Source organism: Bacillus sp. DHT2 (assembly GCF_026241455.1).
Classification (GTDB): Bacteria; Bacillota; Bacilli; order Bacillales; family Bacillaceae_G; genus Bacillus_A; species Bacillus_A pseudomycoides.
Map to the genome: position 1 here is coordinate 115343 of NZ_JAPHWH010000006.1, position 115343 is coordinate 230685.

Annotated in this window: 119 protein-coding genes, 4 pseudogenes and 2 other annotated features (1 of these 125 cut by a window edge); of the genes and pseudogenes, 88 read left to right on the forward strand and 35 right to left on the reverse strand. The window is 34.5% G+C overall.

The window, feature by feature from the left end; all coding sequences use genetic code 11:
- Window positions 1-118 carry the 3' portion of an AI-2E family transporter gene (locus ORL93_RS16350; RefSeq protein ID WP_003196941.1) on the forward strand. Its footprint begins 917 nt before the window's first position, so the window shows 118 of its 1035 coding nt (coding positions 918-1035); the start codon falls outside the window, past its left edge; it ends in the stop codon at window positions 116-118.
- A 74-nt stretch (window positions 119-192) separates the two neighbouring features.
- On the opposite strand, the gene ORL93_RS16355 is transcribed toward ORL93_RS16350, so the two are convergent.
- Window positions 193-1137, reverse strand: a complete 945-nt coding sequence (locus ORL93_RS16355) for an L-lactate dehydrogenase (RefSeq protein ID WP_097794626.1) — start codon at window positions 1135-1137, stop codon at window positions 193-195.
- Window positions 1138-1548: 411 nt separating this feature from the next.
- On the opposite strand from ORL93_RS16355, the gene ORL93_RS16360 reads away from it, so the two are divergent.
- Entirely contained in the window at window positions 1549-2475 is a 927-nt protein-coding gene (locus tag ORL93_RS16360) for a CobW family GTP-binding protein (RefSeq protein ID WP_033796068.1), read from the forward strand.
- An 88-nt stretch (window positions 2476-2563) separates the two neighbouring features.
- Here the strand turns inward: ORL93_RS16360 and ORL93_RS16365 are convergent, their stop codons facing one another.
- Window positions 2564-2704 (reverse strand): hypothetical protein, encoded by a 141-nt coding sequence (locus ORL93_RS16365; protein WP_176524584.1) that lies wholly within the window; start codon window positions 2702-2704, stop codon window positions 2564-2566.
- A gap of 312 nt (window positions 2705-3016) precedes the next feature.
- On the opposite strand from ORL93_RS16365, the gene ORL93_RS16370 reads away from it, so the two are divergent.
- From ORL93_RS16370 to ORL93_RS16410, 9 genes are all read left to right on the forward strand, one after another.
- Window positions 3017-4240, forward strand: coding sequence for a serine hydrolase domain-containing protein (locus ORL93_RS16370; RefSeq protein ID WP_265959248.1), 1224 nt, complete (start codon window positions 3017-3019; stop codon window positions 4238-4240).
- Window positions 4241-4552: 312 nt separating this feature from the next.
- Window positions 4553-5770 carry a substrate-binding domain-containing protein gene (locus tag ORL93_RS16375; RefSeq protein ID WP_265959250.1) on the forward strand — a complete coding sequence of 406 codons (1218 nt, stop codon included), beginning with the start codon at window positions 4553-4555 and terminating at the stop codon, window positions 5768-5770.
- A 106-nt stretch (window positions 5771-5876) separates the two neighbouring features.
- The gene (locus ORL93_RS16380) at window positions 5877-6650 is read left to right on the forward strand and encodes an ABC transporter ATP-binding protein (protein WP_097794629.1); all 774 of its coding nucleotides are present in this window, start codon (window positions 5877-5879) and stop codon (window positions 6648-6650) included.
- Entirely contained in the window at window positions 6628-7332 is a 705-nt protein-coding gene (locus ORL93_RS16385) for a branched-chain amino acid ABC transporter ATP-binding protein (RefSeq protein ID WP_018781373.1), read from the forward strand. Before ORL93_RS16380 ends, ORL93_RS16385 begins: the two co-directional genes overlap by 23 nt.
- 25 nt (window positions 7333-7357) lie before the next feature.
- Entirely contained in the window at window positions 7358-8218 is an 861-nt protein-coding gene (locus ORL93_RS16390) for a branched-chain amino acid ABC transporter permease (RefSeq protein ID WP_003196956.1), read from the forward strand.
- A gap of 4 nt (window positions 8219-8222) precedes the next feature.
- On the forward strand, window positions 8223-9224 hold the full coding sequence (locus ORL93_RS16395; RefSeq protein ID WP_097794630.1) for a branched-chain amino acid ABC transporter permease: 1002 nt from the start codon (window positions 8223-8225) through the stop codon (window positions 9222-9224).
- A gap of 327 nt (window positions 9225-9551) precedes the next feature.
- A complete protein-coding gene (locus ORL93_RS16400) occupies window positions 9552-9773 on the forward strand; it encodes a hypothetical protein (RefSeq protein WP_003196960.1) in 222 nt (73 codons plus the stop codon).
- A gap of 110 nt (window positions 9774-9883) precedes the next feature.
- Window positions 9884-10045 (forward strand): spore gernimation protein GerA, encoded by a 162-nt coding sequence (locus ORL93_RS16405; protein ID WP_309534084.1) that lies wholly within the window; start codon window positions 9884-9886, stop codon window positions 10043-10045.
- Window positions 10046-10277: 232 nt separating this feature from the next.
- Window positions 10278-10727 (forward strand): DUF6376 family protein, encoded by a 450-nt coding sequence (locus tag ORL93_RS16410; RefSeq protein ID WP_097794631.1) that lies wholly within the window; start codon window positions 10278-10280, stop codon window positions 10725-10727.
- Window positions 10728-10802: 75 nt separating this feature from the next.
- Here ORL93_RS16410 and ORL93_RS16415 read toward each other — a convergent pair whose 3' ends face one another.
- From ORL93_RS16415 to ORL93_RS16425, 3 genes are all read right to left on the reverse strand, one after another.
- Window positions 10803-11141, reverse strand: coding sequence for an EamA family transporter (locus ORL93_RS16415; protein ID WP_018765425.1), 339 nt, complete (start codon window positions 11139-11141; stop codon window positions 10803-10805).
- Entirely contained in the window at window positions 11134-11475 is a 342-nt protein-coding gene (locus tag ORL93_RS16420; RefSeq protein WP_018765426.1) for an EamA family transporter, read from the reverse strand. Before ORL93_RS16420 ends, ORL93_RS16415 begins: the two co-directional genes overlap by 8 nt.
- Window positions 11476-11758: 283 nt before the next feature.
- Window positions 11759-12766 carry a S66 family peptidase gene (locus ORL93_RS16425; RefSeq protein WP_097794632.1) on the reverse strand — a complete coding sequence of 336 codons (1008 nt, stop codon included), beginning with the start codon at window positions 12764-12766 and terminating at the stop codon, window positions 11759-11761.
- 224 nt (window positions 12767-12990) lie between these two features.
- Between ORL93_RS16425 and ORL93_RS16430 the strand changes: the two genes are divergently transcribed.
- Together ORL93_RS16430 and ORL93_RS16435 are read left to right on the forward strand one after the other, a co-directional pair.
- A complete protein-coding gene (locus ORL93_RS16430; protein WP_097794633.1) occupies window positions 12991-13974 on the forward strand; it encodes a D-alanyl-D-alanine carboxypeptidase family protein in 984 nt (327 codons plus the stop codon).
- Between the two features lie 250 nt (window positions 13975-14224).
- Window positions 14225-14824 carry a nitroreductase family protein gene (locus ORL93_RS16435; protein ID WP_018781368.1) on the forward strand — a complete coding sequence of 200 codons (600 nt, stop codon included), beginning with the start codon at window positions 14225-14227 and terminating at the stop codon, window positions 14822-14824.
- Window positions 14825-15067: 243 nt separating this feature from the next.
- Here ORL93_RS16435 and ORL93_RS16440 read toward each other — a convergent pair whose 3' ends face one another.
- Together ORL93_RS16440 and ORL93_RS16445 are read right to left on the reverse strand one after the other, a co-directional pair.
- Window positions 15068-15250: a hypothetical protein gene (locus tag ORL93_RS16440; RefSeq protein ID WP_018781367.1), complete on the reverse strand. Its 183-nt coding sequence runs from the start codon at window positions 15248-15250 to the stop codon at window positions 15068-15070.
- Window positions 15251-15333: 83 nt separating this feature from the next.
- Window positions 15334-16107, reverse strand: a complete 774-nt coding sequence (locus ORL93_RS16445; protein WP_265959262.1) for a TSUP family transporter — start codon at window positions 16105-16107, stop codon at window positions 15334-15336.
- Window positions 16108-16285: 178 nt separating this feature from the next.
- Here ORL93_RS16445 and ORL93_RS16450 point away from each other — a divergent pair, with 178 nt between their 5' ends.
- Together ORL93_RS16450 and entFM are read left to right on the forward strand one after the other, a co-directional pair.
- Window positions 16286-17068 (forward strand): TrmB family transcriptional regulator, encoded by a 783-nt coding sequence (locus ORL93_RS16450; RefSeq protein ID WP_018781365.1) that lies wholly within the window; start codon window positions 16286-16288, stop codon window positions 17066-17068.
- A gap of 409 nt (window positions 17069-17477) precedes the next feature.
- The gene (gene entFM / locus ORL93_RS16455; RefSeq protein WP_006094561.1) at window positions 17478-18794 is read left to right on the forward strand and encodes an enterotoxin EntFM; all 1317 of its coding nucleotides are present in this window, start codon (window positions 17478-17480) and stop codon (window positions 18792-18794) included.
- 75 nt (window positions 18795-18869) lie between these two features.
- On the opposite strand, the gene ORL93_RS16460 is transcribed toward entFM, so the two are convergent.
- Window positions 18870-19628: an alpha/beta fold hydrolase gene (locus ORL93_RS16460; RefSeq protein ID WP_097794636.1), complete on the reverse strand. Its 759-nt coding sequence runs from the start codon at window positions 19626-19628 to the stop codon at window positions 18870-18872.
- 272 nt (window positions 19629-19900) lie between these two features.
- Here ORL93_RS16460 and ORL93_RS16465 point away from each other — a divergent pair.
- From ORL93_RS16465 to ORL93_RS16490, 6 genes and pseudogenes are all read left to right on the forward strand, one after another.
- A pseudogene (locus ORL93_RS16465) lies at window positions 19901-20485 on the forward strand (ATP-binding protein); the annotation flags it as partial.
- A gap of 187 nt (window positions 20486-20672) precedes the next feature.
- A complete protein-coding gene (locus ORL93_RS16470; protein ID WP_141522217.1) occupies window positions 20673-21392 on the forward strand; it encodes a 3-ketoacyl-ACP reductase in 720 nt (239 codons plus the stop codon).
- A 145-nt stretch (window positions 21393-21537) separates the two neighbouring features.
- A complete protein-coding gene (locus ORL93_RS16475) occupies window positions 21538-22212 on the forward strand; it encodes an O-methyltransferase (RefSeq protein WP_097794663.1) in 675 nt (224 codons plus the stop codon).
- A gap of 155 nt (window positions 22213-22367) precedes the next feature.
- Window positions 22368-23240, forward strand: a complete 873-nt coding sequence (locus ORL93_RS16480; RefSeq protein WP_097794639.1) for an aminoglycoside 6-adenylyltransferase — start codon at window positions 22368-22370, stop codon at window positions 23238-23240.
- 125 nt (window positions 23241-23365) lie between these two features.
- Window positions 23366-24211 carry a peptidoglycan-N-acetylglucosamine deacetylase gene (locus ORL93_RS16485; protein ID WP_006094566.1) on the forward strand — a complete coding sequence of 282 codons (846 nt, stop codon included), beginning with the start codon at window positions 23366-23368 and terminating at the stop codon, window positions 24209-24211.
- Window positions 24212-24392: 181 nt separating this feature from the next.
- Window positions 24393-24737 (forward strand): SdpI family protein, encoded by a 345-nt coding sequence (locus ORL93_RS16490; RefSeq protein WP_006094567.1) that lies wholly within the window; start codon window positions 24393-24395, stop codon window positions 24735-24737.
- 89 nt (window positions 24738-24826) lie between these two features.
- Here the strand turns inward: ORL93_RS16490 and ORL93_RS16495 are convergent, their stop codons facing one another.
- Window positions 24827-25441: an NUDIX hydrolase gene (locus ORL93_RS16495; protein ID WP_003196996.1), complete on the reverse strand. Its 615-nt coding sequence runs from the start codon at window positions 25439-25441 to the stop codon at window positions 24827-24829.
- Between the two features lie 89 nt (window positions 25442-25530).
- Between ORL93_RS16495 and ORL93_RS16500 the strand changes: the two genes are divergently transcribed.
- The 10 genes from ORL93_RS16500 to ORL93_RS16545 all read left to right on the forward strand — a co-directional run bounded on the left by ORL93_RS16500 (window position 25531) and on the right by ORL93_RS16545 (window position 38311).
- Complete coding sequence (locus ORL93_RS16500; protein WP_097794640.1) at window positions 25531-26169, forward strand: pyridoxamine 5'-phosphate oxidase family protein; 639 nt, start codon at window positions 25531-25533, stop codon at window positions 26167-26169.
- A gap of 473 nt (window positions 26170-26642) precedes the next feature.
- Window positions 26643-26876 (forward strand) — a binding site (T-box leader).
- Between the two features lie 115 nt (window positions 26877-26991).
- Window positions 26992-27225, forward strand: a binding site (T-box leader).
- A 156-nt stretch (window positions 27226-27381) separates the two neighbouring features.
- A complete protein-coding gene (locus ORL93_RS16505) occupies window positions 27382-28677 on the forward strand; it encodes a homoserine dehydrogenase (RefSeq protein WP_098160654.1) in 1296 nt (431 codons plus the stop codon).
- A complete protein-coding gene (thrC, locus tag ORL93_RS16510) occupies window positions 28670-29728 on the forward strand; it encodes a threonine synthase (protein ID WP_016114538.1) in 1059 nt (352 codons plus the stop codon). Before ORL93_RS16505 ends, thrC begins: the two co-directional genes overlap by 8 nt.
- Window positions 29725-30639: a homoserine kinase gene (gene thrB, locus ORL93_RS16515; RefSeq protein ID WP_097794642.1), complete on the forward strand. Its 915-nt coding sequence runs from the start codon at window positions 29725-29727 to the stop codon at window positions 30637-30639. Before thrC ends, thrB begins: the two co-directional genes overlap by 4 nt.
- A gap of 183 nt (window positions 30640-30822) precedes the next feature.
- Complete coding sequence (locus ORL93_RS16520; RefSeq protein WP_097794643.1) at window positions 30823-33132, forward strand: glycoside hydrolase; 2310 nt, start codon at window positions 30823-30825, stop codon at window positions 33130-33132.
- Between the two features lie 273 nt (window positions 33133-33405).
- The gene (locus ORL93_RS16525) at window positions 33406-34404 is read left to right on the forward strand and encodes an LCP family protein (RefSeq protein ID WP_003197007.1); all 999 of its coding nucleotides are present in this window, start codon (window positions 33406-33408) and stop codon (window positions 34402-34404) included.
- A gap of 277 nt (window positions 34405-34681) precedes the next feature.
- Window positions 34682-35503: a peptidoglycan-N-acetylglucosamine deacetylase gene (locus ORL93_RS16530; RefSeq protein WP_018781344.1), complete on the forward strand. Its 822-nt coding sequence runs from the start codon at window positions 34682-34684 to the stop codon at window positions 35501-35503.
- Between the two features lie 17 nt (window positions 35504-35520).
- Complete coding sequence (locus ORL93_RS16535; RefSeq protein WP_265959265.1) at window positions 35521-36177, forward strand: YkyA family protein; 657 nt, start codon at window positions 35521-35523, stop codon at window positions 36175-36177.
- A gap of 450 nt (window positions 36178-36627) precedes the next feature.
- Complete coding sequence (locus ORL93_RS16540; RefSeq protein WP_003197014.1) at window positions 36628-37305, forward strand: MgtC/SapB family protein; 678 nt, start codon at window positions 36628-36630, stop codon at window positions 37303-37305.
- A 472-nt stretch (window positions 37306-37777) separates the two neighbouring features.
- Entirely contained in the window at window positions 37778-38311 is a 534-nt protein-coding gene (locus ORL93_RS16545; RefSeq protein WP_006094575.1) for a GNAT family N-acetyltransferase, read from the forward strand.
- Window positions 38312-38602: 291 nt separating this feature from the next.
- Here ORL93_RS16545 and ORL93_RS16550 read toward each other — a convergent pair whose 3' ends face one another.
- Window positions 38603-40273 carry an IS200/IS605 family accessory protein TnpB-related protein gene (locus ORL93_RS16550; protein ID WP_097794645.1) on the reverse strand — a complete coding sequence of 557 codons (1671 nt, stop codon included), beginning with the start codon at window positions 40271-40273 and terminating at the stop codon, window positions 38603-38605.
- Window positions 40274-40588: 315 nt separating this feature from the next.
- Between ORL93_RS16550 and ORL93_RS16555 the strand changes: the two genes are divergently transcribed.
- Window positions 40589-40795 (forward strand): alpha/beta-type small acid-soluble spore protein, encoded by a 207-nt coding sequence (locus ORL93_RS16555; protein ID WP_003197017.1) that lies wholly within the window; start codon window positions 40589-40591, stop codon window positions 40793-40795.
- Window positions 40796-41063: 268 nt separating this feature from the next.
- Window positions 41064-42293, forward strand: a complete 1230-nt coding sequence (gene bcbE / locus ORL93_RS16560; RefSeq protein WP_265959266.1) for a bacillibactin exporter BcbE — start codon at window positions 41064-41066, stop codon at window positions 42291-42293.
- 451 nt (window positions 42294-42744) lie between these two features.
- Here the strand turns inward: bcbE and ORL93_RS16565 are convergent, their stop codons facing one another.
- Window positions 42745-43356, reverse strand: coding sequence for a LysE/ArgO family amino acid transporter (locus ORL93_RS16565; protein WP_265959267.1), 612 nt, complete (start codon window positions 43354-43356; stop codon window positions 42745-42747).
- A gap of 121 nt (window positions 43357-43477) precedes the next feature.
- Between ORL93_RS16565 and ORL93_RS16570 the strand changes: the two genes are divergently transcribed.
- From ORL93_RS16570 to ORL93_RS16580, 3 genes are all read left to right on the forward strand, one after another.
- A complete protein-coding gene (locus tag ORL93_RS16570) occupies window positions 43478-44929 on the forward strand; it encodes an aminotransferase-like domain-containing protein (RefSeq protein ID WP_018765441.1) in 1452 nt (483 codons plus the stop codon).
- Window positions 44930-44995: 66 nt separating this feature from the next.
- Complete coding sequence (locus tag ORL93_RS16575) at window positions 44996-45163, forward strand: DUF3933 family protein (RefSeq protein WP_003197025.1); 168 nt, start codon at window positions 44996-44998, stop codon at window positions 45161-45163.
- Between the two features lie 226 nt (window positions 45164-45389).
- The gene (locus ORL93_RS16580; protein WP_018781341.1) at window positions 45390-46223 is read left to right on the forward strand and encodes a VanW family protein; all 834 of its coding nucleotides are present in this window, start codon (window positions 45390-45392) and stop codon (window positions 46221-46223) included.
- Window positions 46224-46488: 265 nt separating this feature from the next.
- Here the strand turns inward: ORL93_RS16580 and ORL93_RS16585 are convergent, their stop codons facing one another.
- Window positions 46489-47418 (reverse strand): patatin-like phospholipase family protein, encoded by a 930-nt coding sequence (locus ORL93_RS16585; protein ID WP_018781340.1) that lies wholly within the window; start codon window positions 47416-47418, stop codon window positions 46489-46491.
- A gap of 88 nt (window positions 47419-47506) precedes the next feature.
- On the reverse strand, window positions 47507-47650 hold the full coding sequence (locus ORL93_RS16590) for a YjcZ family sporulation protein (protein WP_265959268.1): 144 nt from the start codon (window positions 47648-47650) through the stop codon (window positions 47507-47509).
- 239 nt (window positions 47651-47889) lie between these two features.
- On the opposite strand from ORL93_RS16590, the gene ORL93_RS16595 reads away from it, so the two are divergent.
- From ORL93_RS16595 to ORL93_RS16615, 5 genes are all read left to right on the forward strand, one after another.
- Window positions 47890-48627, forward strand: coding sequence for a YwqG family protein (locus ORL93_RS16595; RefSeq protein WP_003197034.1), 738 nt, complete (start codon window positions 47890-47892; stop codon window positions 48625-48627).
- 206 nt (window positions 48628-48833) lie between these two features.
- On the forward strand, window positions 48834-49994 hold the full coding sequence (locus ORL93_RS16600) for a transglutaminase domain-containing protein (RefSeq protein ID WP_006094592.1): 1161 nt from the start codon (window positions 48834-48836) through the stop codon (window positions 49992-49994).
- Between the two features lie 312 nt (window positions 49995-50306).
- Complete coding sequence (locus tag ORL93_RS16605) at window positions 50307-50504, forward strand: DUF4083 domain-containing protein (RefSeq protein ID WP_018781339.1); 198 nt, start codon at window positions 50307-50309, stop codon at window positions 50502-50504.
- Between the two features lie 39 nt (window positions 50505-50543).
- Window positions 50544-51005, forward strand: a complete 462-nt coding sequence (locus ORL93_RS16610; protein ID WP_006094590.1) for an NUDIX hydrolase — start codon at window positions 50544-50546, stop codon at window positions 51003-51005.
- Window positions 51006-51105: 100 nt separating this feature from the next.
- Complete coding sequence (locus ORL93_RS16615) at window positions 51106-51612, forward strand: hypothetical protein (protein ID WP_006094589.1); 507 nt, start codon at window positions 51106-51108, stop codon at window positions 51610-51612.
- Window positions 51613-51671: 59 nt separating this feature from the next.
- Here the strand turns inward: ORL93_RS16615 and nadE are convergent, their stop codons facing one another.
- Complete coding sequence (gene nadE / locus ORL93_RS16620; protein ID WP_003197043.1) at window positions 51672-52490, reverse strand: ammonia-dependent NAD(+) synthetase; 819 nt, start codon at window positions 52488-52490, stop codon at window positions 51672-51674.
- Window positions 52491-52759: 269 nt separating this feature from the next.
- Here nadE and ORL93_RS16625 point away from each other — a divergent pair, with 269 nt between their 5' ends.
- The 3 genes from ORL93_RS16625 to ORL93_RS16635 all read left to right on the forward strand — a co-directional run bounded on the left by ORL93_RS16625 (window position 52760) and on the right by ORL93_RS16635 (window position 58164).
- A complete protein-coding gene (locus ORL93_RS16625) occupies window positions 52760-54640 on the forward strand; it encodes an FtsX-like permease family protein (RefSeq protein ID WP_006094588.1) in 1881 nt (626 codons plus the stop codon).
- Between the two features lie 265 nt (window positions 54641-54905).
- The gene (locus ORL93_RS16630) at window positions 54906-57047 is read left to right on the forward strand and encodes an MMPL family transporter (protein ID WP_265959269.1); all 2142 of its coding nucleotides are present in this window, start codon (window positions 54906-54908) and stop codon (window positions 57045-57047) included.
- Window positions 57048-57213: 166 nt separating this feature from the next.
- Window positions 57214-58164, forward strand: coding sequence for a S8 family peptidase (locus ORL93_RS16635; RefSeq protein ID WP_018765452.1), 951 nt, complete (start codon window positions 57214-57216; stop codon window positions 58162-58164).
- A gap of 40 nt (window positions 58165-58204) precedes the next feature.
- Here the strand turns inward: ORL93_RS16635 and ORL93_RS16640 are convergent, their stop codons facing one another.
- On the reverse strand, window positions 58205-58513 hold the full coding sequence (locus tag ORL93_RS16640) for an ArsR/SmtB family transcription factor (RefSeq protein ID WP_018781338.1): 309 nt from the start codon (window positions 58511-58513) through the stop codon (window positions 58205-58207).
- Window positions 58514-58579: 66 nt separating this feature from the next.
- Here ORL93_RS16640 and ORL93_RS16645 point away from each other — a divergent pair, with 66 nt between their 5' ends.
- Together ORL93_RS16645 and ORL93_RS16650 are read left to right on the forward strand one after the other, a co-directional pair.
- On the forward strand, window positions 58580-59515 hold the full coding sequence (locus ORL93_RS16645) for an aldo/keto reductase (RefSeq protein WP_018781337.1): 936 nt from the start codon (window positions 58580-58582) through the stop codon (window positions 59513-59515).
- A 38-nt stretch (window positions 59516-59553) separates the two neighbouring features.
- Window positions 59554-60158: pseudogene (locus ORL93_RS16650) on the forward strand (MFS transporter); the annotation flags it as partial.
- 58 nt (window positions 60159-60216) lie between these two features.
- Here the strand turns inward: ORL93_RS16650 and ORL93_RS16655 are convergent.
- Both ORL93_RS16655 and ORL93_RS16660 read right to left on the reverse strand, forming a co-directional pair.
- Window positions 60217-60441 carry a hypothetical protein gene (locus ORL93_RS16655; protein WP_006094581.1) on the reverse strand — a complete coding sequence of 75 codons (225 nt, stop codon included), beginning with the start codon at window positions 60439-60441 and terminating at the stop codon, window positions 60217-60219.
- 85 nt (window positions 60442-60526) lie between these two features.
- Window positions 60527-60874, reverse strand: coding sequence for a DUF4257 domain-containing protein (locus ORL93_RS16660; RefSeq protein ID WP_018781335.1), 348 nt, complete (start codon window positions 60872-60874; stop codon window positions 60527-60529).
- Window positions 60875-61073: 199 nt separating this feature from the next.
- Between ORL93_RS16660 and ORL93_RS16665 the strand changes: the two are divergent.
- The 4 genes and pseudogenes from ORL93_RS16665 (at window position 61074) to ORL93_RS16680 (ending at window position 63985) form a co-directional block, all read left to right on the forward strand.
- Window positions 61074-61591, forward strand: a pseudogene (locus ORL93_RS16665) (DinB family protein).
- Between the two features lie 179 nt (window positions 61592-61770).
- Window positions 61771-62820 carry a ribosome small subunit-dependent GTPase A gene (gene rsgA / locus ORL93_RS16670; RefSeq protein ID WP_003197062.1) on the forward strand — a complete coding sequence of 350 codons (1050 nt, stop codon included), beginning with the start codon at window positions 61771-61773 and terminating at the stop codon, window positions 62818-62820.
- 149 nt (window positions 62821-62969) lie between these two features.
- Window positions 62970-63284: a hypothetical protein gene (locus tag ORL93_RS16675; protein ID WP_265959270.1), complete on the forward strand. Its 315-nt coding sequence runs from the start codon at window positions 62970-62972 to the stop codon at window positions 63282-63284.
- A gap of 332 nt (window positions 63285-63616) precedes the next feature.
- Window positions 63617-63985, forward strand: a complete 369-nt coding sequence (locus tag ORL93_RS16680; RefSeq protein ID WP_018765458.1) for a DUF3979 family protein — start codon at window positions 63617-63619, stop codon at window positions 63983-63985.
- 32 nt (window positions 63986-64017) lie between these two features.
- Here the strand turns inward: ORL93_RS16680 and ORL93_RS16685 are convergent, their stop codons facing one another.
- Entirely contained in the window at window positions 64018-65058 is a 1041-nt protein-coding gene (locus ORL93_RS16685) for a YkvI family membrane protein (RefSeq protein ID WP_006094577.1), read from the reverse strand.
- Between the two features lie 240 nt (window positions 65059-65298).
- On the opposite strand from ORL93_RS16685, the gene ORL93_RS16690 reads away from it, so the two are divergent.
- From ORL93_RS16690 to ORL93_RS16700, 3 genes are all read left to right on the forward strand, one after another.
- Window positions 65299-65742, forward strand: a complete 444-nt coding sequence (locus ORL93_RS16690) for a Dps family protein (RefSeq protein ID WP_003197069.1) — start codon at window positions 65299-65301, stop codon at window positions 65740-65742.
- A gap of 95 nt (window positions 65743-65837) precedes the next feature.
- Window positions 65838-66293, forward strand: a complete 456-nt coding sequence (locus ORL93_RS16695) for a DUF3939 domain-containing protein (protein ID WP_003197072.1) — start codon at window positions 65838-65840, stop codon at window positions 66291-66293.
- A gap of 304 nt (window positions 66294-66597) precedes the next feature.
- Window positions 66598-67548, forward strand: coding sequence for an alpha/beta hydrolase (locus ORL93_RS16700; RefSeq protein WP_097794652.1), 951 nt, complete (start codon window positions 66598-66600; stop codon window positions 67546-67548).
- A gap of 56 nt (window positions 67549-67604) precedes the next feature.
- Here ORL93_RS16700 and ORL93_RS16705 read toward each other — a convergent pair whose 3' ends face one another.
- On the reverse strand, window positions 67605-68606 hold the full coding sequence (locus ORL93_RS16705; protein ID WP_265959273.1) for an LLM class flavin-dependent oxidoreductase: 1002 nt from the start codon (window positions 68604-68606) through the stop codon (window positions 67605-67607).
- A 92-nt stretch (window positions 68607-68698) separates the two neighbouring features.
- Entirely contained in the window at window positions 68699-68902 is a 204-nt protein-coding gene (locus ORL93_RS16710) for a DUF3896 family protein (protein WP_003197079.1), read from the reverse strand.
- A 181-nt stretch (window positions 68903-69083) separates the two neighbouring features.
- Between ORL93_RS16710 and ORL93_RS16715 the strand changes: the two genes are divergently transcribed.
- Both ORL93_RS16715 and ORL93_RS16720 read left to right on the forward strand, forming a co-directional pair.
- Window positions 69084-70556 carry a flavin monoamine oxidase family protein gene (locus ORL93_RS16715; protein ID WP_265959274.1) on the forward strand — a complete coding sequence of 491 codons (1473 nt, stop codon included), beginning with the start codon at window positions 69084-69086 and terminating at the stop codon, window positions 70554-70556.
- A 320-nt stretch (window positions 70557-70876) separates the two neighbouring features.
- Complete coding sequence (locus ORL93_RS16720; protein ID WP_265959275.1) at window positions 70877-71461, forward strand: GNAT family N-acetyltransferase; 585 nt, start codon at window positions 70877-70879, stop codon at window positions 71459-71461.
- A 48-nt stretch (window positions 71462-71509) separates the two neighbouring features.
- Here the strand turns inward: ORL93_RS16720 and ORL93_RS16725 are convergent, their stop codons facing one another.
- Both ORL93_RS16725 and ORL93_RS16730 read right to left on the reverse strand, forming a co-directional pair.
- Window positions 71510-71656: a hypothetical protein gene (locus ORL93_RS16725; RefSeq protein WP_018765463.1), complete on the reverse strand. Its 147-nt coding sequence runs from the start codon at window positions 71654-71656 to the stop codon at window positions 71510-71512.
- Window positions 71657-71734: 78 nt separating this feature from the next.
- Entirely contained in the window at window positions 71735-72637 is a 903-nt protein-coding gene (locus ORL93_RS16730; protein WP_003197089.1) for an aldo/keto reductase, read from the reverse strand.
- A 272-nt stretch (window positions 72638-72909) separates the two neighbouring features.
- Here ORL93_RS16730 and ORL93_RS16735 point away from each other — a divergent pair, with 272 nt between their 5' ends.
- Window positions 72910-73860, forward strand: a complete 951-nt coding sequence (locus ORL93_RS16735) for a CobW family GTP-binding protein (protein ID WP_018765464.1) — start codon at window positions 72910-72912, stop codon at window positions 73858-73860.
- A gap of 31 nt (window positions 73861-73891) precedes the next feature.
- Here ORL93_RS16735 and ORL93_RS16740 read toward each other — a convergent pair whose 3' ends face one another.
- The 3 genes from ORL93_RS16740 to ORL93_RS16750 form a co-directional block, all read right to left on the reverse strand.
- On the reverse strand, window positions 73892-74746 hold the full coding sequence (locus tag ORL93_RS16740; protein ID WP_018765465.1) for an alpha/beta hydrolase: 855 nt from the start codon (window positions 74744-74746) through the stop codon (window positions 73892-73894).
- A gap of 278 nt (window positions 74747-75024) precedes the next feature.
- The gene (locus ORL93_RS16745; protein ID WP_003197096.1) at window positions 75025-75495 is read right to left on the reverse strand and encodes a GNAT family N-acetyltransferase; all 471 of its coding nucleotides are present in this window, start codon (window positions 75493-75495) and stop codon (window positions 75025-75027) included.
- Between the two features lie 140 nt (window positions 75496-75635).
- Window positions 75636-76586, reverse strand: a complete 951-nt coding sequence (locus ORL93_RS16750; RefSeq protein WP_033796080.1) for a metal ABC transporter substrate-binding protein — start codon at window positions 76584-76586, stop codon at window positions 75636-75638.
- A 546-nt stretch (window positions 76587-77132) separates the two neighbouring features.
- On the opposite strand from ORL93_RS16750, the gene ORL93_RS16755 reads away from it, so the two are divergent.
- Window positions 77133-77792, forward strand: a complete 660-nt coding sequence (locus ORL93_RS16755; RefSeq protein WP_097794656.1) for an oxidoreductase — start codon at window positions 77133-77135, stop codon at window positions 77790-77792.
- 43 nt (window positions 77793-77835) lie between these two features.
- Here the strand turns inward: ORL93_RS16755 and namA are convergent, their stop codons facing one another.
- The gene (gene namA, locus ORL93_RS16760) at window positions 77836-78876 is read right to left on the reverse strand and encodes an NADPH dehydrogenase NamA (RefSeq protein WP_097794657.1); all 1041 of its coding nucleotides are present in this window, start codon (window positions 78874-78876) and stop codon (window positions 77836-77838) included.
- A 133-nt stretch (window positions 78877-79009) separates the two neighbouring features.
- Here namA and ORL93_RS16765 point away from each other — a divergent pair, with 133 nt between their 5' ends.
- The 6 genes from ORL93_RS16765 (at window position 79010) to ORL93_RS16790 (ending at window position 84100) form a co-directional block, all read left to right on the forward strand.
- Window positions 79010-79462, forward strand: a complete 453-nt coding sequence (locus ORL93_RS16765) for a methylated-DNA--[protein]-cysteine S-methyltransferase (RefSeq protein WP_003197104.1) — start codon at window positions 79010-79012, stop codon at window positions 79460-79462.
- A gap of 206 nt (window positions 79463-79668) precedes the next feature.
- Window positions 79669-80613 (forward strand): DUF2628 domain-containing protein, encoded by a 945-nt coding sequence (locus tag ORL93_RS16770; RefSeq protein ID WP_003206921.1) that lies wholly within the window; start codon window positions 79669-79671, stop codon window positions 80611-80613.
- A gap of 147 nt (window positions 80614-80760) precedes the next feature.
- Window positions 80761-82422 (forward strand): peptide ABC transporter substrate-binding protein, encoded by a 1662-nt coding sequence (locus tag ORL93_RS16775; protein ID WP_097794658.1) that lies wholly within the window; start codon window positions 80761-80763, stop codon window positions 82420-82422.
- A gap of 57 nt (window positions 82423-82479) precedes the next feature.
- Window positions 82480-82896: a FosB/FosD family fosfomycin resistance bacillithiol transferase gene (gene fosB, locus ORL93_RS16780; protein ID WP_097794659.1), complete on the forward strand. Its 417-nt coding sequence runs from the start codon at window positions 82480-82482 to the stop codon at window positions 82894-82896.
- Between the two features lie 25 nt (window positions 82897-82921).
- Window positions 82922-83464 (forward strand): short-chain dehydrogenase, encoded by a 543-nt coding sequence (locus ORL93_RS16785; RefSeq protein WP_265959279.1) that lies wholly within the window; start codon window positions 82922-82924, stop codon window positions 83462-83464.
- A gap of 18 nt (window positions 83465-83482) precedes the next feature.
- Complete coding sequence (locus tag ORL93_RS16790) at window positions 83483-84100, forward strand: phosphoserine phosphatase 1 (RefSeq protein ID WP_003197111.1); 618 nt, start codon at window positions 83483-83485, stop codon at window positions 84098-84100.
- Between the two features lie 57 nt (window positions 84101-84157).
- Here ORL93_RS16790 and ORL93_RS16795 read toward each other — a convergent pair whose 3' ends face one another.
- Complete coding sequence (locus ORL93_RS16795; RefSeq protein ID WP_265959280.1) at window positions 84158-84700, reverse strand: CotG/ExsB N-terminal domain-containing protein; 543 nt, start codon at window positions 84698-84700, stop codon at window positions 84158-84160.
- A gap of 192 nt (window positions 84701-84892) precedes the next feature.
- Between ORL93_RS16795 and cotH the strand changes: the two genes are divergently transcribed.
- The 8 genes from cotH (at window position 84893) to ORL93_RS16835 (ending at window position 92940) form a co-directional block, all read left to right on the forward strand.
- The gene (cotH, locus tag ORL93_RS16800; protein WP_097794662.1) at window positions 84893-85969 is read left to right on the forward strand and encodes a spore coat protein CotH; all 1077 of its coding nucleotides are present in this window, start codon (window positions 84893-84895) and stop codon (window positions 85967-85969) included.
- Between the two features lie 198 nt (window positions 85970-86167).
- On the forward strand, window positions 86168-86785 hold the full coding sequence (locus ORL93_RS16805) for an NUDIX hydrolase (RefSeq protein WP_097795588.1): 618 nt from the start codon (window positions 86168-86170) through the stop codon (window positions 86783-86785).
- 251 nt (window positions 86786-87036) lie between these two features.
- A complete protein-coding gene (uptA, locus tag ORL93_RS16810) occupies window positions 87037-87639 on the forward strand; it encodes an undecaprenyl phosphate transporter UptA (RefSeq protein WP_003197119.1) in 603 nt (200 codons plus the stop codon).
- Between the two features lie 95 nt (window positions 87640-87734).
- On the forward strand, window positions 87735-89114 hold the full coding sequence (locus ORL93_RS16815; protein ID WP_199666189.1) for a putative polysaccharide biosynthesis protein: 1380 nt from the start codon (window positions 87735-87737) through the stop codon (window positions 89112-89114).
- Window positions 89115-89298: 184 nt separating this feature from the next.
- Window positions 89299-90240, forward strand: coding sequence for a magnesium transporter CorA family protein (locus ORL93_RS16820; protein ID WP_003197123.1), 942 nt, complete (start codon window positions 89299-89301; stop codon window positions 90238-90240).
- 200 nt (window positions 90241-90440) lie between these two features.
- On the forward strand, window positions 90441-91337 hold the full coding sequence (locus ORL93_RS16825; protein ID WP_003197125.1) for a permease: 897 nt from the start codon (window positions 90441-90443) through the stop codon (window positions 91335-91337).
- Between the two features lie 3 nt (window positions 91338-91340).
- Window positions 91341-92210 (forward strand): TIGR03943 family putative permease subunit, encoded by an 870-nt coding sequence (locus ORL93_RS16830; RefSeq protein ID WP_003206931.1) that lies wholly within the window; start codon window positions 91341-91343, stop codon window positions 92208-92210.
- A 223-nt stretch (window positions 92211-92433) separates the two neighbouring features.
- Window positions 92434-92940, forward strand: a complete 507-nt coding sequence (locus ORL93_RS16835) for an acyl-CoA thioesterase (RefSeq protein WP_018781325.1) — start codon at window positions 92434-92436, stop codon at window positions 92938-92940.
- 87 nt (window positions 92941-93027) lie between these two features.
- Here ORL93_RS16835 and ORL93_RS16840 read toward each other — a convergent pair whose 3' ends face one another.
- The gene (locus tag ORL93_RS16840) at window positions 93028-93114 is read right to left on the reverse strand and encodes a YjcZ family sporulation protein (RefSeq protein WP_000505094.1); all 87 of its coding nucleotides are present in this window, start codon (window positions 93112-93114) and stop codon (window positions 93028-93030) included.
- 160 nt (window positions 93115-93274) lie between these two features.
- Between ORL93_RS16840 and cls the strand changes: the two genes are divergently transcribed.
- On the forward strand, window positions 93275-94459 hold the full coding sequence (gene cls / locus ORL93_RS16845) for a cardiolipin synthase (protein WP_097795590.1): 1185 nt from the start codon (window positions 93275-93277) through the stop codon (window positions 94457-94459).
- Window positions 94460-94491: 32 nt separating this feature from the next.
- A complete protein-coding gene (locus ORL93_RS16850; protein WP_018765476.1) occupies window positions 94492-94950 on the forward strand; it encodes a spore coat protein in 459 nt (152 codons plus the stop codon).
- A 49-nt stretch (window positions 94951-94999) separates the two neighbouring features.
- Here the strand turns inward: ORL93_RS16850 and ORL93_RS16855 are convergent, their stop codons facing one another.
- Complete coding sequence (locus ORL93_RS16855; protein WP_265959281.1) at window positions 95000-95785, reverse strand: SDR family oxidoreductase; 786 nt, start codon at window positions 95783-95785, stop codon at window positions 95000-95002.
- A gap of 187 nt (window positions 95786-95972) precedes the next feature.
- On the opposite strand from ORL93_RS16855, the gene ORL93_RS16860 reads away from it, so the two are divergent.
- Both ORL93_RS16860 and ORL93_RS16865 read left to right on the forward strand, forming a co-directional pair.
- Entirely contained in the window at window positions 95973-96152 is a 180-nt protein-coding gene (locus tag ORL93_RS16860; protein WP_016114600.1) for a hypothetical protein, read from the forward strand.
- Between the two features lie 106 nt (window positions 96153-96258).
- Window positions 96259-96879: an NAD(P)-dependent oxidoreductase gene (locus ORL93_RS16865; protein ID WP_003197138.1), complete on the forward strand. Its 621-nt coding sequence runs from the start codon at window positions 96259-96261 to the stop codon at window positions 96877-96879.
- A 25-nt stretch (window positions 96880-96904) separates the two neighbouring features.
- Here ORL93_RS16865 and ORL93_RS16870 read toward each other — a convergent pair whose 3' ends face one another.
- The 3 genes from ORL93_RS16870 to ORL93_RS16880 all read right to left on the reverse strand — a co-directional run bounded on the left by ORL93_RS16870 (window position 96905) and on the right by ORL93_RS16880 (window position 99796).
- Window positions 96905-97387 carry a DUF456 domain-containing protein gene (locus ORL93_RS16870; RefSeq protein ID WP_265959282.1) on the reverse strand — a complete coding sequence of 161 codons (483 nt, stop codon included), beginning with the start codon at window positions 97385-97387 and terminating at the stop codon, window positions 96905-96907.
- 1 nt (window position 97388) lies between these two features.
- Window positions 97389-98696, reverse strand: a complete 1308-nt coding sequence (locus ORL93_RS16875; RefSeq protein ID WP_003197142.1) for a hemolysin family protein — start codon at window positions 98694-98696, stop codon at window positions 97389-97391.
- A 212-nt stretch (window positions 98697-98908) separates the two neighbouring features.
- On the reverse strand, window positions 98909-99796 hold the full coding sequence (locus ORL93_RS16880) for a hypothetical protein (RefSeq protein WP_097795593.1): 888 nt from the start codon (window positions 99794-99796) through the stop codon (window positions 98909-98911).
- A 348-nt stretch (window positions 99797-100144) separates the two neighbouring features.
- Between ORL93_RS16880 and cbpA the strand changes: the two genes are divergently transcribed.
- The 4 genes from cbpA to ORL93_RS16900 all read left to right on the forward strand — a co-directional run bounded on the left by cbpA (window position 100145) and on the right by ORL93_RS16900 (window position 103524).
- Window positions 100145-100792, forward strand: coding sequence for a cyclic di-AMP binding protein CbpA (cbpA, locus tag ORL93_RS16885; protein ID WP_003197146.1), 648 nt, complete (start codon window positions 100145-100147; stop codon window positions 100790-100792).
- A 463-nt stretch (window positions 100793-101255) separates the two neighbouring features.
- A complete protein-coding gene (brnQ4, locus tag ORL93_RS16890; protein WP_029427084.1) occupies window positions 101256-102593 on the forward strand; it encodes a branched-chain amino acid transport system II carrier protein BrnQ4 in 1338 nt (445 codons plus the stop codon).
- Between the two features lie 67 nt (window positions 102594-102660).
- A complete protein-coding gene (gene csaA, locus ORL93_RS16895; RefSeq protein ID WP_003197150.1) occupies window positions 102661-102990 on the forward strand; it encodes a chaperone CsaA in 330 nt (109 codons plus the stop codon).
- 18 nt (window positions 102991-103008) lie between these two features.
- Complete coding sequence (locus ORL93_RS16900; protein WP_018781321.1) at window positions 103009-103524, forward strand: DUF1572 domain-containing protein; 516 nt, start codon at window positions 103009-103011, stop codon at window positions 103522-103524.
- On the opposite strand, the pseudogene ORL93_RS16905 reads toward ORL93_RS16900, so the two are convergent.
- Window positions 103515-103810: pseudogene (locus ORL93_RS16905) on the reverse strand (permease). The gene ORL93_RS16900 and the pseudogene ORL93_RS16905 sit on opposite strands and share 10 nt — an antisense overlap.
- A 271-nt stretch (window positions 103811-104081) precedes the next feature.
- Between ORL93_RS16905 and iscB the strand changes: the two are divergent.
- On the forward strand, window positions 104082-105329 hold the full coding sequence (gene iscB, locus ORL93_RS16910) for an RNA-guided endonuclease IscB (RefSeq protein WP_016114605.1): 1248 nt from the start codon (window positions 104082-104084) through the stop codon (window positions 105327-105329).
- A gap of 101 nt (window positions 105330-105430) precedes the next feature.
- Here iscB and ORL93_RS16915 read toward each other — a convergent pair whose 3' ends face one another.
- A complete protein-coding gene (locus ORL93_RS16915) occupies window positions 105431-105724 on the reverse strand; it encodes a hypothetical protein (RefSeq protein ID WP_016114606.1) in 294 nt (97 codons plus the stop codon).
- A gap of 89 nt (window positions 105725-105813) precedes the next feature.
- Here ORL93_RS16915 and spoIIP (ORL93_RS16920) point away from each other — a divergent pair, with 89 nt between their 5' ends.
- The 5 genes from spoIIP (ORL93_RS16920) (at window position 105814) to ORL93_RS16940 (ending at window position 110705) form a co-directional block, all read left to right on the forward strand.
- The gene (gene spoIIP, locus ORL93_RS16920; RefSeq protein ID WP_265959283.1) at window positions 105814-106968 is read left to right on the forward strand and encodes a stage II sporulation protein P; all 1155 of its coding nucleotides are present in this window, start codon (window positions 105814-105816) and stop codon (window positions 106966-106968) included.
- 312 nt (window positions 106969-107280) lie between these two features.
- Complete coding sequence (locus ORL93_RS16925) at window positions 107281-107778, forward strand: GNAT family N-acetyltransferase (protein ID WP_016114607.1); 498 nt, start codon at window positions 107281-107283, stop codon at window positions 107776-107778.
- An 11-nt stretch (window positions 107779-107789) separates the two neighbouring features.
- Window positions 107790-108530: a M15 family metallopeptidase gene (locus ORL93_RS16930; RefSeq protein WP_006094622.1), complete on the forward strand. Its 741-nt coding sequence runs from the start codon at window positions 107790-107792 to the stop codon at window positions 108528-108530.
- Between the two features lie 23 nt (window positions 108531-108553).
- Window positions 108554-109000: an NUDIX hydrolase gene (locus ORL93_RS16935; protein WP_003197163.1), complete on the forward strand. Its 447-nt coding sequence runs from the start codon at window positions 108554-108556 to the stop codon at window positions 108998-109000.
- A gap of 229 nt (window positions 109001-109229) precedes the next feature.
- Window positions 109230-110705 (forward strand): amidase family protein, encoded by a 1476-nt coding sequence (locus tag ORL93_RS16940; protein WP_097795594.1) that lies wholly within the window; start codon window positions 109230-109232, stop codon window positions 110703-110705.
- A 50-nt stretch (window positions 110706-110755) separates the two neighbouring features.
- Here ORL93_RS16940 and ORL93_RS16945 read toward each other — a convergent pair whose 3' ends face one another.
- On the reverse strand, window positions 110756-111934 hold the full coding sequence (locus ORL93_RS16945) for an MFS transporter (RefSeq protein ID WP_371389017.1): 1179 nt from the start codon (window positions 111932-111934) through the stop codon (window positions 110756-110758).
- 317 nt (window positions 111935-112251) lie between these two features.
- Between ORL93_RS16945 and ORL93_RS16950 the strand changes: the two genes are divergently transcribed.
- From ORL93_RS16950 to spoIIP (ORL93_RS16960), 3 genes are all read left to right on the forward strand, one after another.
- Window positions 112252-112680 carry an NfeD family protein gene (locus ORL93_RS16950; RefSeq protein WP_097795596.1) on the forward strand — a complete coding sequence of 143 codons (429 nt, stop codon included), beginning with the start codon at window positions 112252-112254 and terminating at the stop codon, window positions 112678-112680.
- A 2-nt stretch (window positions 112681-112682) separates the two neighbouring features.
- Window positions 112683-113651, forward strand: coding sequence for an SPFH domain-containing protein (locus tag ORL93_RS16955; RefSeq protein WP_006094625.1), 969 nt, complete (start codon window positions 112683-112685; stop codon window positions 113649-113651).
- A gap of 399 nt (window positions 113652-114050) precedes the next feature.
- Window positions 114051-115181, forward strand: coding sequence for a stage II sporulation protein P (gene spoIIP, locus ORL93_RS16960; protein WP_097795597.1), 1131 nt, complete (start codon window positions 114051-114053; stop codon window positions 115179-115181).
- Window positions 115182-115343: the final 162 nt, after the last annotated feature.

Here is a 115343-nt window from a genome sequence, read left to right on the forward strand (position 1 = left end):
CTTTTCAGAGCATTTTTTAGGAATATGGGGACTCATTATTGGAATTCCAATCTTTATCTTTTTACTTGATGTGCTTGAAGTGTACGATGGAGAGAAATCGGATCTAAATACGGAATGAATTTTTAAGCTATGCAAAAAGCAATCCAAGTATTTTGGATTGCTTTTTTTATAAGGTCATAATTAGCATGTATTTTACAGTATAGGAGCCATTGTTTCTTTTAGTACTTGAACAGAGTGATCGAACTTTAATTCTTCATCTTCACTTAATTCAACTTCTAAAATTTCACGAACACCTTGACGATTCAAGACTGCAGGAACACCGATATAAACATCTTTTTGTCCATATTGACCTTCAAGATATGCAGATACAGTTAATACGCTATTTTCATCATTTAATATTGCTTTTGTTACACGTAAAAGGGACATACCGATTCCGTAGTATGTTGCACCTTTTCGTTCAATGATGTGATAAGCAGCATCGCGAACATTTATAAAGATTTCATCTAAATCTTGTTGATTAAGGGCATTATCTTTTTCAAGAATCGTTTGTAGTTTTTGAATTCCGATTGATACGTGGCTCCAAACTGGAAGTTCTGTATCACCATGTTCACCGATGATGTAAGCATGAATATTGTGAGAGTCAATATTGAAATATTCTCCTAACATATAGCGGAAACGGGCAGAATCTAGAGTTGTACCAGAACCAATTACACGTTCTTTTGGTAATCCAGATTCTTTCCAAGTTACGTAAGTTAAAATATCTACAGGGTTTGTAGCAATTAAGAAGATACCATCAAATCCGCTATCCATAATACTACGAACAATTTGTTTAAAGATTTTAGCATTTTTTTCAACTAAATCTAAACGTGTTTCACCTGGTTTTTGTGGTAAACCAGCAGTAATTACAACAAGATCTGCATCTTTACAATCTTCATAGCTGCCTTTCCAAACTCTTGTTGGTGCTGGAGCAAAGGGAACTGCATGACTTAAATCCATTGCTTCTCCTTCTGCTTTTGCCTCGTTTACATCAACGAGAACAAATTCTTCTGCAACACCTTGGTTAATCATGCAGTAAGCATAACTACATCCTACTGCACCAGTTCCTACTAATACAACACGGTTAATACCTTTTTTCATATGATAATTCCTCGCTATTTCAGTAATTTTGATATGTAAGAAAGAACATGTCTTACTTCTATAGATTCTAACCTAGTTTATTACATTTCATAAAAGATATTCAAGTATTTCAAAATACATCCGTTTATATAGTTGTGAATCATAGGGAATGAAACATGAGTATCCTCTCTTGAATGTAATCTTTATTAAGAGAAGAAAATTAGGATGCTGAATCCATTAACAATGGAACAGATAATTTATATTATTCATACTATACTTATGAAGACAGAGCATCCGAAATATATATAGGAATACAAAACAACCGGAGTGTTTTGTTTACAAATTGCAGTTATTTTAATAAAATAATAAATATAAATCGTAATAATTACGCTTTAAAGTATATTAAAAGCATAGAAATGGATGGTCGGTCATATGAGTAAAGTAGAAATTCATATATTAGGTGGTTTTTTAGGAAGTGGGAAATCCACATTGCTACAAAATTTACTACTAGCAGAAAAGAAGAAAAATCGAAAAGTTGCTGTTTTAATGAATGAAATAGGAGAATACTCGGTAGATACAGATATTATAGGGAAAGAGAATATTTTAAGAGAACTTTTAAAAGGTTGTATTTGTTGCACCTTAAAAGATGAACTTGAGATTCAGTTACATTCTTTATATCAACAAGAGAGACCAGATGTAATTTATATAGAAACAACCGGAGTTGCTCACCCAATTGAAGTATTAGATGCATGCCTGTCACCTATTTTAGCTCCTTATCTTGACGTGAAATCCATCGTTGTTGTATTAGATGCAATGAGATGGTTAAATCGTGATACACTAAGTAAAAATATTCAACAACTTTTAAATGAACAAATCAAATACGGAAGTCATATCCTCATTAATAAATCAGATTTATTAAAAGATGAGGAGAAGAAAAAAGTTTTAGAAGAAGTAGCAGCAATTAATAAACATGCGAAATTGTATGAAACACAGTATTGTAATATATCTTTAGAGGATATAGAAGGTGTGGAACTTACAGAAAATGAAGAACATGAAACATTACATATGAAGCAGCATTTACATATACAAACGATGACATATCAATTTACAAAATCAATCGATCAAGATCAATTATATGAATGGCTTTCCAATTTATCGCAGGAAATTTATCGTGTAAAAGGATTTGTAAAATTTCATGGAGATAAATATCCGCACTTATTACAATACTCATTTGGTGTACCAATTTTATTGGAACAGGACTTTGGGTTTCCCACAAACTTGGTGATTATTGGTGAGAGTTTAGATAAGAAACAATTGGCAGAAGGATTAGGTGGTTTAGAGAGTAACTCGATTTCATAATTTTTGTTGATATAGAAAAGCAGCGTAGAATTATAGATTCTACGCTGCTTTTGCATGTATAAAAATGATAGTGATTGGAAAGTTAATATTATTTAAAGGAAGCGTAACCTTCATATGCTATAACAACTCTACTATTAATTAAATTTGCTTCTTCCAATGAAATAAGATAAACAGTATCTGCGATCTGCTCAGGTTGAGTTAATTTATTTCCTGTTACTTTTGTTTTCATTACATCAATTAACCCTGAATCGTTATAGCCTTGAATGATGGGTGTATCGACAATGACACCCGATTGCTACTGCAACCACGCCAATACCGTACCGAGCCAATTCTAAAGAAGCTAAGAGCTTTGTGAATAGATTCATACATGAAATGTAAATCGCACTGCATACTTTGGGTTTTTGAAGTGGATTATATTAGAATTAACTAGTGAGTAATCTTTCTGTGTTGTTCATAATTGACATTATTAGGGTGAATATGAGTTTTTTAAGTATAGGTTAAGAAGGTTGAAAGTAATATGCTTTGATCCAAGGAGAATAAGATGAATAAGAAATATAGTTTTAAAAGAACTATTATGATTCCAGCTTCAATAGCCGTTGGTTTAAATAATTTACTAAATTTAAGGAATAAGAATACTACAAATAAGAAGCGTTTTGTGGATTTTCATATACTATTTGATAAGAAAAAAACAATTGAAAACTTCCGTAATCTTTCTGAAGTATACCCAGCCCAAAAGGTGAAACGTAAAGGACATATTTCTCGATTTGATTATGATTTGAAGGATATGAATGTTACGTACAGCTATAATGGGAAACAATCAACTCTTGATGAGTTTCTTAAAAACACGACGGCGACAGGCTTTTTCATTATGAAAGATCATAAAGTTGTAAATGAGCGATACTTTCATGGAAATACGTGCAAATCTCTTAATACTTCATGGTCTGTAGCAAAATCTTTTTTATCTGCTTTAGTAGGTATAGCGATTGATGAAGGGGATATTAAATCAGTAAAGGATCCAATCATTGCTTATTTGCCAGAGTTAAAGGAATCCGGATATAAAAATGTTTCTATTAAGGAATGTCTACAGATGTGCTCTGGTATTTATTTCAATGAAGATTATCATAATTTGTCATCAGATTTTTATATGCTGATGCAAGCGTCATTGACTGCAAGTAAGAGTGTAAATGAGTATATAAATCAATTTAAGTATAAAGAATTTTCTGGGAAATTTTCTTATAAAAGTATAGATGCGCAAGTGTTAGGCATGCTGACTGCAAAAGCAACTGGACGGAACTTAGCACAATATTTGCAAGAGAAAATATGGGAACCGCTTGGAATGGAGTCCCATGCATTTTGGAATATAGGTAGTGATGGGAGCATGATATCTTATTCTTTCTTGAATGCTACGTTGAGAGATTTTGCTAGATTTGGATTACTCTACTTACATAATGGAAATTGGAAGGGGAAACAGATTATTTCTGAAGAGTGGATTCGAGAATCAACCATACCTGAAAGATATAATCTACTGAAAGATAATCAATCTCATTTCACTGATAATTATCAGTATCAATGGTGGACTCCTGGACCAGATTATATAGTTGGAGAATTTCTTGCTATAGGAATTTGGGGGCAGAATATTTATATAAACCAACCAGAAAACCTTGTTATTGTGAGAACAAGTGCTGATTCTAGTTTTGAAAAACATCACTACGAAATGTATGCTGTTTATCGTGCAATAGTAGACTTTTTACGTAAAGAGTCTTAAGAGTAGTGCGATTGGGGGAAAAGATTAACTCATTTTGGAAGTTAGTCTTTTTTGTAGGGCTAATATATTAGAGGAAGAGAACAGTTATTTTAATGTATTTGTTCAAGGGATGATATGTATAATGCGAATAATTGTATGAATATTTACAAATGTATTGGAAGGGATTTGGAAATGTCTGGCGAATGTAGAGGTACTTCGAGAAATTTCTATTGACAACATAGTTCACATTGTTAAAAACAAGAAGTCATGATTACGGATGGTTACTTTGGCGTATTTGATTCTATCAGAAAGTAAAGTATGGGGAGGATCACAATGTCAGCAAAAAAACGTAAGTGGCTAAAAATGGTGTTTACGGGATGTATTCTTGGTTCATTATTAGTAACAGCAGGATGTTCAGGGGAAAAAGCAAGTACAGATGATGAGAAGACGATTAAGGTAGGTGTTCTTGCTTCGTTAACAGGACCGCTTGAATCATATGGGAAACAAACGGTAAACGGGTTTGAACTAGGGCTAGATTACGCAACAGGCGGAACAGGGAAAGTAGATGGGAAGAAGATTAAGTTTGTTGTAGAAGATACGGAAACAAAAGCGGATGTAGCAGTTAAAAAAGCTACGAAACTATTAGAGGAAGACAAGGTTGATTTTCTTGTTGGATCTTCGAGTTCAAGTGATACATTAGCAGTGTTACCACTAGCGGAAGAATATGAAAAAATAATGGTTGTTGAACCTGCAGTTGCAGATAGTATTACGGGGAAGAACTGGAATAAATATATTTTTAGAACAGGCAGAAATTCATCTCAAGATGCAATTTCTGGTGCTGCATCCATCGCTAAGAAAGATGTAAAGATTGCAACACTTGCTCCAGATAACGCCTTTGGTCGTGAAGGAATTGCTGCATTTAAAGCGGGAGCGAAGAAGCTAGGGGCGAATATTGTAAATGAACAATATGCTGATACGAATTCTACTGATTTTACTGCAAATATTCAAAACATCGTTAGTTCAAAACCAGATTATTTATTTGTTGTTTGGGCTGGTGCGAATTCACCATGGAAGCAATTAAAAGATATGAATGTAGAAGCGCAAGGGATTAAGATTTCAACGGGGGCACCGGATATACCAGCATTAAAGACGATGGATGCATTAGTGGGCATGCAAGGATTTTCAGTATATTATCATACACTTCCGAAAAATAAAGTGAACGAGTGGCTAGTGGAAGAACATAAGAAACGTTTCAATGGAACAGTTCCAGATTTGTTTACAGCTGGAGGAATGTCAGCAGCAATTTCCATCGTTGAAGGATTAAAGAAAACAAAAGGCGATACAGATGTTGATACGCTTATTAAGAAAATGGAAGGAATGGAATTTGAAACACCAAAAGGAAAAATGAAATTTAGAGAGAAAGACCACCAAGCTTTGCAAGCGCTTTATTCTGTAACGCTACAAAAACAAGAGGGTGTTGATTATCCAGTACCTGTTCTAGAGCGAGAATTAACAATGAAAGAAACAGAGCCACCAATTCAAAATAAATAGATTGAATATTCGGTAATAAAAAGATGTAAAGAGAGGAGGTTATCTCTCTTTACATCAACTTCTCTTTTTCACCCTGAAAATATGAATTCTTTGAGGAGGGTATAGAGTGAAGAACTTGTTAGAGACTAGAAATCTTTGTGTCTCATTTGGAGAACATCATGTCATTAAAGACGTAAATTTGATGATACCAAAAGGAAAACTTATTTCTATTATTGGACCCAACGGAGCAGGGAAGACAACTCTATTTAACTTGTTAAGTGGACAGATTTCTCCAACAAAAGGTGAGATTTATTTTAAAGAACGTGACATTACAAAGTTATCGATTCCAGAGCGAACCCGCCTTGGTATGGGACGCTCTTTCCAGCTTACAAATATTTTTCCGGAATTAACAGTGATTGAAAATGTACGCTTAAGTGTACAGTCGTTTGTTCAAGATTATTATAGTTTTTTTCCAAACTTCTCACGATTCAAGCAGCAGATGGGAGAGGCGAGACGTATTTTGAAGACAGTATTGCTTCACGAAAAAGAAGAAGTGCTAGCGAAAGATTTAGCACATGGGGAAAAGAGAAAATTAGAACTGGCCATGCTGCTAGCGCTCAGAACAGATGTATTGCTACTTGATGAACCAACAGCGGGTATCTCTGTTGAGGAAGTCCCAGCTATTCTTCAAGTGATAGAGAATATAAAGAAAAATCGTGAGAATACAATTGTACTTATTGAACACAAAATGGATATGGTTCTACATGTATCAGATCATTTAATTGTACTATTTCATGGCGAGTTATTGGCCGAAGGGTTACCAGAAGAGATTATGAAGGATGAACGTGTACAAACGGCATACTTAGGGGGATTATACGGTGACACTATTAAAAGTGGATAATATAGAAACGTATTTGGATCAGTTTCATATTTTGCAAGGCGTTTCTTTTATGGTTGAGAAAGGAACAATCACCGTATTGTTCGGAAGAAATGGGGCTGGAAAAACAACGACTTTACGTTCAATTATGGGGTTTAATCGGATTTCTAATGGAGAAATTTATTATTGTGATGAGAAAGTAAATGGTTTATCTACTCATCTGATTTCGCGAAAAGGAATGGGCTATGTGCCAGAAAATCAAGGGATCTTTCATGATTTAACGGTAGAAGAAACATTTGCTCTCGCTGGAGTAAAGAAAGGGATAGAATATGCAGAAAAGGTAGAATGGATGCTCGATTTATTTCCGGATTTAAAACAATATTGGAATAAAAAAAGTGGGCTGTTGAGCGGAGGACAAAAGCAAATGCTGGCGATTTCAAGAGCGTTCATTAATAGTGATGGATTGCTATTAATTGATGAGCCAAGTAAAGGATTAGCGCCGATTATGATTGAAAAGTTAATGTCGGCTATTTTGAAAATGAAAGAGAAAACGACTGTTTTGCTTGTAGAACAAAACTTTATGATGGCAAGCCAGATAGGTGATTATTTTTACATTATGGACAATGGAAAAATCGTGCATAACGGTCCAATGAATGAACTGAAAGAAGATAAGGAAACATGTCATAAGTATCTGGGGATTTCTTAACATTGATACGGAGGAGGTATGGAACGTGGATGTGTTAGTTAACTTATTTGTAAATGGCGTTTCGACAGGTATGCTTATTTTCTTATTAGCATCGGGACTTTCACTTATTTTTGGTTTAATGAGTGTACTCAATTTTGCCCATGGTGGATTGTTTGCCTGGGGAGCTTTTACAGGGGTTTGGTTATTCAATATGACTGGTAGCTATGTACTTGCATTAATAGGTGCGATTTTGATGGGAATGTTTCTTGGTTTCGTTTTAGAAAGATTCCTTATTCGTCCTGTTTATGGAAATCATGTTCGACAACTTCTCGTTACACTTGGTGGAATGCTTGTACTTAGTGAATGTATAAAAGTATTTTGGGGACCGAATCCAATTAGTGCTAAATTACCAACATGGTTACAAGGAAGCTTGACATTTGATGGAATTATATTAATAAAGTATCGATTGTTTGTTATTATTGTTGGGGTACTTATTTATATTGGCCTGATGTTGTTACTACGTAAAACAAAAATTGGTCTTATGATTCGTGCGGGTGTAATAGATAAGGAGATGGTTCAAGCTCTTGGTATTAACATAAAGGCGATATTTTCATTTGTCTTTTTATTAGGGGCTGGAATGGCCGCGTTAGGGGGATTTCTCCTTGCTCCATATTCAGGAGTTATTTTCGCTGAAATGGGTATGCAGTATGCAATTTTAGCTTTTATTGTTGTCATTATCGGAGGATTGGGAAGCGTGCAAGGTTCAGCGATTGCGTCTTTAATTGTTGGATTGGCTGGAGCGTTTACGGCTTATTATTTACCTGATTTATCACTCGCAATAAATATGTTAATGTTGTTGTTTTTCTTGGTAGTCAAGCCAACGGGGCTCGTTGGTGAAAAGGGGTGAAAAGGTGAATAATACATTTAATCGGGCCGGGATATATTTTGGGCTAGTTGTATTGATTTGTTTAAGTGTATTCCCTTTCGTAAATGATTCACGGAGCTTACTCATTTTGTTTACACAAGTTTTCATCTTTGCTATATTTGCAATGAGTTTTGATATTCTTCTTGGATATACAGGAATTGTTTCATTCGGTCATTGCATGTTTTTTGGAATAGGTGCTTATTGTGTTGCACTCTTACTAGATCGACAAGAGGTTTCTATAGCAAGCTTTTTAATCGGTATTGGGATAGCTGTTGTACTATCAACGATAATCAGTTATATAATCGGTATGCTTTCTTTACGATTAAAAAGTCATTTTTATGCAATGTTAACACTTGCGATTTCCCAACTATTCTTTGTACTTGCTGAAAAATGGCGGTCTTTCACACATGGAGGAGATGGCTTTACATTCCGTGTACCTGATATGTTTCGTGACCGTTTCACATTTTACTATATTACACTCATATGTCTAGTCGTCATCTTTCTATTGCTTCGCTTATTTACACAATCTTCTATTGGAAAAGTGTTAAAGGCAATTTCGCAAAATGAGCAACGTGTAGAAGCACTTGGATATAAAATTCTCCACTATAAAATTATTGCGAGCATAGTTGCGGGAGTAGTAGCAGCGCTTAGCGGTGGTTTATTTGTCATCACATTACGCTTTGTAAATACAACTGTTTTTTCAATTGAAATGACTTTAAATGCTCTGTTAATGACAATGATTGGGGGAGTTGGCACATTAGTTGGAGCAATCGCTGGCGCAGGGATTATTGAGTTTTTAAAGTATTATTTATCAGAACTTGCAGCGCAGTATCCAATCTTTGAGAGATGGACGATCTTTCTTGGGTTACTATATATTATTGTGTTATTAGGTTTCCCAACAGGGTTAACTGGTACGGTTAAAAAAATAAGAAGTATAACAAAAAAGAAGGGGCCAGAGAAAAGTAAGGAAGTTGAGCATAGTACATGAAACTCCGTCCTTGAGATTTAGAGAGAAATGTGGAAGATAGGTGAAAGTTAGCCATCAGCGGTGGAACCTTCCGTTGATGAAGATATCACCTTATGAGATGGATAAAGGAATGTGAAATCGTATGTGATAAAAGTACAAATTCTTGATGTGTCAAGGTTTGTGCTTTTTATTTTGGAGATTTTTAGATGAGTGATTAGTATGACTATGGTATGGGAAATGGGCGTTTTATCGAATGAAGAGTATCGTACTATTTGTAAATGGGTTTAGAACTCAGCAGGTAAAGGCAATACTGAGCCATATTAGGAATGTATGTGAAAGGATGATTGTATGTTTGAGGAAGAAGGCATAGTTTTAATTATGGAACCTGTGGATGAAAGAGATCTTAGGAAATTCATTTTGACTATACCTCAGTCAGTTTATAAGAAAAAAGAAATTTCCTTACAATATGGAGCGGCTATAGGGGAAGGATACACAAATATTATTGAGGAAATTATCGGTGTACATATAGAATCAGAACTTGTAACAGTTATAGGATATGTAGGGAAGTAAACGTTAGTATAAAGGAATCGGCATACTTAATTGTATCTTAAGTATGTCTTTTTTCGGTTGTATACAAATTTGAAATAGGCACTGTGACAAGTAAAGAAATGAAGGAGTTTTTGAAAAACTATGTACTAACAGTAGGTAGCATGAAAGAGTGTGATGTAGAAGGTACGATTTCTGAATCGTTAACAGGTTATACCGTATTACTAATAGATGGAATGGGAGAAATACTACTATTAGAAACACAATTATGGAAATCAAGGAGTGTTAACAGCTAGAGAAAAATCAACAAACGAGCCTGTTGTATATGAAATTCGTTCCATGAAAACCCCGTATGTTTTTCAAAATTGATTATGAAAAGGAAATTGAAAAGTCCTGCTAGAATATATAAGTTGAGGTAATGAAAATGGAAATGAAGTAGCTAGTATTCTAGAATGACAGTATAGCGAAAGGGATAGGTGTTTATAAATATAGTAGAAGAAACGTTAGTATTCAGCTAGGAGGTAAAAAATGAAGTTGAAAAAGACGATGTTACTTGTGTTTTTAATTACAATCGGTTTAATGGGCTGCTCTATGATTGAAGAGGGTAAGAATTCAATTGATTATGCTCAAAAGGCGACAGACTATGTTAATAAAGTGAGTGCGTTTGCAAATGAAGCGCCGGGGTTAGTAGAAAAAGCAATCAATGATAGTGCTGCTCGAAAAGAATTAGAGACTAAGCTCGGAGATATTCAAAAGGATATCCCAGCTTTTAATGAATTGACACCCCCGGATGTAGCGAAGGACATCCATCAGCAAATTGTTGGATATAACGAAAAATTAAATGCATTAATTGATACAACTATGAAAAAGATAGAAGAAGGGAAAATAGATGTAGAACAATTTAAAAACTCAGAGCTTATGAAGACAGTGCAACAAGTTCAAGATTTAAAAGATAAAGTTCAAAATTTAGGGCAGTAGAGAGGATATGAAAAAAGTCCGTTATTTATAACGGACTTTTTTAACGCGAGAATATTATAATAAGGCGTGTACTTGTTATTGGATAGAAAAAACGACGATCCCAATTATAATAATAATGTTACCAATGACTTTTCTTTTTGTTATTTTCTCTCCTAAGAAATACCAACCGAATACTAAAATAATGACATAGCTAAGAGATTCTAATACAGGAGCCTGTTTTAATGGAACACCTTTTAGTGCAATAACGTTTAGCCCAGCATTAATTACAAATAAAGAATAGCCGATAATAACATAAGGGTTGACATATTCTCTTAATTTGGAATCATATTCTTGTAGAGTTGCTTTTTTGAGTAAAATTTGTGAGTAATTTGCTAAAATAATACCGAAAATATATAACAATATATAATTATTCATCTTTCGTCACCACCACAATTCCAATCATAATGATAGCTGCACCGAGTAAATTGTTCCATTTTATCGTCTCACCTAAAAAGATAACGGACCATAACATGGACCATAATATGATGATCCCTCGGTGGGAATATGCTTTAGAAATTTCAAAATGTTTAATTACCTGTTGCCAAAGAATAGCATAGCCAAATAAAATTACAACAAGTCCAAAATAGGCGATGAAAAACGAAATGGATGAAACAGGGAATTTAGCTGCCCATTTCATATAAAGCAGGATGATAGAATATAGCAAGAAAGCTACATGTAAAAATACATAATTTTTCATAGTCGGTTTCATATATTCACTCTCTTTTAGATGTAAATACATTAATTTGAAAAGAATGCATTTCATCTATGTTTTCTTATTACATGGAATGTGGTTTGAAATGGTTTTTTGTTTTATAATGTGTATACTTTGTCTATCTCCTCACATTCCAAGGTATATAATACCATGAGTGATGTTGTAAAACAATATAAGGAAACGAGTGGCTTTTTAATATAGAAGCCACTCGTTTCCTTATATTCATTATGTAATTTCTATTTCATTATTAAAGTAAAGATATTCATAGAATCATTAAACTTCATATTTGTTTTTTCCATTGCTCAATGATTCTTACTCTTTTATTGGTTGCATCCATCTCCACTTGTACACCAATTGGCATCGTCATCATCGGATGGGTATGGCAACAATCAAAGTCTGCTAGAAATGGAATGTTACGATTTTGGAGTACTTCTAATAATATTTCATAAGGTTTCCGATGTGTACCACAATCATCAAATTGTTCATGCTTTCCAAGAATGATTCCTGAAACTTTATCAAATACACCGTTAATTTTAAGTAATGAAAAACTTCTTTCAATGGTAGCTGCATCTTTGGAGCTATCTTCAATAAAGAGAATATCTCCTTCTTTAATACCAGGCATAAATGGGCTACCCCATATACCTTGTATTGTATTTAAGTTGCCACCAATTAGTCTTCCAGTTGTTTTTCCGCCATTTACACAAATCCACTCGTTTTTTCTTAGTTCTTTGTCCTTTGTTTTTTCTTCCCAGTTTATAAAGTCATCTGTCCAAAATAAAGGTTGCTTTACCTTGTAAGGAATTTCTTGTTCTTCCATTAAAGCTTCTGCAAAGTATGTATAAGTGGAATCCACAAAAGGCTCAAATTCACCAAAAGAAGGAACAAGTGCTGGTCCATAAAATGTAGTAATGCCTGTTTGTGCATAGATTCCAAGTAGTAAAGCTGTAGTGTCTGAATACCCAATCATAATTTTTGGATTTTCTTTCAATGCTTTGTAATCAATATAAGGTAAAAGAGAATTTGAATTCATCCCGCCAATTGTTGACATGATGCATGTAACATTCAGATTTCTAATTAATGCATTTAGTTCTTCAGCACGTTCTTGAATGCTTCCTGAACGATAAAAATCCTGCTTACCTGTAAGGTTACCTTCCAATATATGGAACCCTTTATCTTGTAAATATTTTTTAGCTCGATTAAATCTTTTGGGAGATGTATATGTTACAGGTGAAGAAGGAGAGTAAATGCCAATAGTATCTCCTTTTTTTAAGGGATTAAGTAGTATCATTGTATCAAACCTTTCTTGTTTCGATTAGGAATTTAAGTAGTTTCAGGATTTAATATTTGAAAATTTATATTATTGAATTTTTGGTAGTATAACATATTCTTAACAAATAATCTTGAAAAAATAGTTATCGTAGATTATTTACTGTTTGACCTTGACGGTTTAAAGACATTGTTGTTATGGTTAAATTTGAAATTATAATAGGTAGAGTAAAAGGAGTTTTATTGATGAAAAGGTTAGGATGGAGAAGCGTAACAATACTCTGTGCTATTATTTTAGGTTCATGTTGGTTCTTTTTCCAAGGGAGTATTCTAGAGAAGAATGGTATTAATGTTTCCGAAGCAAAAGAAAAAATGACAATAGATGGTCCGCCCCTACAAGTAGCAGAGTTACCAAAAACAGGATTAACTGAAAAGATGATCCCACAAAAATATGTACCAGTAGTTGAAGCGAAAGCAGCAATGATCATTGATGCAAGTAATGGGCAAGTCATGTATAAAAACAATGAAGAAGAGCTACTTGCCCCGGCGAGTATGTCAAAGATGATGACAGCATATATTCTTTTAGAAAACATACATAAAGGAAAGGTCCATTGGGAAGATCAAGTGAAAATAAGTGCGAAATCGGCACAAGCAGAAGGTGCGAGAATTCCGGTACAAACGGGGGATGTATTAACGGTTAAAGACCTATACCATGCGTTAATGATCCAATCGGCCAACAATTCTGCAGTTGCTTTAGCGGAACATATAGCAAAAACTGAGCAAGATTTTGCCCATCTTATGAATCAAACAGCGAAACAACTGGAGTTATCAGAAGCAACCAAGTTTGTAAATGCTTCTGGATTGCAAGAGCCTGATGGAAGTGAAACGAAGATGACTGTAGCTGATGTAGCGAAGTTAGCGTATCACCTTGTAACAGATTACCCGGAGATATTAGATGTTACACATTTACGTCAAAGTCAGTTAGCATTTAAAAGCACGATGGTTACGAGTACGAATGAAATGTTGAATCCGGCCAACCAAGGACTTTACTTAGAAGGAATGGATGGACTGAAAACAGGCTTCACTGATAGTGCGGGTTATTGCTTTACTGGGACTGCCAAACAAGGTGATAAGCGACTTGTAACAGTTGTTATGGGTACGAAGAGCCAAATGAAACGTTTTACAGAAACGCATAAACTAATGTCCTATGGTTTCGAGATTGTTAAGTAGGTGAAGGATCTATTATGAAAGAAGACGGCTTGTTTAAAACTCGGATTGAGTGGAAAATAAGCTGTTTTTTTATTTTAAGGGAATATAAAAGGTATCAAAAACAAAAACTAAAAAGTATGAGTGCTATTGTTTGAAAATGTTTTTCTACGTAGATATAATAAAGTTATAAACTTATTATTAATAAGTTTGGGGCGGGATATACCATAATACAGATTAGTGAGCCTCAAAATAAAAATTGGAGGGAATTAGTATGGCAAAAGATTTTTATTCAGCAATTGAAGACAGAAGATCAATTTATGCAATTAGTAAAGAGCAAGTTGTTTCTGATGAGAAAATTCAAGAAGTAGTGAATCATGCCGTAAAGTATACACCTTCATCTTTTAATTCTCAGAGTGCAAGGGTTGTTGTGTTATTAGGAGAACAACATGATAAACTATGGGATATTACGAAAGAAACATTACGAAAAATTGTACCAGAAAATAATTTTGCACCAACCGAAGAAAAAATGAACGCATTTAAAAGTGGATATGGAACAGTTTTATATTTTGAAGACAGCAAAGTAATAGAAGATCTTCAAGAAAAGTTTGCATTATATAAAGACAATTTCCCGACTTGGTCCCAGCAATCATCAGGAATGCTACAGTTTGTGATTTGGACAGCATTAGAAATTGAAGGGTTTGGTGCAACGCTGCAACATTATAACCCATTAATTGATGAAGAAGTAAGAAAAGAATGGGATATTCCAGAGACTTGGAAGCTGATCGCTCAAATGCCATTTGGTAAGCCAGTTGCGCCAGCAGGTGAAAAAGAATTTCAGCCGTTAGAAACTCGTGTGAAATTTCATAAATAAAATGGGAAAAGGATTGCCTATATAGGTAATCCTTTTTTGTTTTGTACGAGACCAATAAAAGATTTTTAAAATCTTGTGACTTCTAGTCATTAGAAGTTCAATTCAAGGTATCATTATGGGTATGGAATGACAGATAGCGAAATCCATCATGTGACGCAGTGGTTTCAAAATAAATGAAATAGACAAACAGGGAATGCGGTTATTAGTAATTCCCTGTTTGTGCGATAAATTATTAAAAAATAATTATAATTTATAAGGATTCTTATGATTTAAATTATTACTTTGATTTTCAATAGTAACTTTTAATTCGGATTTTTTTGTTTCAATGGTTGGGATTTTTCTGAACGTTACCAAGGATAGCGTACGAACTAATGCATAGTGAAAATCGATATAATGCTTCGAACCATTATCAATAATTTGTTCCATGGATAATACTCCTCTTCCTAATTATTTGAACTATATTGGTTATTTTAACAATATAAGCATAAAGATTCCAAATAATCAGGTCTTCAATCAAAAAAGCCTAAATAAGCTAAAATATTTTTACTGATAAGGAGTAACGTTACAATGATAAATAAAATTCGTACGTAAGATACTCCTTTTTTTATAGCGAAATTTGAGCCTACGAAAGCCCCGAAAATCATTGCAACTCCCATTGGAAGTCCATATGCAAAATTAACAACATCTAAATAAAGAAAAATGATAAGTGCAGCGATGTTACTACCAAAATTTAAAACTTTGGCATTTCCAGCTGATTGCACAAAATTAAATCCAATGATCAAAAATGTAAATAACAAAAATGCTCCTGTTCCTGCCCCGAAAAATCCATCATAAAATCCAATGATAAAAATAACAGAAGAGAAGATAACTCTTTTTTTTACACTCATTCCACTATAACTTGCATCTTTTCCCCACTCTTTTTTCATAATCGTATAAATCGCAACGGCAATTAATAGAACAAGTACTAATGGTTTTAATATTTCAGATGAAATGTGTTTGACTACAAAGGCGCCAAGTATAGCCCCGATAAAAGTTAAAGGGAATAGCTTAGAGACCAATTTGAAATTCACATTTCCAGATCGAATAAATGAAATGGTACTCATAAGTGATCCCATTGAGCTTGCCAGTTTATTAGTTGCAATAGCTGTTGAAGGTGGGAGGCCGGTGAATAATAAAGCTGGTATAGAAATTAATCCACCGCCACCTACAACAGAATCGATAAAGGCAGCTAAAAAACCTGAAGCAATTAAAAAAAACATTGTATAAAGATTGATGTCCTCCATATGTATTTCCCCCATCCTAGAATAGTCACTACTAAGATAGTATCTGTTTAATTGCTTTGTGTAAATGAAAATTTGATAATGCCTCTTTAATATTTACTCCAACCACTTTTGTGTTTACTATTAAAGTAATAATTACTGTCAATGTTGCGGCAAGTACAAAATATGCGGGAGGCTTACAATGGAAGATTTACTACAAAAAATTCAAATGCTTGGCTTAAATCAATATGAAACAAAAGCCTATGTTTCATTAGTTCAACAAGGAGCTTCTAGTGCTTATCAAGTTAGCAAAAATTCTGGAGTCCCTCGTGCACGTATATATGAAATATTGAATACCCTTGAACAAAAAGGCATTGTAATGAAGGAAGAAATAAATGAAGCAGTACAATATTCTCCTTTACCTGTAGATGTGTTTTTAGAGGCAGTAAGAGAGAAATGGGAAGAGACATACACGTATGTAGAAAAAGAATTAAAAGTATTTGAAAAAAAAGAACCTGAGGTGGATCCGAGAGTAACCACTTTGAAAGGTGAAGAAAATATACTAGCTTTCTGCAGAATATTAATTCGAAGAGCGAAAAAAAAGATTATTTTGTCAATTTGGGATACTATGTATGAAAAACTATTAGTAGACTTAAAAGAAAAAGAAAGAGAATGTAGTTTAAAGGGTATTGTCTTTGAAGTTGACGATCCGTTGCAAGGATTAGAAATTCATAGAAAAACAAGTTACGTTAATAATATTGGAAGTCATAAATGGTTTATCTTATCAATTGATGGAAAAGAAATGGTATATGGTCACTCGATAGAACAAAAAGGAAATGCTTTTTATACAGATGATCCTGTTCATATATATTTACTAGAAAATTATATATGGCATGATATATTAGTAAATCGTTTAGTAAGGGATAGCGATCAAAACATGGATTCTTGGATTGCTCCAGAACGAGAAAAGTTCTTTTTCATATAAATATAATTTTTTAGGATACTATATAGTTGATAAATGGCGGAATTTTTGTAATGATAAGAAGGTGACTCATGAAAAGAACTATTTTGTAAGACCAGTAGAAAAACCAATTGTTTACTTAGATATCATGATTTTATTAGTGAAGTAAGTAAAGAATGGATACTACTAGAAGCTTTGATTCGTTTTGTAATAGAAAAAATTAAATGTTTTATTGCGAAAACGCTGTATATGAAGCTGGAATTCACATGAAGTTCACGTGAAGTTCACATTGATAATTTAAAATAGTTGACGTGTGAAAAAGAAAGCCCTTGTATAAAAATGGAATTTAACATGAAATCATTTCCAATGTTTTGGTAGGATATTAAAATCATTTTTTTAAGAGGGTAGTAGGGAAAGGGAGTTAATACAACTTATGAAAAAAGTACTAGCAGGTTTAGCGGCAGCTTCTGTAGCCGGTGCAGTAGTTCCTGGAATGGATGCTGCTCACGCACAAGTTTCAACAGACGCGCTAAAAGAAATCGATGGACAAACACAAAAACAAACACAAACAGTTGATCCGAAAGTAACTGAAACACAAACAGTAGAGAAAAAATCTGACATTAAATACACAGTAACAGCTGATGTATTGAATGTACGTACAGGTCCTGGTACAGGAAATGATATTATTTCTAAAGTACAAGAAGGACAAGTTCTACAAGTAACTGGTGAAGAAAATGGTTGGTTTAAAGTAAATGTAAACGGTAAAACTGGCTATGTAAGCAGTGATTTTGTAACAACTGGTGAGAAAACAGGAACTGCTGTTCAACAAGGAACAGGTAACTATACGGTAAACGTTTCTTCACTTAATGTACGTACAGGTCCTAGTGCTTCTCATACAGTTGTAGGTACTGTAGGCAAAGGACAAACTGTACAAGTTGTCGGTGAAGTACAAGACTGGTTTAAAATTAACCACAACGGCGGAACTGGCTATGTAAGTAAAGACTTTGTAACAAAAGGCGGTACAACTACAAATGTAAGTACGGAAACAGAAAAGCCAAACAACAATGAAATGACAATCCGAAAAGACGGCTCATATGTTGTTGATACAGGAGCTTTACGTGTACGTACAGGCCCGGCTACATATAATGCTGTAATTGGTGGCGTAGTACAAGGCCAAACATTACAAGTTATTGGTGGAGAAAACGGTTGGTATAAAATTAACCACCAAGGAAGAACTGGCTATGTAAGTGCAGACCATGTTAAGTTTGTAAAAGGTGGTACAGCAAATGTAACTACGCCTTCTCGTCCAGCTACTGGCGGTGAGCAAGGAAATACACAAACAGAAAAACCACAAACAGAAAAACCGACAACACCATCTGCTAATGGCTCATCAATTGTGTCTATTGCACAATCGCTAAATGGTTCACCATATGTATATGGTGGTACAACACCATCAGGTTTTGACTGCAGTGGCTACGTTTACTACGTATTAAATAAAGCAGGTCATTCTGGTGGACGTCAAACTGTTGCTGGCTACTGGAGCAGCAAGACGCATACTAGTAATCCACAACCAGGTGATTTAGTATACTTTAAAGATACTACTGGTGCAGGTGCAGGTATGACTCATATGGGTATTTACTTAGGAAATGGTCAGTTCATCAGTGCAGAAACTGAAAAAACTGGTGTAAGAATTAGCTCAGTAAATAACTCTTACTGGAGTAAGCATCTAGCAGGTTACACAAAAGCATAATAAGAACCGTATTCTTACATATTATAAGAAAAAGCTTTCTAGGAAACTAGAAAGCTTTTTCTGTTTTAGATGTCTTTATGCGTCCAGTAAAAATTTGGAATATAAATCATGGAAGTAGCTAGGACGGAATAAGTTTGCGGCATGGCCGGCTAGTGGGATTTCTTTATATAAAACGTTTGGAAGAATGGATTTTAAATCAAATAAACAGGATTTATAGAGATGATCGTGTTCACCCATTACCCATAGAATAGGTTGTGATAGTTCTCGTAGTCGAGATTTTAAATCGAATTCTAGACGGTGTTTGAGCGATTCGACAATAATCGATGAATGCAATTGTAATCCAAACCGATAATAAATGTTTTTTGAAATAACCGCAAAAGGACTTGCTTTTAGTATACCACTTGGGAAAATTGTACTCGCATATTGATAAAGCCAAGTGGAATATTCATTTTCACGGTTGTCCCAAAACTTTAGAAAGACGTTATATAAAAGGGAGGGATTATTGTAATGACCTCCAATATGACAAAGACTTAATACTTTCTCTGGATATTTGTGAGCGAATATAGTGGCAATGTAACAGCCATAGCTTAGGGCACAAATATGAGCTTGCTGAATACCTTCTTTCTCATACAGGTCTGATAATTGCTGTACTAATCGATCTAAAGAAAAGTCTATTGCTTGCCCTTTGTCTTCACCATGACCTAGTAAATCATACGTTATAATATTGTAAGAAGGAGAAAATCGTTTATATTCTTTTTTGAAGGCACGACGATTTCCGACTAATCCATGAATGAATATAATGGTCTTCTTTTCAGAATTCTTTTTTGCTTGCACGGTATACCCCTTTCGGTGAATGAAGATTAGTGAGATGCGTATGCTATGAAAATATATATTTTTATAGTTATATATGGGTAATCATTCTAAATTCTTTTTGCGTAGACTATAGAATGGTAATTTTTTTATTTTTTATTAAGTACCAGGTAATAATATCAGATGATTATATCTGTTGTAAAGATAAGATTTGATGTGTTTTATTACCAAATCAGTAGATTAATCGTTTGACTGTTTACATTCATATCGTATTCTAATTTTAGAAATAACCGTTTGGTTTGAAAGAAGGCAAGGTTCAAGCTTTAATTACACCAGTTATGTCATTTGTTTTAATGGCGTTACTTGTCATTATTGTAGGATATGGTGGAATGCGAGTTTCTAGTGGAGCATTAACAATTGGAGAACTTGTGGCATTTATTTTATATTTAATGCAAATTGTTATGCCAATGAGTCAACTTTCTATGTTCTTTACACAATTCCAAAAGGCAATTGGCGCAACGGAACGCATTAATACAATTTTAGAATATGAAGTGGAACATCATATAGAAGGTAAAAATGTGGATTTTGAATATAACGAGGAAGAGAAAGTACTACAAAATATTCAATTTACGATTGAATCAAGAAAAGTGACTGCAATTGTAGGTCCAAGTGGTAGTGGGAAAACGACATTGTTTTCTTTATTAGAACGTTTTTATAAAGCTGATTCATCACGAAATCGTGCACATGGAGGTAGTGGTTTAGGATTGGCAATTGTGAAGAAAGTGATTGATCTTCATAAGGGAGAGACCCGGATAGAGAGTGTAGTTGGAAAGGGAACGGAATTTATCGTTTTGATTCCTGGGAGTAAACATAGCACTTGAAAATAGAGAAGTGGGGGCAGAGGAAACTGTCTTTTACTTCTCTATTTGTTTAGTAAGAAATAAAAAAAATTATAGGTTACCTAGAAGTAACCTACGCACATCAAAGTGCATAATTGCATTTAGGATGATATACATATAGAATTCATGGTATGAAAAAGCAACTTAGAATGATTGAGGAGTGTTATATTTGGCAGAATTATTACAAGGAAAAAATGCATTAATTACAGGAGCAGGAAGAGGAATTGGCCGTGCTGTGGCAATTGCTTTAGCAAAAGAAGGTGTGAACGTTGGTCTTTTAGCACGCTCAGAAGAAAACTTAAAAGCAGTTGCGAAGGAAGTAGAAGCAGAAGGTGTAAAAGCTGTTATTGCTACTGCTGATGTATCTTCATATGAAGAAGTTACTACTGCTATTGAAACATTAAAAAAAGGATTAGGTTCTATTGATATTTTAATTAATAATGCGGGTATTTCTAAGTTTGGCAAATTCTTAGAATTAGATGTTGCTGATTGGGAAAAAATCATCCAAGTAAACTTAATGGGTGTATATTACGCAACTCGCGCAGCGCTACCAGGCATGATTGAACAACAGTCTGGTGACATTATTAATATTTCATCAACAGCAGGACAAAAAGGTGCACCAGTAACAAGTGCATACAGCGCTTCTAAATTTGGTGTTCTTGGTTTAACAGAATCGTTAGCAATGGAAGTACGTAAACACAACATTCGTGTAACAGCTTTAACACCAAGTACTGTTGCAACTGATATGGCGGTAGAATTAGGATTAACAGATGGTAACCCTGAGAAAGTCATGCAAGCAGAAGATATCGCTGAGTTTATCGTAGCGCAGCTGAAATTAAATAAACGTACATTTATTAAATCTGCAGGACTTTGGTCTACTAATCCGTAAGAAGTTGTATATGAATAAAAAAGATTTGGTTTAAAGCCAAATCCTTTTTATTTATTTCTTTTTAATTCTGAATTTTACGAACTGTAATGAGGGATGAAAGTTATTGAAGGATTATCCTATACAATTCGAAGGGAATGGTATTTACGTGAATAATATTGATAAATGGAAAGCTGTTGATCATTTTATTACGGATTTACTTATACCAACTGATTCTATTCTTGAAGAGGTACTTCAAGTAAATGCTGAAGCTAATTTGCCAGCACATGATGTTTCGCCAACTCAAGGGAAGTTCTTACAATTGCTCGTGCAAATTCAAGGTGCACGAAATATTTTAGAAATTGGTACTTTAGGTGGATATAGTACAATATGGCTTGCAAGGGCGTTGCCAACAGATGGTCGTCTTATCACGCTTGAAGCAAGTGAAAAGTATGCTGAAATTGCCCGTGCTAATATCAAACGAGCTAATTTGAGTGAAGTGGTTCATGTGCGTACTGGAATGGCAATAGATTCGTTGCAGCAAATGGCTACTGAAAACTGTGAGCCGTTTGATCTTATTTTCATTGATGCTGATAAACAAAACAACCCTGCATATTTTGAATGGGCTCTTAAACTTTCGAGGTGTGGTAGTTTAATTATTGGTGATAATGTAGTGCGCGATGGTGAGGTGGTCAATGGTTTAAATGAAGACGCTCGTGTACAGGGGATACGACGTTTTTATGAACGAATTGCTGCTGAACCGCGTGTTACTGCTACAGTGATCCAAACTGTGGGGAGTAAGGGGTATGATGGATTTGTAATTGCGCTTGTAACAGAAGGATGAGGTCTAGATGCCAATTATAGATCTACTAGACTAGGAGGGGGAAATAAAAAATGTTTGATATGTTATAACATGGATGGAAAACAGGGAACTCTTCTCGTGCTCCTCCAAAATGAATGCAGTACAATGCACTAATAAAATTTGGAGGCTATAAAAATATGAGAAGTGAAAAAGAAATGATGGGTTTAATATTAAATGCAGCAAGAGAAGATGAGCGTATTCGCGCAGTGATTATGAATGGTTCTCGTGTGAATCCGAATGTGAAGAGAGATTGTTTTCAAGATTACGATATTGTATATGTTGTGAAAGATATACAGTCATTCACATCTGATCACAGTTGGATAAATAGATTTGGAAAAATAATGATTGTACAAATGCCAGAAGAAAGCACTTTAGTTCCACCCGAAGAGGATGGAAGCTTTCCTTATTTGATGCAGTTTATAGACGGGAATCGAATCGATTTGACTTTAGTTTCAGTAGAATTAATACATGAAATTCTTGGTGGAGATAGTTTGAGTGTACTTCTTTTTGATAAAGATGGTGCTATTGAGCCATTTCCACCAGCAAATGATTCGGATTACTGTATAAAAAGGCCAACAGCAAAAGAATTTGCAGATTGCTGTAATGAGTTTTGGTGGTGTAGTACAAATGTAGCAAAAGGGTTGTGGAGAGAAGAACTTCCTTATGTAAAAGGAATGCTTGAAGGTCCTATTCGAAATATGCTGATGCAAATGCTAGAATGGCATATTGGGATAAAAACAAATTTTACAGTAAACGCCGGAAAGTTTGGGAAGTATTTTGAACAATATCTTGAGGATGATTTGTGGAAACAATATATAGAGACATTTTCAAATGCAGATTATGAGAATATTTGGAAGTCGTTCTTTGTAATGGGGGATTTATTTAGGGAAACTGCAATCGGAATTGCTAGATATTTTAGTTTTGAATATCCACAAGGTGACGATGCTAGAGTAACAAGCTATCTAAAACATGTGAGATCTTTACCAAAAGATAGTCAAACAATTTATTAAGTATATGATAGATAGAAATAAGACCGTTTCAAAATGGGACGGTCTTATTTCTGTTCAGGAACATGAATCATCCTGACAAAATAAGAATGAACTGCATATAAAATTTTAGGGAGGTTTTATTAATTATGTATTATTTTTATCCATCAGAGATACTAACTCCTTTTCAATGGGTTTCAGAACGTAATACGCCTTTATATAATATGTATTCTTATTTGCCATACTCAAATGTATTTTATTATCAAAACTATTTGAGTGTAACGCCTGATTTGCTAAATGCTGGTTTGAAGAATGAGGTTCAAGGTGCAGAAGAAGATAGAGGCTCGTGGACACCTTTTTCTTGGGTTGAAAAATATGCTTATGCATTTTCTGGTCCATATAATAAAGCGGAAGTTGCCCTTACATTTGATGATGGACCAGACTTTGTATTTACTCCGCAAATACTAGATAAGTTAAAAAATTATGGTGTGAAAGCTACTTTTTTTCTTCTTGGTGAAAATGCAGAAAGATATCCTGATGTAGTAAAACGAATTGCAAATGAGGGTCATACTGTTGGGAATCATACGTATAACCACCCAAATTTAGTTAAAGTAAGTGATGAAGAATATCGTAATCAAATTGTAAGAACGGAAGAGATATTGCAGAAGTTGATAGGGTATGCACCAAAGTTTATACGTCCGCCTTATGGTGAAATACGTGAAAAACAATTAGAGTGGGCGACAGAACAGAATTTTATGACTGTACAATGGAGTGTAGATACAGTTGATTGGAAAGGAGTAAGTGCAGAGCAGGTTACAAATACTGTGTTAGGGAATGCGTTTCCAGGAAGTGTTATACTCCAGCATTCTACACCGGGAGGACATTTGCAAGGATCTGTGGATGCGCTAGATCGAATCATTACTGAACTGAAAGCGAAAGGGTCACGTTTCGTGACGCTTCCTAACATGTTTCATACGTCGAAACAGAGAAAGTAAATGACCGATAAGGTGGACCTATAAATATAAAATACTGTATTCAGCTTGTACATCATTTAAACAAGAGTGGTGTATTTTTGTTTTTGGAAAATATAGGTTTTCGATTGGTTTTTGTTGTATAATAAAACTATAAACTGACAAATAAGTTTGAAAATATGTGTGTGGATGTGGAGGGAATAAGATGACATATGCGCTTGTAAATATAGGAATGAGCTTGTTAATCGGTATTATATTTATACTATCCGCACTCATATTGCAAAAAAATCCACCAACAGATATTAACGCAGTATACGGATATCGAACAAAGCGATCAATGAAAAATAAAGATTTGTGGGATGTTGGAAATCAATATAGCGCTGAAGTTATGAAACAAAATGGACTTTTAATGATTTTAATAGGAAGTTTAATCGGATTGCTATTTTGGTACCCACATACAATGATTGCTATTTTAATCCTTATGATAGTATTAATCATTCGTTTGTTTATACGGGTGGAGAAGAAATTAAAGGTACTGGAGAAACAATAAACTTTACTTGTGAAATTTTCAAGCTGTTCTATTAAGGAAGTACAAATAGTTTTGACCCCTGCACTATTTAAGTGGGGGTCAATTAAATTTTAGAAGTTATTGATTTTTAGCATATCTCGTCCTTTTTCTACGACAAATTCATAATATTCAAGCTCATATGGATAAATATCTTCAAATGTTATTGTAATAGATTTAGCGCTTTTGTTTAAAACTGGAATGCCTGTTGTAGATGAGATTTCTCCTTTTAAAAGCTGTAAAAAAGAAGTCGCATTTACTTTCATTACATCTTCAACTTCATCACCTGGAGCAAATGGAAGTGGTTTTGTAACAGCATGAAAATACATATGACACATTTCACGGTCAATGAAATGCGGGATTTCATGGTTGATTTTAAAAATGCCTTTGTACTCTAAATCAGTAGCTTGAAAGGAAAGTCCTAATTCCTCTTTTACTTCACGAAGACCCCCTATTCGTACATCTTCATCATGCATAATATGTCCCGCTGATGTAATATCCCATTTTCCTGGGAAATCTTTCTTGTTTTTAGCACGTAATTGGAAGTGTAGAAAGATGTCTTCATTATCTTTTTCTACAAACCAACAATGGAATGTTTCGTGCCAATCACCGTCACGATGTACATCATCACGTAGTTTTTTTCCAATTTTGTTTCCTTCTGTATCAAATATCGTTAACCATTCTGCCATTGATATTCCCCTTTCTGCATAGTTTATTATACAATGAATGTATGTAATTTTGGGAAAATAACGATAATTAAGTAGGGAGTGTATATGGAATGGGACTAGGCGAGAAAAAAATAAATTCGCTCATTTCAACAGAAGAAGAATTACGTCTTATTTTAGGATATCCAAGTGAACGCGCGGTGAAAAAAGTGATCCCATCACTCGATTATCATTGTCGTGAATTTCTATCTAAGTCTCCTTTTCTAGTAATATCTACTTCAGATGAATTTGGTCATTGTGATGCATCACCAAGAGGGGATGCACCTGGATTTGTATATGTTTTAAATGAAAATCAAATTGTAATTCCAGAAAGACCGGGGAATCGGAGGGTGGATTCTATCCTTAATATTTTATCTAACTCACGGGTGGGACTTATCTTTTTTATTCCAGGGCTTGGAGAATCATTACGGATAAATGGGCGTGCAACTATCACAAAAGACGAAGAGATTTTAGAGAAAATGCAAGTAAGGGGTCGCAATCCACTTCTCGGAATCGTTGTAAAAATAGAGGAGTGTTTCATCCATTGTGCAAAAGCATTTATACGTTCTGAATTATGGAATCCAAATTCTTGGTTAGAAAAAGAAGCATTACCATCAGCAGCAAAAATGCTTGCTGATCATGCAAAAGTAAATGCAAATGAAGAAGAAGTCGCACGTTCTTTAGAAGAAAGTTATACAAAAAGATTATATTGAAAATATTGCATAGTACATTGATTGATAAAATATATAAATATAATTAATGATTTAGGAATCTAAAGAGCATTCATTCTATTGGTAATCAGTATTTAAAATCAAAAGCATAATTGTTTTACTTGATATTTTTATCCCGCATTAACGGGCAGTAAGACCCCCACCTCAAAATTTGGAAAAGCAAAGAAGTTAGAAGGGGGATGAACTGCCCGTAAAAGCCCGATTGGTGAGGGCTAATAATCAGTGGGGGATGAAGAAAACCCCCACTGATTAAAGTTTCACTTTATATGAATTCCAAATTTAAAAAGGTAATTATGTAGGTTTAATCATTTTTTTAGTAGTTTAAATTATTATCTTGAAATAAGTTATAAAAGTGTAATTATCTTGTGGGAAATAAAAGGTATAATTTTTTTCTCAAAAACGGGATTGATTTTTCGAATTTTCGTAATTATAATAATTTAACAAATAGACATGAACGAAAAGTAACGATAAGGACATGAGATAATTTTTACGGTTTACAGAGAGGGGAGCCAAAGGCTGTGAGCTTCCTAACACGGGGAATTCTCTTACCACCTTTGAACTTCAATAGTGAACGAGTAATCTAGTAATTATTGACGGTCTCAGCCGTTATCTGATCTTGAGCAATCCGAGGTGAATGTATATTTGGATTGGAACAAGGGTGGAACCACGAAAGCACATTCGTCCCTTTTATAGGGATGGGTGTGCTTTTTTATACAAAGTTAATATTCGAAAATTAAAAATATAAAAAATATTCCTTGCTTTTGTATGATATGTACGTATAATAATTTAACAAATAGATATGAACGAAAAGTAGTGATAAGGACATGAGATAATTTTTACGGTTTGCAGAGAGGGAGGCCAAAGGCTGTGAGCTTCCTAACACGAGAAATAATCTTACCACCTTTGAACTTCAATAGTGAACGAGTAATCTAGTAATTATTGACGGTTTCAGCCGTTATCTGATCTTGAGCAATCCGAAGCGAATGTATATTTGGATTGGAACAAGGGTGGAACCACGAAAACACATTCGTCCCTTTTATAGGGATGAGTGTGTTTTTTTTATAAAATGTATTACTGAATTGAAAGGAGGTGCAGTGGAGTGAAACGAGTGATCCGAACGAGAATCACCATTAACTGCGCAAATAGGAAGAAGATAATGGTCAAGTAGTTTAAAAAATAGGAGGAGATTAAAAAATGAGCAATGTAGTACATGTTGGAGTATTAGGACTTGGAACAGTAGGGAGCGGTGTCGTTCATATTTTGGAAGATCACAAGGAGAAAATAAGTCTTGATACAGGATATGAAGTAAAGGTAAAGGCAGTGGCAGTACGTGATGTGGAAAAAGAACGAGATGTTTCAATTGATGGAATCATGATAACAAATGATGCAGATGAAATTTTAGAAGATCCCAATATTGATATCGTAGTAGAGGTGATGGGTGGAATTCAAGAAGCAAAACAGGCTATTATAAGGGCGTTATGTAATAAGAAACATGTCGTAACTGCAAACAAAGATTTAATGGCTGTATACGGTAATGAATTGTTAAAATTAGCGAATGCAAATGGTTGTCAGTTGTATTATGAAGCAAGTGTAGCTGGAGGAATTCCAATTTTAAGAGGACTAGTAGACGGCTTAGCTTCTGATCATATTGAAAAGATTATGGGAATTGTAAATGGCACAACGAATTATATACTAACAAAAATGAGTCAAAATGGTTGGTCGTATGAACAGGCGCTTCAAGAAGCTCAAAAGCTAGGCTTTGCAGAATCAGATCCGTCAGCAGATGTAGATGGACTGGATGCTGCACGAAAGGTAGCTATTCTTGCAAACTTAGGATTTTCGATGAATGTTTCTTTAGATGATGTACATGTTCGAGGTATTCGAAATGTAGAAAAAGAAGATTTAGAAATGGCTGGGAAGCTAGGTTTTACTATGAAGCTAGTCGGGAAAGCGGAGAAGCAAGGTTCAGCTGTTAATTTAAGCGTAGCACCTACTTTATTACCGAGTCAGCATCCATTATCCAGTGTGAATAACGAATTTAACGCTGTATATGTACACGGTCATGCGGTTGGTGAAGTTATGTTTTATGGGCCAGGGGCTGGAAAATTGCCAACAGGATCTGCTGTAGTAAGTGATATTATTTCAATCGTTAAAAATATGAATCAAATAGTGAAAAGTCAAGGTGTGTTAAAAGAGTCAGTGCCTTATACACTAAAAGGGGATGAAGAAGTTGTCTCGAAATATTTTTTACGCATTTTATTACGTGATGAACCAGGGATGTTTCAGGAAATTACAGAATGTTTCGTTAATGAATCGATTAGCTTAGAAGAAATTGTGCAACTTCCATTAAATCAAGAGCTTGCGGAAATTGTGATTGTGACGCATCAAACTTCAAAGTACCAATTCGAAAAAGTTTTAACATTACTAGAGAATGTAGCAAATGAAATAAAAAGTTATTACGCTATTGAGGAGGAAAAACAATATGTATAAAGGATTATTAAAACAATATGCTTCTTATTTACCAGTGAATGACAATACACCAGATGTAAGCTTGATGGAAGGGAATACACCACTCATTCCACTTCTGAATATTTCTAAAGAATTAGGGATTCATTTGTATGGAAAATATGAAGGTGCTAACCCTACAGGATCTTTTAAAGATAGAGGGATGGTGATGGCAGTTGCGAAAGCAAAAGAAGAAGGATCACAGGCAATTATTTGTGCATCAACAGGTAATACATCAGCAGCGGCAGCGGCATACGCTGCTCGTCTTGGGCTGAAGTGTATTATCGTTATACCAGAAGGGAAAATTGCTCATGGGAAATTAGCACAAGCTATTGCGTATGGAGCAGAGATTATTTCAATTGAAGGAAACTTTGATGACGCACTTCGAGCTGTACGTCAGATTGCAGATGAAGAACCAATTACATTAGTAAACTCTGTTAATCCATATCGAATTGAAGGACAAAAAACAGCTGCGTTTGAAATTTGTGATCAGTTGCAAAAAGCACCAGATGTCCTTGCTATTCCGGTTGGAAATGCAGGGAATATTACGGCATACTGGAAAGGTTTTTGTGAATATGAGAAAGAAAAGGGATTCAAGAAACCTAGAATTCACGGTTTTGAAGCCGAAGGAGCAGCTGCAATTGTAAAAGGTCATGTCATTGATTCACCAGAAACAATCGCAACTGCAATTCGTATTGGTAATCCAGCAAGCTGGTCCTATGCTGTAGAAGCAGCAGAGCAATCAAACGGTGAAATTGATATGGTATCAGACGAAGAAATCTTAAGTGCCTATCAGTTGCTAGCAAAAACAGAAGGAGTTTTTGCAGAACCAGGGTCAAGTGCTTCTCTAGCAGGTGTAATTAAACATGTTCAAGCAGGGAAAATCAAAAAGGGAGAGACAGTTGTTGCTGTATTAACAGGAAATGGTTTAAAAGATCCTGATATTGCTATTGCCTCTAATCACTTAGAGATTGCAAGTGTTTCAAACGATATGGAACAAATAAAAGAACATATTAAAGGAGTGATTGTTTCGTGATTCCATTTAAAGTTCGTGTTCCAGCTAGTACGGCAAATGTAGGTCCGGGTTTTGATTCTGTTGGAATAGCATTATCATTATATTTGGAAGTGGCTGTGAAGGAACAATCAGCTCATTGGCATGTTATACATTCATTCGATTCTTCTATCCAAAATGATGAGAGAAACTTAATTGTAAGTACAGCACTTAAAGTATGTCCTTCGTTATCTTCCTATATAATAGAAGTTACTAGTAATATTCCACTTACGCGAGGATTGGGGAGCAGCGCATCAGCGATTGTAGCAGGAATAGAACTTGCCAATGAACTTGGAGAATTACATTTAACAACAGATGAGAAAGTTCATCTTGCTACAAGTTTTGAGGGACACCCTGATAATGTAGCTGCTTCTATTTTAGGAGGTACTGTTATTGGCGCGATGGATGGGAATCATGTATCTGTTGTTAGAATAGAGAGTAAAGAATTAGGTGTAATCTCTCTTATTCCTGATGAAGAATTAAATACAAATAAAAGTCGTTCTGTATTGCCAGAAATATTTCAGTTTCATGATGCTGTTCGTGCAAGTGCAGTCAGCAATGTTTTAGTAGCAGCGTTATGCCAAAAGAAGTGGGAAATTGTTGGTGAAATGATGGAAAGAGATCAATTTCATGAACCATACCGTTCACAGCTTGTTCCATTTTTACCCGCAGTTCGGATGTATGCGAAAAAGTTTGGAGCATATGGGACAGCACTTAGTGGGGCTGGTCCATCTCTTTTTATATTGACTCCATATGAAAAACGCGAGGAAGTTGCTGAACAATTAGCAAAAGTATTTCCGGCGATGCAAGTTTGTGAGCTAGAAATTGATCATGAAGGAACAGTTGTGAAAAGGGAACAAAGTGCTGGTAGAACAGAAGAGAAGTATAGTATATAGATAAGGGATTAAAGAAGAGCAGTTTCTTATATAATAGACATAAAGGAGTCGAACTCTTTTCTTGTTTTAGGTTGGTGTAGTAACGACCGTAATACAAGAATTTTGAGACAGGCTTCTTTTTTATGCTCTTTGCCATATTCCTGTAACAAACCACCTATATATTCAGTGGTGGAGGTGCAGAAGATGAAAAAAATGATGACAATATGTCTTCTTACAACAATGACAATTACGGCTTTGACGGGATGCAATTGGAAACAAAAAAATGTTTCACAGGAATTCAAAGCAAAAAAAGTAACATATAAAGATTTTACGTATGAGGTTAATCCAGAAACGTTTGCTTTAACAATAGACCATGATGGAGTGAAGGAGCAAGCATCACAGCCTTTACCAAAAATGAAAGTATCAAAGTTGAAAAAAGATGATACACATACATCATGGGAATATCCTGATCAGAAAATAAAAGTGAATTTAGAAAAGAAAAAAGATCATGTAGATATTGCGATTGAATCTACAGGTGCAGAAAGCTTTACTTGGCCAAAAGTACAAGCTGAAAATTATACACTTCCTTTATGGGAAGGTAAGTATATTCCGAGTAATGATGAAAATTGGAAGAAATTCTTAAAGGATGAAACGTATTCATTTGCGGAATCATTTTCAATGAAATTTTTTGCGTTAAATGGTTCGAAATATTCCATGGTATTTGTTGCAAACAATATGTTTAATAATGAAGTTGAATTTCATTCTGATCCGAAAATTGGATTTGATTTTACTCATGAATTTCCGAGTATTAACAAAAATAAATCGTACGGTTTTCAACTGTATGTGACTGATAATGATGCGGTAAATATTGCAAAATTGTATAAGAACAATATTGTAGAGAAAGGTGAATTTAAAACATTACAAGAGAAAGCAAAACAAAATAAAGAAGTTGAAAAGTTATACGGAGCAGCTCACTTTTATTTTTGGAATCAAAATGCTTTATCGCAAAGTAATGTAGATTGGCCAAAACTAAGACAACAAATCAATAGTCCTATATTTGGGTGGATGAAAGAACTGATTCAAAAATATAGTAAAGAGCCTGGCGAATTAAATGTATTTGATCAAATTAATAAGCAAGATTTTATTGATAAGTATCAGAAAAATATTGTTTTACGTTATATAAATGAAGTATTGGGAATGAAGGAGTTTTATAAAGAAGATATGTTTCCGAAAGTTGATGATGAGGCAAAACAATTATTGAAAAAAGGCGTAGATCACTTAACTGAAACGGAATTGTATAATTTAAATAAACATTTGTTAAAATCAACACTTGGTGATGCAGTTGAGGATGTTGACAAATGGGGTAGTGCAGATGGAACGAATGTATTAAAAGAGATGGATGAAGCTGGTATTGAACATGCATGGATTGGACTGCCGAACTGGGAACAAGGATTCATTCAACCAGAATTTGTGAAGCTAGCTGAGAAAATAGGATATTTAGTTGGTCCATATGATTCTTATCATTCCATTCATGAAAAAGGAGATAAAAATTGGAATACAGCTTCCTTTAAAGATCCTTCACTATTTGAAGATGCAACGGTTGCCAAAAAAAATGGTGAGAAAATACAAGGATTTCTAGGAAAAGGTCGTAAATTAAATCCGACATTATCTTTGCCTAGTGTGAAAGAACGAGTTAGTGGCATATTAAATAATGGTACCCCATTTAATTCATGGTTTATTGATTGTGACGCCACAGGGGAAATTTATGATGATTATTCTCCAAAACATATTACAACACAAGAACAAGATTTAAAAGCACGTTTAGCACGAATGGATTATATAGCGAAAGAAAAAGGTATGGTTGTTGGCTCTGAGGGTGGAAATGATTTTGCAAGTCAAGTGATTGCTTTTGCACATGGTATTGAAACACCCGTTATTAAATGGGCCGATGAAGATATGAGAAAGAATAAGACAAGTCCATATTATGTTGGGGGTTACTGGTCGCCAAATCAAAATGTTCCAGAAAAGTATGTAAAACAAGTACCAGTGAAGGAAGAATATAAACAAGTGTACTTAAACCCAGTGTATTCAATACCTTTATATAAATTAGTGTACAATGACTCTGTCATTACAACGCATCATTGGGAATGGGGTAGCTTGAAGGTAAAAGATGAAGTCGGAAATCGTATGTTATATGAACTATTGTATAACGTTCCTCCTTTATATCACTTAGATGAAGTTGAATGGAAGAAGCGTAAAAATGAAATTACACATCATTTAAAAACATGGGAAGCATTTCATAAAAAAGCAGTAAAAGAAGAGATGACGAATTTTGCATATCTTTCAAAAGACAAACTTGTGCAAACAGCTTCCTATGGAAAGGACATAAAAGTAATTGTAAACTTCTCTGATCAAGATGTAAAAACAGAAAATACAAAAATACCTGCAAAATCGGCTATTATTTTTGACGAAGGTAAGAAAATGATTTACAAACCTGAAATAAATAAACAGTGATAAATGTAGCAGGTTCCCACTGGTATGGTAACGAAAGTGCTAAACTGGTGGGGATTTTTTACTAGTATACAAAATAATTGTAAATTTTTTGAAATTATCATTTGATGTCTTGTTAAAATCCAACACGAGAGTATAATGTGAAATGAAATACATATTGATTTTACTTCTTTATAACGAAACCTTACAAAAATGTAAGGTGAATGAAATGAAATTCAATATGAAGATTGATAGACATGGAGTATACTAGGAAAAGAGAAGGAGAGGAGAATAGACATGAGCTCTGAATTAGAACAAAACACAAGAAGTAAAAAGAAACGTTCTAAAAGAAAATCTGTGAAGTGGTTCATTTTGATTCCATTTTTACTACTCATTTTTGGTGGAGTAGGATATGGTTCGTTTTTATATAATAAAGCAAATGCGGTTGTAAGTGATGCGTATGCAAAAATTGAGAAATCAACTAAACGCGATAAAGAGGTTGAACCGTTAAAAGATAATATTTCTGTTTTAATTATGGGTGTTGATGGAAGTGATATTCGAAAAGGACAATATGGAGAAGCTGTTCGTACGGATGCGCTATTATTGGCAACAATTAATAAAGATGATAAATCAGTAAAATTAGTAAGTATTCCACGTGATTCTCGCGTGTATATTCCATCAAAAAAGAAATTGGATAAAATTACGCATGCCCATGTATTTGGTGGAGTTGAAAGTACACGGGATACAGTAGAGAGATTTTTAAATGTTCCAGTTGACTATTATGTGAAATTTAACTTTGATTCCTTTGTGAAAATTGTAGATTCACTTGGTGGTATTGATGTGGATGTACCAGTTGCATTTACAGAACAAGATAGTAAAGATCAAGCAGGTATGATTCATTTAGAAAAAGGTTACCAACATTTAAACGGAGAGCAAGCTCTTGCGTTAGCACGAACTCGTAAAATTGATAGTGATGCAATGCGTGGTCAAAGACAACAGCTCGTTATTGAAGCAATTGCGAAAAAAGCAATGTCTGTTCAATCGATTAGTAAATTAGGTCCCCTTTTAGATGCAGTTGATAGCAAAATGAAAACAAACTTAACATTTGATGATATGCTTTCCATTACAAGAAATATGGCCGGAACTGATTTACAGATGGAGAAAATGCAAATAGAAGGTACGGATAAACGTATCGGTGGTATTTATTACTACATTCCAAATGAAAAAAATGTGCAAGACATTTCTAAAAAGTTAAATGAACATCTAGGTGTTACGCCAAAAGCAGCACGAAACTAATTGTAAAAGGTTGGCGCCTGGCCAACCTTTTTTGATTTATAATATATATGGGTATTAAATAAATCAAAATATTATTGGAGTTATTTAAAAATGTTTACATATATAATAAAATGCATATATATAGTTAGCGAGGAATTACGAAGTACACGAATTAGGGTAAAACTTCCTTTGTATACAGTTTGTTAATGTTCATTTTAGAAGATTGAAAAGAAATTGAATAGATATACTAATATGAATGGAAGAATTATATAAGATTAATAGAAAGGAATTTAATAGAATGGGAAATGTATTTAATGTAAAAAGCATTGTAGTCACAATAGTGGCTGTTGTTGCGATCGCAGTGGGGTATTTTATGTTTCAATCAGTCACATCACCAGCTAGGGCAGTAGCAAATCAAGCGAATTCTATACAGCTTGCAAGTGAGCAGTCAAAAGTGGAGATGAATAAAACAGCACCAAGTCAATTTAATGGTCAAGTTAGAAAAGTTGCCTACCTTACATTTGATGATGGGCCAGGAAAATATACGGCTGAACTACTTAATATATTAAAACAAAATGATGCGAAAGCAACATTTTTCTTAATCGGTGCAAATGTAAAACAATTTGCAGATTTAGTAAAGCGTGAGAAAGCAGAAGGTCATTATGTGGGTATGCATAGTATGACACATGATTTTAAAAAATTGTATACAAATGGCGAGTATGTGAATGAAATGAAAGAAGATCAAGGCTTAATAGCAAATATTATTGGAGAATTTCCGAAATTAACACGTCCTCCGTACGGTTCTATGCCTGGTTTAAATGAAGCGCTTCGTAATAAAGTAGTAGAAGATGGCTTAAAAGTTTGGGATTGGACGATTGACTCTTTAGATTGGAAATATAATAAAATGCCTGTTGATGCTGCTTCAGCAAAAATTGTTGAAAATGTAATTACAGGTGCAACGAATCCTAAAGAAGTTATCTTAATGCATGATATTCATCCGCAATCTGTTGCAGCAGTACCGGCAATTATAAAAGGATTAAAAGAAAAAGGTTATGAATTTGAAGCGTATCATGAAGGTGATCACTTCCCGTTGAATTTTTGGCATGACAAACGTATGTAACATAGGAGGAAAAGAAGTTGGGTTATAGAAAATTAGCACTAGTTGGAGCATTATCAGTAGGATTATTATCAGGTTGTTTTGGCGAAAAGCCAGAAGAAAATCTATTTGTTGCATTTGAAAACGCAGCTAAACAAGAAAAGTCATTGTTTGAAGATGCGAAAAAATTAGAGACGCTGGAAAAACAAGGCCAGGAATTATATGCTCAAATTATAAAAGAAGGAAAAGAGCATAATGAAGCTGTTGCCCAAAAATTAGACCAAGCAGTTTTAAATGTGGGCGAGCGTGAAAAAATATTAAAAAATGAAAAAGATGCATTAGAGAAAGCACAGAAAGAGATGAACTCAGTTCAAAGTAATGTAGAGAAAATTGAAGATAAAAAAATACAAAAACAAGCGAAAAAAGTAGAAGAATCTTATAAGAATCGTTATGATGCTTTTCAAAAAATGAACGAAAGCTATGTGAAATCAATGGCGATTGAAAAAGAACTTTATGGGAAGTTAAAAGTAAAAGAAACAAAGTTAAAAGAAATCGGTGAGAAAGTGAAAGCTGTAAATCAATTAACGGAAGAAATGCAAAAAGAAAAAGAGAAGTTTAATGGATATACAAAAGAGTATAATGAAGGAAAACTAGCATTCTATAAGGAAGCGAAAATCAAGGTTAAGGAACAAAAATAAAGTATATAAATCCAAATTAAAAAACCGACATAAATCCTTTCTTTTTAGGGGAGAGAGCATCCGGCCATGCATAGAAGCGGTCAGATCATCTTCTTGCCCTATGCCAAGTGAAAACAGAGAGAGAAAACGAGTGCAAGTCATCTTTTTTCTTCGTAGCAGCGATTTATATGTCGAAAAATCAAAGTGGATTTATATAGTATGATGTTAGGTAATACATAAATTTAAGGTGTAAGGCTCAAATGCGAAAAGGTAATGAAATACCTTAATCAAATAATATAGACAAAAAAAGCTGAAAGACATTTAAATTATAATGTTTTTCGGCTTTTTTAACTTGTAGGACAGAAAAGACTGGAAATGAAATTCTAAAAGAGTTATAGTTTAATGTTTAAGGAGAAAAAAGATGTTTAAGAAAAGAAATGATGAACATCATATAAGTAAGGAGAATGAAAAATGACATATGAATTTTTACTCAAATTAGGTTTGGCACTCTTTTTAGGTTTATTTATAGGCATTGACAGGCAACTAAAGAATAAACCACTCGGTGTGAAAACAAGTATGGTCATTTCTGTAGCAAGTTGTTTAATTACGATGGTTTCGATTGAATCTGTGAATGTTTACTCTTCACCAGGACATACAAACATGGACCCAATGCGTTTAGCAGCACAAATTGTAAGTGGTGTTGGTTTCCTTGGAGCAGGTGTAATTTTAAGAAGAAATAATGATGTGATTTCAGGATTAACAACAGCATCAATGGTTTGGGCAGCATCTGCTTTAGGGATTGCAATTGGGGCAGGTTTTTATATACAAGCAATCGTTGCAATGATTCTTATTATATTAGCCATAAATGTATTGCCACACCTTGTTAAAATAGCAGGTCCTTATTCTTTAAGACAAAGGGATTTAGCGATTAAAATTATCGTAAAAGAGCACCGAGAATTAGATGGCATTTTTAAACAAATTAAAAACTTAAACATGCAAGTGAAACGCGTGAAAATTAAAGATATTGATAGTGAATCTCAGCAATTAGAAATGGTTATATTAGCACCTGAAGATTTATATACAACCGAATTATACAGTTCCTTAAAGGAAATTGATCATATTGTTTCGGTTGAGGTTGAAAGTAGATAATTATAAAGTTTAATGAGTGAAACAAGGTTAAATCAAAAAAGGGTGATGAAATTCACCCTTTTTTATTTGAAAAGTATTGTTTTTTTACACTATTATGAGTAGTAATAACCATCCTTCAGTTTTAGAAAAAATAAAGAAGTTAAGCGAATGATGAAGAACCTCCCATGATTAAAATTCCACTTTATCAGTAGGGAAAACAAGACCGATTTGTTGTCTAGCCTCCTTCATAATTTTTGCTCTAACCTTGAATAAACCGCTGTAAGAGAAAAGTCTTGTAATATACGTGAATCTTCAATAGATCTAGTTGCGATTGTATTTGTTCCAACTATTCCAACTTTAAAATGTTTTTGATATGAATTGCCATAGGAAATTAATTATATAGGGAAGAATGGGAAATATTAAATGATTTGCTTAATTGATATAGATGCTATGTTACCCTTTGGTATAATGAGGGACAAGAGGGGGAGACGAAATGGATATAACAATTAGAAAGGCAACAGAAAAAGATATAAAAGGGATCGCAAAAGTGCATGTTGATAGTTGGAAGATAACATATAAAGGAATAATATATGATGAAATCATAGACAATGCAACGTATGAAAGTCGGGAAAAGCAATGGGAAAATATCTTTAAACAAGCGGTAGGAAATGAATATAGGTATGTGGCAGAAACGTTTGATCAGAAAATTATAGGATTTATTGATGGTGGTCATGAAAGAACAGGAAAGTATAATTGTGACGGAGAACTGTATGCGATTTACTTATTGAAAGAATATCAAGGAAATAAATTAGGAAAGAGATTATTTCAAGAACTTGTGTCAGAATTTATAAAAAATGATATGTCTTCTGTATTAGTATGGGTTGTTTCTAGTAATCCTTCTAAGCTTTTTTATGAAAAATTCAGACCAGAACTTATTGATACAAAATTTTTGGAAAGGTTAGCTGTAGAAGAAACGGCATATTGTTGGAGAAATATTAAAAGTCTGTATAAGAGCTTAACATATTGAACTACCCCCACCTACCTCTATAAGAGCTTGAGGTGGGGGATTCTCCTGTCTCTGTCCTCACAAAAACAGTTCCTCTCGTTCAACAAAGAGGATACAACAATATAGAGTTCGGTAGTGTCTGTATGTAATGTAAGACGACCCATTCTATCTTCCGACGAAAGGTAAACAAAATAGGTACAGCTACTTTGTTCTTATATCGAGGATAGAACACTTTGTCATGCATCCAGTTCCTAGACTTGTTATCTGCTCTGGTAATAAGCGTGAAAATCTGGGACAAAGTGCTCTTTTTTATCATGCAAATAGTTTTGCTAGTTTTTTCTTTTCATTTTCAAACAAGTGTAACCGTTCGATTTGTAAGACTTCTTTCGGTTGATCTACATCGTATAGCTGATAGAAATGATGCGTGCGAATATCCAATCGATTGTTTAATTGATGCCAATGGCTCCAGTGATGTGCGTCTTTCTTTGGAATATAAGGCTGAAGCACCCCAGGTACTTTTTCTTTATACCCTAACCCTCGGCGCCCAATCGTAAAAGCCGCGGATTGATGAATAGAGATGCCGAATTTCCGCATGTATTTCATCTTTCCGGAGATTAAAGTGTAAGCGGGATTCACTTGAAAGACAGCCACACCCCTTTTATCTGCACGATTCAGAATTGCACTTGTCATCTTCTCATAACCAAACATACTCCTCATTCGATTCGCATGTTTATTTCCATATCGATTCCCTGTTTTCGATTGGGTTGTATCTAACTTCTCGATGACAATCGGCTTGTTATACCGCTCCGCTAAGTCCACTAGGCGAATCGCTTCCACTTCGATGTTCTTTGTGATTTGTCCTGTGGATTTACCCATGATAGAAAAACCAAGGGAACCACTTCCTTTGTAATTCCCATCCTTCGTTACATTCGCCCACGCAAAATGCTCAAGATTACAATCCACACCAATGACACCATCTGATTTACTATAATTTATGTGAGGATTTTCCGGTACATCGACTAAACATTTTACAATGTAATATTCCCCATAGTCTTCCACAGACCACGTAATCGGTTTACCGTGTTTTTTCTTATTTTCACACTGTAATTGAGTTATGATCACTTCCTCAATGATTTTTTGTCCATACGGGAACATAACCACTGGAAACATAACCGGTTTTCCTGTACTTGTTGTCATCCATAATTCTTGATTCTCGATCACATACTGAAACACAAAATTTCCGTGTTTCGCATCTTTACGACCAGATAGAATGAGTTGTTTATTTCGAGCACGGGAAAATAATGCTTTCCATTTGTCATGGTTACGTACAAACTCGTGGGTGGTAAATTGAGATCGAAACAGTTTTTTGCTTCCAAATACTGCGCTTGGAATATGCGTTTTATATGATGGAAGTTTCTGAGTTAAACGGTATTGGCTGTGGGTTAAAAGGCCGATTTTCGCCTGAATCCTTTTGATTTGAACATCTAAGTATTGGTGCTCAAACAGATATTCATTCAGCCAAATCAATGTGTCTTTTTTACGGGATAAGGAAATGAGGTTGTTGTGCTTTGCGAAGCGAGTGTTTTTTGGAAACGTCAGCTTTCCTTTTACACAACTTTGTTTGATTTTACGAAGGTTTGTCAGTTTTGTCCGTTCTTGTTTCAACTTTTTCTTAAGTTTCTTAATTTTCTCTTGTGTTTGTTTCTCATATCGTTTTTGTAATTCCATTAAACCTGTAAACAACGCCTTCGCTTCTTGCGCCGCACTGTTTGCATAGTAATCATTCAATTGATATTTCCGCTTGAGAACGAGATGAAGACTGTCTGTATATATCTTACGGTTCCAACGTTTTTCCCGAACAATCGTTTGAAATGCAAATCGTTTCGCCCGATTACATGTTTCGATTGTCTGTGTGACTACATCTACCATCTCATGGGGTAAATCTGTCTTATAGATCCGTTTCGAAAAATACGCTTTCTTCACCTGTTTTCACCTCATTTTATTTGATAAGATCATTATACACCAAAACAAACATACGTTCTGAAAAAAGAGACGTTTTCTTTAAAAAGAAAAAACCGAGAAGACCCCCACCTTCACTTCGTCTAGAGGAGGGGGTCTTCTCGGTTAACATAATAAAATATGAAGTTTTGAGTTTACGAATGTATTTAGCCCATGGGAAGGTGTATTCATACTAGGACGTTTATTCCAAAATTAAAAAATGTTTATTTTTACCAATAAATACCAAGTATAAAACGTGTAATTTTTAAACATTTTAATATATAAAGGAGGTGAACGGTAATGGCTAGAAATCGTAATTCAAATCAGTTAGTATCAAACGGAGCACAAGCAGCTCTTGATCAAATGAAGTATGAAATTGCACAGGAATTTGGTGTACAACTTGGAGCCGATACTTCTTCACGTGCGAATGGTTCTGTAGGTGGTGAAATCACAAAACGCCTTGTAGCTATGGCAGAACAACAGCTTGGTGGCGGGTATACTCGTTAATTTAAAGCAGTATGAAAGAAAGGAAGAATTCTTCCTTTCTTTTTTGTATAGTTTTTACTAAAACAAAAGTGAGTTTTCCATTTAATAGCACGAATATACTGTTGTAAGGATTGGAAAAATAGAAGTAATGCTATGATATACTCCAATTTCTTTTGTTATATAAGTTGAAAAGCAGACAAAATGTGATAGCCCTGATGAAATTTAAAAATGAATTTCATCAGGGTTACTATATGGAAAGAAATACGTGAGGAAGGGTCTCGAAATCAACATGCTAAAAAAAGAAAACTGTTGTTTAATTGCACTTGCATCTATTCCACTTGTTATGACATTAGGAAATTCCATGCTAATTCCAATCCTTCCGACACTTGAAAAAAAACTCCATATCTCTTCTTTTCAAGTATCCATGATTATTACAATATATTCTATCGTTGCTATTGTATTGATTCCGATTGCTGGGTATTTATCGGATCGCTGGGGACGTAAAATGGTAATGGTTCCAAGTTTGTTAATTGCAGCTATCGGTGGTGCAATAACGGGTTGGGTATCATGGAAAGTGGAAAATCCATATGTTTGGATTCTAATTGGAAGAGCGATTCAAGGGATAGGTGCTGCTGGAGCGATGCCAGTTGTAATCCCATGTGTTGGCGATTTATATAAAGATGAAAAACAAGTAAGTACGGGATTAGGGATTATTGAAACGTCAAATACATTTGGGAAAGTTCTAAGTCCAATATTAGGTTCTGCTCTCGCAGCAGTAGTATGGTTTTTACCATTTTGGGCCATTCCGGTTTTATGTGCTGTTGCTATCATCTTATTATTACTGTTAGTAAAAGCAAAGAAACAAGAAAATCAAGCCCCACCTTTCAAAGAATTCATTCAATCAATCGGTTCAACTTTCCAAGAAAAGGGAAGATGGTTAGTCGCAATTTTTGCATTAGGTGCTATCATTATGCTCATATTATTTGGAATTCTTTTTTATTTGTCTACGATATTGGAAGAGAAATATAACATTCATGGAGTTTGGAAAGGCTGTATACTTGCGATTCCGTTGCTTGTATTATCAATAAGTTCATACATGGCAGGAAAGAAAATTGGTGATGACCAAGATGTTATGAAAAAATGTATATATATCGGATTTATATTAGCAGCCGCGTCTGTTATACTTCCATTATTTTTAAAAGGCATTTACTTGTTAATTCTTTGTCTTGTTGTTATGGGAATGGGAATCGGGATTGCTTTACCGTGTTTAGATGCTCTTATTACACAAGGGATTGAAAAAGAACAAAGAGGAACTGTTACCTCTTTTTATAGTTCAATGCGTTTTACTGGTGTAGCAGCGGGACCACCTCTGTATGCTTACTTTATGAAGGGGACAGATCATGAAGTATTTTATTTAACCTGCATATTTGCAGTTGCTGGAGCAATTATTACAATAGTGTGGATTAAGCCTAAAAAGAATAATAAACCTTTAAATTCAGTTCCGGAACCTACATCTTAATTCAAAATTTTATAAGGTCTATCAAAAAGTCCATCTGCAAATGATTGCAAATGGATTTTTTAATATATCATTTCAACCTGTTAATTCTCTTTCGTATGATCAACATAGCGATCATAATCAGGTATTGCCAGTTAATCAAAATTTTCAACAAGTTTATTTAGGCACGCTGTTAATGGCTTACCGGATATCGGAATTCCATATAAGTAACTGCGCCTTTTATGAACATTATACAAGAAATACAACTTTAATTATTGTTTAACAATTATCTATAAAGTGAAACTTTAATCAGTGGGGGGGTTCTTCATCCCCCACTGATTATTAGTTGAACTAATCGGGCTTTTACGGGCAGTTCATCCTCCTCCTAACTCCGTTGCTTTTGCCAAATTTTGAGGTGGGGGTCTTACTGCCCGTTAATGCGGGATAAATATACTGAACCGTTATACTTTCTTTTCTAAAAAATGAATTGTTTTAACATGTAAAGAGCAACTCCCAAAATAATAACCCCTGAAATTTTATTTAGAATTGCAATTGAGTTTCCTGATGAATTTAATTTTCCCAGCACGTGCCCTGCAAATGCTAAGCCAATAAACCAAAGCCAAGAAACTATAATTGTTGTAAAAGTAAAGGCCCATTTTTCGTTGCCTACATATTGAATAGAGTTTGTGCCAATGACGCCAATTGTATCTAAAATTGCATGAGGATTCAATAAGGAAACAGAAGCGGCAAAGATAATTTGCTTTTTGATAGTCATCGTTTTTGCTTCAATCGTCTCTTTTGTAGAATCACTTTTCCAAATCATCCATCCCATATAAATCAGAAAGAAAAATCCAATTACATAAAGTATTGTTGTTAGCCATGAAAAGGTCAGAAGCATAAGTGATACACCTTGTACTGCAATCAAAATTAAAATTGTATCGCAGATTGATGCGGTTAGAACAACTGGTGTAGCCCGTAAAATATTTGGCTGACTAGCACCTTGGTTAAAGACAAAGACGTTTTGTACACCTAATGGAATAATGAGTCCAAACGCAAGAACCATTCCGTGAAGAATTGCTTCAATCATTTTATTTCCTCCCATATAAATTACTGAAATATGATAGTGTATATTGTATAGAAGAAAATCGAAATTGTATCCATCCATATGGTTGGATAATAAACCAACCAAAAAGAAGTGAGGTGATAAAATGGAGCGATTTGACTGGAAGCCAAATGGATTCTCTCCGATTCCCTTATATAAACAAATTGAGGAATATATAAAAGAGAAGATTATAAATGGAGAATGGACGATTGGTACAAAATTACCGTCACAGCGAGCTTTTTCACAAGCATTTGAAGTGAATCGAAGTACAATTATAATGGCTTTAGATGAATTAGCAGCGCAAGGATTGATTGAGGGAAAGGGTAGAAGAGGAACAATTGTGAGAAACGATACATGGAGTGTATCAACTTTGGTGCCTCCTCCTAACTGGAATTCTTATGTAGAAACAGGTATTTATTATCCGAATCTTCCCACCATTCAAGAGATTAATGAAGCCGAATTTTATCCACATATCATTCGATTGGGTACTGGTGAACTTTCACCAGAACTTTTACCTGAAAAGAAAACGAAGCAAATCATGAAAGAACTTTCTCGTGGGAAAATTCCTTTAGGATATGAGGAACCAAGAGGAGACTTCAAGTTGAGAGAACAAATAGCCACGTATTTACAAAAATATGATATTTTTGCATCGCCGGCATCTATATTAATTGTTTCGGGAGCAATTCAAGCACTGCAACTTATTTCGATGGGACTTCTATGCAAAGGCTCATCCATTTTACTTGAAAAACCATCTTATTTATACTCCCTCAATGTTTTTCAATCTGCAGGAATGCGTTTGTTTGGTATTCCGATGGATGAAAATGGGGTTCAGCCATCACTTATTTCAAAATATAAAAGACGATTCAATGGTTCAATTTTATATACTATTCCGTCTTTTCATAATCCAACAAGTCTTGTCATGAATGAACAAAGAAGGCAAGACGTTATGAAAGTATGTAATGAAATTGGATTACCTATAATTGAAGATGCCGTGTATCAAGATTTATGGCTTGATTCGTCTCCACCAAAACCATTGAAGGCATATGATACAAATGGGATCGTATTACATATTGGAAGTATGTCAAAAGTCATTAGTCCGGGTTTAAGAATCGGCTGGGTTGTTGGACCAGAACCAGTCATTAAAAGATTGGCAGATATAAAAATGCAAATGGATTACGGCTCGAGTTCGTTATCACAACGAGTTGCTGCAGAATGGTTTGCAAGTGAGTTATATGAGAAACATATACAGCAAATACGAATTGAGTTGAAAAAACGGAGAGACTTTATGCTTGCAATGCTAGAGAAATACTGCAGAGATATAGCAACTTGGCAAATACCAAGCGGTGGATTTTATATTTGGCTACATATTGAACAAAACATTTCGATGCGGGAGTTGTTTGAAAAAGCATTACAAGAAAAAATTCTACTCAATCCTGGAAATGTGTATGATAGAAATGCAAGCCAATATTTACGTCTTTCTTATTCATATGCCTCAATGCATGATATAGAGAAAGGGATTGAAATGGTTGCGAGATTGATAAAGAATCTCTCAGTATAATAATCACAATTTTTAGAAGTGAAAAATGATATCATAAATACCAGTAATTGAAAAAGGAGAAGAAATATGAAACAATATGTCATTTGTCAGGTTATCGATGGAACAAAGTATTTAGCTGCCTATGCAGAAACAAAACAAGAAGCGATTGAAAAAGCAGAATTATTAGGGTTAAGGACGGGAAGCCGCTACGTTGTTGTTACTGCTGAAGAAGCGGAGGGATTACAGTATCCCTAATTGTTAAGCTACTAAAATAGAGAAAAAGAGTGAATCTAAGATTCGCTCTTTTTTCATATTTGTATAAAATTAACTTCAAATATCATTTCTTTGTTTCTAAGATAATACTATACTTATTTCTGTATATTATAATATTTTATTTGGAAACAGTAATAAGAATGCTGTATGAGCTTATAAGTATTATTTTAACCATAGAAAATACATAGATGATAGAGGAGAGAATAAAATGAATGAAGTAAACATACGGCCTAAAAAAAGGTCTAAGTATCGTATTATGTTAGGAACGTGGTATTACTCTGTAAAAAGGAATATTCAATGGTTAACGGATGGGAAAAAGTATGCTAAAACTTTTCAACAAGAAAAGTTACCTTGTACTGTTATACAGCATCGAACAATACTGCTTCGTAAACTTAAAGATGTAGATATGTGGTATCAAGAGAATAAAATTATTAATTTGAAAATCGCTATTAAACAGTTAAATGGTGTTGTAATTAAGCCGGGAGAAACATTTTCTTATTGGCGTTTAATAGGTAAGACTACAAAGAGAAAAGGGTATGTAGAAGGAATGGTATTGCATTATGGTACTTTTAAACCAGGAGTTGGAGGTGGGCTTTGTCAACTTTCAAATTTAATATACTGGATGACATTACATACAACACTAACCGTAACAGAGCGATATCGTCATAGCTATGATGTATTTCCTGATTCAAAGCGTACACAGCCGTTTGGAAGTGGTGCGACTTGCTCCTATAACTATCTTGATTTACAAATAAAAAATGAAACAGATCAAGCTTATCAACTTCATCTTTACGTGACAGACGAACACTTAGTAGGGGAATGGAGAACAGCCTATCCTCAGCTTTACCAATATGAAGTATATGAAAAAGAACATGCAATTAAGCCAGCGTATTGGGGTGGCTATATCCGATGTAATGTCATACATCGTAGAGCGTTTAATCAACAAAAACAGTTTGTTGAGGATCAATATGTAACGGGAAATCACGCAATAATGATGTATGAGCCACTTCTGGCTTATAGTAGTGGTAAAAGTGAGGAGTAGTACTTTATGAAGAAGCCTAATAAAATGAAACTTTAATTTTACGGGTAGTTAATCTTACCTCTAACATCTTTACTTTCGTTGGACTTTGAGTTGGAGGTATTATTGTTCGTAAGTAGTAGGATAAAACATTTAGTTTATTAGGCTTATTTCTTTTTTATGATTTAGTGGTCTTACAATATCCATGTGAAAATAATGAAAAAAGTAAATGAATACAGTAAGAAGTATTTTTCTAAGGATTCTATGGATAGTAATGCTAATTTCTTTTTCAAATTCGATTCCCATTTCTAAATCGATTAATATATGTTTTGAAATTCCAAGACTGTAAAAATTTTTCGGCAGCGTGAAAACCAGACTGATAAAGCCATTCTTTTTCCTCAGTAGTTAATTGGAATTTTGTACTTGTAATTGTTCCAGTTGGAATTGCAATGGTTCTTGCTTTCGATTCTTTATCTAGATGGCGTAAGTCATGTGCTTGCATCATCGTTTTGAATAAGCCTTTAAACATCGAGATGGGATCTTCATAAGGAACAGGTTCAGCTTGTATTTCATTTTTTACAAAATGAAAGCCAAAAGTTGGCCAACGGGGTATATTAGGTGAGTCAAAAATCCAAATTGGATAATTGCTAAGAAGACCTCCATCAACCATATAACAAGGTTGTTTCCATTTAGGTGTTTTCCATTTTACTGGTTCGAAATAGAAAGGGATAGTACTGCTCATTCTAACAGCTTTTGCGATAGAGAAATCTTGATTTGTAAATCCATAGTTTGGTAAATCATCAGGGAAAATAACCATCTTTCCATTACTAATATCTGAGGCAATGATTTTTAAGTTTTGTGGATTAGATAAGTCGCTAAAATTATGAATCCCTTTTTTGTGTAGTAAGTCTTCTAACCATGTTTCTAAAAAAACATTTGAATAAATCCCTAATTTAGCCCATGCATTTAATCCCTTTCCTACAAAAGGAATTTTATCAAGTAAAGTTTTTTTTATAAATTGATGATAATTAACGTTACTAATAATTGTTTTTAATTCTTCACAAGAGTAACCTGCTGCCAGAAGGGCTGCAATAATAGCTCCAGCTGATGTTCCCGCTACACGTTCACATTCATAGCCTTGCTTTGCTAATGCACAAATTGCACCAACATGTGCAATTCCTCGAACGCCGCCACCTTCAAAGACACCATCGATTTTCATAGGAATAATTCCTTTCAAAGATTGGATTTGCCGTATAGCAAAAAAGCACGTGATTCACGTGCTTTTTTACAATAGTTTTTAAAGCCACTTAGCAACCGATGAAGCCGCCACAGCAGCTAGCTCCAATGATGATTAGAAGGATGAATAAAACGATTAATAAAGCGAAACCGCCGTAACCGCAACCACCACCATAACCGCCGTAACCGTAACCGCCACCATAACCATAACCCATATGGAATGCCTCCTTATAATAAAAGTTGAAATAAAGAAAAATGAACAATTTGAGGATCTGCTATAAGGAATTATGAAAGATCGTGTTTGTAGGAACACTGTATACTATGCTGTTTTAAACTTATTCGCGTCCTAGGGATAAGCCTGTTTTTTTGAATAACTTATTTCGATTTTTTAGGATGAAGGATGTACTGTATGTGTGTTATGATACGGATAAGCACATTTACGTAAGGAGAAGTTATGAGAAACCAGATTGATTTATTAATTGATAAATATGATTTAACACATATAAAACCAGAACTATTAGCTACTATATTTCCATGTGTAAAAGTTATTCCGAGACAAGAGGAGTCACTTTCAATTGGCTGTTCAAAGATGGGGGGAATGCCTGATGTTCCATCTACATTTGAATACCCAACTTATGAAGGGAAAGCGTTAGATTTTATTGCACAATTCAATCTAGCTGACCTACAAGGCGTGAACATAGAGCATGACTTACCTGAAACAGGTATGTTGTATTTTTTCTATAATGGCAATTATCAATATGATGGTACTTGGCGTGTTCTATATTATAACGTTCCGCTAGAACAATTACAGAGGATAAGTGATCAACCATCAAAATATACACAATGTGCATTATCATTTAAGCTAACATATAAACTCCCTGAGCTATTTATTGAAGATGAAGCTGATTCGGATCGTTTTCTACAACTATTAGAGGAGTTAATGCCAGATCATTATGATAATCATCAAGTATTTGGTGAACCGTTCTCAGTGCAAAGAGAAGTATTTGAGGAGGCTGGAGAATATGCTGGTATTAATGATCAGGATATGACATTGTTATTCCAAGTTGACTCTGACTATACAAATTGTAATATGATGTGGGGAGATTTAGGGATGCTGTATTTCTGCATTGGAAATGAAGATTTAAAGCAACGTCGTTTTGAAAATACATGTTGTGTATTGCAGTCTTGTTAGAAGGAAAAGCAGTAGTTAATTCTTATTGAAGAGTTTACTGCTTTTCTTTTACGATATATTTTTTAAAAATTCGATATTTAGTGATGATAAAATAATGATTAATAAATATGCACAATCCCATATTTTCTTTTTGAAAAAGTATTGTATACTTTAAAAGTATATGAACATTTGTTATGATTTTAAGTAGAAGGGCGTGACAAGATGAGATGAAGAAATCAAACAAGTACTTAACAGCTGTCGCACTTTGTTCAACGATTATGATTGGTGGTTTACAAGTTCCTGCAGTATCTTATGCAGCTACAAATGAAAAAGTGGACGATATAAAACCGGATACCAAATTATTAAAAAATTTCCAAAAAGAATTAAAAAAACATATTGATAATCGTGAAGAAAATATTACAATCACATATAAAACAAAAGCTAAGAATGGTAGAGAAGTGATGGATACGCTCTATAAAGAGTATACTAAGATAGTAGATGCAGATGAGTACTTAAAATACAATGTAGCAAGTACAAAATATTCAATTCGTGGTATACCAGAAAATTATACTTTTACATTAAAAATTACATATCGTGAATCAAAAGAACAAACGCAACATGTAAAGGCGCAAGCAAAATCAATTATAAGTTCTATTTTGAAGGTTGGCATGGATGAGCATGAAAAAGTGAAAGCAATTCATGATTATGTTGTGAAACATGTTTCATACGATACTTCCTATAAAGCTTATACGGCGTATGAAGCGTTGGTGAATCGTTCAGCGGTTTGTCAAGGATATACATTATTAACCTATCAATTATTAAAAGAAGCAGGTATTCAATCCCATATCGTAACTGGGATGGGGGATGGGCAAGCGCATGCCTGGAATCTAGTGAATATCGATGGAAAATGGTATCATCTTGATACTACGTTTGATGATCCGGTTCCAGATAAAGAGGGACGTGTAACCTATTCATATTTTAATATGTCTGATGAACAATTCAGTAAAGACCATAGCTGGGATCAGAGTAAATATCCGGCAGCAACAACAAATTATTATAATGAATTAACAAGTAAAATCAAGGTAGGAAGTCCAAAAACACTGGTATATCAGCAAATGTTAAAGGATACAAATCTTGTATATTTATCTGCTAAATATGGAGCGGATAACTACAATGAATTAAAGAAAAAATTACAGAAGCAATTTGCAGGACAACCTAAAAAAGTAGAAGTGCGCTATAAGCGGTCTATGGATGGAACGATGCAAGATGTTAAAAAAGTATTAAATGAAATTTCTTGGCCAAACGGAGTGAAACGAGTTTCTTATCAAGTAGCCCCATATAGTGCGCAAGCTGACTATTCATTGGCGACGATTACGTTTAAGTATTAATGAAAAGAGTATCTTCCGTAGATACTCTTTTTTCTTAGTTGTTAGTAGAAAGAGAAGCTAAAATAGCTAAGTCATATAAAATGAAAATTTAATCAGTGGGGCTTTCTCCATTCCCCACTGATTATTAGCCCTCACCAATCCGGCTTTTACGGGCAGTTGATCCTCTTTGCTTCTGCTGAATTTTGAGGTGGGGATCTTACTGCCCACAAATAGAAGAAAACTATTATTTTTAGAATGGATAACACATAATTAAAACCCTATTTATTGTAAAGTTATGTTGAAATCATCAAAAATAGGAATCAGGTGAATGATGTGTCTTTATTTGAAAATGATATATTTGTAATGATTTACTTGTGCGTCATGATAGGCCTTATTGTGTTATTTGTCGTATCTTTCACTCTTTTCATTCGGAGATTACTAATAAATTCTTCCACAAAAAATGTTCATTCCGATCAGATAGAGAAGAAGCTCGATAAAATTATAGAATTACTTGAAAAAGATAAAAAATAATTAAATAGAATAGGTGAAGGATATATTGGAGGAGTTAAGATGGCTGATTATATTAGAAAATTAAGAACAAAAGTAGGGCATGATTATGTAATTTTGAATTTTTCTGGCGGCTGTGTTTTTAATGAAGTAGGTGAAGTGCTTCTTCAAAAAAGAGGGGATAATGGTGCATGGGGATTTCTTGGCGGGGCAATGGAAATTGGAGAATCGGCTGAAGAAACTGCAATTCGAGAAATAAGGGAAGAGACTGGGTATATGGTGCAAGTGGATGAGCTTATAGGCGTATATACAAAGTATTTTCATACATATCCGAATGGAGATCAAGCACAGACGATAGGAATGTTCTTTAAATGCTCCATAATTGGTGGAAGTAAAAATATAGATGGAGAAGAAACTTTAGATTTACAGTTTTTCCCGTTAGATCAAATGCCTGTACTATTTAATGAACAGCATAAGGATTGTTTGCAAGATATTCTGAAAGGGAAAACAGCTGTATATCGTTAACGAAAAAACTGCATTAAAAAGAATATCGTACATTTTTTATTTAGTTAATAGTTAGTTTGCTCTATTAGACAATAGACTTTAAAGACAAGAGGAAAAAGATATGACTTATGAATTTGTTTTTAAAGATTCCTTTATGGACCTGAGAAAAACTTATATACAAGAAACGAAAACGAATGAGGAAATACTACTTTATCCTAGATGGAGCTTTCCAAACGGAAAATATTCATTTTTTTGTAGGGAAGAAGAGTATAAGGCAATATCAACAAAAGAAAGCGTTATGTATAATGTATTTATAGTGTGTCATCCGGATGGAAGCGAAATTGCGAGAGTTAAAAATATACCATTGTTAAAAAAAGAGTCTATATTAAAAGAACTTAATTTAGTGTATGGTAAAAATAGTTATCAGATAAAGACTACGCTTGCATTTAAAAATATTACTATAAGTAAAGATGAAGAATTGATAATGACAGCCAATAAAATCTCCTCGATATATAAAAATGTTTTGAGTATGTATGATTACAATGTTAATGTTCATAATACGTTAGACTTGCCATTTGTAGTGTGGGTGGCAATTTTTAAAGGGATAGTGTTATTGATGAGACATTAATGCTTAAAAAATCCAGAAAAAGAAGCCAATATAAATTGACTTCTTTTTTCTTTATATGTTTATTTCCACCAATCATCAAACATTGATGCCGGTGTTTGTCTTTTATGTTCACTTACTGTATAACGTTTTTCGATTTTTTCTGCAACGTCTTCAGGAACTGCTTTTCCTTCTAAGTAATCATCTAGTTGATCGTATGTAATGCCTAATTCTGTTTCGTCAGCTTGACCTGGCTTTTCGTCTAATAAATCAGCTGTTGGCATTTTTAAGTAAAGACGTTCTTCAGCACCTAATTCTTGTAATAAAGCTCTTCCTTGACGTTTTGTTAAGCCTGTAAGTGGTAGAAGGTCAGCACCGCCATCTCCGAATTTTGTAAAGAATCCTGTTACAGCCTCAGCAGCGTGATCTGTTCCGATAACAAGTAAACCTTGTTGTCCACCAATTGCATATTGTGTGACCATACGAATGCGAGCCTTGACGTTTCCTTTATTGAAGTCTGTTAATGACTCTCCTAATAAGTCTTTATATTGATTTGAAAATGCATCAACTGTTGATGCAATATCAAAAGCAACAGATTGATCTGGCTGAATGAATTGTAACGCTAATTGTGCATCATCTTCATCTTTTTGCACGTGATATGGAAGACGTACAGCAATAAATGTTGCGTTGCCTCCTTCATTACGAACTTCTTCAACTGCAAGTTGTGCTAAGCGACCCGCTAGTGTGGAATCTTGTCCACCGCTAATTCCAAGCACAAATCCTTTTGCGCCGGTTTTTCTTAAATAGTCTTTTAAAAAATCAATTCGTTTACGAGTTTCTGCCTTCGGATCGATTACAGGTTGAACATGTAGTGCTTTCATAATTTGTTCTTGTAATGTCATTATGTTTTCCTCCTATTCATATAGAACAAGCAATACGTTTATATGTACTGATTCATATATCTCCACCCTTATTATTTCGCAAAATTAGCGAATATACAATAGGTTGAACGTATGAATATGAATGTAGTCATTATAAAAAAACTACGTTGTTTAATCAATTTTTCTGTAACCTTTCAAAAATGTAAGGTTTTTGTCATTTGAATCGATGGAAGATATTTCTTCGCTTCATTATGATTGCAGTATAGTGATTGGAAGGGCGGAGAAACAATATGAATATTAGGGAATTAGCGTTTCGTAATGTAACGCGAAATAGACGAACATATTCAGCTTATTTTTTGAGTAGTGCATTTGCAATTATGGCCTTTTTTGTTTATTCATTTTTTGCATTTCATCCAGCATTAAGCGCAGGCCAATTAGGTCAATATGTATTTGTAAGTATGTCTGTTGCACAGGTCATTATTTATCTTTTTACGTTTTTCTTTATTTTGTATTCAATGGGAATGTTTTTAAAAACAAGAAAGCGTGAATTGGGAATTTTAATGATGCTAGGTATGACGAAATTTCAATTAAAGCGTCTTATCTTTTTTGAAAATGTTATGATCGGTATCGCTGCAATTATTACAGGTATCATTTGTGGCATGCTGTTTTCGGGTATATTGATTTTGGTAGCGCCATTATTACTAAAGTTAGATTTATCTTTATCATACTATGTACCAACAACAGCAATCGGTGTAACAAGCATTATGTTTTTCATATTATTTATTATCATTTCATTCTTTAGTGCAGGGCTGATTCGTAAAAATCAGATTATGAAACTACTTAGAGGTGCAGTAAAAGCAAAGCCTGAACCAAAAGCTTCAATTATTTCTTCGTTCTTAGCTATAGTATTGCTTGGAGCGGGATATATAGGTGCTTTAATTTCGCATGGTGCCATGGTATTTATTATGTTGATTCCTGTAACGACAGTTGTCATTATTGGCACATACTTATTTTATAAGCAGCTCAGCGTATTTATTATTCGAGCATGTAAAAAGAGTAAACGGTTGTATTGGACGAGAACGAATATTATTACTCTTTCAGATTTAGCGTACCGTATGAGAGATAACGCGCGGATGTTCTTTATTGTTACCATTATTTCAACTGTAGCATTTTCAGCTATTGGTACATTAGTCGGCTTTGCTTCCATGACAAAGGGAATCATGAATCAACCAATTGCATTCCATTATCACTCTAAACAAGGGGATGAAAATGAGCCACAGCACGTACGATTCATTGGACAAACATTGAAGAGATATCATATATCTGCTGAAAAAATAGATATTGTATCAAAGAAAACTGAAAATAAACCACTAAGAGATGCGACATTTGTAAGAGAATCTGATTATAAAAAGTATGCAAAGTTAACGGGGGAGCCAGTTGATTTATTAACTGAAAATGCAGTACTATTTCTATCGATAGAAATACCAGGTCCACCGAAAAAAGAAAGAACAACAATTGAATTACCGAATGATAACAAATCGTTGCAGGTAAAAAAAGTTAACACATCTTCTCTTGGTAAAGTACTTACTGGAAATATCTATGTAGTTTCAGAAGCTCAATATAATTTACTACAAGATGGATTCAAAGAAGTAAAAGATTACATGTATAAAACAAACGAAACAAAAAATGAAATTGAAGCTGGAAAAGAACTTACCCACCAGATAAAAGCTTATCAAGAATATTCAAGATTTAGTGCTGCAGAATATGATCAAAATCAGGCTTTACAATTTGCTGGACCTATCTTTTTTGTAGGATTCTTTATTGGTATTGTATTCTTTGTTTGTGCAGGTAGTTTTTTATACTTCCGCTTATTCTCTGACTTAGAAGAGGACTATCGTTTATTTGATTCCATTCGAAAAGTAGGTTTAACAAGTGGTGAGTTAGCAAAAGTAGTAACGATCCGATTAGGGCTATTATTCTTTGTTCCAATTGGTGTTGCGACATTACATGGTGCAGTTGCGTTAACAGCTTTAGGGCAAATGTTTGAGTATTCACTTGTAAAAGAAAATGCGATTGTATTAAGTATCTTTGTAGGGATTCAAATTGTGTACTTTATCCTGATACGATCACGTTATTTAAAGCAATTGAAAGAAAGATTACGAATGAGTTAACATATAGTAGTTCATAAAACTCCCCTAACACATGAGGTTAGGGGAGTTTTTATTATATAAATAAAAACTTGGATATTTTTAAGAGTTTACATGTAATGTTTTAATAATTGTATATACAAATAGTAATTTGTAGTTTTTGTGAACAGTCTTGTTTTTCACATAGATTTGTCCTACACTTTATTTGTTTGTAAGAAAGCAATATACATATAGTGTAAAGTTAATGATTAACTTTATTAAATGTTAATAATGTGTAAGGAGGGTTTGTATGTTGAAATGGTTACAGAGCACAACAGACTTTGCGAGTAGTAAAAAAGGTGCGAAAATCATTGTTGTATCTTGGATTATTATTATGCTTGTACTAACAGGAGTCTCCAAACCAGCAAAGAAATACGCAAATAATGTAAGTGGTGATGGCATTCCGAAAAGCGCAGCATCCTTGCAAGCTGAAAAACAAGTAGAAAAGTATTTTCCAAATGATGAAGGATTACCGGCTATTATTGTATTTGATCAAAAAGAGGAAATGAAGGAAGAAGAGTTACAACATATTCAAGAAATGACCAAGAGGCTAGAGGATAAGAAAATAAAGCATGTCGAGAAAATTGTACCAATTAGTGAAATGCCAGTTCAAATGTTAACAGGTTTTTTATCTAAAGATAAAACAAGTTTTATTTTACCTGTTACAATGGCAAATAATCTAGAAGTAAAAGAGATTCACAATACTGTAAATCAAATAAAAAAAGAATTGAAACAGGAATTACCTTCTAGTATGGAGGCGAAGGTAACGGGTCCAGCGGGGATTGCTGCGGATACGTTAGAAATTTTTAAAAATGCTGATGTAGTACTTCTATTATCAACAATTGGGTTGATTTTTGTATTATTAATTATGATTTATCGTTCGCCACTATTAGCAGTTATTCCACTCATAGCGGCAATTATTGTGTACCAAGTAATCGACCGAACCCTTGGTTTATTTGGTAAATTTGGCCTCGAAATAAAATCACAATCCTTGTCGATTATGTCAATCTTATTATTCGCCGCGTTAACGGATTATGCTTTATTTATTTTTGCAAGGTACAAGGAAGAGTTGCAAAAGCGTGAAGATAAATATGAAAGTATGAAGCAAGCGATGAGAAGGGTAGGCGAACCGATTTTCTTTAGTGGGAGTACTGTGCTTGCTTCGATGTTAATGCTGTTTTTCGCAGTATATAATGGTTATCGAAACTTCGCCCCGCTATTTTCTATTGCGCTTGTTGTCATTATTCTAGGTGGAATTACATTACTACCTGCCCTCTTTACGCTGTTTGGTAGAAAAGCATTCTGGCCGTTTATTCCAAAAATTGGGCAGCAAAAAGAAAAACACGTGATATGGAAAAAGGTGAGTCATGTCGTAGTAAGTAGACCATATATTATTGGAGGAGCGGTTGCTGTATTTCTAATTGTATGCTCAATGAATATTTTTCAAATTAAGTATTCATTCAATCTATTAAAGTCTTTCCCGGACAATTTAGAATCCAGACAAGGATATGAATTAATTGAAAAGAAATACTCTCCTGGTCAATTGGCACCAATTACAGTTGTAGTAAATAAAGAGGGAAAATTATCAAATGAAGAAATCGTACAGTTTGTAGAAAAGCTAGACAAACAAAAAGGTGTAGAAGGGTTGAATCCTTCTATTGAAACGATTAAAAAGAACACAAGTCAATTATTGTCTGAGGATGGAAAAGCGGCAAAAGTACAATTAATTTTAAAAGATCAACCATACTCATTACAAGCAATGGACACGATTCAATCGCTTCAAAGTAAAGAAAGTGAATTTGTAAAGGATGGTCATGTTTATTTCGCAGGTGAAACAGCAAAGCAAGCGGATCTGTATGATATTAATAATCATGATACAACATTAATCGTTGTGTTAATCTCTAGCTTAATTTTTATTTTATTAGGTATTCAAACAAAATCACTCATTGCACCAATTTATATGATTGGAACGATATTGTTATCATATTGTGCGGCATTAGGGCTTAGTATGTTCTTATTCCAGCATTTGTTTGGATATACTGACATGAGTTATCGAATTCCATTATATACGTTTGTGTTCCTTGTTGCACTTGGTGTTGATTACAATATTATGCTCGTTTCACGCATTAAGGAAGAAGCAGCACAGCATTCGTTACAAGCAGCAATTGAAAATGGGTTAACAGCGACAGGAGGCGTCATTTCTTCTGCTGGTATCATATTAGCGGCTACATTTGCTGTATTAACTACTCAGCCCTTATTAGAGCTGTTTATGTTTGGATTTGTAGTTGCACTAGGGGTTATTATCGATACATTCCTTGTGCGGACATTGCTTGTTCCAGCAATTATGCTTTTATTAAAGAAATGGAGTTTGTGGCCGCAAAAAATGAAGTAATATAGGATTTCAAAAACGTCTTTTTCGTCAGAATATCTGGTGGAAAAGATGTTTTTTTATATTGACAAAAATATTGAAGCAGGAAAATGGAAGTGAGAAAACGAATGTTATTTATAAATGTAAGCGCATTCAATGGGAGGGTAATATATTTTTAGGAGGGGTTATGGTGAACAGTAGTACAGCGAATAAACAAAAAGGTATTCAATTAATTCCGTTTACGGTCGATAAAGTAATAGAGCAAGTGAACGAAATTCCACCAGGTGTACAACTGATTCATGCTCCGGGTGCTTGGGAAAAGAGTGCAAAAGGAAAAGACATTGTCGTTGCTGTTTTAGATACAGGTTGTGATATAAATCATGTTGATTTAAAAGATCGAATTATTGGCGGGAGAAATTTTACTGAAGATTATGAAGGGGACCCGAAAGTCTATCTTGATAATAATGGTCACGGTACGCATGTTGCAGGAACAATTGCAGCAGCAGAAAATGGGGTAGGGGTACTGGGCGTTGCTCCACTTGCTAAGTTATTAGTGTTAAAAGTATTATCAGGAGATGGTTCAGGAAGCTATCAACAAATTATTGAGGCTATTGATTATGCAGTGCGCTGGAGAGGGCCTAATCAAGAACGGGTACGAATCATTTCTATGTCACTCGGCGGGCCACAAGATGTTCCAGAGTTACATGAAGTCATTCAACATGCGGTGAAACAGGACGTACTCGTTGTATGTGCAGCAGGAAATAATGGAGATTGCAGTGATGAAACAGAGGAATTAGACTTTCCAGGTGCTTATTCAGAAGTAATTGAAGTAGGTGCTGTTAATTTAGAAAGGAAACTTGCTTGTTTTAGTAATTCAAATCAGGAAATTGATTTAGTCGCTCCAGGAGAAGAAATACTTTCTACTTATCCTGAAGGAAAGTATGCGGTATTAAGTGGGACGTCAATGGCAACGCCGCATATTGCGGGAGCATTAGCCCTTCTGATTAAACAATGTGAAAGAGAATATGGAAGAAAGTTATCAGAACCAGAAATCTATGCACAACTCATTAAACGTACTGTACCATTAGGATATGAGCGAACATCTGAAGGGAATGGTTTAATAGATTTATTAAAAGAATAATTGCTATTAAAAAACATCTCATATTTATATGAGATGTTTTTTAATACGGTTCCGTTGCTTGCAAGACAGCATCTAATAGTCCAGGAAATCGAGCGTTTAAATCTTCCGTTCGAATCGAAATAAAACGCTGCGTTCCTTCTATACGTGTATACATTACACCTGATTCACGCAAAACTTTAAAATGATGGGATAAGGTTGATTTTGCCACAGGAATATTTAGTGCACCACATGATTGTTCATTTTGTTCCATTAGCATGTTTACAATTTGTAAACGAATTTGGTCGCTGAGGGCATATAAGACAGAAGAAAATTGAATTTCTTCTCGGTTTGGATGGTATAGTGTTCGCATATTGTCACCTACTTTTATAAGTTCTTTCAGTTGCACTATATCATATAGAAATATAGGGGGATGAAAATGAATTATACGACGTTGCAAAAGGGAGAATTACAGATTTCTCAAATTGGTTTAGGAACGAATGCAGTAGGGGGTCACAACTTATATTCGAATGTGAATGAACAAGAAGGTATGAAAATGATTGAGGAAGCTATAAGGCAAGGAATTACATTTATAGATACAGCGGACGCATATGGGGTTGGAAGGTCTGAAGAATTAATAGGGGAGACAATTAAAGGAAAACGACAAGATGTTGTGCTTGCTACAAAAGGAGGAATACAGCCTTTATTTAAGGGCTCTACTTGTATTAACAATGAACCAAATTATTTAAGAAGTGCAGTAGAAAATAGTTTGCGCAGACTTCAGACAGATTATATTGATTTATATTATTTACATTTTACCAATCCAGAAACTATGTACATAGATTCAATTGGGGAACTTGTTCGTTTAAAAGAAGAAGGAAAAATTCGTTCAATCGGAATATCAAATGTAAATCTAGCTCAGTTAAAAGAGGCAAATCAGTTTGGAGATATTGATGTACTGCAGGCTCCCTATAATATGTTAGATCGTACAGCAGAGAAGGAACTTTTACCATATTGCATAGAAGAAGGGATTTCATTTATTCCATATGGACCTCTTGCTTTTGGAATTTTAGGTGGTAAATATCCGGAAAATTTGAAATTAGATGAAAAAGATTGGCGCCACGATGTTTCATTATTTGAGGAACGTACATATAAGAAAAACTTTATGAAAGTTGAAAAATTAAAAGAGTTTGCTAGAGAAAAAGATACAACGTTATCTAATATAGCGTTAGCTTGGCTTCTAAATCAAAGGGGAATTGATACGGTGATTCCAGGTGGGAAACGTGCAGAGCAAGTAAGAGAAAATGTAAAGGTAGTAGATGTCTCGTTAAATGAGTGTGATTTGGAATATGTACAATCTATTCTAGAGGATTAACAAAGAGGGGGAAACGCTTCTTACCCCTTTCTTACCATTCTATTGTAAGTCGTTATAAACAACTATTAGGAGATTCTAAAACCTCACTTACTTACTTTGCATATTTTCTTTTTCAAACTGGTAACTTTGCAGCATTTTCATTTTTGGGAGTATGGTTAACAACTCAATTTAAGTTACAAGTAAATGAAGTAGGAACAGCAATGCTTATACTTGGACTAGGAAATCTAACAGGAAATATTGTAGGACCTAGACTTGTAAAAAGTATGCATTTTATGGTGGTATTTTTGTCGTAGCTGGCCTATATGTTATTTTACCGTATTTGAAACATATTCTATTGGTTGCGTTATTTTTCTTTATTGTATTTTTTATTACAGGAATTCTATTTGTACTCATGTTGAGTCGTTTGCAAAAGATGTCTAGCACAGCCAGGGGAACAGGAGCGGCGTTAGCAAACTCTTCTATGTATATTGGACAAACAATTGGGGCGGCAATAGCGGGGGTGCTATTTGCAGCATTTGGTAATTTTATTTTCATTGGTTTATTTACGGCTATCTTATATGTGGTTTCACTTCTAGTGTTCCGAAAAAGCGATCGATACATGACGGGAGAAATAGGAGAAAAACAGAAGACCGCCTCTTTATAATCAATAATAATATTGTTATGTAAACAAAATGACAAAAAGCACTGTTTTAGTGATGCGTCTAAAACAGTGCTTTTCGTTTGGATTGAACAGTTGCAGCATTTTCATCTTCGATTCCTGCTTCTTCAATAATTCGTTTTTGGGCTTTATCCAATAGGTGATTGACTGCCTCACCAAAATAGTTAGCTTCGCGCTTTGTGCGGGCTGCTCGTAAACATTTATAGTTTTCTATCAGTTCCTCTTTTTCAGAGTCTGTTAAGAAATCTTCTATTGTCTTTTTTGGCATACGAAACACCCTTTCTTCTGACAGACGACGCAATTCAGAAATATTTATTCCCCATTATAACAGTAATTTTTAAATGAAGTATAGATTAACGCCGTAACAATTTGTCAATTTCTTGAATTTTTTCATCGGCTTTACTAATCTGTGTGTTTTTTGCCTGTTCACCGCCGAGGGCTTGATGAAGTAAGAATGTTTGCCCTGAAATGGCAGTGACAATGGACACTTTAATTATTTCTTTTATAGTAATCACATCAAATAAGACGAGTCCCAGAAGTGCAGCAAGACTACCAGTCAAAATATCAGTGAAAAACCCAAGATGAAAAAATGTTTTTAAACGGCGTGGAAGCAATAACTTGCCTTGGTTATTGATAAGATGGGAAACGAAACCAGTAATGCCACCAATGAGAACAGCAGTTAGCCATTGATACATCTCCATCAAATCCACTCCTTTTAGTGAATAAGATTCGTTTTTTACATCCGTATTCCTTTTTAAATTTTATATAAGTATATTGAGAAAATTTGGTTTGGCTACATGCTCGTTCACTTTTATTATAACAGAAAATTCTGGTATATTTCAGTCTATTATGTGACGTTCTTTTTCATTATCATAAAATCTAGAAAAGGAGGATGAAAAAATGAAAATAGATTACCGAATACGAAGTATAGAGAATTATACGCCAAATGTAGGACAACTTGTTAGCATGCAAGAGCGGTTACATTGTATGAAATAAAAGATTTAACAGTAGAAAATTTAGATTTTATCTTGGTCGATGGTGGGAATTCTATCGGCGCATTGCTAAAACATATTGCCGCAATAGAAAAAGTTCATCAGCTCATTTCTTTCCAGAACCGAGATTTTACAAAAGAGGAGTTGAAGGGATGGAATAACGCTCTTTTCTTAGGAGAAGCGGGAAGAAGAATTCGCGGGCATGAGGTGCAATACTACGTACAACTTTTTAATAAAGTTCGAGAAGAATCGCTGCGATATTTAAAAGAAAAAGATGATGCTTGGTTAATGTCAGAAGGTCGATGGGATAACGGGGGCATATATAATCAGTACTATTTGTGGTTCCATGTACTAGAAGATGAAATCAGCCATCGCGGACAAATAAGGACGATAAAAAAGTATATATCTGAAAATTTAGTTAAATAAAGTAGCTTTTCAAAATAATATTACATATAATGAGATTAACTAAACTAAGAACGGAGTGATGTATTATGGCGATGATTTATATGGATGTTAAAGTAAGTACAAAGGTGGATGGAAAGAGCGAGACTTTGTAAAGAATCGCGTCATCCTTCCACTGAGCTCAAAATAGGGAGGATATAGATTTGAATCAAAATTGTTTAGAAACATTCGGATGGGATTCTTTTTTTGAGGATCAATCTTTAGAAAAGTATGAAATAGGTCGAATTTTACTTGAACATAAGCACATGTACCGTATTATTTGTGATGATGGCGAATATATGGCAGAGTTATCTGGAAAGTTTCGTCATGAAGCATTAGATAAAGGTGATTATCCAGCAGTTGGTGATTGGGTGCATGTAAAGAAAATAAAAGAGGAAAGCAAGGCAATTATTCATAGTGTTTTTCAAAGAAAAAGTTCCTTTTCTAGGCAAGCAGCTGGCGAAAGAACGGTTGAGCAGATTGTGGCAGCAAATGTTGATTATCTATTTTTAGTAAATGCGCTTAATCATGATTTTAATGTAAGAAGAATTGAACGTTATTTATTATTAGCTTATGAAAGTGGATCAATGCCTGTTATTGTTTTGACGAAAAGTGACTTGTGTGAAGATGTGGAGCAAAAGATATTGGAAACAGAGGCAATAGCTATTGGTGTTCCAATCTTTGCAGTGGATAGTTTACAGCAAGCGGGAGTTGAGTCCTTGCAACAATTTGTCACTTCTGGAAAAACGATTGCTCTTGTTGGTTCTTCAGGCGCCGGGAAATCTACTTTGCTAAATGCATTAATGGGAAGTGAAGTTGCAAAAACAGGTGGTATTCGCGAAGAGGATAGTAAAGGACGGCATACTACGACACATCGTGAGTTGTTTCAATTACCAAGTGGTGGTTTAGTAATTGATACGCCAGGAATGCGAGAACTTCAACTGTGGGAGGGAAGCGAAGCGATTCATGCGACGTTTTCTGATATTGAAAAATTTGCAGAAGAGTGCCGTTTTCGTGATTGCCAGCATGAAAATGAGCCTGGGTGTGCAGTTCGCACCGCTATTGATGAGGGGATTTTAGAAGCAAACCGTTTGCAGAATTATAAAAAATTGCAAAAGGAAATTGCATACGCAATGAGAAAACAAGATCTAGCGCTTGCTCGTGCTGAGCGGGAGAAGTGGAAAAAAATAGCGAAGCAGAATCGGAGAAAGTAGAATAGAATGAGAAGCCAAAAGCTAATAGAATGCTTTTGGTTTTTTGTCATTTATTCTATAAAAATAGGCAATTATAGTCGAAAAATAAAGGAATTTGTTATAAGTATGTATAATTATTGAAAAGTAGACTATTTATAAAGGAGAAGAGTATGGGAGTGTATTGGGGAACGAAAAGATATTCTTGGCTTAGCTATGCCTCATTTTGGTTAAGTATTTCATTTTTTCTTATCTTTTTGATTGAGGTGTTTGTACTTAAAACACTTTTAAATAGTTCGAGTGGTGTAATGCAAATTATTAAATATTTTTATTTCATATTTGTACCATTAAATATCGTGATTAGTTTAAGACTATTGTTTAAAAAGAATGAAAAGAAAACATTACCAATTTTCAGCTTTATTGTATCGGTACTATTCGCCAGCTTGATAGTGGTATTAGCTTTAGTTGCTATAGGGAAAGTATTTTGATGAAAAACAGGAATGATAAATGTCATTCCTGTTTTTTCATGATTTATATACAGTGAAACTTTAATCGGTGAGGCTTTTCTTCTCCCCACTGATTATCAGCCTTCCCCAATCGGGCTTTTACTGGCAGTTCATCCTCAACCTAATTTCTTAGCTTTCGCTGAATTTTGAGGTGGGAGTGTTACTGCCAGCAAATAGCGGGATAAAAGTAGTGGAGTATAATAGGCAGAAGAATATAGCAAGTCAATTGATGTATGGTACAATAAGCTTGATAGTGATAGAGAAAAAGGGTATATAAAATACTCATCGTTTTTTAGTAAGAGAGGGGTTATCTTATGCTATACGAGGATTTAATGTCATTATTTCAAGCTGCTCCAATGGAAGATGGAAAAAATGGCTGGAAATATGTAATCCAAGAAGAAGATGGTAAGTACTCAATTGTTAATAGTGTATCAACAGAACATATGAGTGTAGAATTGTTTTTTAATGAATATGATGAGTTGCGAATTACTTTATATAAAGAGGGTCAGCCGATTACAACTATACAACGAATAGTAATCTTAAAAACCGAGTTAGAAGAGGATGAAGAAGGTATTCAGTTTGTTTTAGAGCGTATGCCAAGCCGAATGATTCGGTTACAATTAAAGCCATTCCTCGCAGTAGAAATGGGTTTGTATTGGGAAGTATGTGAAGATTGTGAGTAAAAAAGCATCCGTACATAACGGATGCTTTTTTACTATGTTTTTTCAAGCTGTTTATATGCGATAATTGGAAGAAGAACGATGCTAACCCATCCGATTATTGGATACAAGATGTGAAGAAGTTCACTGTAACCAATATAGCTAAAACAATAACTAATTAGTAAAATAAAATAAATAATATTGTTGTTCTTCCAACCAGTGATAGACTGCATTTGTTTTGTCATCCCAAATACATTTCCAACTAATGTTGTAAACACTTCCCCAAAAATAATCAGGACAAAGAAGAAATGGAAGGTAGCATTAAATCTTCTTACTACTTCAGCCATAGGAATATTATATTGATAAAATTGGTCAATAGATAAAATGGCTAAATGACTACATAATAGAATAAAGCATAGTCCAGCTCCTCCTAAAATTCCGCCCCATAGAATCGCTTTTCGATCTTTTACTTCACTTGCTAACGGTACTAAAACACTTTGGGCGAGAGAAAGATTTAAGGCGACATATGTAAGTGGACTTGTTATCCATTTCATGTTCCAACTTTCTGTAGGAACAGTGTTAAAGATAGGTGTTGTGCCATGAATAAAAGTTGTAATAGCAAGTCCGATAATGAAAATCATCATAATTGGTACTACAAGTGTATTCACCTCAAATACACCTTGTAATCCACGACTACCAATAATGATACATGCGATAACTGTAATGAAAATACCGAGCTGTCGTGGTAGCCGAAGTTGTTCTTCGAATACAGCACCAGCGCCTGATAGCATAACACTTGTCACACCAAAAAGTACGAGTAATAACAAAGTGTTTACCACATTTCCAAATACATCACCAAATAAATATCTGTTAAATTCCTGAGCGGAAAATGCACCGATTTGTGAAGAAAGCAACATCATTTTCGTTCCTAACCAAATGAAAAAAAATCCACTTACGCATATTCCAATTGTTCCGTATAATCCGTTAATCGTAAAAAACTCAACAATTTCTCGCCCAGTTGCAAATCCAGCTCCGACGACAGTCCCAATATAAGTAGCAGCAACTTTTTTAGCTACTTGCCATTGTTGATTATCCATGTAATCCCTCTTTCTACTATGATGAGCTTGACCTATTATTATGCATATGTGTGAGCTTGGGCAATTAGACATGTGAAGTGCAAGAAAGGGTACATGGATTTCTCAACATTTAGGAATGATTAAAGTTGTTAAAACTTTGTTACATATAAGCGGATGATTTGGACGAGTAGGGAATTTATGGTACAATAAGAATGTATTATTAAAAGAGAATAATTCTAAAAATAAAGAGGAGTGGATTGAATGAGTACGAAAACAAATGTTGTTGAAGTATTAAACAAGCAGGTAGCAAACTGGAATGTGTTATATGTAAAAATTCATAACTATCACTGGTATGTGACAGGCCCACACTTCTTTACATTACATGAAAAATTTGAAGAATTTTATAATGAAGCAGCAACATATATTGATGAATTAGCAGAACGTATTTTAGCGTTAGAAGGAAAACCACTAGCAACAATGAAAGAGTATTTAGAAACATCTACTGTACATGAAGGAACAAGTAAAGAATCAGCTGAAGAAATGGTGAAAACATTAGTAAATGATTTCTCAGCAATCATTCAAGAATTAAAAGAAGGTATGGAAGTAGCGGATGAGGCTAAAGATGAAACATCAGCAGATATGCTATTAGCTATTCATACAACATTAGAACAACATGTTTGGATGTTGAGTGCCTTCTTAAAATAAGACAAAAAAACCTATTGAAAATTCTTTCAATAGGTTTTTTTATGATTTTTCAGCTTTCTTTCTATGGTATAATATAGTAAAAAGGAGGCGATGCAATGTTTCGCTTTTTCAAAAGTGGAAAAGAGGAGAGGTCAATTACGAAAGACGAATTAGAGCAAGCAATGGCTAAATTTCTGGAAACAAATGCAAATATTGTTTATACAGTATTAGTCAATGAAGATTATACAGTGAATTATGACTTGTTAAAACCGTATTTACCAGCATTTCCTACAAATACGTTCATTATAACGAAGGAAACGCTCGAGGTATTTGAACATACAGAAGAAAATCTAAAACTCGTAAAAGAGATTGATCTTGTGCAAAAAGCAGTAGACCAATATGTTACAGAAAAAGAAATGTTTCCTATTGTAGAAGATGATGAGGATCGTCTTATATGTGGAATGAAACTAGCGCCGTATTTAGATCGTATATTAAAGCGAAAATTATATATTTCAGAGAAGCATTATTTAGTTTCAAGTCAGCCAGATAAAAGTAAAAAAAATATTGTTTAACATGAAAACAACAATTATATATTGTTGTTTTTTTGTTGAAAAGAAATGTGAAAGTATAGTATAGTTCGATTTATAGATTGACTTTTCTGTTAATTCTGTATTTAATTGTATGTAAGAGATAGAAAGGAGTGATGTATTATGAAAAATTGTAAGTCAGTTAGCAAACGTCATCCTAAGAGTAGGGGGAGTTACTGTTAATCTGATATTCAAAAATTGACAGTATGTATTTACCGGAACCTTAGGATGACTGAAACCGTGTTAGAGAAGTATATATTTCTAAAAAGGTTACGGGAGGTAAGTGTGGATGAGTAAGATTACTTATATTGGTTTGTTAAATGAGACATTAGAATGTTATGCAAAGGATGGTAGTTTAGAAGCATACCATTATATTACCAAAAATGCTGATAAGATAACTGGTAATAAAGCTCAAATATATAATTTTAAATATGCATTAGCAAGCGCATCTGGGCTTGAGAAAGAAGCCTTACATATAATGAAAGAAGCGATTGTAGAAAATGAGTTTTGGTATGGGTATGAGTATTTAATTACAGATGCCGATTTGAACCCCCTTCATAGATATGAAGAATTTCATCAGATGATTCAGTTATGTAAAGAAAGAGAAGAAGTAGCAAAGAAATCTGAACAATTTGATTTGAAAGTTATACAAGGAAATAACGGTATTCATAACAATCTACTTATTGCATTGCATGGTGATCAAGAAAATATAAAGATAGCAGAACCATATTGGCAATCCGTTGTATCTCAAGGGTATTTATTAGCATTACCGCAGTCTTCTCAAATTCAATTTTCAGAAGGATACGTATGGGATGATATAGAAAAGGGCTCTCGTGAGTTAAAGGAACACTATGAAAGTATTGTAGCTAGTAATCATGGTGAGGTAGAGCATGTAATTATTGGAGGATTTTCCGCTGGAGCAAGAGTTGCGTTACATGCAATCTTAAACGAACATATTATTGTAAAAGGCTTTGTTTTTGTAGCGCCATGGATTCCTGAAATTGAAGAGTGGGAAGACTTGCTGGATAAATTGAAAGATAAAGGTATTAAGGGATATATTATTTGTGGAGATCAGGATGAAGATTGCTTTGAATGTACACAGAAGTTTGTGAAACGATTGGAAACGAAAAATATAAATCATGAGTATAAGGTTATTTCTAACTTAAATCACGATTACCCTGAGAATTTTGAAGAAATCTTACAAGAAGCAGTTAAATATATTGAGGGTACAGATTTATAAAAAACTTAGGCTGAAAAAAAGTGCATCACTTTATGTGACGCACTTTTTTTTGTATATTATAAATGAAAAGCTTCTGCTAATAAACGATACGATTTTAATTTGTCCTCAAATTGATGGGTGATGGTTACAATCATAAATTCCTCAGTATTGTAAGCTTTACTCAAGTTTAAGATTTGTTCTTTGACGTAACGTTGATCACCTACAATCATACGTTGCCGATTTTCTTTAATGCGGAACAAATCATAGGCACTATAAGGATAGTTTTGTGCTGTTTCAATGGAAGGGGTACCAGTTGTGTGTTTTCCTTGTTCTAATAATAGAATTGATAAATCTAGACTAGACGCAATTTTCTCAGCTTCTTCAGTCGTTTCTCCACAAACAACAAAAATAGAAACAATTGATTTTGGTTTGTCTCCTAAGAAAGATGGTTGGAATTGTTCTTGATAAGCTTTCATCACTTCAGGACCACCATAGCCGTTGATAAACTGAGCGAAGGCAAAAGAAGCCCCTTGTTTTGCTGCAACCATGGCACTTTCTCCACTGGATCCAAGCATCCATATTTCAGGTGCAGTAGGAATGACAGGCGAAGCTTTTAGGTTTGCATATTGATGATTTTCAGGTACGTTGTCATGTAAGTACATGGCTACATCCTGAATTTGTTCTGGATATTGGTCGAGTGAAATCATTTTTCCTTCTTGCAGCGCGCGAGTTGCGATGGGCATACCACCTGGTGCTCTACCAACTCCAAGATCGATTCGATTTGGATAAAGCGCTTCTAATACACGGAAATTTTCAGCGACTTTATATGAGCTATAGTGTGGAAGCATAACGCCACCGGACCCCACACGGATGCGATTTGTTTTCGCTGCAATATGAGATATGAGCACTTCAGGACTTGAACCAGCTAAACTGACAGAATTATGATGTTCAGACACCCAAAAGCGAGTAAATCCTAGTTTTTCCACTTCTTGAGCAAGTGTTACTGTATTGGAAAAAGCTTCAGTTGCTGTACTGCCATCGGAAATAGGGGATTGATCTAATACACTTAGTTTAATCATAGAAAATACCTCTCTATCTTAATGTACATTCTATTATATATTTACTTACGAAAAATGCGTAAAGAAATGCTCACATGAAAAAGCGAATGCTTTCACATCCGCTTGTTATGAGAAATTCCACGTTCATAATGATTCATTTCCACTAATGTTAAAATATATTCGTAGTTATCGATTTCCATCTTAATTTGATTACGATCATCTTCACTTAAATTTACATCCAATAATTTTTTGCATAGTAGTTGTTTTTTCAATTCCAAATGTTTTTTTGTTTCAGGATAGTCGTAAGTACGTTTCATATTTATCAATCCCTTCCTTACATTTCCTATCTATATCTTCATTATATGATAAGAAAGGGATGATGAGAGCAAATCTCTGTGAATTATTAGTGAATATTCAGAAAAATGTGTTGTTCTACTATACTCATGAATACAATTCAGAGAATCACTGTTTTGTATTTTCAAAGTAAGGGGTGGAATGATGCGAGTGCATACACAATCCCATGTCACAACTGATGAAATGGTGGGAATTATTGATAAGGGATTACCGAAAACAGTAGAGCCAAAACAAATCATTGTAATTGGTGCTGGAATGGCTGGTTTAGTATCAGCATCCTTACTTAAAAGCGCAGGACATCATGTAAAAATTTTAGAAGCGAATAACCGTATAGGAGGCCGAATTGAGACTATTAGAATGGAAGACACCGGATTATATTTAGATGTTGGAGCAATGCGCATTCCATATATACATACATTAACGATGGCTTATATAAGAAAGTTCGGGCTACAAGTGACCCCCTTTATTAATCGAAATGAGACGGATATTATTTATGTGAATGGTAGAAAAACGACATTACAACAATACGAGAAAAATCCAAGTATTTTAAGATATCCAGTAGTGATGAATGAAGAAGGAAAAACATCTGAAGAATTATTATTGTTAGCAGTGCAGCCAATTATTGATTTCATTAAAAGAAATCCAGATAAAAATTGGGGAATTGTTGAAAAAGACTTTGGGAAGTATTCAACAGCACAGTTTTTAAAATATCATCCTTATCAATATAATACGTATTTTTCACCAGTAGCAATTGAGATGATTGGTGTACTTTTAGATTTAGAAGGATTTTTAGAAAGATCATTTGTTGAAACGTTACGTTTTATATATATTTTGCAGCAAGAAAGTGGTTTTTGTGAAATTAGTGGGGGCAATGATAAATTGCCAAAATCTTTTTTGCCGCAGTTAAAGGGAGATATTATTTACAATCAAAAATTAATGAAGCTTCAACAACATGATAAAGGTGTGACAGCATATTGCAGACATGAAGAGACATTTGGATATAGCAGTATAACAGGTGATTTAGTTATTATTACAATTCCATTTTCCACAATGCGATTTGTTGAAATTGATCCATTTGATTCTGTATCACATGAAAAGTGGAGAGCAATTCGTGAACTACATTATATGGCGGCTACTAAAATAGGAATTCAATTTAAAAGTCGCTTTTGGGAAGAACAGGGTCAATTAGGGGGGAGGATTATTACAGATTTACCAATTCGCTATGCGTATTATCCAAGCCATGGTATTGGGACTAAGGGACCGGCTATGATGCTTGGGAGCTATACATGGTCGTACGATGCATTATTATGGGATGGATTGTCGAAAGGTGATCGTATTTATTATACATTACAAAACTTAGCGACTATATTAGGTGGTCAAGTATATGATGAATTTATGTCAGGAGTAGCAAAAAATTGGACACTGGACCCGTATGCATTAGGAGGGTTTGCGATTTTTCAAGCGGGTCAAGAAACAGAACTGCAGCCAGCTATTGTAAAACCCGAGGGGAAAATATATTTTGCAGGAGACCATACAACACTTTATCATGGGTGGATACAAGGCGCAATTGAGTCTGGAATACGTACAGCTGTAGAGGTGAATCAATTGATTGTATGAGTATTAATAGTAAGAGGAAGGAAAGTGTCGTGACGAATATAATTAGAGATAGGTATGTATGAATTTGGTTTGAAAATAAGTGAAGTTCAGAAAAGTTATTTATTATATAAGTCGCTGCTACGGAGAAAAAAGTGACTTGCACTTGTTTTCTCTCTTTGTTTTCACTGGGCATGGGGCAGGAAAAGGATTTGACCGCTTCTATGCATGGTCGGATGCTCTCTTCCATCTGAAAAAGAAAGACTTTATGCCGTTTTTTAATTTGTATTTATATATAGTGTTAAATGTTATTATATATAAAAGAACAATAGGGAGTGTTTGTAATGAATCCATTATTACTTGATTTTCCTTCTGAATTTTACACAGACAGGCTTCTCATTCGAATGCCAAAACCAGGGGATGGAAAGGCAGTATATGAAGCTATCAATGCATCGTTAGAAGAATTAAAACCTTGGATGACTTTTGCTCAAAAAGAACAAACAGAAGAAGAAATCGAAGCGAGTATAAGAAGATCATATATTCAATTTTTACAACGTGAAGATTTGAGATTACTAGTATTTTTAAAAGACACAGGCGAATTTGTAGCTTCTGCTGGATTGCATCGTATTAATTGGGAGATACCAAGATTTGAAATTGGATACTGGATAGATTCGCGCTTTGGTGGAAAAGGTTATATGACAGAAGCTGCGCAAGGTATTATGGATTATGCTTTTTCTGAGTTAAAGGCAAACAGGATAGAGATTCGCTGTGATTTACGAAATGTAAAAAGTAGAGCGATACCTGAGAGGCTAGGTTTTAAATTAGAAGGGATTTTAGAAAGCAGCAGTGTAGCAGTAGATGGCAAGGGACTCAGGGATACATGTGTGTTTGCGATGACAAGAAGCAGGTATGAAAAAGAAGAGCTATAATGTATTAGCTCTTCTTTTTGAATTGTATTATTAATTAAGTTTTAGTCATTATAAGAACTGTTTAATGATTTTTACCCATCCTAAATAGGAAGCTCCTAAAATAATAGCCCATAAGAATGCAAGTCGTGCACTTCTTGGAATAGATAACCAAATTTCGAATAATTTCCAAGAGTAATTTTTATTTGAGTTATTCATTAATGGATATCCTTTTTGTGGCAATTATAACATAAAAAGGAGTGGGGTATTCAATACCTACTATAATGTGCTAGCACATTAAGGTACGGGATGTCCATTCGAACTTTCAAAGATGGTAAACCATTGCTGACGATCTAATGTAAGTTTTGTTGCAGCGATAGCTGACTTCACGCGATCTAATTTACCAGAGCCAACGATTGGCATCATTTTCGCTGGATGAGCAAGTAGCCATGCATACATGACAATATCGATGCCATCAGCATTCAGTTCATTTGCGACTTTTTGTAAAGTTTTGCGTAAGCGTACAGCACGTTCATTTTGTCCTGTAAAGATTTCTCCACCAGCAAGAGGAGACCAAATCATAGGGCTAATTCTTTTTTCTTGGCATAAGTCGATTGTACCTTTTTCAAAATGTTCAAGCTGCATCGCAGATACTTCAATTTGGTTTGTGATGAGCGGGAAATCTAAGTATGAGCTAAGCATATTAAATTGAGACGGTAAAAAGTTAGATACACCGAAATGACGGACTTTTCCTTCTTGTTTTACACGTGTGAAAGCTTCTGCCACTTCACTTGGGTCCATAAATGGATCAGGTCGATGAATCAGTAACAAATCAATATAATCAGTATGTAAGTTTTGTAGTGACTGTTCCACGCTTTTTACAATATGTTTCGTACTTGTATTATAGTGAGCGACATATCGCTTTGGAAACTTCGGAGATAAGGGAGCGATTCCACATTTTGTGACAATTTGCATGTTATCACGTAAAGAAGGCTGTAATTGTAATGCTTCCCCGAATAATGATTCACACGTATATCCTCCATAAATATCGGCGTGGTCAAAAGTTGTAATCCCCATCTCCATACAATTTTTGATAAAAGAAAGTAATTCTTGTTTTGGCATATTCCATTCTGCTAAACGCCAAAATCCTTGAATGATACGAGAGAATTCAAGGTTATTAGCCATTTGAATTCGTTCCATTTTGAGTAGACCCCCTTGATGAATGATGATATTTTTGAAAAGGCTTTCTTGTTCGGTACTATTATATAGTTATTGGACTGTACTTACAATGAATATGTCTTTGTTGTAAAAAACGATTTTACCTCGCATTAACGGGCAGTAAGCCCCCACCTCAAGAGTAAGAGCGAAACGAGGAAGATAGGTGGGGGATGAAGAAAAACCCTACTGATGGAAGTTTCACTTTATCTGTATGGTATAATGTACGAAGATATAGCTATAAGGAGATGTACGAAATGATTCCAGTAACAATTTTAACTGGTTTTCTTGGATCGGGGAAAACAACATTATTAAATCGTATTTTATCGGAAGAACATGGAAAGAAATTAGCGGTTATCGTAAATGAAATAGGGCAAATTGGCATCGATAATCAATTAATTATGAATGTAGAAGAAGAAATTATGGAAATGACAAATGGCTGTTTATGCTGTACAGTGCGTGAAGATTTACTTGTTGCTTTAAAACAGTTATTGGATGTAAAAGCAGAAGGGAAAATGGATTTTGATGGTCTAGTGATTGAAACGACAGGTCTTGCAAACCCAGGGCCGATTATCCAAACGTTCTTTTTAGATCCAGTTATTCAGTCAGCATACAAAATTAATGGTGTTGTGACAGTGGTAGATAGTTATCATATACATAAACATTTTGAAAAAGGGCTAGAAGCGAAAGAACAAATTGCTTTTGCAGATATGGTTTTAGTAAATAAATTAGATTTAGTTGGAGAGGAAGAAGAGAAAGAACTCCTTACTGAATTACAAGGGATTAATCCAACAGCAAAATTAATCCCAACGACAAATTGTGAAGTAGATATACCGGTCTTGTTAGAAATTCAAACGTTTAAAACGCGTGATACATTAGAGATTTATCCACATAAAGAGCATCATCATTTAGAAGGTGTAAAATCATTTGTATTACGTGAAGAGCGGCCGTTAGATTTGCAAAAGTTAAACGAATGGATGTCAGCTGTAGTTCAAGAGTTAGGAGAGTATTTATATCGATATAAAGGAATTCTATCGATCGATGGAGTAGATTGCCGTATTGTTTTTCAAGGTGTTCATACACTATTTGCTGCTTCTTACGATAGAGAGTGGCAAGAGGGAGAAGAGCGCGTGAGTGAAGTGGTCTTTATCGGGAAAGATATTAATAAAGAATGGTTCCAAGAACATTTTAAAGAGTGCGTAAAATAAGCCTGCTAATTTAGCAGGCTTATTTTTGTTATTAATCTCTGCCGGCTTCAACTAATTTCTTCGCGACAATTGCTGGTTTAGCATGAAACATAGTCATGTGATCACCTTGTGTAGTTACTAAACGAAATAATCCAAGGCGATTTGACATGTGAGGGTGCCATCCTGAATCTTTACCTTGTGGAACTGCCATATCTTCAGTTAAATAGAAATAACTTTTTGGAATATTTAATTGATAAAATTTCGTAAGGTCCAGCTTTTCAAAAAGTGGTCCAGCTGGTTCTGGTGTAACAGTTTCGTAAATTTTTTTCGCTAAGTCGAGATTAGCATTATTCATAAAGGTTTCTCGCCAAATAGGAAAAGGCAATTGGATAGCATTATTTTTCGATTTTTTCGCAAGCTCGGTCCAAAGCGTTTTTCCTTCGGCTGGGATTTCATCAGCTGCACTTTCTCCATTTGCTAGAACAAATGCATTCATAAAGACAAGTCTGTGGATTCGATCTGGAATTTGTTCGGCAACTTTTGAAATAACAGTACCACCAAAACTATGACCAACAAGAACAAAATCCGTTATGTTTCTTTCCTTCACATAGTTGACTACTGATTTGACATAATCAGTGTGTTTTACAGCTTTATTCGTATCTTTTCCATGCCCAGGTAAGGTAGGAGTATATACTTTATGTCCCATTTGTTTCAACTCATTAGCTGTTTTATCCCAATAGCTAGAATCTCCCCAAGCGCCGTGAACGAGTACAAACGTAATTGGTTTTTGACGTATTACATCAATATCTGTCTCTATTTTAGCTTCTGCTGGGATATGGAAGCTATTACTGCTAAGCATGATTAAAATAGCAGAAAGACTTACGAATAAGAACTTGAATATTTTCAAAACAAACCCTCCATTTACTACTGATTTTGCATATATGTACATATATTTTCGCTGAAAGATTGTTTTTATTCTTTTGGAGTATAGTTATTAAAAGTAGTAGTGTTTACTTTGTAGAAAAAAGGACATTATTGTACGGTAAATGTTTAGCATTACATCTTTAGTTAATGAAAAAAAGTGAAACAATTATATTTTTGATGCGGAGGTAGAATAGGAAACATGACCATCTTGTTCTTCTATTAATAAACAAAGATTAGTAGAAAATAATAAAAAGCCTGTTTTCACAGGCTTATACTTTCATTTATCCGTAATTCCATTACAACACCAACAACTGGTCCTTCATCGTCTATATCACCAGTTAAGTGAAAACCGAAAGACTCATATAGTTTCATTGCTAGTTTGTTTTCTGGATGAAGACTTAAATAAATCTTTTTGCATTGAAATTTTTGTTGTAAATACTGGATAAGCAGATGGAGAAAACGTTTCGCATAGCCATTTCCTTGAAAATGGTAATCAATCATAAAACGATCTAGCCATACGCTATCATCTTTTTTTGAATACCAACCATACATTGCGTAGCCAACAAGTGTTTCTCCATCATATAAGCCTACTGACGTTCCGTTTTCTTCATATAGGGATTCCGCTAAAGAAAATGCATTGCTTTCAATAAATTGCTGCTGCTCCTTTGCTACGTCTAAAGCAGCGACTGAACGCCAATTATTTGCTGTTACTTCACAAATGTGAAGATTCATAGTTCCAACTCGCTTTCATAACATAGTATATCTTTAAAACTAATATGGATAATTTTACTTGTTATTTTGTTGAAGTCAAGCTGCTGAATATGAAAAAAGACAGTTGAATATGTTTCAACTGTCTGAAAGGAAATATAAATTTAGTTTGTAGCTTCTTTTAAAGTGTTCACGTTTTCTTCCATTAATGTGAAGTAATCTTTATTTTTCTTTGCATCATCTTCAGAAATAGTAGCAAGGTGATTTAAACGTAAAATTTTCGTTCCTGTTTCTTTTTGAATAACTTCTGCTACTTTTGGAGTAGAGAATGTTTCAAATAAAATATATTTTAAACCATGCTCTTTTGCTGTTTTTGTAATGTTAGCAAGTTCTTTTTGTGATGGTTCATCAGAAGCGGAGATGCCAGCAACTGGTATTTGTTTTAAGCCATAGCGTTTTTCCCAATATCCATATGCAGCGTGAGAAACTAAAATATCTTTCGTTTTTGCCTCTGAAACAACAGATTTAAAGTGATCATCTAAGTCAGTGAACTTTGTTTGTAGGGCGGCGAAGTTTTTCTCAAATTCTTTTTTATGATCTGGTTGCAATTCTACGAGTGCATCTTTAATTTTTTCAGCCTGCTTCATCGCGAGTGTAGGATCAAGCCACACGTGTGGGTCTTTGTCATGATGGTGATTTTCTTCTTCTTTATGACCTTCCTCGTGCTCATGCTCTTCTTCTGATGAAGCGATAAGATCGAAACCTTTAGATGCATTAACAACTTTTACGTTCTCTTTTTTTAATGTTTTTTCCATTTTTTCTGCAAACGGCTCTAATTCCGCGCCGTTATATACGAATAGGTCTGCCTTCGCAACTTGTACCGTTTGTTTTTGACTTGGCTCATATGTATGAGAGTCAGCGCCAGGTGGATAAATTGTTTCAACATTTACATAGTCACCACCGATTTTTTTAGCGAAATCAGCAAGTGGAAAAATAGTTGTATATACAGAAAGTTTTCCATCTTTTTTTGCAGTTCCGTCTTTTTTGCTGGCACACCCAGCAAAAATTAATGTAAAAATAAGTATAAAAGAAAATACCATTAACCTTTTCTTCATGTAATTCTCCTCTTTTCTTTCTTTTCCAATTTTATTTTCTCCAAAATAAGAGAAAAAATATCTTTTTTTTATAAAACGGAATAATTACGTTTTAAGTTGCGAACTTAGTATAATACATCTTTACGAAAGTTGCAATAAATAATAATCATTCCGATTTGATTTTGTTATAAAGTTGTCAAAAAGAACAGTATTAATTTTTATGAATGTCGCATATGTGACAACACTCCTTTCATATATTGAGGTAGAGGGTATGAAAAGGGGATGAGTAATTGGATTACATAATGGAAGCAATCTTATTGGTACTAGCAGTAGTTTTGCCATTAACATGTGTTTTGATTTTCCTCAAGACATTAATAAGTAATCTAGGTGACTCTAGGATAATAACCAAGCTACCAACAGAGAAAAAAGGAGAGAAGAGTAAGTAAAGCACTTGCATCACGCATAGTGCTTTACTTATGATAGAATAAGAAAAAGGAAACTCCTAGAAATAGGATTTGTACTGCCTGTTTGGACGGTATAAAATTAGATAAAGAGGTATAAAGATAAATGAATAAAAGAACAGCCTTAGTACTCGGTGCGAGTGGTTTAGTTGGACAAGAAGTGACGCAGCTATTACTTGACTCAGATTACTATGATTCGGTTATGGTTTTTGTAAGAAAGCCACTGCAATGGGAACATGAAAAGTTACAGCAGAAACAAGTTGACTTTTCTATATTAGAAGAGTATAAAGAATTTTTTGCTGTTGATGATGTTTTTAGCTGTCTTGGGACAACAATTAAGAAAGCGAAAACGAAAGCGAATTTTAAAAAAGTAGACTATGAATATACATTACGAGCGGCCTGTTTAGCAGAAAAACAAGGTGTACAAAATTTTCTTGTTATTTCTTCTATGGGTGCTAATCCAAAATCACTTTTCTTTTATTCACAAGTAAAAGGGAAGATGGAGGAGGAACTTCAAAAGTTAGTAATCGGTGGGATTCATATATTTAGACCATCACTATTGCTAGGAGATCGAGAAGAATTTCGTTTTGGAGAAAGAATGGCTGAGAAGATATCTGGTGTTTTGCCATTTGTATTTAATGGTACTTTAAAAAAGTATAAGCCGATTACAGCCGAGCAGGTTGCAAAAGGGATGTACTTAGTGGCACTACGTGAAGAATCTGGTGTCCATATTTATAATTCTACAGAGATTACAATGATGGAATAATGAAAACGAGAAGGGGAGTCCTTCTCGTTTTCATTATTGTGTATTAGCGGCGAGTCGGGGCTATTTTACCACGAGCACGTTGATATTGGTGGGGCTCTTGTAATTCAAATCCAAGTTCATTAGCTGCTGTTCTTGGAAAATATGGATTGCGAAGTAACTCGCGACCGATAAAGATTAAGTCCGCTTCATTATTTGCTAAAATTTCTTCTGCTTGTATCCCGCTTGTAATCAATCCTACTGCGCCTGTCGCAATGTGTGCTTGTCCTTTTATATGATTTGCATACTCTACTTGATAGCCAGGGTAAACGTCGATTTGTGCAGGTATAACAGCCCCAGAACTACAATCAATTACATCTACACCTTGTTCTTTCATCCATTTTGCAAATTGAACATAGTCATGGACTGTTAATCCTTCAGGATGATAGTCATTTGCAGAAATACGAACGAATAAAGGACCATTCCAAACTTCATTTACAGCATCAATGATTTCTTTTAAGAAACGGTAACGGTTTTCAGGTGATCCGCCATATTCATCAGTTCGTTTGTTAGATAATGGAGAGAGAAATTCATTAATGAGATAGCCGTGAGCCGCGTGGAGTTCAATAATATCGAATCCTGCTTGTTTGGAACGGCATGCGGCATCTTGAAAAGCAGAAATTGTTTTTTTGATTAGCCGTTTATTCATTTCTATTGGGGTTTTCATTGTATCATTAAATGCAATAGCCGAGGGTGCTACAGAGTCTGTATGTAATTCAGCTTTTCGACCAGCATGGGCTAACTGAATAGCTGCTTTTGCCCCATTTTCATGGATGAGGGACACCGTTTTTTGTAACCCTGGAATATGATCATTATTCCATATACCTAAATCTTTATTAGAAATACGTCCTTCAGGTACAACAGCTGTAGCTTCAAGCATAACAAGGCCTACTTGACCAGCTGCGCGAGACGCATAATGGATATGATGGAAATTTGTCACTTTTCCATCTTCGTTTTCTGAAGAGTACATACACATCGGTGACATAACAATACGATTTTTTAATGTAACATCTTTAATCGTATAAGGTGAAAAAAGCTGATAGTCCATATTTATTCCCCCTTATTGTAGTTTCCTTTATTGTATCATCATCATTTTTGTTTCCATAATGAAACGCTTATTCCCGAAATTTTGTACATTTATGTTACAATTATTGAAATAAATTAAATTGGGGGATAGGGGCATGTACCGAGCTTATTATGAAAGCGAAATAGGTTTGCTTGAAATTACTGCAAATGATGAAGGAATTACTTCTGTTATTTTTGTAGAGGAACGGAAAGAAGAGAATAAAAATCAAATTGTAGAACAGTGCCTCGCTGAATTAGATGAATATTTTAATCGAAAGAGAACTGAATTTACAGTACCACTGTCAGCGGTTGGAACACCATTTCAAAAGAGTGTTTGGGATGCACTTTATACGATTCCATATGGAGTGAATGCTTCCTATCTGGATATTGCAGAAAAGGTTGGTAACACAAAGGCGGTGCGTGCAATAGGAGGAGCGAATAGTCGCAATCCGATTTCTATTATTGTTCCGTGTCATCGTGTAATTGGAAAAAGTGGAAAGTTAGTTGGATATGCAGGTGGTCTATGGCGAAAAGAATGGTTATTGAAACATGAGGGGATTTTGCAATAAGATAAAACTCTTTTCAAATGGAGATAGTAGTTTTCATTGCTTAGAGGATAACAAAGTCTAGTAGAAAGTAAGTATTTCTATGTTTCATACGAATGGTTTAACCTGTTATTTGCGGGGAGGAATCATCTTGTTAAATAGCTGAATTTTTTAGTATGCTGGACAACAGAAGTATAAGTAGGGGATAAATCAGGGAAAGAGGGATTATTTTGCGTTGTATAAATTGTGGGAATCCTTGTCCTGAAGGTCAATTTAATTGTGAAGATTGTCAGCAAACTTTACATAATGGAACAAAAGAGGAGACCTCACCAATTGAAAAAAATATGGAACAATATGTGGGAGCACATTATCCATATTATAAAAGAAAATGGGACAAAGAAAAGAAACGAATAGCAAGGTGGAGCTGGAATGGATGGGCTGCTATTTTCAATGTCGGATGGTTTGGTTATCGAAAATATTACTTACCTGCTTGTTTATTTGTAATTTTATTAGTAGCTTGTGATGCATTTTCATACTATATGGGATTCAATGTAGCACTCCCCATTATTAACATGGTTCCCCTTACCTTTTTATTGCTCATTTTAATGATGATAGGGGTCGGAATTTTTGCAAATGGGTTATATTATCGATTTGCTGAGCGGAAAATATACCGGATAAAAGCAAGAGGGGTAACGAATGGAGATGTTGAGCGTTATCTCATCCGTGATAGTGGAGGAACAAGTAAAATGGGAGCGGCTATTGTTACAATTTTGACAGCTGCTAGTATATTCATGAGTCACTTTTTCTTTCCTACAGATCAAGATGTTATTCAAAAAGTACGAGCAAGTTCCCTTTATGAGTATCCTTTTTTTTCTATTGGGGAATCTTTTGAACAGCATTTTAAGCAACCAACCTGGGTTTATTACCGCGGGGGAGATGGATTGGAATTAGTAGAATTTCATGGATACAATCATGGTATGACAAGACAAAAAATTATCATTCAATTTGTTGTCGATTACAGGTTGCATGAAATTGAACCCTATTCTCTTACAGTTAACGGTGAGCCCCAAGGTGAAAAAGAGTTTTTGAAAATGATGGAAGATGTGTTTCGTACGCAAGATCTTTTTGAGTTGGATGACGGATTACAAAAAGATGAAAAAAAAGAAATGTTATAAGAAATGAATGTAAAAGCAGATGGAGCAGCTTTTACATTCATTTCTTTTTTTATTTTAGGAAAGAAAAATATTTAAAATAATCAGAATTTTTTGTATAATAATATTATACATGCTTTATTGTATACATACAGATTGGGGGAAGGAATAATGAAGAAAAAAGTTTCAACGCTTGCTGCACTTGCATTATCAACAAGTATGTTCGTTGCAGGTTGCGGGAATGGGGAGAAAGCATCGACAACGAAGAAAGAAACAGGTAAGGGGATGGCCGATAAACAAGTGCTAAACTTACTAGAAACAGCAGAAATTCCTTCGATGGATACATCAAAATCAACAGATTCCGTATCATTTCGAGTATTTGTAAATGCAATGGAGGGTTTATATCGATTAGATAAAGATAACAAGCGAACTCCAGGTATGGCAAAAGATGTGAAGATTAGTGAAGATAAGAAAACATATACTTTTGAATTACGAGATGCAAAGTGGTCGAATGGTGAGCCAGTTCGTGCACAAGATTTTGTATATGGCTGGCAACGTGCGCTTGATAAAGCAACAGCAGCTGAATACGCATTCATTTTATTTGATGTAAAAAATGCTCAAAAAGTTAATAAGGGGGAACTACCACTTGATCAGCTAGGTGTAAAAGCAAAGGATGATAAGACACTAGTGGTAGAACTAGAACAACCAACTCCATATTTTCTTGATCTTACATCATTTCCAACATTCTTCCCTTTAAATGAGAAGTTTGTAAAAAAACAAGGTGATAAGTATGCATTAGAAGCTGATAAAATTTTATACAATGGACCATTTACGTTAAGTGAATGGAAGCATGAGCAAAGCTATCAATTAAAGAAAAATCCAAATTATTGGGATAAAGATACTGTAAAACTAGAAGAAATTAATGTCGGTGTCGTAAAAGAAACGAGCACAGGTGTGAACCTATATGATAATGATCAAGCGGACCGCGTAATTTTAACTTCAGAGTTTGTTGATAAATATAAAAAGAATAAGCCAGATGAATTCAAAACGAAACTAGATCCGCGTATGTATTTCTTACGTTTTAATCAACAAAATGCAACATTTAAAAATCAAAAAGTGCGTGAAGCAATTGATTTAGCTTATGATAAAAAAGGTATTGCAAATGTCATTTTAAATGATGGCTCATTACCAGCATATTTCTTAGTACCAGAAAAATTCACAACAGGTCCGGATGGAAAAGATTTTCGTACTGTAAATAAAAACTTCCGTGATAGTAAAGACAATGCGGAAAAAGCGAAAAAGTTATGGGAAGAAGCGAAAAAAGAACTGGGTCAAGATACAATTACGGTAGAATTACTAAACGATGATAATGGTAGCCGGAAAAAAGTTGGCGACTTTATTAAAGAAGAGCTTGAGAAAAATTTACCTGGAATTAAAGTGAATTTGAAACAACAACCGTATAAACAGAAATTAGATTTAGAGAAGAAATTACAATATGAGTTTTCACTATCAGCATGGGGCCCAGATTATCCAGATCCAATGACGTATATTGATATGTTTATTACAGGAAGTACATTTAATGAAATGGCGTATTCAAATCCGAAATATGATGACCTAGTTGCTAAATCGAAAGGTGAGTTGTTAAAAGATGATGCAGCGCGCTGGAAAGCACTTGCAGAAGCTGAAAAAATCTTAATTGGAGAAGATACAGCGATTTCACCTACTTATCAGCAAAGTACAGCATATTTAGAAAAAACATATGTAAAAGGAATTGCAAATCATACATTCGGCGGCGATTTTAGTTATAAATGGGCGTATATTACAAAAAAATAGTATAATAAGAGATGTGCGAATTTTTGCTCATCTCTTTTTTTGTAAGGAGGACTTATGTTGATAAATGGCTTTAATCATCTTTGTTTTTCGGTTTCAGATTTAGAAAGATCTATTCAATTTTATGAAACAGTATTAGAGGGAAAGTTAATAGTAAAAGGAAGAAAACTCGCATATTTTGATATATGTGGAGTGTGGGTGGCACTCAATGAAGAAGCAGATATTGCACGAAATGAAATTCATCAGTCATATACACATCTTGCATTTTCTGTTAAACAAGAGGATTTTGATCGACTATTAAAGCGATTAGAGGAGAATAAAGTTCATATTTTACAAGGAAGAGAACGTGATGTAAGAGATTGTCAGTCTATTTATTTTATTGATCCAGATGGACATAAGTTTGAGTTTCATTCAGGTACACTGCAGGATCGCTTAAAGTATTATAAGGAAGCAAAACCACATATGAAATTTTATTGATGAAATAAAGGGGGATGGGAAGAGCATGCATGCTCTCGTTATTGGAGGGACAGGGATGCTGAAGAAAGTGTCCGTTTGGCTTTGTAATCAAGGGTTTTATGTTTCTGTTATTGGACGAGATAGGAATAGGTTAGAAGATGTAAAAAATACATGTAATGCTTCAAGAAATATTACATGTATTTCTCTTGATTACCATGATAGCGATGCTTTGAAACAATCTATTAAAGACACGATTAAACAAAATGGACCTATCACATTAGTCGTAGCTTGGGTACATACAACTGCTAAAAAGGCGCTTCAAGTAATTTGTGAAGAAATTGAATTACATTCTAAATCCTATAGTTTGTTTCATATATTAGGGAGTAGTGCATCTCGATTGGAACGTCAAAAAATAGGAAGTGCTTTCTGTAATTATCATAGAATTTTATTAGGGTTTATTTTACAAGGTGAACATTCAAGGTGGTTGACTCATGAAGAGATTACTGATGGAGTTATAGCAGGAATTCAGAGTAAGCAAAGCGATTGTATTTTAGGAACATTGGAACCATGGGAATTACGACCAATTTGATGAGGGGGAAGAAAACGAATGAAAACGACTTTATATGTAACACGTCATGGAGAAACAGAGTGGAATGTGGCAAAGCGTATGCAAGGGAGAAAAAATTCTAATTTAACCGAAAAAGGGATATTACAGGCAAAGCAGTTAGGGGATCATATAAAGGATATACCACTTCATGCGATATATAGTAGTCCAAGCGGGAGAACAATGCATACGGCAGAGTTAATAAAAGGAGAGCGGAATATTCCAATTATAGCTGATGAGAACTTTTATGAGATTAATATGGGGATCTGGGAAGGGCAAATGCTTGTGGATTTGGAAGCGCAGTACCCAGAGGAAGTACATACGTTTTGGAATGAGCCACATCGTTTTTGTTCAACATCAGGCGAAAATTTCTATGATGTGCATAGTCGGGTGATAGAAGGAGTAAACCTTCTTTTAGAAAAACATAAAGGGGAAAGTATTTTAATCGTATCTCATGCAGCAGCTGCAAAATTACTTGTGGGACATTTTACTGGTCTTTCTGTTGAAAGAGTGTGGGATGATCCATTTATGCATAGTGCGAGCTTAAGTATCATTGAATTTGAAGGAAAAGAGGCTAGTGTTAAACAGTTTGCCGATATAAGTCATTTTCAGCAAGTATAAAAAGACCGCAATAGAGCGATCTTTTTACGTTTACTGTTAACAATAAGGGATAAAGAATTAGCAATTACGTTTTCTAAACCAGAAGTGATCGCATTTTTTTCTTTTTTTACAGCCTGTTGTAGGTTTACGGCCTGTTGTAGGTTTACGGCCTGTTGTGCGTTTACGACATGTTATGTGTTTACGCCATGTTGTGTGTTTACGCCATGTTGTGTGTTTACGCCATGTTGTGTGTTTACGGCATGTTGTGTGTTTACGCCATGTTATGCGTTTACGGCATGTTGTGCGTTTACGGCATGTTGTGCGTTTACGGCATGTTGTGTGTTTACGGCATGTTGTGTGTTTACGGCATGTTGTGCGTTTACGGCATGTTGTGCGTTTACGGCCTGTTGTGCGTTTACGACATGTTGTGTGTTTACGACATGTTGTATGCTTACGGCATTTTGTGTGTTTACGACATGTCGTATGCTTACGGCCTGTTGTACATTTGTGGCCAGAAAAATGATCATCGTCACAATCAAAAGTACTTGGATCTTGATGTAAAAACTCTTCCATCCCTGCACTTTTGATTTCTTCAACAGCTTTTTGAATATCGCGTTTCATAGAAATCCCCCTTATCTCTAAATAAAATGAACAGGTATTCCTTTTACATTAATCAGGATATGAAGAGAGAATCTCTTCTGCATGAGGCAGGAGTTTAGATTTTAATAGAAATAGGCATATAGCGGATATATGGACATGGACAAAGTAATAAGCATACATTAAATGGAGAAAAAAAGAAGGGATGGGGGAAGAATGTTGCCTTCTTATGATTTTTTTATTCATCCGATGTATCTTGTTGAATTAAAGAAGGACATTTGGTCTGATAGTCCAGTGCCTGCTAAATTAACATATGGGAAAAGAAAGTATGATATTGACATTGTATACCGGGGAGCACATATTCGAGAATTTGATAAAAAATCATATCATGTTATGTTCTATAAGCCGAAACAATTTCAAGGGGTAAAAGAGTTTCATTTGAATTCTGAGTTTAAGGATCCATCACTTATAAGAAATAAATTATCGCTTGACTTTTTTAGTGATATTGGTGTACTTTCGCCAAAATCCCAGCATGTTTTTATCAAGATTAATGGTCAAATTCAAGGTGTATATTTACAATTAGAATCTGTTGATGAAAACTTTTTGAAAAGCCGTAAATTACCGAGTGGGTCAATTTATTATGCGATTGATGATGATGCGAATTTTTCTTTAATAAGTGAGCGTGATCAAGATGTTAAAACAAACCTATCTGCAGGCTATGAGTTTAAATGTGCGAATGAACATAGTGAAGAACAGCTTAGTGAATTCGTTTATCAGGCAAATGTACTATCACGAGAAAAATATGAAAAAGAAATTATAAATTACCTTGATGTTGACAAATATTTGCGGTGGCTAGCAGGTGTTATTTTGACTCAAAACTTTGACGGATTTGTTCATAACTATGCACTGTATCATAATGATGAAACGAATTTATTTGAAGTGATACCGTGGGATTATGATGCGACATGGGGCCGTGATGTAGAAGGAAGGCGGCTAAACCATGAGTATATCCGAATTCAAGGATATAATACGTTGAGTGCTAGAATTCTCGATATACCGGTATTTCGAAAGCAATACCGTAGCATTCTTGAAGAAATTTTGGAAGAGAAATTTACAGTTTCGTTTATAAAACCGAAAGTAGAGAGAATGTGTGAAGCAATTCGTCCTTACTTGATTCAGGATCCCTATATGAAAGAGAAAGTAGATATTTTTGATCAAGAACCAGATATTATCTTTCGATATATAAATAATAGGAGTCAATATGTACACAAGTATTTACATGAACTATTATAAATGAAAAAGAGATTGATACCTAGTCAATCTCTTTTTCATTTATAATAGATTTAATCTTTCCTTTTAGATAAAAAGTATGAATGCTTAGATCTTTATGAAAACAATTGATTCCCTTTTAAATTTCATGTGAATAAGTTACGATTTGTTTAGGTGCTGTAAACAAAAGTTAAAACCGTATATTTTGAGGATGGTGAGAATATGGAAGTGAAATGGATCGATTGGGTAAAACAAATACAAGCCATTGCTCAGGCTGGTTTAATGTATTCAAAAGATGTGTATGATATGGAACGTTTTCAACAATTACGTGATCTTTCAGTTACGATGATGTCTCATTATACGAAGACAGATTGGGAAGTGGTAGAGAGATTATTTGCCAATGAAATGGGTTATCAAACACCAAAAGTAGATATTCGGGCTGTCGTGTATCAGGATGGAAAATTATTATTTGTGAAAGAAAAAAGTGACGGGAAATGGGCTCTTCCAGGTGGCTGGGCAGATGTTGGCTATACGCCAACAGAAGTGGCAGCAAAAGAAGTGTGGGAGGAAACGGGTTATAAAGTTGATCATTTTCGATTATTAGCAGTATTTGATAAAGAAAAACATTATCCATCACCATCAGCAATGCATGTATATAAAATATTTATTGGTTGTGAAATTGTTGGGGGCGAAAAACAAACAAGTATTGAAACAGAAGAAGTGACCTTTTTTGGTGAAAAAGAAATCCCAGAGTTATCGACTGCTAGAAATACAGAGTGGCAAATTAGAGAGATGTTTGCCTGTATGAAAGATAGGAATAAAAGCTCCTTACTTGATTAAGAAAATATGTAAAGATAAGAATAAAGATAGTTTAACAGTACTCCAACAGAAGTCCCCTTCCTCAAGCACATGCAGGTCATAGTCCAGGGATCATTCACAGCGTATAAATCTCTTTTTCTTTCTATTCGTGCCTGGTATATTTATAATGAATTGTACATATTTTGGGTAAAGAATGAGGAATATATTGGCATGCATAAATCTTTGTGGGATAATAAGAAGGTATGTAAGCAGAAAAGGAGATAGAAAAGCAAATGTTAGCAAATTTAATAGAGCAGTTATTGCAATTTTTCGCAAGTTTAGGATACTTTGGAGTTGCTTTAGGGCTAATGATTGAAATTATTCCGAGTGAGATTGTCCTTTCTTATGCTGGTTTTTTAGTTGCGCAAGATAAAATAAGTTTTATTGGGGCAGTAATCGCCGGTACAATTGGCGGTACATTAGCACAAATCTTTTTATACTGGTTAGGATATTACGGAGGGCGTCCGGTAGTTGAAAAATATGGTAAATATTTATTGATTAACAAGCATCATTTAGATGTAGCCGAAAGTTGGTTTAAACGTTATGGTGCGGGGGTAATCTTCTCTGCTCGTTTCATCCCAATTGTACGCCATGCGATTTCAATACCAGCAGGATTAGCGAAAATGCCTTTAAAACTTTTTACACTATATACAGTAGTTGCGATTATTCCATGGTCAATTCTCTTTATTTATTTAGGAGAAAAACTAGGTGGGAATTGGCGGCATATTAAAGAATATGCAGCTGATTATACGCATTACATAATTATTGGGGCAGTGCTCTTTATTGCTCTTTATTTCGGTTTAAAGGTATTGAAAAAAAGAAAAACAGTTCGTTAAAGCCAATGATTTCATTGGCTTTTTTTATACGTTTCAGTTCTAAAATAAAGAAGTTGTCCATAATGTGTAGTAATAAAGCGTAGCGGGGGAATGAAATGAAAGGATCACCGTTTTTACGTGGAACATTATTTTTAACGATGGCAACGATGATATCTAAAATGCTTGGATTTATATATGTTATCCCATTTACAGCGATGGTTGGTACTAGTGGATACATATTATATACATATGCATATCGGCCATATACAATTATGCTGAGCATTGCAACGATGGGATTGCCACTTGCTGTTTCTAAAATGGTTTCAAAATACGATGAGTTAAATGATTATCATACAGTAAAACGGGTGCTAAAAAGTGGACTGTTTTTTATGGTTTTTATGGGAATTGTTTCATTTCTAGTTCTTTATATGTTAGCTCCATATCTTGCAAAGCTAGTGATCGATGGAAGTGATCAAACTGGTAATAGTATGACTGCTGTGACGTATAATATTCGAATTGTTAGTTTTGCATTATTGATTGTACCAGTAATGAGTTTATTGCGCGGCTTTTTTCAAGGATTTCAATCTATGGGACCGTCAGCATCTAGTGTAGTTGTGGAACAGTTTTTTCGTGTCTTAACAATCTTAATAGGAAGCTTTGTTGTTTTGCATATTTTGAAAGCGTCTGTTTCGTTAGCGGTTGGAGTTTCAACTTTTGGTGCATTTATGGGGGCAGCGGCAGGATTGACTGTTTTGATAGGGTTTTATATGAGAAGGCGGAAATATTTAAAACGGAAAGAGATTGCCAGTATCCCACAGACAACGAAGTCCTTTTTTGCTTTATACAAAGAGCTATTTACGTATTCAATTCCATTTGTTGCTGTTGGGTTAGCGATTCCGTTGTATCAAACAATTGATACATTTACAATCAATAAACTTTTAATAGAGATAGGTTACGTACAAGGTGAAGCAGAAAAAATAAATGCAATAATTGGGCTTGTCCAAATGGTTGTACTTATTCCTGTATCCGTTGCAACAGCTTTTAGTATGTCTCTCGTTCCTGAAATGACGAAAGCTTATACAGCTGGAAATGAACAATTATTATATAAGCATTTCACGAAAACGAATTTACTTGTTGTAGGGATTACAATTCCCGCAGCAATTGGAATGATTATATTAGCCCAACCTATATACACTCTTTTATTTGGAGTAGGAAATGATCCAAGTTTAGGAAGTGTTATTTTACGGTACTATGCACCAGCGTGTATATTATTTTCATTGTTTACAGTTACTGCTGCGATGTTACAAGGGATTGATCAGCAAAAAAAAACAGTTCTAGGTTTAACCTTAGGAATTATAATAAAGATTGTACTAAATATTATATTATTGCCGTACTTTGACTACACCAGTTTTATTATCTCAACATATGCAGGCTACACAGTTTCAGTTTCATTTAACTTGTGGATGCTGTCTAAATATGTTATAAAGGCAACATGAGCTTTTGAAAAGACAGAGCAATCTCTGTCTTTTTCTATTTTGAAAGAAATTATGAAGAAAAGCGTTTTCAAAATAATTTTCTATTGAAATTTAAACGTTTGTTTCATATGCTGAAAATAGCGGTTCAAAAACTGTTGTTTAAGTGAGGTAGATTCCCACATGTAAAAAGAATCGGGGTGATAGTATGTTAAATATTTATTTAACAGACCGAAACGGAAAACTACAAGAAATAGAGGAAATTCAAAAAGGTTGTTGGATTAATGTACTCCATCCAACAGAGGAAGAAATTCAATTTCTAGTGCAAACATTGAATGTAGAATTGGATTTTATTAAAGACCCTTTGGATGATGAAGAACGATCTCGGATTGAAAAAGAAGATGACAATGCATTAATTATCGTTGATATTCCAACAGTAAGGCATGATGAAGAAGGAAATTCAATATACGACACGATTCCAATTGGTATGATTGTAATGCCGGAATGTTTCGTTACAATCTGTTTAGAAGAAAATCCGATTTTCGAGCGATTTATTAATCAGCGTATTAAAGAATTTTATACTTTTAAAAAGACTCGTTTTGCATTGCAGCTCTTATATACGATTTCTACTTATTATTTACGATACTTAAAACAAATTAACCGAAAAACAATCGACCTAGAGCACGAGTTAAATAAGTCGATGAAAAATAAAGAAATCTTTACATTATTAGGTCTTGAAAAGAGTTTAGTGTATTTTACAACATCTTTAAAAGCAAACAAAATTGTTATTCAAAAGTTAATGCGCAATAATACGTTTATTAAAATGTATGAAGATGATCAAGATTTACTAGAAGATGTATTAATTGAAAATAAACAGGCCATTGAAATGGCTGAAATATATAGTAATATTTTAAGTGGTATGATGAATACGTTTAGTTCGGTTATTTCTAATAATTTAAACAGTGTTATGAAGTTTTTAACTTCTATGACAATCATATTATCAGTGCCAACAATGGTTTCCAGTTTTTTTGGAATGAATGTTCCAGTTCCTTTAAGTGAAAATCCGCATGGTTTTTTAATGGCTATGATTATATCCGCAATATTATCTTGCGTAATGGCCTTTATTTTTTGGAAGAAACGTTATTTTTAAATCATATGAAAGCTGTTCTAGCATAGTTACCAAACTGCGCTAGAGCAGCTTTTTTGTCGTAATAAAACGTTTCTTATATACAATATGTGTATTGATGAAAAACTTATTTCCATGATTTGTAGATTTGAAAAGGGCTTGTTCAAATAATAAATTGAGGTTAAAATTACATATTGTTAATGAAAAGATGGAGGAAATACATCATGGAATTGTTTCAGTTACCGAAGGCATTCCTGCAAATGAATACGATTTTTATCTCAATTTTAATTGAAGCACTACCATTTGTGCTAATTGGTGTATTTATTTCAGGATTCATTCAAATGTTTGTGACAGAAGATATGGTGGCAAAATGGATGCCCAAAAATCGATTTCTGTCTGTATTATTAGCTACTTTTCTTGGCATGATGTTTCCAGGGTGTGAATGTGGAATCGTTCCAATTGTAAGACGTTTAATTGGGAAAGGTGTTCCGCCGTATGCTGGAATTGCATTTATGTTAACGGGGCCAATTATTAATCCGGTTGTATTATTTGCAACATATGTTGCGTTTGGAAGTAGTATGCATATGGTGTGGTATCGTTCCATTGTAGCCATTATTGTAGCTATTATCGTTGGACTTATATTATCGTTTATGTTTAAAGATCATCAACTACGTGATGAACATTTCCCAGAGGTGGATCATAAGCGTCCTTTGCGTAAAAAGATGTGGGACGTATGTACACATGCGGTTGAAGAGTTTTTCTCAATGGGGAAATACTTAGTAATGGGAGCATTAATTGCTGCTGCAGTTCAAACATTTGTACAAACTTCAACACTACTTTCTATAGGGCAAGGACCGTTCTCTTCATCAGCTGTTATGATGGGACTTGCGTATATTTTATCACTATGTTCAGAAGCGGATGCTTTTATTGCATCTTCGTTCCAAAGTACATTTTCAACAGCATCACTTGTCGCGTTCCTCGTTTATGGACCGATGGTGGATATTAAAAATATGTTTATGATGCTTGCGACATTTAAAACAAAATTTGTAATTGTTGTGATAGCTACAGTTACACTTGTGGTTTATGCAAGCTCACTACTCATTTATGCGATGGGGTGGTAGGTTATGTTTCGAGCATATATTTTACTCGGATTTACAATCTTAATTGCGCAGCTTCATATTTCAGGTAATATAACAAAGTATATAAATATGAAGTACGCATATTTATCAAAAACAGCTGCAATTATTTTAGGGTTTTTAACACTTATTCAAATCATTGTTGTTTTCCAAAAGGAACACAAAAAGGAAAAAGATCAGCACAGTTGTGGTTGTGATCATAGTCATTGTGGACATGATCATTCAAAAGATGAAAACACATGGTGGAAACGAACTTTTGCGTATACATTATTTTGTTTCCCTATTATTTCAGGACTATTCTTTCCAATTGCGACGTTAGATTCAGATATTGTTAAAGCGAAAGGATTTCATTTCCCTGTTGCGCAAGCAGAGAGTACAGATCCATTTATTACAAGGCAGTTTTTAAGACCCGATACGAGTATTTACTATGGAAAAGAAGGGTATCGTGGTGTGATGGAAAAAGGAAAAAAAGAATACGTCACTAAAGATAATATTGCCTTGAAGGATGAAGACTTCTTAAAAGGTATGGAAACAATTTATAATTATCCTGGTGAATTTACAGGTAAGACACTTTCGTTTAAAGGATTTGTTTTCCGCGATGATTCTTCAAAGAAAGAACAATATTTCTTATTCCGCTTTGGTATTATTCATTGTGTAGCCGATTCAGGTGTATACGGGATGTTAGTGAAAAAGCCAGATGGAGTAGAGTGGAAGAATGATGATTGGATTGAAGTGGAAGGTGAAATTTCAACTGAATTTTATCAACCATTCCATGCAAATATTCCTGTTTTGGAAGTAACAAAATGGAATAAAGTTGAACAGCCGAAAGAACAATATGTATTTAGAGGAGCCGATTGATTATAATCGGTTCTTTTTTATAGACATAAATTTATGAAAATTGCTAATATATAGTTCACCTAGTGTAATTTTTATATACAAGATGAACAAAAAAGCATAGGGTAGTTCCAATGTTTTCATATTAATTAATATATAGGATGCATGGGACTAGGAGAATTTAGGGAGTATTTATTTCGTTTTCATGTTATGAAAGGTTTATGAATGAATTAAAGAGGTGAAGGAAATGGAAGAAACAAATGGGAAAACAGTTAATGAATCAAGAGTTTTTAAAACAAGTCGTGTCTTTCCAACAGATTTAAATGATCATAACACATTATTTGGAGGTAAAATATTAGCTGAAATGGATATGATTGCATCTATCTCAGCAACGAGACATTCACGAATGGAATGTGTAACGGCATCAATGGACTGGGTAGATTTTTTACATCCAGTTCGTTCAACTGATTGTGTGAGCTATGAATCGTTTGTCATTTGGACAGGGAGAACGTCGATGGAAGTGTTTGTAAAGGTAGTAGCGGAAGATTTAATTTCTGGTGAAAAACGAATTGCAGCAACATCTTTTGTTACATTTGTAGCACTTGGGAAAGAAAATAATCCAGTTCCTGTTCCGCATGTAATTCCCGAAACAGAGGGAGAAAAAAAACTACATGAAATTGCTGTTTTACGTGCGCAACAACGTCATATTCGAAAAGCAGAAAGTAAGAAAATTGCAACGTTATTAACTTTATAAGTAATTTGAAATGAAAAGCGGACACCTAAATTTAGGTGTCCGCTTTTATAGTTTTTTCATCTGCATATCGCTCTTTCGGGTGACTAACTAGCAAAAGCAAGCAGCACCGACGATAATTAAGAGGATAAATAGTACGACAAGTAACGCGAATCCATTTCCATGTGCGAAGCCCATTGTTATTTCCTCCTTTTATTTTAAGATACAACATACAATATGCAAATTCACTCTTGTTTGACAGGGACATATATCACGAAAATATAGATTTTTCTTGTATGTTAACGTGAAAAAAAGGAAAGATATAGGAATAACTGTTTTTGAAGAAAGGGTTTTATCCATGAAAAAATGTGTATCCATTTTGTTATGGATCATAGGGATATTCATATGGATGAACATCGATTTAGAGATGGGGAAGAAAATGACTAGTGGGCTTGAAATATCACAAATTCGATACGGGGATTTCCAATTATATACAAATGGAACGGATTTGTATCAAAATTTGTTTGATGATATAAATCGTTCAGAAAAGTATGTCTATATTCATTTTTATATTGTTGGTAAAGATGAAGTGAGTCGTAATTTTTTACAATTATTAGAGAAGAAAGCATCGAGCGGTGTGGATGTGAAATTATCAGTAGACCGTATAGGTGGCTATAAAATGAAGAAACAAGTGATTCAGCAGTTAAAAGAAAAGGGTGTTAAGTTTACTTTTAGTAAAAAGCCTAAATTAAAGAATTTGTTTTATTCATTGCATCAACGTAACCACCGGCGTATTGCGGTGATAGATGGAAAGATATCTTACATTGGTGGTTTTAACATTGGAAAGGAGTATCTCGGTAAGGATCCTAAATTTGGGAAATGGCGTGATTATCAGTTGCGTATTGAAGGAGATGGAGCGACTGATATGGAACAGAAATTTGCAGAAGATTGGTATGCGGATACTGGTGAAAAACTTTCTTTGTACAAAGGACCATCTCAGCAAGGAAATGCAAAGTATCAATATGTATTTTCAGATGGGAAAGGGTTATGGCAGGAATACGGTGCATTATTAAAAGGGGTTAAAAAATCATTAATCATTGCAACGCCGTATTTTGTACCAAGTAAGGAAATGATGGATGGTTTACAAGAAGCATTGCGGCGTGGTGTGACGGTAAAGATTCTTGTTCCTTTTAAAAGTGACGCTCTGTTACTAAAACAAGCTGCTTATCCGCATTTAAAAAAGATGCTGGATGCCGGTGCGGAAGTCTATCAATACCGGAATGGTTTTTTTCATGGAAAGGTGACAATAATTGATGATATAAGTGTTGATGTAGGAACAGCTAATTTTGATAATCGTAGTTTTTACATAAATACAGAGTCGGACTGTTTTATATATGATAAAGCAGTTGTAGCTGAGGTATGGAAACGACTACAAGAGGATTTTCATGATTCTAAACGCTTAACTGATAAAGATTTTGACAAAATAAATAGCTGGGATTGGTTTCTAGCAAAGGTAGCAAATGTTCTGGCATCCTATTTATAGGCATATATTTAGAGGGAAGGGGGAGCTATGATATGAGATGTATGGAAGAGTTAATGAAGTGTAGTTATGAAATGATTCATATGATTGGTGAGTATATGAATAGGGTGGAAGGTGAAGAGTTAAAGGATATATTAAAACAACATTTGCCCTATATTTTGCAAGCTTACAATGAACAAGTGAACTTTCAAGAAGGTGAAAATATACAGCATATGATTTGTGAACAACTGAAGTCCCCCCTTATACAAAATGATATACCGATGAAGAATACAAGTCAGGGTGACATTGAACTTGCTATTTCCTATATTTCGAATTTAAAAAGATTAGCACTCAGATTCGCCCAAGTTGCTGTAGAAGTTGCAAATCCGGAATTTCGATCATTTTTGGAAAACTGCTTTGTTAAAATGAATCGTTATGCATATAGTGTATGGCAATATGTTGTGAAAAAAGAATATACAATAGAGAATATATATGAAGACGAAAGATTTGCATAGAATAAAAAAACAAGACGGCATATGAGCTGTCTTGTTTTTTTGAAAAGAATTATAAGCTTTTTACCATTCCACCATCAACAAGGAATGATTGCCCAGTCATATAAGTATTTGCATCGGATGCAAGGAATGTAGCAAATTTAGCGAATTCACTAGGACGACCATATCTTCCCAGTGGGATAATTGCTTCATATTGTTTTTGAACGTCTTCTACTGCAATTCCGCGCTTTTCGGCAGCTGTTTCATCGAGAGAAGCGATGCGGTCCGTAGCAATACGTCCAGGAGCAATCGTATTAATTAAAATGTTATATGGAGCAAGCTCAGATGCTAACGTTTTTGCTAAGCCTGTAATGCCGACGCGGAATGTATTCGATAATAGTAATCCGGGAATGGGCCCTTTAATAGAAGACGAAGCAATGTTAATAATTTTGCCGCCTTGCTCTTTCATATATGGAAGTACTTCACGAATCATACGAACGTAACTTAATAAATTGAGCTCAAATGAATTGTACCAATCTTCGTCTGTTAATTGTTCAAATGTACCAGGCTTAGGGCCGCCGGCATTGTTTACTAAAATATCAATTGTGCCAAAGGTTTGTACAGTATATTCTACCGCTTGTTTCATGTTTTCTTTGTTTGTAACATCACAAACTGTATACATGGCAGTGCCTTTATTAAGAGCGATCAATTCTTTTTGTAAAGATGCTAGCTTTTCTTCATTACGACTAAGTAGCATAACATTTGTTCCTTCTTTTACAAGTTCCGTAGCAATCGCTTTTCCTAAACCTTGACTAGAAGCAACAACTAGAGCAGTTTTTCCAGCTAATCCAAGTTCCATATATATCAACCTTTCTTTGTTATATTATTTTTATTATAAGTGAAAAAGATCCAAAATAAAAAACAAACGCCTCTCTTATCAGAAAATTTACAGAAATTTACCGTATCTTTACTCTTTTCTCATATTATCTTTAAAAAAGAGAAGTAATATGAGATTGTACATATTCTATTAAAAGGGGGATAAGCAAATGAATAAATGGGTTAAATCTTTAACTGCTATGGCACTTGCGAGCTCTTTATTTATGGTAGGTTGTAGTAAAGGTGAGGACAAAAAGAAGGATGAGGACAAAACATCACAGCAAGATGAAAAGAAAGATCAAGAAACGAGCAAGGATAGTAATTCTTCAGATTCAAAGGAAAAAAAATAATATTTTGAATGGTAGGGCTTTCTCACGTGTTGGGGAAGCTTTTTTAGTTGCATATTTATCGTTTTTGAGAAAGAATAGAGAAAAATAGTAAGTAAGGAGTACGAAGATGAAAATATGTATATTTGGTGCAACTGGAAGAGTTGGGTCACAGTTAATGAAACTAGCATTACAAGATTCACATGATATCACAGTATTAGTTCGTGATCAAAATAAGCTTATGATGAGACATGATAAGCTACATATCGTAGAAGGGGATGTATTACAGGGAAATGATGTGAAGAAAGCTTTAAAGGACGCTGAGCTCGTTTTAAGCGCTCTTGGAACAGATGGAAATAGAACATTATCGAATAGTATACCTAGCATTATAAAACATATGGGGAAAGAGGGAGTAAAAAGGATTATTACGATAGGAACAGCAGGCATTTTACAGGCGCGGACAAATCAGAAGATATATCGATTTCAATCGGAAGAATCAAAAAGAAAAACCACAACGGCTGCAGAAGATCATTTAGCTGCTTATGTAGCTTTAAAAAATAGTGGGCTATGCTGGACAATTGTTTGTCCTACACATTTAATTGATGGTGAAGAAACGGGTATATACCGGACGGAGACGGATATGTTACCACTGGATGGATCAAAAATTACGGTAGGAGATACAGCTCGTTTTACGTGGTCTCTAATAAATGAAAAAGTATATGAAAATAGCCGTGTAGGCATTGCTTATTAAAAAAACCATCCCTGAAAAGGGATGGTTAAAAAAGAATGTAACATACAAAAATGATAATCATAATAATTTGTAAAATTGCTTTTGCTACTGTACTGCTTAAGAAGCCGACGACTGTAGCAATTCCGACCATAAACGCTTCTTGTGGTGTCTTTTTATGCATTATTTCTGTCGCGAAAACAGACAGAAATGGAATGATAATGAGACCAAATGGTGGGAAGAAAAAGGAGCCGATAATAATAGAAACCATTCCCACACGTTCACCCCATTTGGTACTTCCATATTTCTTTAAGAAGTATCCATTTGCGATAAAATCAGCAACGAAAATAATGATGGTAAAAATGATTTGAAGGATCCAAAAACTTATTGTTAGCTCTCCACCATTTATGCCAAAATGATAAATGAGATATCCAGCCCACAGTGCAAGTATGCCAGGGATAATCGGATAGATAAACGCAATAAACGATACGATAAAACAAGCAATTATACAAAGTGTTAATAAAACGGTCACTTTATATCTCCTTTTTACTATCTAGTTTATGTACAGCAACTTTCTTAATTTGATGCCCATCAAGTTCTAATGCTTTGAATTGGAAACCAGCATATTCAATTGAATAGCCAACTTCAATATTTAAATCAATTGCCTGAGATAGAAGCCAGCCCCCAATGGTATCTAAATCACTATCATCGATATGTAGACCAAATATATCATTTACTTCTGAAATGAGTACTTTTCCATCCAGTACAGTGAGTTTTGGTGTGCGTTTTTCAATCATTGGCGATTCATCTGCATCAAATTCATCTTGAATTTCACCAATAATTTCTTCAATAATATCTTCCATTGTTAATAGGCCAGCTGTCCCGCCGTATTCATCCATTACAATTGCCATTTGCACACGATTCTTTTGAAGATGAATTAATGTTTTACGGATTGGTACTGTTTCAAATACAGTTAAGACCGGATGTATATACGCTTCTAAAGGTTTTTGAATCCCCTTCGTTTGGTCGTGAAAAATTTCTTTTGTATTTAGCATCCCGATAATATCATCTTTATCTTTTTCAATAATCGGATAACGTGTATATTTTTCAGATGCCACGATATCCATATTTTCTTCTAATGTATTTTCGGTAGATAAACAAACCATTTCTGTGCGAGGTACCATAATTTCTTTGGCAACACGATCATCAAATTCGAAAATATTGTTTACATATTTGTATTCAGTTTGATTAATTTCACCACTTTTAAAGCTTTCACCTAAAATAAGTCGTAATTCTTCTTCTGAGTGAGCAAGTTCATTTTCTTTTGCTGGTTCTAAGCCGAATAGTTTTGTAAAGAATACGGCTGTACTATTAAGTGACCAAATGAAAGGATACATGATTTTATCAAACCAAATGAGTGGTTTGGCAAATTTTAATGTAATAGCCTCCGCTTTTTGAATTGCAAAAGATTTTGGAACAAGTTCCCCCAATACAACATGGAAAAAAGTGATGACACTAAATGCAATGATAAACGATAGCGTATTAGCCATTGCTCCAGTAATATTTATTTTTTCAAATAGTGGTCGTAGTAAGTGTTCAACAGTTGGTTCACCAAGCCAACCAAGGCCTAAAGACGTGATAGTAATACCAAGCTGACAGGCTGATAAGTATACATCTAAGTTAGAAACAACGCTTCTGGCAGCTAATGCTTGCTTATTTCCTTCATTTGCAAGCTGATCAATTCTACTTTTTCGTACTTTTACAACCGCAAATTCAGATGCGACGAAAAAGCCAGAAATGAGAATAAGTACAAAAATGAGAAAAATATTTAATATGTCCAAGTGTGTTCTCTACTCCGAAGTTGGAATAAAGATGTCACCTCCTGCAAGTATGTTATACTTTTATAATAAATCGAAATGAAAATAATAGTCAAAGGAAATGAGTAAATATTGGAATGTTTTTCTAACCATACATGAATTTGTTGGTATTTTACCCTGAATGAAAGGGGAATAACCCTCCATTTTTAAAAGGAGGGAGATAGCATGAAGCTTAATTACTTTGTCAGTGTTTTTGTGATATTGTAAGTTTGATGTTTAGACTGGTTTGTTGTCCACACGGATTGAAGAAAGGAAAGAATGATGTATGGAATATAAATGAGTAGCAGTCCAATTGTGACAACGGTCGGGGAACTTCCTCCAAATTGAATAATAAATTGTAGTAATCCTTTCGTATGAAAAATACATTCCATATAAAAAAATGACAGAATGATGGAGCTTAAAATAGATTTATGATTTGAAACAATTGCCATAAATAACGTATTAATGAGAAAAGATGAATCACGTAAATCATGTTCTGCAGTTTTATTTAAAAATGGAATCCATTTTTTAATTGCCTGTATAACAATAATCATTGATGTACTACTTATGATGATGAGAGAGGAAAGGAATGGAATTGTTATGTACTTTGCGATGTATAAAGAAATTAAAACAATAGAACATTGTAATAAAGCAGTACTGAATGAGTATGGAATCCAGCGCAATATTGAAGTGTATTTTTTTAGTTGTTTTGGTGCCTTTAAGAATAAACGTCCCATTGTTAAGCTAATTGAAAAACCAATTGCGAGTGTGAATGTAAAACGCACGATTGATAAAAAGTATACTTCCCACATATAAGGGAATAGAAGTGTAGATTGTCCTGGAGCATGTAAAGTTGTGGTTGAATTTATAATAGGTTGTGATGAAAAAAGAATGGATTCATGCATCCAATCAATCATAGGGATGAAAATGGATGGAAAATGAGCGAGATTATGAAAAATCCCAAGTAAACCTTTCAAATAAGAAGACTCATGAGTTAATAATAAGGCGGGAATGGGGCTTATGATAAGAATAATAAGGAATCCTACAAAAAAGCGATATGTGTAAGAACGAAATAATGAAGACATAAAGGTTCACCTACTCTTTGAAAATTCAGAAAATTCTTATTCTTATTTTAGCGCTTTTTTGCTAAAGTTACAATATCTTTTTCTTTACATATGGGTATAGGCTAGGATTATAAGTAATTCTCTTTATTTTCAGCTATAGTCAGTAACTAGCTTAAGTATGATAAGTTGCTTATATTATTTGTTGTACAGAATGATAATCTACTAAATTTCTCAAAAATGAATCATTCATGAACAAATAATGACAATAATATGAAAAGATTTCAGAAAAATAAAATAAATTATTTATTTTTTTCTGAAAATATAATATAGTTATGGCACAGAAAGTATTTTAACATAAGGAGGCTTTTTATGAGGATTAAAGGAAATTATGTGCCAAAAAGAGAAGTTTTATATTGCTCCATTTCATTTACAATAGGTGAAGCATTGGATCATTTAAATAAAACAGGTTATCGTTGTGTGCCAGTTTTAGATGAAAAGAAAGAGAAATTTTTAGGGAATGTATATAAAGTAGATATTTTAGAATATAAAGGTTCATTAGAAGATGATTTATCAGAATTATTAAATGATAAAGAGGGCTATGTGAGAGAAGACTCTTCTTTCTTTAAAGTGTTCTTTACAATTAAGAAGCTACCATATTTGTCCGTTATCGATGAGAAAGGGACATTTCTTGGAATCTTAACTCATAAAAAGGTATTTGAGTTATTAGAGGATGCATGGGGTGTTCATTCTAGCAGGTATTCTGTTATGGTGGGAACCCAAGATTATAATGGAGCGATTCAAAAACTATCTACAGTTTTGAAAAAATATAGTGGCATTCAAAGTTTAATGACATTTGATAATGATGCGTTATTAGTACGCAGAATTATGTTTACACTAGGCGAAGAATTTAAACCAGAAGAATTAGATTCATTGCTTAAGGATTTAGAAGACCATGGATTTCGCGTTGTATATGTAGAAGAAATGAATAATCCACGTGAAGTGGAGACAATAGAATAGAAGATACAAAGCCATCTGTATAATTTAGATGGCTTTTCGTTATACATAAAAAAGGAAATAGTAATGTTATTTTGAGATAACAAAATGAATCGTTGCATATTTGTTTCTAAAATATTTTCCTAAAAGAATAATAGACGAGGAAGGAGAACTTATTATTTTGTTTTTCGAAAAATTCTATATAAAAAATATGTTTTTATTTTTCAACTAAATATGTTACTATATGTGTGACAAAAGCAAAGAAGTCTGACAAGTTTACTCCATGGTTTAACACTCTAATGATTTAAATATTCAAAAAAATCAAAATTTATAAATTAGAGTAATAAAAAGGGGAAGTGGAGAAATTATGGAGAAAGGCATTGCCTTTTAAGGGGCGATATATTAATCAACATGAGCAGAGAGGAGGATGCATAGCATATTGTGAAAAAAGATAAAAACAATAGGGAACATGCTATGCAAGAAAAAGATGAAGGGACGATTAAGGCCAGGAGATACGATAGCAATTGGTTTGATGTTGTTTGCATTATTTTTAGGAGCAGGAAATTTAATTTTCCCACCAGTATTAGGTCAACAAGCAGGAGAAAATGTTTGGATTGCCACAATTGGATTCCTTGTGACAGGAGTCGGACTTCCTCTATTAGCTGTAACCGCTGTAGCTTTTGTAGAGGGAGACTTGAAAGCGTTATCCTCTAGAGTACATCCTATATTTGCGTTTATTTTCCCACTGATTAGTTATTTAGCGATTGGACCATTCTTTGCAATCCCGCGTACAGGGGCAGTTTCATTTGAAATGGGAATGAAGCCGTTTCTATCAGAAGCGTTTGTGTCAGAGTGGTATATGCTGTTTCTATACACAGTAGTTTTCTTTGGGGTTACTTGGTATTTATCATTAAATCCATCAAAACTAATTGATTGGTTTGGAAAGTTCCTTACCCCATTATTAGTATTAATTGTTGCTGTAATTGTTGGAAAAGCGATTATTGATCCAATTGGGGCGCCTGCTGCACCATTAGATGCATACAAAGAAAATGCATTTTTTGGCGGATTTATTCAAGGATATTTAACGATGGATGCTATTAGTGCACTTGTATTTGGGATCGTTGTTGTACAAGTTATTCGTTCAAAAGGGATAAAAGAGAGTGGACAAATTGCAAAAATAACAATTATATCAGGAATTATTGCTGTGGTAGGCTTAACATTAATTTATTTATCACTTGCTTATCTTGGTTCGACAAGTACATCACTTGGCGTTTCTGATAATGGAGGTCTTATTTTAACGAAAGTTGTAAATGAGCTATATGGAACAAGTGGAAAAGTATTGTTAGGCCTTGTTATTACACTTGCATGTTTAACAACTTCAGTTGGACTTACATCGGCGTGTGCGGGATTCTTTACAAACTTATTCCCAAGATTATCGCATAAAATGATTGTCACATTGGTATGTGCGTTTAGTTTATTTGTATCAAACTTAGGGTTAACACAGCTTATTGCTGTAACATTGCCTGTGTTACTGATTATTTATCCTGTTGCGATTGTACTAATTGTTCTGTCTTATTTCCATAAATGGATTGGGCAACGAAATACAATATATATCGGTGCAATTTTAGGGGCACTAGTTATTAGTCTATTTAACGGTTTAGAAAGTGCAAATATTAAGTTTGATGCTATAACAAATGTGTTGCAAATGCTTCCTTTATATAAGGAAGGAATTGGATGGTTATTGCCATCATGTGTTGGTGGAGTTATCGGTTACTTCCTATATAGACCAAATGAATCAAGGGAGTTACAAAAGAAAGGTGCTTAGGCATCTTTCTTTTTTTAGAGGGAATTTGCATGTTTTGTCTAAATGATAGTTTGGGAGGGAGAATAAAATGGCTAATTTTGAAGACTTTTTACAGTTAGATTTACGTATTGGAACGATAAAAAAAGCAGAAGAGTTTAAAGAAGCGCGTGTACCTGCAATTAAGCTGGAAATTGACTTTGGTGAACTTGGTATGAAGCAATCCAGTGCTCAAATTACAAAGCGGTATACACCAGAAGCGTTAATTGGAAAACAAGTTGTTGCCGTAGTGAATTTTCCACCAAAACGTGTTGCAGGCTTTAAATCAGAGGTGCTTGTGTTAGGAGGAGTCCCAGAACATGGTGATGTAATCTTATTGCAACCTGATATAGAAATTCCAAATGGAACGCCAATTAGTTAATATGGGAGAGGATTGGAAATGGAAGTTAGAAAAGCTTATTTAGAATGTGTTTTTTCAAACTTTAAGGCGATTCAAAAGCAAGGAGAACAATCGCTTTCACAGTTATCATATGAACAACTATGCTGGACACCTCATGAAGAAGCAAATAGTGTTGCGATTATAATTAAACATTTGCATGGGAATATGCGCTCAAGATGGACAGATTTCTTAACGACAGACGGTGAAAAGCTAGATCGGAATCGTGATGGTGAATTTGAAGGCGGTTATGCTTCAAAAGAAGAAGTGCTAGCAGCATGGGGGGAAGGATGGGGGTATGTTTTTCAAGCGCTGCAATCATTAACTCCGCAAGATCTTTTAAAGATAATTCATATTCGTGGTGAAGCGCATAGTGTTATGCAAGCAATTGAAAGGCAGATTGCTCATTATGCATCACATATTGGACAAATTATTTATGTTGGGAAATTGCTGAAAGAAAAAGATTGGGAGTGTTTAAGTATTCCTAAAGGACAGTCTAATCGCTATCTTCAAAAGTGACGTTCGATATAATAATAAGAAATGAAGCGATATAGAGCTGGTAGTAAAAAAAGATCCAAATAATTGAGGGTTCAGTTATGGTTAAAACACTCCCTATAGCGAGAGTATACCAAATGAAATATGCTCCAAATAACGTGTTAATAGGAATGAAACTAGAAAAGAAAAATTGTTGGCTAAAACAAGTATTGTGAAATAAGTAGATACGTATGTAAAATATTGTGGTGATAAGATCTTGTTTTCTGATAATTTTCTTCTGGCATTTATGACATATAAAAGGTGGTTTCATCTTTACACTCCATGTCAACTACCCACCACTTAAACGCTAGCGCGTTTTGAAGTGGGGGCTTGTAAAAGTTCTGGTTGTCTAGCCACGGTCCTTTGTGGACTCCGTTCGTAGGTTGCATACCCAAGAATGATTCCCTAGTTCTTGGCTCTATGGTGGCTCTGTAAAAGTTCTGGTTGGGAAGGAACGGTCAACCACAAGTCTTCTTGCACAAGAAGTTGCCAACACCTACAAACATTGGCGAAGGGAAACAAACTCTTAGGAGGGACAAATCATGCGTGTATTTGTCAAGAATTTAAGAGGAGAACCGCTCATGCCTTGCAGCAATCGCAAAGCTAGGCTTCTTCTCAAACAAGGAAAAGCCAAGATTATTGGGTATACTCCGTTTACAATTCAATTGCAGTATGCTACTGGTGAAACGGTGCAATCCGTTGCAATTGGTGTTGATAGCGGTTCGAAGTATGTAGGCATTGCGATCACCACAGAAGACAAAGTGCTAGCAAAGGGAACAATCGAGTTACGTCAAGACGTTAAAGAGAATCTTACACTGAGAGCTACATTACGCAGAAGTAGAAGACAACGAAAAACAAGATATCGAAAAGCACGTTTTCTCAATCGAAAAAAGAGAGAAGGCTGGTTGCCTCCATCGATTCAAAGTAGGATGCATAACCAAATTCATTGGATTGAAATATTCCGCTCGTTATTACCATCCCCAAAAGTAATTGTTGAAGTAGGAAAGTTTGATGCGCAAAAACTAAAAAACTCCGACATACAAGGAAAAGAATATCAACAAGGTGATGCCTTTGGCTTTTGGAATACAAGGTATTACGTGTTTACGAGAGATCATTATACTTGTCAAATTTGTAAGAAAAAAGGCGGTATTTTGCATACGCATCATATCATTGAACGATGTAGTGGCGGTTCAGATATGGCAGATAACCTTGTAACCGTACATGAAGAGTGCCATCAGAAATTTCACCAAGGAACTATCAAACACATTTTCAAGAAACCAAAACAATATAAAGAGACCGCTTTTATGAATATATTACGTCTGCAAATCATGAATCGTTTAGGTTGTGAGATTACGTATGGCAGCTACACCACACCGAAACGAAAAGAATTACGTTTATCGAAAACACATTATAATGATGCCATTGCGATTACAACCCCAACAAAACTACAAGAATATGAGCAAAGTGGTGAATTTCGCATCAAACAATTTAGAAAGAAAAAACGATCCCTTCATGAATCGACTGCAAGAAAAGGAAGAAAAACAAAAAATACAACTGCAAAACGAAACAATAAAAATACACCAAAGGTACATGGAATCTATTTGGGTGATAAAGTAAAAGTGTTTGGACAAGTAGGATTTGTGACAGGATTTACAGGGAAGATGATGTATGTACAAGATATAGATGGTCATTATCTACAAAATCCTTCTAAGTCTTACAAGCAAGTGAAGATATCGGATATAGAATGCATACACCATAATAACAATTGGTTGTTCTTACAAATCAGTTAGGCTGTGCCTAAACGAAATTCATCCCAACCTTATCGCTGGGCTATTGCCCGTCACGGGCTTGAAGATGGGGACTTCTTTCGGAAATACGTTAAAGGTAAGTATTAAGTTTTTCTTACATTTGTTACTAGTTTATAAATAAGGAGATATAAAGAATATACTCCTACATAAGCCCCGGTAAGGAGAAATAATGGATTCAATAAAATACTGTGAATGGTTGTCATAAATACTAAGCCGTGCAGTACAACATCATATATGTTAAAAGCAATTAGTATACCCAGTATATATAATGAAAGGTACGCGCAAATATCTAAGAAAGCACGGATTTTAGGGTGTGCTGCAAATAATAAAAAAACACATGATAAAACAATAGGAATTATACCTATAATTAGCTTCAATTCACTTCACCTCTATGACAATATAGCCGAAATTTAGGCGGTCTATTCTCTATAGCTTGTACATAAGTTGGAACAGAGAGGGTGATGTTATGAATCGAGGCTTTTTTTATGTAAAATTAACGAGTGTACGAAAGCTCATTTTATTTGTTGTCATTATGATGTTAGCAACTTTTTTTCTTATTAGTATGATGGTGACTTCATTAAAAGAAACAAAGTCAGCATATTTATATAATTGGTTGAATGAGTTGTCAATAAATGGTTATATGTATGTGATTGGAAAGGAAAATCACTATTTTACACAAGAATATCGGAATTTAAATCAAGATTTTTCGATTTCATCTTTTCTTTTTTCAACTGTAACGAATATTCGATTTGATGATGTACGTAGCTTTGTTGGAAAGGAGCTTCCGGGTTTTGGGAAATACGATACGGAAATCGTCATTGCTGGTGAAGGAACAGATTATTCTAACTTACCAATAGAATCGAGTGTTCCACTTGAGGAAGTAGTGAAAGAGCGGACTGGAGAAGCAGGACAAGTTCCGAAAACGGATACAAATAAAGACAAGAAACAACCATCTCAAACAACTGGGAAAAGACAAGTGGCCTTTATTTATCATACGCATAGCTGGGAGTCTTATTTACCGTTATTAAATTTGACAAATAATCCAAATCCAAATAAAGCGACAAGCTCTGTGACGAATATTTCTATTTTGGGAGACAGATTCCGTGAGCAATTAGAAAATGAAGGGATAGGGGCAGTTAATGATAAAACAGATGTTGGGGAGAGGTTGATTAGTAAGGGTTTAAATGATACAAGTTCTTATAAAATGTCTCGTGAAGTTGTACAGGAAGCAATGGCTAGTAACAGAGAATTGCAATACTTCTTTGATTTGCACCGAGATAGCGCTCGTAAAAATATCACAACAAAAGCGATTGGAGATAAATCATATGCGAAGCTTGCTTTTGTCATTGGAAAAGGAAATAAAAATTATGCAAAAAACTTACAATTAGCAACTGCGCTACATGAAGCGATTAATAAAAAATATCCTGGAGTAAGCCGCGGTGTTATTCAAAAGGGATTTCAAACAGGGAACGGTGTTTATAATCAGGACTTATCAGGACAAGCGATTTTAATTGAAGTGGGAGGTGTAGATAATACATCTGAAGAATTAAATCGTTCCATTGATGTATTGGCGAAAGCATTTAGTGAATATTTTTGGCAAGCAGAAAAGGTAAATGGATGAACGTAAGTGAGATACTTACGTTTTTTTGTGTGTTCAAAAAATAAAAAGATGGAAGCTAAGCTTTTATCTCGCTATCCGCGGGTAGTAAGCCCCAACTTTAAAATGTAGCAAATGTAAAAAATTTAAGTGAGGTAAGAAGAAAACTCCCACTGATTAAAGTTTCACTTTATTGTCACAATTTTTTCTTCATTATATTGATATCGAAAATTGTCTATTTCTCCTGGGGAAAATAGAAAGGAATTTCATAAAAAAATAGCGAAAATCTCTTTATAAAGAAAATTTTTATATTATAAACTTGGTAGGGTGATAGAAATGATTCGAGAAATTCGAGTAGAGGACGCAGCAGCATTTTTGCAATTAGGAAAACAATTGGATGAAGAAACTACTTTTATGCTATTAGAACCAGGTGAACGGAATACAACAGTAGAGCAGCAAACACAAATGATTCAACGTTTTGTAGAAGATTATAATTCTACTATATTTGTAGCAGTAGAAGGGGAGCAATTAGTTGGATTTATTTTAGCTAATGGTGGTAATGTGCAAAGAAACAAGCATGCAGCAGCAATTGTAATTGGAATCTTACAAGAATATGGCGGAAAAGGAATTGGGACGACATTGTTTAAAGAAGTAGAAAAGTGGGCAAGATTACATGATATATGGCGTTTGGAATTAACAGTAATGGCCCACAATACAAGAGCGCAGGCACTATATAAAAAAGCAGGATTTGAACAAGAAGGTGTCAAAAAAGATTCTCTTATTGTCGAGGGTGAGCGTGTCGATGAGTATTATATGGCCAAATTATTAAAATAAGAGGTCGTTGTATGAAAAAAAGATGGACACTACTGGGTGTCGTAGTAGTTGTAATTATTATTGGAGTGGCAAGCATTAATTATAAAATGTATAAAGATAAACAGGCACAAGAGGTGAATAGTAGCGTTGTATTTCCAAAAGCACAAGAAACTATTGCCAAAATGGAAGGAGATCTTGCGGTTGTCAATAATCCTGATTCCGTACTTGTACTTGTAAATAAAAGCAGACGGCTACCAGATCGTTATAAGCCACAAGATTTAGTTATTCCAAAAGTGCGTTATTCGAGTGAAGGTGATCAAGAGAAAAAGAAGATGAGGAAAGAAGCAGCGCAGGCACTTGAAAAAATGTTCGAGCAAGGAGATCAGGAGCGGATTTTTCTTTTTGCAGTTTCTGGATACCGGTCTTTTGATCGGCAAAAAGCATTAAATACAATGTATAAGATTCAAGATGGAGAAGCAAAAACAGCAATGTCTAGTGCTGTTCCAGGAACGAGTGAACATCAAACGGGACTCGCAATGGATATTACATCACAATCAGCTAAATTCCAATTAGAGTCTGTTTTTGGAGATACAAAAGAAGGGAAATGGCTATCTCAAAATGCGCATCGATTTGGTTTTGTCATTCGGTATACAAAAGAGAAGGAGTCCATTACGGGTTATCGGTATGAACCGTGGCACGTACGTTATGTAGGGAATCCACAAGCGACATATCTATATGAAAATCAACTCACCTTAGAGGAAGCGATGAAGTAATGAATTGAGGGGAGACGGATTAGATGACGATGTTATATAAGAAAAAAGTATATGCATACATTACAAGGGAGAAAGCAGGAGTTATGCAGTTGCTTGTTTTTACTCATCGTGATATACCAGAAGCAGGTATACAGGTCCCAGGTGGCACAGTTGACGAAGGAGAAAAATTAGAAGCAGCAGTACTGCGTGAAGTAATAGAAGAGTCTGGACTTCGTCATTTATGTATAGAACGTTTCATTGATGATTATATCATCTATATGAAAGAAAAACAGGAGTATCAAAAGCGTCACTTCTTTCACATTTCATTATTAACAGATGTAAAAGATATGTGGGAACATATAGTAAGTGCAGGAGAGGAAGATGAGGGCCTAACATTTTGTTATGAATGGGTTGATATAGCAAAGTGTCCTGTATTAGCAGGGAATCAAGGTGAATTTGTACATTTATTAGAGGACGTGTATGTGAAATAAAAGAGAGTTTGAAAATAGGAAGAGAATATATGTGATTGTTAACAACGTTTTAGATAGTTTTATTCGTCTAAGGCGTTTTTTATTTTGTTTGAAGGTTTTTATGTATGGTAGACGAAATGTTTAAACAGATGTGAATTTGTCGAAATGAGGAGACAAGGCAATGATTAAAGTTAATAAGTAATAAGATAAGATCTGAAACTAGGAAACAACTTGTAAGGGGAGAAATCAGATGGAGATTCAATTCAATAAACTACTAAGAAAAGAATTAACAATTCATGGTATACAAACAGCGATGGAAAATGGGGAACTTACTTCGAAAGAGTTAGTTATGTATTACCTTCATAGAATAGCGAAGTATGACCAAGACGGTCCGAAAATAAATTCTATTTTAGAAATAAATCCAGATGCAATTTTTATCGCAGAAGGATTAGATCATGAAAGAAAAATAAAGGGTGTCAGAGGTCCTTTGCACGGTATTCCTATTCTCTTAAAAGATAATATTGAAACAAATGATTCAATGCATACAAGTGCAGGAACAATTGCGCTTGAAAACTATAGGAGTAATCATGATGCATTTCTTGTTGAAAAGCTTCGTGAAGCAGGTGCAGTCATATTAGGTAAGACGAATATGACAGAATTAGCGAATGGAATGTCTTTTGAAATGTGGGCTGGATATAGTTCAAGAGGTGGACAAGTCATTAATCCATATGGATCAGGTGATGATGACCTTTTTGTTGGTGGTTCAAGTACAGGATCGGCCGTAGCGGTTGCTGCCAACTTAACCGTTTTATCTGTTGGAACAGAAACAGATGCCTCTATTTTAAGTCCAGCAGTTCAGAACTCTGTAGTTGGTATTAAGCCTACTGTTGGCTTAGTAAGTCGCAAGGGGATTATACCTTTTACATATTCGCAAGATACAGCGGGATCTTTTGCTAGAACAGTAACTGACGCGGCAATTTTATTGGGGGGTCTAACAGGAATAGACCAGCTTGATCCTGCAACTTATAAAAGTGAAGGAAGAGCTCAACAAGATTATATGGTTTATTTAGATTCTAATGGTTTAAGGAGTGCTAAAATTGGAGTATTTAACAAAGCCTCTGAAAGCTATTACGAATCTGGAGAGTATGATGAGGAACTATTTCAGAATGCTATACAAGTACTGCGTAATGAAGGAGCAACAGTATTAGAAGATATCGAAATTCCATCTTTTCATAGGGAGTGGAGTTGGAGAGTCTCATCGTATGAATTAAAACATAGTCTAGATAATTATCTTTCCAAGTTACCTTCCAATATTCCAGTCCATTCTATCTCTGAATTAATTGCATTTAATAAAAATATAGAAGAGAAAGCATTAAAATATGGACAAAGTAGGTTGGAGTTTGGAAAGGATTTTTCTAATACGTTAAGAAACCCTGAATACTTAAATGCAAAATTAGAAGATTTATATTTTTCCCAGGAACAAGGAATTGATTTTGCGTTAAAGAAATATGATCTTGATGCAATTCTCTTCCCTTCATATATAGGATCAACAATATGTGCCAAAGCTGGTTATCCTTCCATAGCAGTACCGGCTGGATATATGAAAAGCGGAAGACCGTTTGGAATCACTTTTGCAAGTACTGCTTTTAGCGAAGGGACTTTAATTAAGCTTGCATATGCATTTGAACAAGCTACAAAACATAGACGAATTCCAAATTTATCGTAAATAGAATGCAAAAAGGATAGGGTAACCTATCCTTTTTGCATTCTGTGAACTTAAAGAGAAATGTCTTTTTCTTGCTGTTTTGTATGTTTTAACAAAATAAAAGATAAACAAGCAGAACAAAAAATTAGAAAAGCAGCAATGATATATATAGTACGGACACCGAACATATCGGTAATAATGCCAACGCATAGCATAGAAAGTCCTGAAACAGCCGAAGTAAGTGTACCGTGAGCTGTATACATTCTTGATAATAGAGATGGTGGTACGCTTGATTGTAAAACGGTTGTTTGGGAAATATCTCGAATTTGATAGGAAGGTCCCATTAGAACACAAAGAAACAGTGCAATAAATCCGTTGCTTGTTATGCCATATAAGAAGGTAAGCACGCTAAATAGAAGTGATCCTAAGGCCATTGAGCGTATTAAGTTATTTTGAATATATGTACTCATTCGCCATGCTAATAGCCCACCAATTAATGTTCCGAAATAATAGCTTGTGTTGATATAACCCCACCATTCTGCTCCTCTATGAAGAACAGTCGTTACGTAAGCCATAGTAATACCACCAATCCATATCGTTCCAGCAAAAGTTTCAATTAAGTCCATATATGTAACTATACGGAGGGAGGGATGCTGAAATAAAAGTTTCCATCTTTCTATTAATACAGCTGATTTGGAAGAGGATTTCTCTATTGTTTGTTCAGTTTGTATAGCGCGCAATGAAACATATAATGCAATACACCCCAAAATCATTAATACGTTGTTTATCATAAGTGTAGAAGTGGCACCAATCAATAAGACCACTACACTTGTGAATGAATAAGCAGCTGCTTGAACAATTTGTGTTGAAAAGGAAAAGACACTATTTACTTTTACTAACTTTTCTTGTGATGTTAGACGTGGAATAACAGCGTATAATAAAGGAGAACTCCAACCTTCGCATAATGAAATGAGAATAATAAAAGCAAGAAGGGCAATGATGTTAGATGATAGTAAGGGAAATAATGCAGTTAAAAGAATAAAAAAGAAAGTCTTAACGCCTTGCAATGTAAAGAGCAATGAATAAGATGGAAAACGGTTCATTAAAAGTGGTGCGGATGTACTCGCAATAAAACTTGTAATAACTCGTAATAATGGAAAAAGAGCTGTGATAGTAGCTGATTTGGTTGTTATATAAATATGAGTAGTAAGAATCATTATGTAAACAACTTCAGCAAGAGTGATGCACATTTTAGAAAACCAATAAAAGGATAGCGATTGTTGGTGCAATATTGGTACCTCCACTCAAAGAATAATACATATTTCTTTATAGTAATCATAATTCGTGGAATAAATTTTTGAAAGAATTTTATTTTTTGTAACTTTTATACAGGGATTTTCATGTATAATAAAGAATATATTAATATACTATTTTAATAATACTCATTATAACAGTGAATATGTATAGTAGCTTCCGATGAAACGTCTCGCCTTAATTAGGAGGACGTGATAAACAATTCTTTTTTTCATATACATATAGAAAATAAAAAAGAAAGTGAGGGTTACATATGGCTGGATGGGTAGTTTGGTTTATTATAGCCGGTATTTTATTTATAGCAGAAATGTTATCGATTACCTTTTACATGTTATGGCTTGGAATTGGAGCGGTTGTCGGAGGTCTTATTGCATTGTTTGCTCCAGATGCACTATTTTTACAAGTTGTTGTAGGAGCAATTGTAAGTTTAACATTGACTTTCTTTACGAAACGAATCTCTAAAAATTTTCGAGAGGCAAAAGGATTTATCGATACTGTCGATAAATTAGCTGGTAAAAAAGGAATTATCCTGCAAGCGATTACAAGTGAAGGGAATGGGATCGTGAAAGTGGATGGCGATACTTGGACTGCTATTTCGGATGTTCCTATTTCTACTGGGGAAAGCGTCATTGTTATAAAGAGGAGCAGCACTGTTTTATATGTGAAAAGGGAGAGTGAATAAAAATGGTAGCATTAACATTAACGATTATTTTTGCATTAATTGTCATTGTATTTATCGCGTTAACAATTAAAATCATGCCCCAACAAAAGGTAGGTGTGGTTGAAAGATTTGGTAAATTCCAACGCATCATGCAGCCAGGGTTAAATCTAATAATCCCAATTGTAGATCGGATACGTGTATACCATGATTTACGTATTCAACAAACAAATGTGCCACCACAAAAGGTAATTACGAAAGATAACGTACAGGTAGAAATTGATACAATAATTTTCTATCAAATCGTTGAACCGGAACTTGCGACATATGGTATTTCTAATTATGAATATGGTGTTCGTAATATTACATCTGCAACAATGCGTCAAATCATTGGTAAGATGGAGCTGGATGAAACATTATCAGGGCGTGAAAAGATTTCAACAGAAATTCGTCTAGCTCTTGACGAAGCAACAGAGAAGTGGGGCGTTCGTATTGAACGTGTGGAAGTTGTTGATATTAATCCACCAAAAGATGTGCAGGTATCTATGGAAAAACAAATGAAAGCAGAGCGTAATAAGCGTGCGATTATTCTAGAAGCAGAAGCGGCTAAACAAGATAAAGTTCTTCGTGCTGAAGGGGAAAAACAAAGTAAAATCTTAATGGCTGAAGGGGATAAAGAAGCGCGTATTCGCGAAGCAGAAGGTATACGAGAAGCGAAAGAATTAGAAGCACAAGGGGAAGCAAGAGCAATTGAAACGATTGCGAAAGCAGAACAAAACCGAATCGAATTAATACGTGCAGCGGACTTAGATGAACGCGTTCTTGCTTATAAATCATTTGAATCGTTAGCTGAAGTAGCAAAAGGACCAGCAAATAAGATCTTCATCCCATCTAATGCAATTGAAACACTTGGCACACTTGGTGCAATCGGTGAAATTTTTAAAGAAAAACAAGCGAAGAAATCACCTTCGTCTGATACATCGAAAGAACAATAACTAATGAGAGAGAAATGGGCTGCCATTTCTCTTTTTTTATCATTTTAACCGAGAAGACCCCCTCCTCTAAACGAAGTGAAGGTGGGGGTAGTTCAATTAGGGAGGATTGTACAAAACGGGCTGTAGATATTTTGAAGATTTGTATATCATTTGTATTTGTTCTAAGTGAGGCTAGGTAAGAAAAGACATTATTTTTAACTTACACTTAAACTTGGGTGCAACACAAATTGAAAATGGAATTCTAGTATGTAAGGTCTAATTTAAAAGTCTAGTAAATATATATTACATAAAGCTTGTACATATCCATGTTTGAACTACCACCACTTACTCATTGGTCTGTGCCCTTCACGTTCCTTGAGGTGGGGGCTTCTCACCTAAAATGATAAAGAAGGTGATACATTGAAAAAGTATGCAACTCGTATACATGGAAAGAAATTTCTATTTTTAATCTTATCATATGTATTTGTAGTGATAGTGGCGGCGTCTATTGTGACCTCGCTTTTACATACTATGAAATCTTATTATGCGAGTCAGTGGTTTGGAAAAGTATCAATGCAGGGATTTATTCAAATGTTTGAGAGTGAAAATCGTTATTTTGCATCGGATTATTTTAAAACAAATAAACGAGAGTCTGTTGGGAATTTATTGTTTTCTATCACAACAGATCTGAAAATACATGATTTACGAACGTTCGTTGGCAAAGAAGTACCGGGGATGTCAAAGTACTATTCTAATATTATCGTAGCTGGAGAAGGAACGGACTATACGAATATTCCGAATGAATCTAGTGTACCGATTGAAGAGGTAACGAAAGAACGGGAAGTAGCGAAAGATAAAGTCACAGAAGCAGACAAAAAGAATCCTGTACAAAAAAATAAAAACGATGCAAAAGGTGAAAAAGCTGTATATATTTATCACACGCATAGTTGGGAGTCCTTTTATCCATTGTTACCTGGGGCGAAGAGTCCATCAAGTCCGGATGTAAATGTCTCGCTTTTGGGAGAGCGTCTAAAAGAACAGTTGGAAGGGCAGGGAATACCGGTTCTTCATGACAAAACAAACATGGGTGATTTATTGGCGAATAAGAAATGGAAATGGTATCAAGCATATACCGCATCTCATGGATATGTGAAAGAAGCCTTGGCACAAAATGATAAGATTATATTTCCAATTGATATTCACAGGGACGATCAGCGGAAGAATGTTACGACAAAAGTGATTAATGGAAAATCCTATGCGAGGTTATATTTTATAATAGGGATGGAAAATGCAGGGCGTTCTGATAATGAAAAGATTGCAAGAGCGATAAATTCGTATTTAGATGAAAACTATTATGGGTTAAGTAGAGGGATTTTTCCAAAGTATAAAAAGGATGGAAATGGAGTCTATAATCAAGATTTATCGAAAAATGCCATGCTTATCGAAGTTGGTGGCGTTGATAATACTTTAGAAGAGCTATATAACACAATTGATGTGTTAACTGAAGCATTTAGTAAATATTATTGGGATGCGGAGAAGGTGAATGAATGATGTGAAAGGAACAGGGAACTGTTCCTTTTTTACATGTCCCTTAAAAATTTTACTAGAATTTCATAATGTGAAATAAGGCAGTAGTTTTGAGTTGAGATTGGTTTATAATAATTTAAAATTCTGTCAATTTAAAAGGGTGACAGAATTTCTAAACTTATTTGT

Coding starts and splice junctions, on each gene's coding strand:
- thrC (WP_016114538.1), top strand. CDS start 28,670: ATGTATAAAGGATTATTAAAACAATATGCTTCTTATTTACCAGTGAAT.
- ORL93_RS16495 (WP_003196996.1), bottom strand. CDS start 25,441: ATGGCAGAATGGTTAACGATATTTGATACAGAAGGAAACAAAATTGGA.
- csaA (WP_003197150.1), top strand. CDS start 102,661: ATGGCTAATTTTGAAGACTTTTTACAGTTAGATTTACGTATTGGAACG.
- ORL93_RS16730 (WP_003197089.1), bottom strand. CDS start 72,637: ATGGAACGAATTCAAATGGCTAATAACCTTGAATTCTCTCGTATCATT.
- ORL93_RS16955 (WP_006094625.1), top strand. CDS start 112,683: ATGGTAGCATTAACATTAACGATTATTTTTGCATTAATTGTCATTGTA.
- ORL93_RS16545 (WP_006094575.1), top strand. CDS start 37,778: ATGGATATAACAATTAGAAAGGCAACAGAAAAAGATATAAAAGGGATC.
- ORL93_RS16940 (WP_097795594.1), top strand. CDS start 109,230: ATGGAGATTCAATTCAATAAACTACTAAGAAAAGAATTAACAATTCAT.
- ORL93_RS16865 (WP_003197138.1), top strand. CDS start 96,259: ATGAAAATATGTATATTTGGTGCAACTGGAAGAGTTGGGTCACAGTTA.
- bcbE (WP_265959266.1), top strand. CDS start 41,064: ATGCTAAAAAAAGAAAACTGTTGTTTAATTGCACTTGCATCTATTCCA.
- ORL93_RS16595 (WP_003197034.1), top strand. CDS start 47,890: ATGAGAAACCAGATTGATTTATTAATTGATAAATATGATTTAACACAT.
- nadE (WP_003197043.1), bottom strand. CDS start 52,490: ATGACATTACAAGAACAAATTATGAAAGCACTACATGTTCAACCTGTA.
- ORL93_RS16420 (WP_018765426.1), bottom strand. CDS start 11,475: ATGAAACCGACTATGAAAAATTATGTATTTTTACATGTAGCTTTCTTG.
- ORL93_RS16570 (WP_018765441.1), top strand. CDS start 43,478: ATGGAGCGATTTGACTGGAAGCCAAATGGATTCTCTCCGATTCCCTTA.
- ORL93_RS16805 (WP_097795588.1), top strand. CDS start 86,168: ATGGAAGTGAAATGGATCGATTGGGTAAAACAAATACAAGCCATTGCT.
- ORL93_RS16355 (WP_097794626.1), bottom strand. CDS start 1,137: ATGAAAAAAGGTATTAACCGTGTTGTATTAGTAGGAACTGGTGCAGTA.
- ORL93_RS16525 (WP_003197007.1), top strand. CDS start 33,406: ATGAGCTCTGAATTAGAACAAAACACAAGAAGTAAAAAGAAACGTTCT.
- ORL93_RS16370 (WP_265959248.1), top strand. CDS start 3,017: ATGAATAAGAAATATAGTTTTAAAAGAACTATTATGATTCCAGCTTCA.
- ORL93_RS16625 (WP_006094588.1), top strand. CDS start 52,760: ATGAATATTAGGGAATTAGCGTTTCGTAATGTAACGCGAAATAGACGA.
- ORL93_RS16695 (WP_003197072.1), top strand. CDS start 65,838: ATGTTTCGCTTTTTCAAAAGTGGAAAAGAGGAGAGGTCAATTACGAAA.
- ORL93_RS16520 (WP_097794643.1), top strand. CDS start 30,823: ATGAAAAAAATGATGACAATATGTCTTCTTACAACAATGACAATTACG.
- ORL93_RS16925 (WP_016114607.1), top strand. CDS start 107,281: ATGATTCGAGAAATTCGAGTAGAGGACGCAGCAGCATTTTTGCAATTA.
- ORL93_RS16945 (WP_371389017.1), bottom strand. CDS start 111,934: ATGTGCATCACTCTTGCTGAAGTTGTTTACATAATGATTCTTACTACT.
- ORL93_RS16795 (WP_265959280.1), bottom strand. CDS start 84,700: ATGAAACGCGATATTCAAAAAGCTGTTGAAGAAATCAAAAGTGCAGGG.
- cls (WP_097795590.1), top strand. CDS start 93,275: ATGAAAAAATGTGTATCCATTTTGTTATGGATCATAGGGATATTCATA.
- ORL93_RS16565 (WP_265959267.1), bottom strand. CDS start 43,356: ATGATTGAAGCAATTCTTCACGGAATGGTTCTTGCGTTTGGACTCATT.
- ORL93_RS16555 (WP_003197017.1), top strand. CDS start 40,589: ATGGCTAGAAATCGTAATTCAAATCAGTTAGTATCAAACGGAGCACAA.
- ORL93_RS16375 (WP_265959250.1), top strand. CDS start 4,553: ATGTCAGCAAAAAAACGTAAGTGGCTAAAAATGGTGTTTACGGGATGT.
- ORL93_RS16930 (WP_006094622.1), top strand. CDS start 107,790: ATGAAAAAAAGATGGACACTACTGGGTGTCGTAGTAGTTGTAATTATT.
- ORL93_RS16750 (WP_033796080.1), bottom strand. CDS start 76,586: ATGAAGAAAAGGTTAATGGTATTTTCTTTTATACTTATTTTTACATTA.
- ORL93_RS16590 (WP_265959268.1), bottom strand. CDS start 47,650: ATGGGTTATGGTTATGGTGGCGGTTACGGTTACGGCGGTTATGGTGGT.
- ORL93_RS16725 (WP_018765463.1), bottom strand. CDS start 71,656: ATGAATAACTCAAATAAAAATTACTCTTGGAAATTATTCGAAATTTGG.
- ORL93_RS16735 (WP_018765464.1), top strand. CDS start 72,910: ATGATTCCAGTAACAATTTTAACTGGTTTTCTTGGATCGGGGAAAACA.
- ORL93_RS16880 (WP_097795593.1), bottom strand. CDS start 99,796: ATGTCTTCATTATTTCGTTCTTACACATATCGCTTTTTTGTAGGATTC.
- ORL93_RS16450 (WP_018781365.1), top strand. CDS start 16,286: ATGGAAGATTTACTACAAAAAATTCAAATGCTTGGCTTAAATCAATAT.
- ORL93_RS16790 (WP_003197111.1), top strand. CDS start 83,483: ATGAAAACGACTTTATATGTAACACGTCATGGAGAAACAGAGTGGAAT.
- ORL93_RS16655 (WP_006094581.1), bottom strand. CDS start 60,441: ATGCCAAAAAAGACAATAGAAGATTTCTTAACAGACTCTGAAAAAGAG.
- ORL93_RS16860 (WP_016114600.1), top strand. CDS start 95,973: ATGAATAAATGGGTTAAATCTTTAACTGCTATGGCACTTGCGAGCTCT.
- ORL93_RS16600 (WP_006094592.1), top strand. CDS start 48,834: ATGAAGAAATCAAACAAGTACTTAACAGCTGTCGCACTTTGTTCAACG.
- ORL93_RS16360 (WP_033796068.1), top strand. CDS start 1,549: ATGAGTAAAGTAGAAATTCATATATTAGGTGGTTTTTTAGGAAGTGGG.
- ORL93_RS16935 (WP_003197163.1), top strand. CDS start 108,554: ATGACGATGTTATATAAGAAAAAAGTATATGCATACATTACAAGGGAG.
- ORL93_RS16690 (WP_003197069.1), top strand. CDS start 65,299: ATGAGTACGAAAACAAATGTTGTTGAAGTATTAAACAAGCAGGTAGCA.
- ORL93_RS16490 (WP_006094567.1), top strand. CDS start 24,393: ATGACATATGCGCTTGTAAATATAGGAATGAGCTTGTTAATCGGTATT.
- ORL93_RS16685 (WP_006094577.1), bottom strand. CDS start 65,058: ATGGATAATCAACAATGGCAAGTAGCTAAAAAAGTTGCTGCTACTTAT.
- ORL93_RS16415 (WP_018765425.1), bottom strand. CDS start 11,141: ATGAATAATTATATATTGTTATATATTTTCGGTATTATTTTAGCAAAT.
- ORL93_RS16835 (WP_018781325.1), top strand. CDS start 92,434: ATGGAAGAAACAAATGGGAAAACAGTTAATGAATCAAGAGTTTTTAAA.
- ORL93_RS16755 (WP_097794656.1), top strand. CDS start 77,133: ATGAATAAAAGAACAGCCTTAGTACTCGGTGCGAGTGGTTTAGTTGGA.
- brnQ4 (WP_029427084.1), top strand. CDS start 101,256: ATGAAGGGACGATTAAGGCCAGGAGATACGATAGCAATTGGTTTGATG.
- ORL93_RS16505 (WP_098160654.1), top strand. CDS start 27,382: ATGAGCAATGTAGTACATGTTGGAGTATTAGGACTTGGAACAGTAGGG.
- ORL93_RS16580 (WP_018781341.1), top strand. CDS start 45,390: ATGAATGAAGTAAACATACGGCCTAAAAAAAGGTCTAAGTATCGTATT.
- ORL93_RS16400 (WP_003196960.1), top strand. CDS start 9,552: ATGTTTGAGGAAGAAGGCATAGTTTTAATTATGGAACCTGTGGATGAA.
- ORL93_RS16850 (WP_018765476.1), top strand. CDS start 94,492: ATGAGATGTATGGAAGAGTTAATGAAGTGTAGTTATGAAATGATTCAT.
- entFM (WP_006094561.1), top strand. CDS start 17,478: ATGAAAAAAGTACTAGCAGGTTTAGCGGCAGCTTCTGTAGCCGGTGCA.
- ORL93_RS16785 (WP_265959279.1), top strand. CDS start 82,922: ATGCATGCTCTCGTTATTGGAGGGACAGGGATGCTGAAGAAAGTGTCC.
- uptA (WP_003197119.1), top strand. CDS start 87,037: ATGTTAGCAAATTTAATAGAGCAGTTATTGCAATTTTTCGCAAGTTTA.
- ORL93_RS16840 (WP_000505094.1), bottom strand. CDS start 93,114: ATGGGCTTCGCACATGGAAATGGATTCGCGTTACTTGTCGTACTATTT.
- ORL93_RS16575 (WP_003197025.1), top strand. CDS start 44,996: ATGAAACAATATGTCATTTGTCAGGTTATCGATGGAACAAAGTATTTA.
- ORL93_RS16585 (WP_018781340.1), bottom strand. CDS start 47,418: ATGAAAATCGATGGTGTCTTTGAAGGTGGCGGCGTTCGAGGAATTGCA.
- ORL93_RS16815 (WP_199666189.1), top strand. CDS start 87,735: ATGAAAGGATCACCGTTTTTACGTGGAACATTATTTTTAACGATGGCA.
- ORL93_RS16715 (WP_265959274.1), top strand. CDS start 69,084: ATGCGAGTGCATACACAATCCCATGTCACAACTGATGAAATGGTGGGA.
- ORL93_RS16540 (WP_003197014.1), top strand. CDS start 36,628: ATGACATATGAATTTTTACTCAAATTAGGTTTGGCACTCTTTTTAGGT.
- ORL93_RS16700 (WP_097794652.1), top strand. CDS start 66,598: ATGAGTAAGATTACTTATATTGGTTTGTTAAATGAGACATTAGAATGT.
- ORL93_RS16660 (WP_018781335.1), bottom strand. CDS start 60,874: ATGGAGATGTATCAATGGCTAACTGCTGTTCTCATTGGTGGCATTACT.
- ORL93_RS16710 (WP_003197079.1), bottom strand. CDS start 68,902: ATGAAACGTACTTACGACTATCCTGAAACAAAAAAACATTTGGAATTG.
- ORL93_RS16430 (WP_097794633.1), top strand. CDS start 12,991: ATGAAAAGGTTAGGATGGAGAAGCGTAACAATACTCTGTGCTATTATT.
- ORL93_RS16480 (WP_097794639.1), top strand. CDS start 22,368: ATGAGAAGTGAAAAAGAAATGATGGGTTTAATATTAAATGCAGCAAGA.
- ORL93_RS16765 (WP_003197104.1), top strand. CDS start 79,010: ATGTACCGAGCTTATTATGAAAGCGAAATAGGTTTGCTTGAAATTACT.
- ORL93_RS16820 (WP_003197123.1), top strand. CDS start 89,299: ATGTTAAATATTTATTTAACAGACCGAAACGGAAAACTACAAGAAATA.
- ORL93_RS16855 (WP_265959281.1), bottom strand. CDS start 95,785: ATGGAACTTGGATTAGCTGGAAAAACTGCTCTAGTTGTTGCTTCTAGT.
- spoIIP (WP_265959283.1), top strand. CDS start 105,814: ATGAATCGAGGCTTTTTTTATGTAAAATTAACGAGTGTACGAAAGCTC.
- ORL93_RS16615 (WP_006094589.1), top strand. CDS start 51,106: ATGACTTATGAATTTGTTTTTAAAGATTCCTTTATGGACCTGAGAAAA.
- ORL93_RS16775 (WP_097794658.1), top strand. CDS start 80,761: ATGAAGAAAAAAGTTTCAACGCTTGCTGCACTTGCATTATCAACAAGT.
- ORL93_RS16440 (WP_018781367.1), bottom strand. CDS start 15,250: ATGGAACAAATTATTGATAATGGTTCGAAGCATTATATCGATTTTCAC.
- ORL93_RS16500 (WP_097794640.1), top strand. CDS start 25,531: ATGGGACTAGGCGAGAAAAAAATAAATTCGCTCATTTCAACAGAAGAA.
- ORL93_RS16640 (WP_018781338.1), bottom strand. CDS start 58,513: ATGCGAACACTATACCATCCAAACCGAGAAGAAATTCAATTTTCTTCT.
- ORL93_RS16745 (WP_003197096.1), bottom strand. CDS start 75,495: ATGAATCTTCACATTTGTGAAGTAACAGCAAATAATTGGCGTTCAGTC.
- ORL93_RS16645 (WP_018781337.1), top strand. CDS start 58,580: ATGAATTATACGACGTTGCAAAAGGGAGAATTACAGATTTCTCAAATT.
- ORL93_RS16610 (WP_006094590.1), top strand. CDS start 50,544: ATGGCTGATTATATTAGAAAATTAAGAACAAAAGTAGGGCATGATTAT.
- ORL93_RS16410 (WP_097794631.1), top strand. CDS start 10,278: ATGAAGTTGAAAAAGACGATGTTACTTGTGTTTTTAATTACAATCGGT.
- ORL93_RS16675 (WP_265959270.1), top strand. CDS start 62,970: ATGGGAGTGTATTGGGGAACGAAAAGATATTCTTGGCTTAGCTATGCC.
- ORL93_RS16950 (WP_097795596.1), top strand. CDS start 112,252: ATGGCTGGATGGGTAGTTTGGTTTATTATAGCCGGTATTTTATTTATA.
- ORL93_RS16435 (WP_018781368.1), top strand. CDS start 14,225: ATGGCAAAAGATTTTTATTCAGCAATTGAAGACAGAAGATCAATTTAT.
- cotH (WP_097794662.1), top strand. CDS start 84,893: ATGTTGCCTTCTTATGATTTTTTTATTCATCCGATGTATCTTGTTGAA.
- ORL93_RS16485 (WP_006094566.1), top strand. CDS start 23,366: ATGTATTATTTTTATCCATCAGAGATACTAACTCCTTTTCAATGGGTT.
- ORL93_RS16630 (WP_265959269.1), top strand. CDS start 54,906: ATGTTGAAATGGTTACAGAGCACAACAGACTTTGCGAGTAGTAAAAAA.
- cbpA (WP_003197146.1), top strand. CDS start 100,145: ATGAGGATTAAAGGAAATTATGTGCCAAAAAGAGAAGTTTTATATTGC.
- ORL93_RS16365 (WP_176524584.1), bottom strand. CDS start 2,704: ATGAAAACAAAAGTAACAGGAAATAAATTAACTCAACCTGAGCAGATC.
- ORL93_RS16825 (WP_003197125.1), top strand. CDS start 90,441: ATGGAATTGTTTCAGTTACCGAAGGCATTCCTGCAAATGAATACGATT.
- ORL93_RS16900 (WP_018781321.1), top strand. CDS start 103,009: ATGGAAGTTAGAAAAGCTTATTTAGAATGTGTTTTTTCAAACTTTAAG.
- ORL93_RS16705 (WP_265959273.1), bottom strand. CDS start 68,606: ATGATTAAACTAAGTGTATTAGATCAATCCCCTATTTCCGATGGCAGT.
- ORL93_RS16425 (WP_097794632.1), bottom strand. CDS start 12,766: ATGATACTACTTAATCCCTTAAAAAAAGGAGATACTATTGGCATTTAC.
- ORL93_RS16530 (WP_018781344.1), top strand. CDS start 34,682: ATGGGAAATGTATTTAATGTAAAAAGCATTGTAGTCACAATAGTGGCT.
- ORL93_RS16445 (WP_265959262.1), bottom strand. CDS start 16,107: ATGGAGGACATCAATCTTTATACAATGTTTTTTTTAATTGCTTCAGGT.
- namA (WP_097794657.1), bottom strand. CDS start 78,876: ATGGACTATCAGCTTTTTTCACCTTATACGATTAAAGATGTTACATTA.
- iscB (WP_016114605.1), top strand. CDS start 104,082: ATGCGTGTATTTGTCAAGAATTTAAGAGGAGAACCGCTCATGCCTTGC.
- ORL93_RS16720 (WP_265959275.1), top strand. CDS start 70,877: ATGAATCCATTATTACTTGATTTTCCTTCTGAATTTTACACAGACAGG.
- ORL93_RS16830 (WP_003206931.1), top strand. CDS start 91,341: ATGTTTCGAGCATATATTTTACTCGGATTTACAATCTTAATTGCGCAG.
- ORL93_RS16680 (WP_018765458.1), top strand. CDS start 63,617: ATGCTATACGAGGATTTAATGTCATTATTTCAAGCTGCTCCAATGGAA.